The sequence below is a fragment of the Pseudomonas sp. S5F11 genome, assembly GCF_019641515.1.
Classification (GTDB): domain Bacteria; phylum Pseudomonadota; class Gammaproteobacteria; order Pseudomonadales; family Pseudomonadaceae; genus Aquipseudomonas; species Aquipseudomonas rhodesiae.
Genome location: NZ_JAIFJZ010000001.1, coordinates 689,973 through 805,315, shown reverse-complemented (window position 1 = coordinate 805,315; position 115,343 = coordinate 689,973). Strand labels below are relative to the sequence as shown.

General features: G+C 62.4%; 93 protein-coding genes and 2 pseudogenes (2 of these 95 cut by a window edge). 53 read left to right on the top strand and 42 right to left on the bottom strand.

The annotated features are described in order from the left end of the window. Positions 1 to 1,542, top strand: the 3' portion of a protein-coding gene (pgm, locus tag K1567_RS03490; protein WP_034113645.1) for a phosphoglucomutase (alpha-D-glucose-1,6-bisphosphate-dependent). 102 nt of this gene lie to the left of the window's left edge; 1,542 of the gene's 1,644 nt are visible here — the last part of the coding sequence; its start codon lies off the left edge, out of view; its stop codon occupies positions 1,540 to 1,542. A 123-nt stretch (positions 1,543 to 1,665) separates the two neighbouring features. On the opposite strand, the gene K1567_RS03485 is transcribed toward pgm, so the two are convergent. Next, entirely contained in the window at positions 1,666 to 2,361 is a 696-nt protein-coding gene (locus tag K1567_RS03485; RefSeq protein ID WP_220698140.1) for a pirin family protein, read from the bottom strand. A 219-nt stretch (positions 2,362 to 2,580) separates the two neighbouring features. On the opposite strand from K1567_RS03485, the gene K1567_RS03480 reads away from it, so the two are divergent. Further along, a complete protein-coding gene (locus K1567_RS03480; protein ID WP_220698139.1) occupies positions 2,581 to 5,028 on the top strand; it encodes a UvrD-helicase domain-containing protein in 2,448 nt (815 codons plus the stop codon). 58 nt (positions 5,029 to 5,086) lie between these two features. On the opposite strand, the gene K1567_RS03475 is transcribed toward K1567_RS03480, so the two are convergent. Beyond that, a complete protein-coding gene (locus K1567_RS03475; protein ID WP_034097780.1) occupies positions 5,087 to 5,359 on the bottom strand; it encodes a DUF1652 domain-containing protein in 273 nt (90 codons plus the stop codon). Between the two features lie 257 nt (positions 5,360 to 5,616). Here K1567_RS03475 and K1567_RS03470 point away from each other — a divergent pair, with 257 nt between their 5' ends. The 12 genes from K1567_RS03470 to K1567_RS03415 all read left to right on the top strand — a co-directional run bounded on the left by K1567_RS03470 (position 5,617) and on the right by K1567_RS03415 (position 23,762). Continuing rightward, entirely contained in the window at positions 5,617 to 6,426 is an 810-nt protein-coding gene (locus K1567_RS03470; RefSeq protein WP_034097782.1) for an AraC family transcriptional regulator, read from the top strand. 48 nt (positions 6,427 to 6,474) lie between these two features. After that, positions 6,475 to 7,881 (top strand): FAD-binding oxidoreductase, encoded by a 1,407-nt coding sequence (locus K1567_RS03465; RefSeq protein WP_220698138.1) that lies wholly within the window; start codon positions 6,475 to 6,477, stop codon positions 7,879 to 7,881. Positions 7,882 to 7,907: 26 nt separating this feature from the next. Next, on the top strand, positions 7,908 to 8,249 hold the full coding sequence (locus tag K1567_RS03460; RefSeq protein WP_220698137.1) for a cupin domain-containing protein: 342 nt from the start codon (positions 7,908 to 7,910) through the stop codon (positions 8,247 to 8,249). A 60-nt stretch (positions 8,250 to 8,309) separates the two neighbouring features. Next, positions 8,310 to 9,389 (top strand): polyamine ABC transporter substrate-binding protein, encoded by a 1,080-nt coding sequence (locus tag K1567_RS03455; protein WP_220698136.1) that lies wholly within the window; start codon positions 8,310 to 8,312, stop codon positions 9,387 to 9,389. Between the two features lie 427 nt (positions 9,390 to 9,816). Then, positions 9,817 to 11,250 (top strand): serralysin family metalloprotease, encoded by a 1,434-nt coding sequence (locus K1567_RS03450; RefSeq protein ID WP_184336458.1) that lies wholly within the window; start codon positions 9,817 to 9,819, stop codon positions 11,248 to 11,250. A gap of 49 nt (positions 11,251 to 11,299) precedes the next feature. Continuing rightward, positions 11,300 to 11,671: an AprI/Inh family metalloprotease inhibitor gene (locus tag K1567_RS03445; protein WP_220698135.1), complete on the top strand. Its 372-nt coding sequence runs from the start codon at positions 11,300 to 11,302 to the stop codon at positions 11,669 to 11,671. A 104-nt stretch (positions 11,672 to 11,775) separates the two neighbouring features. Then, positions 11,776 to 13,527, top strand: coding sequence for a type I secretion system permease/ATPase (locus K1567_RS03440; protein ID WP_220698134.1), 1,752 nt, complete (start codon positions 11,776 to 11,778; stop codon positions 13,525 to 13,527). Then, the gene (locus K1567_RS03435) at positions 13,524 to 14,825 is read left to right on the top strand and encodes an HlyD family type I secretion periplasmic adaptor subunit (protein ID WP_034138121.1); all 1,302 of its coding nucleotides are present in this window, start codon (positions 13,524 to 13,526) and stop codon (positions 14,823 to 14,825) included. The genes K1567_RS03440 and K1567_RS03435 overlap by 4 nt, the downstream gene beginning before the upstream one ends. Before the next feature lie 2 nt (positions 14,826 to 14,827). Beyond that, positions 14,828 to 16,171, top strand: a complete 1,344-nt coding sequence (locus K1567_RS03430) for a TolC family outer membrane protein (protein WP_034097797.1) — start codon at positions 14,828 to 14,830, stop codon at positions 16,169 to 16,171. Positions 16,172 to 16,189: 18 nt separating this feature from the next. Then, complete coding sequence (locus K1567_RS03425; protein ID WP_169867826.1) at positions 16,190 to 19,147, top strand: autotransporter serine protease; 2,958 nt, start codon at positions 16,190 to 16,192, stop codon at positions 19,145 to 19,147. A gap of 43 nt (positions 19,148 to 19,190) precedes the next feature. Beyond that, positions 19,191 to 22,235 carry an autotransporter serine protease gene (locus K1567_RS03420; RefSeq protein ID WP_040268304.1) on the top strand — a complete coding sequence of 1,015 codons (3,045 nt, stop codon included), beginning with the start codon at positions 19,191 to 19,193 and terminating at the stop codon, positions 22,233 to 22,235. A gap of 102 nt (positions 22,236 to 22,337) precedes the next feature. Beyond that, complete coding sequence (locus tag K1567_RS03415; protein WP_169902538.1) at positions 22,338 to 23,762, top strand: lipase; 1,425 nt, start codon at positions 22,338 to 22,340, stop codon at positions 23,760 to 23,762. Between the two features lie 107 nt (positions 23,763 to 23,869). Here K1567_RS03415 and K1567_RS03410 read toward each other — a convergent pair whose 3' ends face one another. Continuing rightward, positions 23,870 to 24,094 carry a YgdI/YgdR family lipoprotein gene (locus K1567_RS03410; RefSeq protein WP_034097805.1) on the bottom strand — a complete coding sequence of 75 codons (225 nt, stop codon included), beginning with the start codon at positions 24,092 to 24,094 and terminating at the stop codon, positions 23,870 to 23,872. 187 nt (positions 24,095 to 24,281) lie between these two features. Here K1567_RS03410 and K1567_RS03405 point away from each other — a divergent pair, with 187 nt between their 5' ends. The 3 genes from K1567_RS03405 to K1567_RS03395 all read left to right on the top strand — a co-directional run bounded on the left by K1567_RS03405 (position 24,282) and on the right by K1567_RS03395 (position 29,266). Next, positions 24,282 to 25,931 carry a VRR-NUC domain-containing protein gene (locus tag K1567_RS03405; RefSeq protein ID WP_169867824.1) on the top strand — a complete coding sequence of 550 codons (1,650 nt, stop codon included), beginning with the start codon at positions 24,282 to 24,284 and terminating at the stop codon, positions 25,929 to 25,931. After that, on the top strand, positions 25,928 to 28,186 hold the full coding sequence (locus K1567_RS03400; RefSeq protein WP_169867823.1) for an ATP-dependent DNA helicase: 2,259 nt from the start codon (positions 25,928 to 25,930) through the stop codon (positions 28,184 to 28,186). The genes K1567_RS03405 and K1567_RS03400 overlap by 4 nt, the downstream gene beginning before the upstream one ends. A gap of 138 nt (positions 28,187 to 28,324) precedes the next feature. Beyond that, complete coding sequence (locus K1567_RS03395; RefSeq protein ID WP_034097811.1) at positions 28,325 to 29,266, top strand: alpha/beta fold hydrolase; 942 nt, start codon at positions 28,325 to 28,327, stop codon at positions 29,264 to 29,266. 4 nt (positions 29,267 to 29,270) lie between these two features. Here the strand turns inward: K1567_RS03395 and K1567_RS03390 are convergent, their stop codons facing one another. Together K1567_RS03390 and K1567_RS03385 are read right to left on the bottom strand one after the other, a co-directional pair. Further along, a complete protein-coding gene (locus tag K1567_RS03390) occupies positions 29,271 to 30,221 on the bottom strand; it encodes an alpha-E domain-containing protein (RefSeq protein ID WP_220698133.1) in 951 nt (316 codons plus the stop codon). Between the two features lie 3 nt (positions 30,222 to 30,224). Continuing rightward, a complete protein-coding gene (locus K1567_RS03385; RefSeq protein ID WP_220698132.1) occupies positions 30,225 to 31,634 on the bottom strand; it encodes a circularly permuted type 2 ATP-grasp protein in 1,410 nt (469 codons plus the stop codon). 395 nt (positions 31,635 to 32,029) lie between these two features. Here K1567_RS03385 and K1567_RS03380 point away from each other — a divergent pair, with 395 nt between their 5' ends. The 3 genes from K1567_RS03380 to K1567_RS27460 all read left to right on the top strand — a co-directional run bounded on the left by K1567_RS03380 (position 32,030) and on the right by K1567_RS27460 (position 33,020). After that, positions 32,030 to 32,575: a hypothetical protein gene (locus K1567_RS03380; RefSeq protein ID WP_034097814.1), complete on the top strand. Its 546-nt coding sequence runs from the start codon at positions 32,030 to 32,032 to the stop codon at positions 32,573 to 32,575. An 85-nt stretch (positions 32,576 to 32,660) separates the two neighbouring features. Beyond that, on the top strand, positions 32,661 to 32,873 hold the full coding sequence (locus tag K1567_RS03375; RefSeq protein WP_034113680.1) for a hypothetical protein: 213 nt from the start codon (positions 32,661 to 32,663) through the stop codon (positions 32,871 to 32,873). Between the two features lie 15 nt (positions 32,874 to 32,888). After that, positions 32,889 to 33,020 carry a hypothetical protein gene (locus K1567_RS27460; RefSeq protein WP_259444982.1) on the top strand — a complete coding sequence of 44 codons (132 nt, stop codon included), beginning with the start codon at positions 32,889 to 32,891 and terminating at the stop codon, positions 33,018 to 33,020. A gap of 8 nt (positions 33,021 to 33,028) precedes the next feature. On the opposite strand, the gene K1567_RS03370 is transcribed toward K1567_RS27460, so the two are convergent. The 5 genes and pseudogenes from K1567_RS03370 to K1567_RS03350 form a co-directional block, all read right to left on the bottom strand. Further along, a complete protein-coding gene (locus tag K1567_RS03370; protein WP_034138111.1) occupies positions 33,029 to 34,276 on the bottom strand; it encodes an EAL domain-containing response regulator in 1,248 nt (415 codons plus the stop codon). Between the two features lie 9 nt (positions 34,277 to 34,285). Then, positions 34,286 to 34,669, bottom strand: a complete 384-nt coding sequence (locus K1567_RS03365; RefSeq protein WP_034113684.1) for a response regulator — start codon at positions 34,667 to 34,669, stop codon at positions 34,286 to 34,288. Then, positions 34,654 to 36,003, bottom strand: a pseudogene (locus tag K1567_RS03360) (sensor histidine kinase). Before K1567_RS03360 ends, K1567_RS03365 begins: the two are co-directional and overlap by 16 nt. 236 nt (positions 36,004 to 36,239) lie before the next feature. After that, a complete protein-coding gene (locus K1567_RS03355) occupies positions 36,240 to 36,803 on the bottom strand; it encodes a GNAT family N-acetyltransferase (RefSeq protein ID WP_169867819.1) in 564 nt (187 codons plus the stop codon). 31 nt (positions 36,804 to 36,834) lie between these two features. Then, entirely contained in the window at positions 36,835 to 37,758 is a 924-nt protein-coding gene (locus tag K1567_RS03350) for a universal stress protein (protein WP_167417183.1), read from the bottom strand. Positions 37,759 to 38,006: 248 nt separating this feature from the next. On the opposite strand from K1567_RS03350, the gene K1567_RS03345 reads away from it, so the two are divergent. Next, positions 38,007 to 39,245, top strand: coding sequence for an MgtC/SapB family protein (locus K1567_RS03345; protein ID WP_034138108.1), 1,239 nt, complete (start codon positions 38,007 to 38,009; stop codon positions 39,243 to 39,245). A 6-nt stretch (positions 39,246 to 39,251) separates the two neighbouring features. Here K1567_RS03345 and K1567_RS03340 read toward each other — a convergent pair whose 3' ends face one another. Genes K1567_RS03340 through K1567_RS03310 form a run of 7 tightly spaced genes read right to left on the bottom strand, consistent with a single transcriptional unit; the run spans position 39,252 to position 45,539 of the window. After that, positions 39,252 to 40,616, bottom strand: a complete 1,365-nt coding sequence (locus tag K1567_RS03340) for an ATP-binding protein (protein ID WP_034097824.1) — start codon at positions 40,614 to 40,616, stop codon at positions 39,252 to 39,254. After that, positions 40,613 to 41,275 carry a response regulator gene (locus K1567_RS03335; protein ID WP_034097826.1) on the bottom strand — a complete coding sequence of 221 codons (663 nt, stop codon included), beginning with the start codon at positions 41,273 to 41,275 and terminating at the stop codon, positions 40,613 to 40,615. The genes K1567_RS03340 and K1567_RS03335 overlap by 4 nt, the downstream gene beginning before the upstream one ends. 11 nt (positions 41,276 to 41,286) lie before the next feature. Next, a complete protein-coding gene (locus K1567_RS03330; protein WP_220698131.1) occupies positions 41,287 to 41,931 on the bottom strand; it encodes a tetratricopeptide repeat protein in 645 nt (214 codons plus the stop codon). Between the two features lie 4 nt (positions 41,932 to 41,935). Then, positions 41,936 to 42,736 carry an SDR family oxidoreductase gene (locus K1567_RS03325; protein ID WP_034097830.1) on the bottom strand — a complete coding sequence of 267 codons (801 nt, stop codon included), beginning with the start codon at positions 42,734 to 42,736 and terminating at the stop codon, positions 41,936 to 41,938. Then, positions 42,723 to 43,397, bottom strand: a complete 675-nt coding sequence (locus K1567_RS03320) for a TenA family transcriptional regulator (protein ID WP_034097831.1) — start codon at positions 43,395 to 43,397, stop codon at positions 42,723 to 42,725. Before K1567_RS03320 ends, K1567_RS03325 begins: the two co-directional genes overlap by 14 nt. Then, positions 43,394 to 44,872, bottom strand: a complete 1,479-nt coding sequence (locus K1567_RS03315) for an AMP-binding protein (protein WP_220698130.1) — start codon at positions 44,870 to 44,872, stop codon at positions 43,394 to 43,396. The genes K1567_RS03320 and K1567_RS03315 overlap by 4 nt, the downstream gene beginning before the upstream one ends. Beyond that, a complete protein-coding gene (locus K1567_RS03310) occupies positions 44,862 to 45,539 on the bottom strand; it encodes a thermostable hemolysin (protein WP_034113698.1) in 678 nt (225 codons plus the stop codon). Before K1567_RS03310 ends, K1567_RS03315 begins: the two co-directional genes overlap by 11 nt. 179 nt (positions 45,540 to 45,718) lie before the next feature. On the opposite strand from K1567_RS03310, the gene K1567_RS03305 reads away from it, so the two are divergent. From K1567_RS03305 to xylB, 6 genes are all read left to right on the top strand, one after another. Further along, positions 45,719 to 46,270 carry a cytochrome b gene (locus K1567_RS03305; RefSeq protein ID WP_034097835.1) on the top strand — a complete coding sequence of 184 codons (552 nt, stop codon included), beginning with the start codon at positions 45,719 to 45,721 and terminating at the stop codon, positions 46,268 to 46,270. Between the two features lie 156 nt (positions 46,271 to 46,426). Then, entirely contained in the window at positions 46,427 to 47,959 is a 1,533-nt protein-coding gene (locus K1567_RS03300) for a sugar ABC transporter ATP-binding protein (protein ID WP_213634368.1), read from the top strand. 13 nt (positions 47,960 to 47,972) lie between these two features. Beyond that, positions 47,973 to 48,941, top strand: a complete 969-nt coding sequence (locus K1567_RS03295; protein ID WP_094065826.1) for an ABC transporter permease subunit — start codon at positions 47,973 to 47,975, stop codon at positions 48,939 to 48,941. A gap of 34 nt (positions 48,942 to 48,975) precedes the next feature. Beyond that, positions 48,976 to 49,908, top strand: coding sequence for an ABC transporter substrate-binding protein (locus K1567_RS03290; RefSeq protein WP_034138098.1), 933 nt, complete (start codon positions 48,976 to 48,978; stop codon positions 49,906 to 49,908). Between the two features lie 6 nt (positions 49,909 to 49,914). Beyond that, positions 49,915 to 50,922, top strand: coding sequence for a LacI family DNA-binding transcriptional regulator (locus tag K1567_RS03285; RefSeq protein WP_256203863.1), 1,008 nt, complete (start codon positions 49,915 to 49,917; stop codon positions 50,920 to 50,922). A gap of 16 nt (positions 50,923 to 50,938) precedes the next feature. Further along, a complete protein-coding gene (gene xylB / locus K1567_RS03280) occupies positions 50,939 to 52,399 on the top strand; it encodes a xylulokinase (protein ID WP_220698129.1) in 1,461 nt (486 codons plus the stop codon). Between the two features lie 4 nt (positions 52,400 to 52,403). Here the strand turns inward: xylB and trxA are convergent, their stop codons facing one another. The 4 genes from trxA to K1567_RS03260 form a co-directional block, all read right to left on the bottom strand. Beyond that, on the bottom strand, positions 52,404 to 52,727 hold the full coding sequence (gene trxA, locus K1567_RS03275; RefSeq protein ID WP_034097846.1) for a thioredoxin: 324 nt from the start codon (positions 52,725 to 52,727) through the stop codon (positions 52,404 to 52,406). Then, positions 52,724 to 52,984: a co-chaperone YbbN gene (locus tag K1567_RS03270; protein WP_047882203.1), complete on the bottom strand. Its 261-nt coding sequence runs from the start codon at positions 52,982 to 52,984 to the stop codon at positions 52,724 to 52,726. Before K1567_RS03270 ends, trxA begins: the two co-directional genes overlap by 4 nt. 277 nt (positions 52,985 to 53,261) lie before the next feature. Then, entirely contained in the window at positions 53,262 to 55,241 is a 1,980-nt protein-coding gene (locus K1567_RS03265; RefSeq protein ID WP_169867811.1) for a U32 family peptidase, read from the bottom strand. 70 nt (positions 55,242 to 55,311) lie between these two features. Then, the gene (locus K1567_RS03260; RefSeq protein WP_034097850.1) at positions 55,312 to 55,692 is read right to left on the bottom strand and encodes a RidA family protein; all 381 of its coding nucleotides are present in this window, start codon (positions 55,690 to 55,692) and stop codon (positions 55,312 to 55,314) included. A gap of 188 nt (positions 55,693 to 55,880) precedes the next feature. On the opposite strand from K1567_RS03260, the gene K1567_RS03255 reads away from it, so the two are divergent. Continuing rightward, positions 55,881 to 57,236: a PAS domain-containing methyl-accepting chemotaxis protein gene (locus tag K1567_RS03255; RefSeq protein WP_034097852.1), complete on the top strand. Its 1,356-nt coding sequence runs from the start codon at positions 55,881 to 55,883 to the stop codon at positions 57,234 to 57,236. 56 nt (positions 57,237 to 57,292) lie between these two features. Here K1567_RS03255 and K1567_RS03250 read toward each other — a convergent pair whose 3' ends face one another. From K1567_RS03250 to K1567_RS03175, 16 genes are all read right to left on the bottom strand, one after another. Then, positions 57,293 to 58,162 carry an oxaloacetate decarboxylase gene (locus tag K1567_RS03250; protein ID WP_034097854.1) on the bottom strand — a complete coding sequence of 290 codons (870 nt, stop codon included), beginning with the start codon at positions 58,160 to 58,162 and terminating at the stop codon, positions 57,293 to 57,295. Between the two features lie 543 nt (positions 58,163 to 58,705). Further along, positions 58,706 to 60,049, bottom strand: a complete 1,344-nt coding sequence (locus K1567_RS03245; RefSeq protein ID WP_052229565.1) for a TolC family outer membrane protein — start codon at positions 60,047 to 60,049, stop codon at positions 58,706 to 58,708. A 23-nt stretch (positions 60,050 to 60,072) separates the two neighbouring features. Then, positions 60,073 to 61,590 carry a DHA2 family efflux MFS transporter permease subunit gene (locus tag K1567_RS03240; protein ID WP_220698128.1) on the bottom strand — a complete coding sequence of 506 codons (1,518 nt, stop codon included), beginning with the start codon at positions 61,588 to 61,590 and terminating at the stop codon, positions 60,073 to 60,075. Next, on the bottom strand, positions 61,587 to 62,654 hold the full coding sequence (locus tag K1567_RS03235; RefSeq protein ID WP_034113704.1) for an HlyD family secretion protein: 1,068 nt from the start codon (positions 62,652 to 62,654) through the stop codon (positions 61,587 to 61,589). The genes K1567_RS03240 and K1567_RS03235 overlap by 4 nt, the downstream gene beginning before the upstream one ends. 16 nt (positions 62,655 to 62,670) lie before the next feature. Continuing rightward, positions 62,671 to 63,471, bottom strand: a complete 801-nt coding sequence (locus tag K1567_RS03230; RefSeq protein ID WP_034097860.1) for a DUF3050 domain-containing protein — start codon at positions 63,469 to 63,471, stop codon at positions 62,671 to 62,673. A gap of 57 nt (positions 63,472 to 63,528) precedes the next feature. Then, positions 63,529 to 64,485, bottom strand: coding sequence for a fatty acid desaturase (locus K1567_RS03225; protein ID WP_034113708.1), 957 nt, complete (start codon positions 64,483 to 64,485; stop codon positions 63,529 to 63,531). A gap of 10 nt (positions 64,486 to 64,495) precedes the next feature. Further along, on the bottom strand, positions 64,496 to 65,323 hold the full coding sequence (locus K1567_RS03220; RefSeq protein ID WP_040268326.1) for an SDR family oxidoreductase: 828 nt from the start codon (positions 65,321 to 65,323) through the stop codon (positions 64,496 to 64,498). After that, positions 65,320 to 66,462 (bottom strand): acyl-CoA dehydrogenase family protein, encoded by a 1,143-nt coding sequence (locus K1567_RS03215; RefSeq protein WP_034113710.1) that lies wholly within the window; start codon positions 66,460 to 66,462, stop codon positions 65,320 to 65,322. Before K1567_RS03215 ends, K1567_RS03220 begins: the two co-directional genes overlap by 4 nt. A 3-nt stretch (positions 66,463 to 66,465) precedes the next feature. Continuing rightward, a complete protein-coding gene (locus K1567_RS03210) occupies positions 66,466 to 66,909 on the bottom strand; it encodes a type II toxin-antitoxin system RatA family toxin (RefSeq protein WP_034097867.1) in 444 nt (147 codons plus the stop codon). Between the two features lie 14 nt (positions 66,910 to 66,923). Continuing rightward, positions 66,924 to 68,183, bottom strand: coding sequence for an aspartate aminotransferase family protein (locus tag K1567_RS03205; RefSeq protein WP_220698127.1), 1,260 nt, complete (start codon positions 68,181 to 68,183; stop codon positions 66,924 to 66,926). Further along, complete coding sequence (locus K1567_RS03200; RefSeq protein WP_052202214.1) at positions 68,180 to 69,244, bottom strand: SDR family oxidoreductase; 1,065 nt, start codon at positions 69,242 to 69,244, stop codon at positions 68,180 to 68,182. The genes K1567_RS03205 and K1567_RS03200 overlap by 4 nt, the downstream gene beginning before the upstream one ends. Before the next feature lie 183 nt (positions 69,245 to 69,427). Then, complete coding sequence (locus tag K1567_RS03195) at positions 69,428 to 70,156, bottom strand: AraC family transcriptional regulator (protein ID WP_034097871.1); 729 nt, start codon at positions 70,154 to 70,156, stop codon at positions 69,428 to 69,430. A gap of 84 nt (positions 70,157 to 70,240) precedes the next feature. Next, a complete protein-coding gene (locus K1567_RS03190; RefSeq protein ID WP_220698126.1) occupies positions 70,241 to 71,638 on the bottom strand; it encodes an isochorismate synthase in 1,398 nt (465 codons plus the stop codon). Continuing rightward, complete coding sequence (locus K1567_RS03185) at positions 71,635 to 71,940, bottom strand: isochorismate lyase (protein WP_017849081.1); 306 nt, start codon at positions 71,938 to 71,940, stop codon at positions 71,635 to 71,637. The genes K1567_RS03190 and K1567_RS03185 overlap by 4 nt, the downstream gene beginning before the upstream one ends. Beyond that, positions 71,937 to 72,707: a thioesterase II family protein gene (locus K1567_RS03180; protein WP_034097874.1), complete on the bottom strand. Its 771-nt coding sequence runs from the start codon at positions 72,705 to 72,707 to the stop codon at positions 71,937 to 71,939. The genes K1567_RS03185 and K1567_RS03180 overlap by 4 nt, the downstream gene beginning before the upstream one ends. After that, the gene (locus K1567_RS03175) at positions 72,704 to 74,359 is read right to left on the bottom strand and encodes a (2,3-dihydroxybenzoyl)adenylate synthase (RefSeq protein ID WP_034113719.1); all 1,656 of its coding nucleotides are present in this window, start codon (positions 74,357 to 74,359) and stop codon (positions 72,704 to 72,706) included. Before K1567_RS03175 ends, K1567_RS03180 begins: the two co-directional genes overlap by 4 nt. Before the next feature lie 222 nt (positions 74,360 to 74,581). On the opposite strand from K1567_RS03175, the gene K1567_RS03170 reads away from it, so the two are divergent. The 10 genes from K1567_RS03170 to K1567_RS03125 all read left to right on the top strand — a co-directional run bounded on the left by K1567_RS03170 (position 74,582) and on the right by K1567_RS03125 (position 94,904). Next, the gene (locus K1567_RS03170) at positions 74,582 to 75,475 is read left to right on the top strand and encodes an AraC family transcriptional regulator (RefSeq protein ID WP_017849084.1); all 894 of its coding nucleotides are present in this window, start codon (positions 74,582 to 74,584) and stop codon (positions 75,473 to 75,475) included. A gap of 155 nt (positions 75,476 to 75,630) precedes the next feature. Beyond that, positions 75,631 to 79,902, top strand: a complete 4,272-nt coding sequence (locus tag K1567_RS03165; RefSeq protein ID WP_220698125.1) for a non-ribosomal peptide synthetase — start codon at positions 75,631 to 75,633, stop codon at positions 79,900 to 79,902. Next, positions 79,899 to 85,220 (top strand): non-ribosomal peptide synthetase, encoded by a 5,322-nt coding sequence (locus tag K1567_RS03160; RefSeq protein ID WP_220698124.1) that lies wholly within the window; start codon positions 79,899 to 79,901, stop codon positions 85,218 to 85,220. Before K1567_RS03165 ends, K1567_RS03160 begins: the two co-directional genes overlap by 4 nt. Beyond that, on the top strand, positions 85,217 to 86,266 hold the full coding sequence (locus K1567_RS03155) for a Gfo/Idh/MocA family oxidoreductase (protein ID WP_034113724.1): 1,050 nt from the start codon (positions 85,217 to 85,219) through the stop codon (positions 86,264 to 86,266). Before K1567_RS03160 ends, K1567_RS03155 begins: the two co-directional genes overlap by 4 nt. Next, on the top strand, positions 86,263 to 87,990 hold the full coding sequence (locus K1567_RS03150) for an ABC transporter ATP-binding protein (RefSeq protein WP_220698123.1): 1,728 nt from the start codon (positions 86,263 to 86,265) through the stop codon (positions 87,988 to 87,990). Before K1567_RS03155 ends, K1567_RS03150 begins: the two co-directional genes overlap by 4 nt. Beyond that, positions 87,987 to 89,681, top strand: coding sequence for an ABC transporter ATP-binding protein (locus tag K1567_RS03145; protein ID WP_169902553.1), 1,695 nt, complete (start codon positions 87,987 to 87,989; stop codon positions 89,679 to 89,681). The genes K1567_RS03150 and K1567_RS03145 overlap by 4 nt, the downstream gene beginning before the upstream one ends. A gap of 142 nt (positions 89,682 to 89,823) precedes the next feature. Beyond that, positions 89,824 to 91,896 (top strand): TonB-dependent siderophore receptor, encoded by a 2,073-nt coding sequence (locus K1567_RS03140; RefSeq protein WP_169867802.1) that lies wholly within the window; start codon positions 89,824 to 89,826, stop codon positions 91,894 to 91,896. Then, on the top strand, positions 91,896 to 92,177 hold the full coding sequence (locus tag K1567_RS03135; RefSeq protein ID WP_034097888.1) for a hypothetical protein: 282 nt from the start codon (positions 91,896 to 91,898) through the stop codon (positions 92,175 to 92,177). Before K1567_RS03140 ends, K1567_RS03135 begins: the two co-directional genes overlap by 1 nt. Next, complete coding sequence (locus tag K1567_RS03130; RefSeq protein ID WP_220698122.1) at positions 92,174 to 93,664, top strand: PepSY domain-containing protein; 1,491 nt, start codon at positions 92,174 to 92,176, stop codon at positions 93,662 to 93,664. The genes K1567_RS03135 and K1567_RS03130 overlap by 4 nt, the downstream gene beginning before the upstream one ends. A gap of 13 nt (positions 93,665 to 93,677) precedes the next feature. Further along, complete coding sequence (locus K1567_RS03125; RefSeq protein WP_034113727.1) at positions 93,678 to 94,904, top strand: RhtX/FptX family siderophore transporter; 1,227 nt, start codon at positions 93,678 to 93,680, stop codon at positions 94,902 to 94,904. Between the two features lie 353 nt (positions 94,905 to 95,257). On the opposite strand, the gene K1567_RS03120 is transcribed toward K1567_RS03125, so the two are convergent. Continuing rightward, complete coding sequence (locus K1567_RS03120; RefSeq protein WP_034113728.1) at positions 95,258 to 96,007, bottom strand: SDR family NAD(P)-dependent oxidoreductase; 750 nt, start codon at positions 96,005 to 96,007, stop codon at positions 95,258 to 95,260. A 98-nt stretch (positions 96,008 to 96,105) separates the two neighbouring features. Here K1567_RS03120 and K1567_RS03115 point away from each other — a divergent pair, with 98 nt between their 5' ends. Continuing rightward, positions 96,106 to 96,465, top strand: coding sequence for a helix-turn-helix domain-containing protein (locus K1567_RS03115; RefSeq protein ID WP_034113730.1), 360 nt, complete (start codon positions 96,106 to 96,108; stop codon positions 96,463 to 96,465). A gap of 68 nt (positions 96,466 to 96,533) precedes the next feature. Here the strand turns inward: K1567_RS03115 and K1567_RS27865 are convergent, their stop codons facing one another. Together K1567_RS27865 and K1567_RS27860 are read right to left on the bottom strand one after the other, a co-directional pair. Beyond that, a complete protein-coding gene (locus K1567_RS27865; protein WP_405045996.1) occupies positions 96,534 to 97,259 on the bottom strand; it encodes a methyl-accepting chemotaxis protein in 726 nt (241 codons plus the stop codon). Between the two features lie 132 nt (positions 97,260 to 97,391). Beyond that, a pseudogene (locus K1567_RS27860) lies at positions 97,392 to 98,147 on the bottom strand (MCP four helix bundle domain-containing protein); the annotation flags it as partial. A gap of 158 nt (positions 98,148 to 98,305) precedes the next feature. Between K1567_RS27860 and K1567_RS03105 the strand changes: the two are divergent. Further along, positions 98,306 to 99,514 (top strand): multidrug effflux MFS transporter, encoded by a 1,209-nt coding sequence (locus K1567_RS03105; protein ID WP_220698120.1) that lies wholly within the window; start codon positions 98,306 to 98,308, stop codon positions 99,512 to 99,514. Positions 99,515 to 99,614: 100 nt separating this feature from the next. Continuing rightward, positions 99,615 to 100,472, top strand: a complete 858-nt coding sequence (locus tag K1567_RS03100) for an SDR family oxidoreductase (RefSeq protein ID WP_034138086.1) — start codon at positions 99,615 to 99,617, stop codon at positions 100,470 to 100,472. Between the two features lie 5 nt (positions 100,473 to 100,477). Here the strand turns inward: K1567_RS03100 and xerC are convergent, their stop codons facing one another. Both xerC and K1567_RS03090 read right to left on the bottom strand, forming a co-directional pair. Continuing rightward, positions 100,478 to 101,392: a tyrosine recombinase XerC gene (gene xerC, locus K1567_RS03095; protein WP_169902595.1), complete on the bottom strand. Its 915-nt coding sequence runs from the start codon at positions 101,390 to 101,392 to the stop codon at positions 100,478 to 100,480. Between the two features lie 108 nt (positions 101,393 to 101,500). Further along, entirely contained in the window at positions 101,501 to 102,313 is an 813-nt protein-coding gene (locus K1567_RS03090; RefSeq protein ID WP_034138084.1) for a M949_RS01915 family surface polysaccharide biosynthesis protein, read from the bottom strand. Between the two features lie 403 nt (positions 102,314 to 102,716). Here K1567_RS03090 and arnC point away from each other — a divergent pair, with 403 nt between their 5' ends. The 12 genes from arnC to K1567_RS03030 all read left to right on the top strand — a co-directional run. Beyond that, positions 102,717 to 103,748 carry an undecaprenyl-phosphate 4-deoxy-4-formamido-L-arabinose transferase gene (gene arnC / locus K1567_RS03085; protein ID WP_034097905.1) on the top strand — a complete coding sequence of 344 codons (1,032 nt, stop codon included), beginning with the start codon at positions 102,717 to 102,719 and terminating at the stop codon, positions 103,746 to 103,748. After that, a complete protein-coding gene (arnA, locus tag K1567_RS03080; protein WP_220698119.1) occupies positions 103,745 to 105,736 on the top strand; it encodes a bifunctional UDP-4-amino-4-deoxy-L-arabinose formyltransferase/UDP-glucuronic acid oxidase ArnA in 1,992 nt (663 codons plus the stop codon). The genes arnC and arnA overlap by 4 nt, the downstream gene beginning before the upstream one ends. Beyond that, a complete protein-coding gene (gene arnD / locus K1567_RS03075) occupies positions 105,736 to 106,620 on the top strand; it encodes a 4-deoxy-4-formamido-L-arabinose-phosphoundecaprenol deformylase (protein ID WP_034097909.1) in 885 nt (294 codons plus the stop codon). The genes arnA and arnD overlap by 1 nt, the downstream gene beginning before the upstream one ends. Then, positions 106,617 to 108,272 (top strand): lipid IV(A) 4-amino-4-deoxy-L-arabinosyltransferase, encoded by a 1,656-nt coding sequence (gene arnT / locus K1567_RS03070; RefSeq protein WP_220698118.1) that lies wholly within the window; start codon positions 106,617 to 106,619, stop codon positions 108,270 to 108,272. Before arnD ends, arnT begins: the two co-directional genes overlap by 4 nt. Continuing rightward, positions 108,269 to 108,616, top strand: coding sequence for a 4-amino-4-deoxy-L-arabinose-phosphoundecaprenol flippase subunit ArnE (gene arnE / locus K1567_RS03065; protein WP_034097913.1), 348 nt, complete (start codon positions 108,269 to 108,271; stop codon positions 108,614 to 108,616). Before arnT ends, arnE begins: the two co-directional genes overlap by 4 nt. Beyond that, positions 108,613 to 109,014, top strand: a complete 402-nt coding sequence (gene arnF, locus K1567_RS03060; RefSeq protein WP_169867796.1) for a 4-amino-4-deoxy-L-arabinose-phosphoundecaprenol flippase subunit ArnF — start codon at positions 108,613 to 108,615, stop codon at positions 109,012 to 109,014. The genes arnE and arnF overlap by 4 nt, the downstream gene beginning before the upstream one ends. Then, on the top strand, positions 109,011 to 110,405 hold the full coding sequence (locus tag K1567_RS03055; protein WP_034097916.1) for a UDP-glucose/GDP-mannose dehydrogenase family protein: 1,395 nt from the start codon (positions 109,011 to 109,013) through the stop codon (positions 110,403 to 110,405). Before arnF ends, K1567_RS03055 begins: the two co-directional genes overlap by 4 nt. A gap of 3 nt (positions 110,406 to 110,408) precedes the next feature. Beyond that, positions 110,409 to 112,058 carry a phospholipid carrier-dependent glycosyltransferase gene (locus K1567_RS03050; protein WP_220698117.1) on the top strand — a complete coding sequence of 550 codons (1,650 nt, stop codon included), beginning with the start codon at positions 110,409 to 110,411 and terminating at the stop codon, positions 112,056 to 112,058. A 176-nt stretch (positions 112,059 to 112,234) separates the two neighbouring features. After that, a complete protein-coding gene (locus tag K1567_RS03045; RefSeq protein WP_034113738.1) occupies positions 112,235 to 112,468 on the top strand; it encodes a type VI secretion system contractile sheath small subunit in 234 nt (77 codons plus the stop codon). Between the two features lie 172 nt (positions 112,469 to 112,640). After that, complete coding sequence (locus K1567_RS03040) at positions 112,641 to 113,351, top strand: HPP family protein (protein ID WP_034113740.1); 711 nt, start codon at positions 112,641 to 112,643, stop codon at positions 113,349 to 113,351. A 132-nt stretch (positions 113,352 to 113,483) separates the two neighbouring features. Then, complete coding sequence (locus K1567_RS03035; protein WP_169902601.1) at positions 113,484 to 114,587, top strand: enoyl-CoA hydratase/isomerase family protein; 1,104 nt, start codon at positions 113,484 to 113,486, stop codon at positions 114,585 to 114,587. A 3-nt stretch (positions 114,588 to 114,590) separates the two neighbouring features. Next, a protein-coding gene (locus K1567_RS03030; RefSeq protein WP_034138076.1) for an acyl-CoA dehydrogenase family protein crosses the window boundary here: on the top strand, positions 114,591 to 115,343 show its 5' portion. It continues 399 nt past the right edge of the window; only the first 753 of its 1,152 coding nucleotides appear in the window; the start codon lies at positions 114,591 to 114,593; its stop codon lies off the right edge, out of view.

The window sequence follows — 115,343 nt, the reverse complement described above, 5'->3', positions numbered from 1 at the left end:
ATCTCCACCCAGCGCGTGGCGTTTGGGACCTCCGGGCACCGTGGCAATTCGTTCGAGCTGAGCTTCAACGAATGGCATGTTCTGGCCATCAGCCAGGCCATCTGCCTGTACCGCGAAGCCCAGGGCATCAACGGCCCGCTGTTCGTCGGCCTGGACACCCACGCGTTGTCCACGCCCGCGGGTGCCAGCGCGCTGGAAGTCCTGGCCGCCAACGGCGTTCACGTCATGCTGGCCGAAGGCGACGAATACACACCGACCCCGGCCATTTCCCACGCGATCATTTGCTATAACCGCGGGCGGACCAGCGGCTTGGCTGACGGCATTGTGATCACGCCGTCCCATAACCCGCCGCAAAGTGGCGGCTACAAGTACAACCCGCCTAACGGTGGTCCGGCGGACACCCACGTCACCAAGTGGATCGAAGCCAAGGCCAATGAGCTATTGGCCAACCGGCTCGCTGGGGTCAAACGTATCACCCACGCCCAGGCGCTCAAAGCCGACACCACCCATCGCCATGACTACCTCAATAGCTACGTGGCCGACCTGATCAACGTGATCGATATGGACGCCATCCGCAGCGCCGACCTGCGCCTGGGCGTCGATCCGTTGGGCGGAGCAGGGGTGCGCTATTGGTCGGCGATTGCCGAGCACTACCGTCTGAACCTGGAGGTGGTGAACACCGAAGTCGACGCCACCTTCCGCTTCATGAGCGTCGACTGGGATGGCCAGATCCGCATGGACCCGTCCTCCAGCTACGCCATGCAAGGCTTGATCGGCCTCAAGGAGCGTTTCGACGTGGCCTTCGCGTGCGATCCGGACCACGATCGCCACGGCATCGTCACCCCGTCCGGCGGCCTCTTGGCGCCGAACAACTACCTGGCCGTGTCCATCGATTACCTGTTCCAGAACCGTCCTGACTGGCGCGCCGATGCGGCCGTCGGCAAGACCGTGGTTAGCAGTGGCCTGATCGATCGCGTGGCCGCGCGCATCGGCCGGCGTTTGTACGAAGTGCCGGTGGGCTTCAAGTGGTTTGCCGACGGCCTGTTCGAAGGCTCCCTGGGCTTCGGCGGTGAAGAAAGCGCCGGTGCATCGTTCCTGCGCAAAGACGGCACGGTGTGGAGCACCGACAAAGACGGCTTGATCCCGGCGTTGCTGGCGGCGGAAATGACCTCGCGCAAAGGCCAGGACCCCAGCCAGCTGTACCGTGGCCTGACCGATGCCCTGGGCGAACCGTTTGCCATTCGTGTCGACGCCAAGGCCACCCCAGCGCAAAAAGCCCTGCTGGGCAAACTGTCGCCGGAACAGGTGACCTCCACCGAACTGGCCGGCGAGCGCATCCAGCAGATCCTCAGCCATGCGCCGGGCAACAACCAGGCCATTGGCGGCCTGAAAGTGATGACCGAAAACGGCTGGTTCGCCGCACGCCCATCGGGCACCGAGGACATCTACAAGATCTATGCCGAGAGCTTTGTGGGTGAAGAACACCTCAAGCGCTTGGTGCAAGAGGCGCAGGTGTTGGTAGACGGCGCCATCGCCGAATAACACTGAAACGCTTTGTAGGAGGGGGCTTGCCCCCGATGGCGGTATTTCAGTCCACTGGTCCAGGGACTGAAATACCGCCATCGGGGCAGGCGTCGCCGCCGATTTTGGCTGTGAGGCGTCAGGTCAAGCGAGATCGACCAGCACGATCTCACTGTCCTCAATGGCCGTAACCCGTAGCAGCTGTTCATCCTCAATCGCTAAGCCATCACGGGCTTGCGCCCGTACACCATTAACCTCAATCACCCCTGTAGCCGGCACCAGATACGCTCGGCGCCCGCCCTCCAGGCGGTACTCAGCGACTTCACCGGCTTTCAGATTCGCCGCCACCAGGCGCGCATCCGCACGAATGCGCAGGCTCTCGCTATCGCCGGCCTTGCCACTGGCCAAGGTGACGAAGCCTTCGCGCTCACCCTGTGGAAACGGCTTGGCGCCCCAGGATGGCGGCAGGCCTGCTTCATTGGGGATAATCCAGATCTGGAAAATCTGGGTCGGTGTGGCTTCCAGGTTGTATTCACTGTGGGCGATCCCCGTGCCAGCGCTCATGACCTGCACATCGCCAGCCTCGGTGCGGCCTTTATTGCCCAGGTTATCGGCGTGGCTGATGGCGCCTTCGCGGACATAAGTGATGATTTCCATATCGCGATGCGAGTGCTGGGGGAAGCCCGTGCCCGGGGCAATAATGTCGTCGTTCCATACCCGCAGGTTGCCCCAGTGCATGCGCTTGGGGTCGTAGTAGTCGGCGAAGGAAAAGTGGTGATGGGCGTCGAGCCAACCGTGGTGGGCGCCGCCCAGGGCGCTGAAAGGTCGCAGTTCAAGCATGATCGTCTCCTATGGATGGTGCCTATCATCCAGCAGCGCTTGATCGAGAAAAAGCGTAAAAAACGCTCCATTCTTATCGACTGATTCGATTGGATTGCCGCGTTTCAACTTTCACTTCATCGCCTAACTGCCTGATGGCACAGCAATTGGCTGGTACTGCGCGGCGATTCCGGCGACCATGGGGCACTGCTCACAGCCCAGCCCATTGCAGGAGTCCGCGTGTCGCAACAAAAGCCTGATCTGCCCCCAGAACTGCTACCCCTGGCTCAGATGCCCTTGTTCAAACGCCTGGCGGCGCGCCTGTTTGGTCATGGCCTGACCCGTCTGCGCGCCCAGCACCGGTTTTCCTGGCTGCACGGGCAAGCCGATGGTTTTCGCAGTGGGCATGAAGCAGGCGTGGAATACGGTTATCGCGAGGGCAAGGCCGATGGCATCGAGGAGGGGCGACAAGTATTGCTGATCCGCGATTTCCGCCCGGACGAGCACACAGCTCCCGGGATAGACGACAGCCTGTTCGATGACTGGCGCCTGCCGCTGACCGCCGACATCAAGAAGCGTATCAAGGCCGACGTCGCCCGTCTCTTACCGCCCCACGCTCAACCGAGTACGGCGCAGTGGAAGATGATCTTCAGCGAGACCCCCTCAACCTCGGTGATCGCCGGGGCTGGCGCGGGCAAATCCACGTCATTGGTGTTGCGTATTCTGCTGCTGACCCATTACCTGGGCTTCGAGCTCAGCTCGATGACCGTGGTGACGTTTACCCGCGAGTCACGCCAGGATTTCATTCGCAAGCTTATAGAAATTATGAGCCTGTGGGGCCAACCCCTTGATCCCAAAGAGGCACAGGCGGTGGTGCGCACCTTCCACTCGCGCATCCTGCCGATGGTGCGCAGCCTGCCGGGCTTCGAGCGTTTGCAGGCGTTCGAAAACCTCAATGCGGGCTTCGACGATGCCGACAGCAACCCGTTCGATCTGCGTATCAACGATGCCCAGCGCCAGCACCTGAACGCCTGCTACCAGCGTCTACATCGCCAGCATCCGCGTTTTCGCGAGTTGATCGCGCCGCTGGCGCGCCACGGGTTACAACTCAAAGAACTGGAGCGCGACCATCCGGACGTGCAGAAGCGCATGGCAGTGACTGAGCTGGCCGCCCAGCGTGACGAAGAGCTGTGCGATTTCATTGAGGACCTGTGGTTTCGCGCCGGGGCCTGGCCGATCAAGGGCATTGAGCCGAATCGCCAAACTGTTGAAATCAATGGCGCGCATTTCCACTGCCATGGCTACATTGCCGAATTGGACGCGTGGGTAGTACTGGGCTTCGACCCACGGGAAAACCCCCAGGTCAGCCGCCCCAATGCCAAGCTGTCAGTGCGCGCAGAGTGGGCGGTAAAGCGCACCCTGTTTCAAGCTTTCTGTCGTAAACCATTGATATGGCTAGATAGTTATGAATCATCCAAACGCATGCTCAGTTGCCTGGCCGACGATGCCAGTGCCGGGCCAGGGTTTGATTACAAGGTCAAGGGTGAGCTGACATCGGCGCCGCTGCTGGACTGTTTTGTCACGGCCGCAGGCTTTATCGAGAACCTCGGACTGGACGTGCCCAGCGCCGTAGGTCGCATGAGCTTCGCCAAAGATGACCCGGACCGCTTGTTCTTCGAAGCGTTGAGTATTTTCTGGAAGGCGTTGGAAGACCATTTGCTCGACCAGAAGCCACCGATCATGACCTACAACCGCATGTTCTCGCTGTTCGGCGAAAACACCCCGGAAAACCTCAAGCTGCTCAGCGACCCGCTGTTAAGGCCGTTGTCCCACTTGATGATCGACGAATTTCAAGACGTATCACCGCAAATCGTTGGATGGATTCGCGCCAGCCTGCGGGAGATCCGCAGTCGCGGCCCGGCCATGCACGTGGGGCGCGGCGCGCAATACTCGTCGTTGCTGTGTGTGGGTGATGACTGGCAATCGATCTACGGCTGGCGGGGCAGTTCGCCCAAGTACTTTATGGCCTTCGACCAGGAATTCCCGTCACCGAGCACCACCCGGGTGATGCTGAGCGAGAATTACCGCAGCCACCAGCACATCATCGACGCGGCAGAGCACATCGTGCGTGCCGCGCCGTCGATCCCGGGTAAGAAGGCCAAGGCCAGCGGTGCGCCCAAGGCTCTGGTGCCGGTCAATGTGCTTGAGCGTGACGATGCAGCATTGGGGCGACGCTTGCTGGAGCATTACCAGCGTGGCGAAACAGTGTTGATGCTGTATCGAAAAAGTAGCGATAAGTTATTGATTCAAGAGCATATTCAGTCTGTAGTTAATCTGGATTCTAGCTTGCCCGCTAACTCGCGTCGGCTCAAGCAACTGACCTTTCACAGTGCCAAGGGCCTACAAGCGGACACGGTTTTCCTGTTGGGGGATTGTCAGCACGTCACCCGCTCGCCGTATAAAAACCAGGTGTATCGCATGGCCGGACTGGGTAAGGACGGCGACAACGAGCCCTATGACACGGCGCAAAAGGACGAGGTGCTGCGCTTGGCGTACGTCGGCATCACGCGGGCGGTCAGCCATTGCTATTGGTACGTGGAGAAGCCCGAAGGCCAGGCGGCGAATATGCCCAGGGCCTCGGAGCGGGTGGATGGCAAAAAGGCGTTTTTCGACGATCACCGTCACTGAAGGCCTGATGCAGTGGCCCTGCGGTAGGGTGCATGCCCTCCCGGTGCTGTGAATCGGTTCAGGCTTGCAACGAGAGCGGCGGCACAAAGGATTCCAACTCATCCTCCACCGCCTCGATAATCCGCTCGACATCGGCGGCGTTCATCACCGTGGCGCAGGGGATACCGGCGATGGCGATCAGGGTTTCGCCGCTGGCGCGGTCGAACAGGCGGGCGACCATGCTGCCCGGCGCATCCATGCTGCCTTCAAAACCCATCGGATGAAAATGCCAGCGCATCAGCTGGCAGGCGTTGGGGAACGTCACTTTGTTCATGTTGCCCACCTTGTTCATTGAGCGCTTCCTTTAGCTCGCGGCAGGGGGCCAGGACCGTCACTGGTCGAGGCGTGTAGGACTTAAAAATAGCATTCGTTCGCAACGCCAATGTGACTTTTTTCGCCCCGTTCGGCGGTTGTTTGCCTTTCCCTTGACATGGATCATGCCCTGTCCAAAAGTTGGCTAAAGGCCATTATTCGCCTGCAGTGCCTGCACATTGAAGGCAGGGCGGAATTTCGGCAATCTCCACGCTTTATCCGCCCCCAGAGCCCTTTATGCCCGACATCGCCCCCGACGCCGACAGCCAGCTCACCCACGCCACGGGCGAACTGGTGCTGCGTCATCACCTTTGCTGGCGTCATCGCGACCTGGACGGAGTAATGGCCTACTACCATCCGGATATCCAATACCACGACTTTTTCCAGAACCGTGTGATCGGTTACGCAGAGCTACGCGAATATCTGCAGGCGAGCATGCCGCGTGCGGCGGACGAGGCGATCGAGCACACCGACCGCATCCGTGCCGATGGCGACACGGCGTTTATCCAGTACCGCATCACGCTGCGTGGGGGTCAGGGGCTGGTGTCCTTCCGCACCAGCGAGGCGATTACCGTGCGTGATGGGCTGATCTGGCGCGTCAATGAATACGCCTCGCTGGTGCATGAGCAACCGGCCCAAGCCCTGCGGCCCACGGTCAGCCGCCTGGGCCTGTCGCCCCAACAACTGGGGCATATGGCCAACGACTTGCAGCAGTATTTCGACAGCAAGCAACCCTATCTCGACCCGGAACTGGACTTGCAGCGGGTGGCCAAGGAATGTGGCTACAGCCGCAACCAGATTTCCTACTTGCTCAATCAGGTGCTGGGGCAGAGCTTCTACCGCTACGTCAACCAGGCACGCCTCCAGCATTTGCTGGCCGCGCTGAACACCGCCCAGGCGCCGATCAAGGTCGACGAACTGGCCTTTGCCGCGGGCTTCAATTCTCTCTCAGCGTTCTACAATGCCTTTCGGCAGCACACCGGCCAGTCGCCCAAGGCCTACGTCAAACAAATTTCTCTGCGTGCACGCGCGCAAGACAGCCCCTGACACCGCCCTCTAGGATCCCGTCTATCGAACCGCGGTAGAGGGAAGGGCATGTCGGCATGGCGCAATATCAGTTTATGGATGGATCAGGTGGGCGAGCCGCTGGTGGCGCGGCCATCCCTGACGCACGACCTGGATGTCGACGTGGCCATTATCGGCGCCGGTTACACCGGGTTGTGGACGGCCTATTACCTCAAGCGTCAGGCGCCGCAGCTGAACATCGCAATCATCGAGGCGCAAACCGCCGGCTTCGGCGCATCGGGCCGCAATGGTGGCTGGTTGATGGGCAACCTGTTGGGCGAAGACCGTCTGCTGGCCGGGCTGTCTGCTGAGCAGCGCCGTGCTTCCTTTGATTTGCTGCACGGCATCCCCGACGAGGTGGCCCAGGTACTGGCCCGCGAAGGCATCGACTGCGACTACCGCAAGGGCGGCGCGCTGTATTGCGCTGCGCGTTACCCCGAGCAGGAAACCAGCCTGCGCCGCTATCTGGACAAACTCTACGCCCAGGGCCTGACCGAAGCCGACTATCGCTGGCTGAGCCCGCAGCAACTGGCCGAGCAACTTCGCATCGCCAAACCTTATGGCGCGATCTACGCCCCCCATGTGGCGACCATCCAACCGGCCAGGCTAGTGCGCGGCCTGGCGCGGGTGGTCGAAGGCATGGGGGTCACCCTTTATGAAAACAGCCCCGTCACCCATTGGCAGTCCGGCAGCCTGCGCACTGATAAGGCCAGCGTACGCGCCACCTGGGTGGTGCCGGCTGTGGAGGGCTATGCCAACACCTTGCCACCTCTGGGCCGTTACCAACTGCCGGTGCAAAGTTTGATCGTCGCCACCGAGCCGCTGCCGAACAGCACTTGGGATGAGATCGGCCTCAGCCAAGGCCAAGCGTTCGGTGAGAGCAGCCGCCAAGTCACCTACGGCCAGCGCTCCGCCGACAACCGCTTGGTGTTCGGTGCGCGGGGCGGCTACCAGTTCGCCGGGAAGCTGCGCCATGACTTCGATTTGACCGACAGCGAAGTGCAACTGCGTCGCTACCTGTTTGGCGAACTCTTCCCACAGCTCAAGACCGTACGGATTACCCATTCCTGGGGCGGCAACCTGGGCATGTCGCGACATTTCCGACCGCACATGCTGTGTGATCAGCGCACCGGTGTCGCGTTGTCCGGCGGCTACGGCGGGGAGGGCGTCGGTGCCACCAACCTGGGCGGGCGCACCTTGGCCGACCTGATTCTGGGCCGTGACACGCCACTGACTCACCAACCCTGGGTGATCCCGGAGGGTGGTCTGGACGCCCTCAAGGCCTGGGAGCCCGAGCCGTGTCGCTGGCTGGGTTACAACGCGATCATCCGCAGTTTTGTCCATGAAGACCAGGTGTTGGCCAACCCCAACACCGCGCCCTGGCGGCGCAAGCTCGCCACGGGCGTGGCGGGGTTCATGGAAGGTTTTATGCACTAAGTCGTTTCATACACACGGGAGCCCCCATGAGCATCACTCAGTTCAAAGACGCGCTGAATGCGCATTTGCCGGATTCGTCCCCGGTCGCCGTGCCCTTGGGCGAGCCGATCGCGGTGGCGTCCACCTTGAGCGTCGAGCGCAACGACGGCGTCGAGACAGGCATCTGGCAATGCACCCCAGGCCGCTGGCGGCGCCAGATCCGCGCCCAGGAGTTTTGCCACTTTATACAGGGCCGCTGCACCTTCACCCCCGACAACGGTGAAACCCTGCACATCCAAGCCGGCGATGCACTGATGTTGACGGCCAACAGCACCGGAATCTGGGACATCCAGGAAACGGTGCGCAAGACCTACGTCTTGATGCTGTAACGCTTTGATCCTTGATCGCCTGCCATAACAACAGCCCTAAAACCGCCAGGAAATCGAACCATGAAAGCCATTGCCCTGTTGCCCTTGATGTGGGTGGCCTGCGTCAGCCAGGCCGCCGAAACGGTGAAAATCTACAACTGGTCGGACTACATCGCGCCGGACACCACCAAAAACTTCCAGAAAGAGACCGGCATCGGTTTTACCTACGACGTCTACGACAGCAACGAAACCCTGGATGGCAAGTTGATGACCGGTAAATCCGGGTATGACGTGGTGTTTCCCTCCAACCACTTTATGGCCCGGCAGATCCAAGGCGGTGCGCTGAAAAAACTCGATAAGAGCCAGTTGCCCAACTGGAAAAACCTCAACCCGGTGCTGCTCAAGGCCCTGGAAAACAACGACCCCGGCAATGCCCATGGCTTCCCGTACCTGTGGGGCAGTACCGGTATCGGTTACAACATCGACAAGGTCAAAGCCGTGTTGGGAGACAATGCCCCGGTGGATTCCTGGGACTTGATCTTCAAAGCCGAAAACATGGCCAAATTGCAGAAATGCGGCGTGGCGATCCTCGACAACGGCCCGGAACTGCTGCCGGCGGCGCTCAACTACCTGGGCTTGCCGCACCACAGTAAAAAGCCTGAGGACTACAAAAAGGCCGAAGCCCTCCTGATGAAAGTGCGCCCTTACGTGGCTTACTTTCACTCCTCGAAATACACCGCCGACCTGGCCAATGGCGATATCTGCGTGGCCGTCGGTTTCTCCGGCGACATCCTGCAGGCCGAAAGCCGCGCCAAAGAAGCCAAGAACGGGGTGAATATCGGCTACAACATCCCTAAGGAAGGCGCCGCGATCTGGTTCGACATGGTCGCCATGCCCGCCGACGCCCCCAATGAAGCGGCCGGCTACGCGTTTATGAACTACCTGCTGCGCCCGGAGGTGATGGCCAGCATCACCAACTACGTGCACTACGCCAACGGCAATCAGGCGGCGGATAGTTTGGTGGACCCGGCCATCAAGGCCGATACCAAGGTTTACCCAAACTCGGACATGATGGGCAAGTTGTTCGCCCTTGAAGCGATGCCGCTGAATATCGACCGTGTTCGTACGCGGGTGTGGAACACCATTCGCACCGGGCGCTGAGCCACTGTGGAGCGGGAAATCCCGCTCACCACAAGTACCCTTTTGCTTATGTCCCGGTATTGGGGGACAAGAGGGTTAATTCATTTAAGTAGTGGCGGTTTAATGTTGCCAATGACACCGTGACAATATAATCGCCCGCCTCTTGTGTGACGCTGTTCAAATTGAGCAGCGTTAAGGTTATTTAATATTTAAATAGGAGCGCTGTGTTTTTTGTCGGACGACAACCACCACGCCCAATGAATACGGCCTGAGACTTCCAAGTGTTGTTTGCGTTGCACTTATTCAGCCGGCAAATAGATGTAGACGGAAGATTTCAAGTTGTGTCAGTTTTCTTACGCCTTCAAAAGAGGCGAGTGATAGGACGATCTCGCCAGCGGGGTTCCTATCGACCAAAGACTGATGCACTTGCAAACAAGGAAGTACGTTTATGTCAAAAGTAAAAGACAAAGCTATCGTGTCACTGGCGCAAGCCAGCACCGCTTACTCGCAAATCGATAGCTTCAGCCATCTGTATGACCGTGGCGGCAACCTCACGGTCAATGGCAAACCGTCCTACACCGTCGATCAGGCAGCCACCCAGCTGCTGCGCGACGGTGCCGCGTATCGGGACTTCGACGGTAACGGCAAGATCGATCTGACCTACACCTTCCTGACCTCGGCCTCTTCGAGCACCATGAACAAACATGGCATCTCGGGGTTCAGCCAGTTCAACGCGCAGCAGAAAGCACAGGCCGTACTGGCCATGCAATCCTGGGCGGATGTGGCCAATGTCACCTTCACCGAGAAAGCCAGCGGCGGTGATGCCCACATGACCTTCGGCAACTACAGCGGTGGCCAGGACGGCGCGGCGGCCTTCGCCTACCTGCCCGGCACCGGCGCAGGTTACGACGGCACCTCGTGGTACCTGACCAACAGCAGCTACACGCCGAACAAAACCCCGGACCTGAACAACTATGGCCGGCAGACCCTGACCCACGAAATCGGCCACACCCTGGGCCTGGCTCACCCTGGCGACTACAACGCCGGGAATGGCAACCCGACCTACAACGACGCGTCCTATGGACAGGACACGCGTGGCTACAGCGTCATGAGTTACTGGAGCGAAAGCAACACCAACCAGAACTTCAGCAAAGGCGGCGTGGAAGCCTACGCCTCCGGCCCGCTGATCGACGACATCGCCGCGATCCAGAAGCTCTACGGCGCCAACTACAGCACCCGTGCCGGCGACACCACCTACGGGTTCAACTCCAACACCGGGCGTGATTTCCTCAGCGCCACCTCCAACGCCGACAAACTGGTGTTCTCGGTATGGGACGGTGGCGGCAACGACACCCTGGACTTCTCCGGTTTTACCCAGAACCAGAAAATCAACCTCAATGAAACCTCGTTCTCCGACGTGGGCGGCCTGGTGGGCAACGTGTCCATCGCCAAGGGCGTGACCGTGGAAAACGCGTTCGGTGGCGCGGGTAACGACCTGATCATCGGCAATAACGCGGCCAATATCATCAAAGGCGGGGCCGGCAACGACCTGATCTACGGTGGTGGCGGGGCGGATCAGCTATGGGGCGGTGCGGGCAGCGACACTTTTGTGTTCGGTGCCAGTTCCGATTCCAAGCCCGGTGCGGCGGATAAAATCTTTGACTTCACCTCCGGTGCGGACAAGATCGACCTCAGCGGCATCACCAAAGGCGCGGGCCTGACCTTCGTCAATGCGTTCACCGGGCATGCCGGCGACGCCGTGTTGAGCTACGCCTCAGGCACCAACCTGGGTACTCTGGCGGTCGACTTCTCCGGGCACGGCGTGGCGGATTTCCTCGTCACCACCGTTGGCCAGGCAGCGGTCAGCGACATCGTGGCGTGATGCACGGGCGCGGCGTTCCGGCGCCGCGCCTCCAGGATGGAGCATAAAGATGCAGCGTTTTTCCCTATTTTTAGTCGCCTGCGTGGTGCAGGCGATGTGCGTATCGGCAGGAGCCCACGCCATGGCGAGCAGTCTTGTTTTACCTTCCAGCGCCCAGCTGGCCGGGCATTGGCAGATGCAGCAACAGGATCAGGTATGCGCCCTGGACTTGATCGAACAGGCCAACGCCTTGAGCGGCGACGTTGGCTGTGTGGCGCAATGGTTGGGCGATAAGCCCTTGAGCTGGTCGCCGACCCCCGACGGGATCTGGCTGGTGAACGCCGAAGGCACGGGCATCACTCACCTGAACCGGCAGAAAGAAGGCGAGTATCAGGCTAAGACAGCAACCGGCGCTGTAGTGAGACTGCACCGTAAACCTTAGTTGCAGTTATAACGCTATAACCCGTACTTATTAGTTGGCCACTCCTTATATAAGGGGTCGGGGCAACTATTGCGTGTCGTTTGGTTCAAGGAAGAGCAGAAGATATGGCAAAGCCCCATGCCGTCGCGCCGTTATTCAAAGCGCTGGGTGAATACAAGAGCATTCTGATCAGCATCGGCTGTTTTACCGCGTTGATTAATCTGCTGATGCTGGTGCCGTCGATTTATATGCTGCAAGTGTATGACCGGGTGCTGTCCTCCCAGAATGAAACCACTCTGGTGATGTTGACGCTGATGGTCGTCGGCTTCTTCGCGTTTATTGGCACCCTGGAAGTCATCCGCAGTTTTATCGTGATCCGCATCGGCAGCCAGTTAGAGCGGCGTTTCAACTTACGCGTGTATAAAGCTGCGTTCGAACGCAACCTGCAACGTGGCCAGGGGCATGCCGGGCAATCCCTGGGGGATTTGACCCATATCCGCCAGTTCATCACCGGGCCGGCGCTGTTCGCGTTTTTCGATGCGCCGTGGTTTCCCATCTACCTGTTTGTGATTTTCCTGTTCAACGTGTGGCTGGGCGTGCTGGCCAGTGCCGGCGCATTGCTGCTGATCGGCCTGGCGTGCCTGAACGAATACCTGACCAAAAAACCTTTGGGTGAGGCCAGCGGTTACTCGCAGCAGTCGACCCAACTGGCGACCAGCCATTTGCACAACGCCGAAACCATCCAGGCCATGGGCATGCTCGGCGCGCTACGCCAACGCTGGTTTGCCGTGCACTCGCAATTCCTGGGCCTGCAAAACAGCGCCAGCGACACCGGTTCGGTAATCACCTCCCTGAGTAAATCCCTGCGTCTGTGCCTGCAATCCTTGGTGCTGGGCTTGGGTGCGTTACTGGTAATCCGTGGCGACATGACCGCCGGCATGATGATTGCCGGTTCCATCCTCATGGGCCGGGTGCTCAGCCCCATCGACCAGTTGATTGCGGTATGGAAGCAATGGAGTTCGGCCAAGCTGGCGTATCAGCGCCTGGACGCATTGCTGCGCGAATTCCCCCCTGAGGTCGAGCAGATGGCCTTGCCGGCGCCCAAGGGCCAGGTGAGTTTCGAGCAGGTCAGCGCCGGCCCGCCGGGTCAGCGCAATGCAATCTTGCATCACGTCAGTTTCACCCTCGGTGCCGGCGAAGTGCTGGGGGTGCTGGGTGCGTCGGGCTCCGGCAAATCGACCCTGGCCCGCGTGCTGGTGGGCGTGTGGCCGACCCTGGCCGGCACGGTGCGCCTGGACGGTGCGGATATCCACCGCTGGGACCGCGACGACCTCGGCCCGTATATCGGCTACTTGCCCCAGGACATCGAATTATTCAGCGGCAGCATCGCCGACAACATCGCACGCTTTCGCGAGGCCGACCCCGAGCAAGTGGTGCACGCCGCGCAGCAGGCCGGTGTGCATGAATTGATCCTGCGCTTGCCCCAGGGCTATGACACGGTACTGGGAGACAACGGCGGCGGCCTGTCCGGTGGGCAAAAGCAACGTGTGGCCCTGGCCCGCGCCTTGTACGGCGCACCGCGCTTGATCGTGCTGGACGAACCCAACTCCAACCTCGACACCGTCGGCGAAGCGGCACTGGCCAGTGCCATCGTGCAGATGAAGGCCCAGGGCAGCAGCGTGGTGCTGGTCACCCATCGCTCATCGGTGCTGGCCCAGGCCGACAAATTGCTGGTGCTTAACGAAGGGCGCTTGCAAGCCTTTGGGCCGAGCCAGGACGTGCTGCGCGCATTGTCCGGCCAACAGGAAGCGCCGAAGGAAAAACCCGGCGTGAGTTTCAGTCGTCAGTACCAGGCCGGAAGGAATCCAGGCGCATGAGCAGTATCACTCTTGAACAACGCGACGCCGGTTTCTTTGTGCGTATGGGCTGGCTGCTGACGGTGGTCGGCGCGGGCGGTTTCTTCCTGTGGGCCAGTCTGGCGCCGCTGGATCAGGGCATTCCGGTGCAGGGTACGGTAGTCGTGTCCGGCAAGCGCAAAGCCGTGCAAACCCTCAGCCCTGGTGTGGTCAGCCGCATCCTGGTGCGCGAAGGCGAGGTGGTCAAACAAGGCCAGCCGCTGTTCCGCCTCGACCAAACCCAAAGCCAGGCCGATGTGCACTCGCTGCAAGCCCAATACCGCATGGCCTGGGCCAGTGTGGCGCGTTGGCAGAGCGAGCGGGATAACCAGAGCAGCGTGACATTCCCCGCCGAACTCAGCGCCAACCCCGACCCGGCCCTGGCGCTGGTGCTGGAAGGTCAGCGCCAACTGTTCAGCAGCCGTCGCGAAGCGTTTGCCCGCGAACAAGCCGGCATCCGCGCCAATATCGACGGTGCCGTGGCGCAACTGGGAGGCATGCGCCGCGCGCGCAGCGACCTGACCGCCCAGGCTCAGTCCCTGCGCGAACAACTGAGCAACCTGCAACCCCTGGCCGACAACGGCTACATCCCGCGCAACCGCTTGATGGAGTACCAGCGTCAGCTGTCCCAAGTGCAACAGGATCTGGCGCAGAACAGCGGCGAAAGCGGCCGGGTGGAGCAGGGCATTGTCGAGTCCCGCCTCAAGCTGCAACAGCACCGCGAGGAATATCAGAAGGAAGTGCGTAGCCAACTGGCCGATGCGCAGTTGCGCAGCCTCACCCTGGAACAGCAACTGACCTCCGCCGGTTTCGACCTGCAACACAGCGAAATCACCGCGCCGGCCGATGGCATCGCGGTCAATCTGGGCGTGCATACCGAAGGCGCCGTGGTGCGCGCCGGCGAAACCCTGCTGGAAATCGTGCCCCAGGGCACGCGTCTGGAAGTGGAAGGGCATCTGCCGGTGCACCTGGTGGATAAGGTCGGCACCCATTTACCGGTCGATATTCTGTTCACCGCCTTCAACCAGAGCCGTACACCCCGGGTGCCGGGGGAGGTCAGCCTGATCTCCGCCGACCAGATGCTCGATGAAAAAACCGGCGCACCTTATTACGTGCTGCGCACGCGTGTGAGCGACGCGGCGCTGGAAAAACTCCACGGTCTGGTGATCAAACCGGGCATGCCCGCCGAGATGTTTGTGCGCACCGGCGAGCGCTCATTGCTCAATTACCTGTTCAAGCCCTTGCTGGATCGTGCCGGCTCGGCGTTGACCGAGGAATGAGCATGAGAACCCTGTTCTTCGCCTTGCTGCTCACCTGCGCCAACGCCCAGGCGGCCATGGGCCCGTTCGATGTGTACGAGCAGGCCCTGCGCAATGACCCGGTGTTCCTCGGCGCCATCAAGGAGCGCGACGCCGGCCTGGAAAACCGCACCATTGGCCGCGCCGGGCTGCTGCCACGGCTGTCGTATAACTACAACAAGGGGCGCAACAACTCCCAGGCCACCTTGCCTGATGGCCGTGGCGGCAATTATCACGACGACCGCAACTACAACAGCTACGGCTCCACCTTCAGCCTGCAACAGCCGTTGTTCGACTACGAGGCTTACGCCAACTACCGCAAAGGCGTGGCTCAGGCGCTGTTCGCCGATGAAAGCTTTCGCGACAAAAGCCAGGCCTTGCTGGTGCGGGTGCTGACCTATTACACCCAGGCGCTGTTCGCCCAGGACCAGATCGACATCGCGCGGGCCAAGAAAAAAGCCTTTGAGCAGCAATTCCAGCAGAACCGGCACCTGTTCCAGCAAGGCGAGGGCACCCGCACCGACATCCTGGAAGCCGAATCGCGCTATGAGCTGGCTACCGCCGAGGAGATCCAGGCGCTGGATGAGCAGGACGCCTCTCTGCGCGAACTGGGCGCGTTGATCGGCGTGCCGAGCGTCGATATCCACGACCTGGCGCCGCTGAATCAAGGGTTTGCCGCCTTCACCCTGACCCCGGCCAATTACGACACCTGGCATGAGCTGGCGATCAGCAATAACCCGGTGTTGGCGTCCCAGCGCCAGGCCCTGGAAGTGGCGCGTTACGAAGTGGAGCGCAACCGCGCCGGGCACTTGCCCAAGGTCACGGCCTACGCCAGTTCGCGCCAGCAAGAGTCCGACAGCGGCAACACCTACAACCAGCGCTACGACACCAACACCATCGGCGTGGAAGTCAGCGTGCCGCTGTATGCCGGCGGCGGCGTGTCGGCGTCCACGCGCCAGGCCAGCCGCGCCATGGAACAGGCCGAATACGAGCTGGAAGGCAAGACCCGCGAAACCCTGATCGAACTGCGGCGCCAGTTCAGCGCGTGCCTGTCAGGGGTGAGCAAGCTGCGCGCGTACCAGAAGGCCCTGGCGTCGGCCGAAGCCCTGGTGGTGTCGACCCAGCAAAGCATCCTCGGTGGCGAGCGGGTCAACCTCGACGCGCTGAACGCCGAGCAGCAGCTCTACAGCACCCGCCGCGACCTGGCCCAGGCGCGCTACGACTACCTCATGGCCTGGACCAAATTGCATTACTACGCGGGCAACTTGCGTGACACCGACCTGGCCAAAGTCGACGAGGCCTTCGGCCCGGTGAACCCACGCCCATAACAATAAGGACACCGTTTGATGAGCACTGACTCCTTGCGTTTCAAACCCTTCACCGCCGGTTCGCTGTTGCTATTGTCCATGACGGCCCAGGCGCAGTACCTGGAGGCCGGCCAGCCCGGTAACCCGGCCAGTTGGCGCTCGGCCGAGTACCTGAGCGACTGGGGTCTGGACCGCCTGCACGCCAACGAAGCCTACGCCGCCGGTATCGACGGCAGTGGGGTGAAGATCGGCGCGCTGGACTCGGGCTACGATGCCAACCACCCGGAAGCTGACAAAGCCCGATTCCATCCGGTTACCGCCACCGGCACTTACGTGGATGGCACTCCGTTTAACACCACTGGCGCGCTGAACCCCAACAACGACTCCCATGGCACCCACGTCACTGGCACTCTGGGCGCGGCGCGCGATGGCGTGGGCATGCACGGCGTGGCCTACAACGCCCAGATTTATGTGGGCAACACCAACGCCAACGACAGTTTCCTGTTCGGCCCGACCCCTGACCCCAAGTACTTCAAGGCGGTGTACAGCGCTCTGGTGGATTCCGGCGTGCGCGCGATCAACAACAGCTGGGGCAGCCAGCCCAAGGATGTCAGCTACCAGACCCTCGGCGATCTGCACGCCGCCTACGCCCAACACTACAACCGCAGCACTTGGCTGGATGCAGCCGCAGACGTAGCCAAGGCCGGCGTGATCAATGTGTTCAGCGCCGGCAACAGTGGTTATGCGAACGCCAGCGTGCGCTCGGCGCTGCCGTATTTTCAGCCGGAGTTGGAGGGGTATTGGTTGGCCGTCTCGGGGCTGGATAAAGCCAATAACCAGAAATACAACAAGTGCGGAATCGCCAAGTACTGGTGTATTTCCACGCCGGGCGCGCTGATCAACAGCACCATTCCCGACGGTGGCTACGGGGTCAAATCCGGCACATCGATGTCGGCGCCCCATGCTACCGGCGCTTTGGCGCTGGTAATGCAACGCTACCCCTACATGACCAATGAACAGGCGTTGCAGGTGCTATTGACCACCGCCACCCAGCTTGACGGCTCGATCACCCAGGCGCCCAACACCACGGTTGGCTGGGGCGTCCCCGACCTCGGCCGGGCGATGCACGGGCCGGGGCAATTGCTGGGGGCGATGAACGTCAACCTGGCGGCCGGGCAGGCCGATGTGTGGAGCAATGGCATCAGCGACCAGGCGCTGATCCAGCGCCAGGCTGAGGACCGCGCCGAGCACGCCGCCTGGCAGCAGACCCTGATCGATAAAGGTTGGCAGAACGGCGTCAGCGCCAATGCCAGCCAGCAGGACCAGACCGACTATGGGGTCGGCAACGCCCGCGACCAGGCTGCCGCGACGCGTGTCTATGAAGGCAGCCTGATCAAATCCGGCGCCGGCAGCCTGGTGCTCAACGGCGACAGCACCTATCGCGGCGCGACCACCGTCAACGGCGGCCTGCTGGCGGTAAACGGCACAGTGACCTCGGCCGTGAGCGTCAACAACAGCGGTACCCTCGGCGGCTCGGGGCGTATTGGCGCGCTGACGGTTAATCGCGGAGGCCGGGTGACGCCGGGCAACTCCGTGGGGACCCTGCAAGTGGCCGGCGATGTGACGCTGGGCGCAGGCTCCACCTATGCCGTGGAGCTGACCCCCACCAGCAGCGACCGCATCGTGGCGGGCGGCAAGGCGCTGCTCGACGGCGGCACGCTGACCCTGGCCCTGGAAAATAGTCCGACCTTGCTCAGCGGTGCACAGGCGCAGAGTCTGATCGGTCGCCAGTACAGCATCCTCCAGGCCGCTGGCGGTATCGAGGGCCAGTTCGGTCAGGTGCTGCCCAACTACCTGTTCCTCGGTGGCAGCCTCGATTACGCCGCCGGCGGTGTGCAGTTGCAAGTGGTGCGCAACGACGCCCGTTTCGCCAGCGTCGGCGCCACGCGTAACCAACGCAACGTGGCCACCGCCGCCGAGCAACTGGGCGCGGGAAACCCGGTGTACGAAAGCATGGTGCGCAGCGAGTCTCTGGTCGCCGCGCAACAGGGGCTACAGCAGTTGTCGGGGGAGATCTACCCGGCGATCGGCGCGATGCTGATCAACGACAGCCTGCAATTGCGTGATGCGGTGGGCGAACGGCTGCGCCATGTACCCACCAGCGGCGAGCGCAACCTGTGGCTGAAGGCGCTGGGTGCCTGGGGCAAGACCGATGCGCGCAGCGAAACGGCGGGTGCCACCACCTCCCTTGGCGGCGTGCTGGCCGGTGTGGACGGCGCACTGGACGAGCAGACCCGTGTCGGCTTGGTCGCCGGCTACAGCGACAGTTCTCTGAGCCTGGGTAGCGGCACGCACTCATCGGCTTCCATCGACAGCTACCACTTTGGCGCCTATATCGGGCGGGAGTGGGGCAACTGGCGCACGACCGGCGGCGCTGCCTACAGCTGGCATCGCGGCGATGTGAAGCGCGACCTGCAATACGGCGACGTCAGCGGCAAACAGAAAGCCAAGCTGGAGGCGCGCACGGCCCAGTTGTTCACCGAAGCGGCGTATCGCATTCAACTGCAACCGCTGGCGCTGGAACCGTTCGCCAACCTGGCCTATGTGCACCTGGACAGCGATGGCTTGCACGAAAAAGGCGACGCCGCCGCCCTGCAACGCGGCAGCGACCGTCGCGACGCGGTACTCAGCACCTTGGGCGCACGCGTGTTGAAAACCGTCGCGCTCAATGACCACCAGCAGCTGGAACTCTCCGGTTCGCTGGGCTGGCAGCACAGCCTTACCGCCGTCGAATCCGAAGAGCACCTGGGGTTTGTCGCCGGCGGGCCTTCGTTCGCCGTGCGCAGTTCGCCGCTGTTGCGCGATGCCGCACTGGTGGGCGTGCAGGCGAGCCTGGCGCTGAGTGCATCGACGCGGGTCAACCTGGATTACCACGGCCAACTGGCTGGGCGTGAAAACACCCAAGGCGTGGGCCTGAGTTTGAACTGGCAGTTCTGAAGCGATCTACACACCTGCAATAAGAAAACTAAGGAAGGTCACCGTGAATATACGCAAATCAGGGGTCATCACCGCCGTACTGGCCAGCCTGGGGACGGCCCAGGCCGCACCTTATGTAGAAACCGGCAAGCTGGGCGACGCGGCGAGTTGGCGCAGCAACGAATTCAAGGCCGACTGGGGCCTGGGCGCCGTCAACGCCGACAGCGCTTATGCCGCCGGCTACACCGGCAAGGGCGTCAAACTGGGGATCTTCGATCAGCCGGTGTACGCCCAGCACCCGGAGTTCGCCAGCCCCGGCAAAGTGGTGACGATTGTCACCGAGGGCATTCGCCAATACACCGACCCGTATATTCCGGTCAAAGCCGGCGACGCGTTTCGCTATGACGGCACACCGTCCCTGGGCTCCAACGGCAAACTGGGCAACCACGGCACCCACGTCGGCGGTATTGCCGCCGGCAACCGCGATGGCGGGCCGATGCACGGCGTGGCGTTCAATGCGCAAATCATCAGTGCCGAAAACGGCGATCCTGGGCCGGAAGACGGGATCATCCTGGGCAACGACGGCGCGGTCTACAAAGCCGGCTGGGACGCTCTGGTGGCCAGCGGCGCGCGCATTATCAACAACAGTTGGGGCATCGGAATCGGTGACCAATACGCCCAGGGAGGCCGCGACCCGGCGTATCCGAATTTCACCGTCAACGAAGCCCAGGCGCAGTTCGACAATATCCGGCCGATCCTTGGCACCCTGGGCGGCGGGGCCTATGACGGTGCGATCAATGCCGCGCGCAGCGGGGTGCTGACCATCTTCGCCGCTGGCAACGATTACAACCGCAACAACCCGGACGCGATCTCGGGCCTGGCGTACTTTGTGCCGGACATCGCGCCGAACTGGCTGTCCGTGGCCGCATTGCAGCAAAACCCGGATACCAGCAGCGCCAATCCGTATGTGATCAGCACCTTCTCGTCGCGCTGCGGTTACGCGGCGAGTTTTTGCGTGTCGGCACCGGGCACCAAGATCTACAGCTCGGTGATCAACGGCACCAGCCTGGACAACCTCACCACCGACTACGCCAACTTCAACGGCACGTCCATGGCTGCGCCTCATGTGGCCGGTAGCGCGGCGGTGTTGATGGAACGTTTCCCGTATATGAATGGCGAGCAGATCTCCACGCTGCTGAAAACCACCGCCACAGATCTGGGCGCGCCGGGCATCGACTCGTTGTATGGCTGGGGCATGATCAACCTGGGCAAGGCGGTCAACGGCCCGGGGATGTTCGTTACCGCAGAGGATATTCCTGCCGAATTCCGTATCGACGGCGCGTATGGCAGCGGCCAGTTCGTTGCGGACTTGCCGGGCATCGGCGCGGTGGTCGATGCCGGCAAACCGACCCAGCGCGTCTGCAACGACGTGCACTGTGGGCTGGATGTATGGAGCAATAACATCAGCGGGCATGGCGGCCTGACCAAACAGGGCATCGGCGCCCTGGTGCTCACCGGCACCAACACCTACAGCGGCCCGACCCTGGTGAACCAGGGGCTGCTGGCGATCAACGGTTCGGTAACATCGGCTGTGACCGTCGGGCAGAGCGGTGTGCTGGGCGGCTCCGGTCGCGTCGGCTCGCTGCTGGCAACCCGCGGCGGCACGGTGGCGCCGGGTAACTCCATCGGTACGCTGAATGTGGCCGGTGACGTAACCTTCGAGCCCGGCTCGACCTATGCGGTGGAACTGTCTCCTACCAGCAGTGATCGCATCGTGGCCGGTGGTACCGCCACCCTCAACGGCGGCACTGTGACCCTGGCTCTGGAAAACAGCCCGACTCTGCTTAGTGGCGCCCAGGCGCAGAGCCTGATCGGTCGCCAATACAACATCCTGCAAGCCGCCGGAGGTATCAACGGCAGCTTTGGCGCGGTTCTGCCGGATTATCTGTTTATCGGCGGCACCCTGGACTACGCCGCCTCGGGCGTTCAACTGGATGTCGTGCGCAATGCCAACAGCTTCGCCAGTGCCGCGGTTACCGATAACCAACGCGCCGTTGCGGCTGCCGCTGAGCAATTAGGGGCGGGCAATGCGGTGTATGAGAGCCTGCTGACCGCGCCGAATGCCGCTTCGGCGCAGGACGCGTTCCAGCAATTGTCCGGTGAAATCTACCCGGCGCTGCAGACGGCACTGCTCAATGACAGCCGTTACCTGCGCGAAGCCGTGGGCGAGCGCTTGCAGAACGGCGAGATGGGCGCCACCAGCCAGACCGTCGACAGCCGTGGCAACGTGTGGGTCAAGGCACTGGGCGCGTGGGGCAAGACCGACAGCCGCAGCGACACCGCAGGCTATACCACCTCCATCGGCGGCATGCTCGCCGGGGTCGACGGCGCGCTGGATGACGACACCCGCCTGGGTTTGGTCGCCGGTTACAGCGACACCTCGCTGAATATGGGCAGTGGCACCCACTCGCGGGCAGCGGTGGACAGCTACCACTTCGGTGCGTACGCCGGGCATGAGATCGGCGCCTGGCGCCTGAGCGGCGGCGCTACCTACAGCTGGCATCGCGCCGATGTGAAACGCGACCTGCAATACGGTGAGGTGGCTGGCAAGCAGAAAGCCAAAGTCGATGCGCGCAGCACCCAGGTGTTCGGCGAAGCGGCGTACCGCGTCAACCTGCAACCGCTGGCCCTGGAGCCGTTTGCCAACTTGGCCTATGTGCATCTGGACACCGATGGCGTCACCGAAAAAGGCGACGCCGCCGCGCTGAAAACCCGTGACGACCGCCGCGACCTGGTGCTCAGCACCCTCGGTATGCGCGCCCTGAAAACCTTCAACGTCAATGACCACCAGACACTTGAGGTGTCCGGCACCTTGGGCTGGCAGCACAACCTGAGCAGCGTGGACGCCGAACAACACCTGGCATTTGCCTCGGGCGGTCCGTCGTTTGCCGTGGAAAGTGCGCCGATGGCCCGTGATGCGGCCTTGGTGGGTGCTCGCGTAAGCCTGGCGTTGAGCAAGGACGCGCGGGTGAATTTTGACTACAACGGCCTGTTGGCGAGCAAAGACAAGGTGCATGGCGTGGGCTTGAGCCTCGACTGGGCATTCTGAGCCGAGAGCGGGTTTGCTGTGGCAAGCCCGCTCACTACCAGGGCAAGCGTTTAGAGGGTGATGGACGTTCTCGATAAATTTAACAACAAGAGAGGCAATATCATGGGTGTGTTTGACTATAAAAACCTTGGGGCCGAGGGCTCCAAGGCCTTGTTTGCCGATGCCATGGCGATCACGTTGTATACCTACCACAACCTGGATAACGGCTTTGCCGTGGGCTACCAGCACAATGGCCTGGGCGTCGGCTTGCCGGCTACTCTGGTCGGCGCATTGCTCGGCAGTACGGACTCCCAGGGTGTGATCCCAGGCATTCCCTGGAACCCGGATTCGGAGAAGGCCGCGCTCGAAGCGGTGCAGAAGGCCGGCTGGACGCCCATCAGCGCCAGCACCCTCGGGTATACCGGCAAGGTCGACGCCCGGGGCACGTTCTTCGGCGAAAAGGCCGGCTATACCACGGCCCAGGTCGAGGTGCTGGGCAAGTACGATGACGCGGGCCAGTTGCAGGAAATCGGCATCGGTTTTCGCGGCACGTCTGGCCCAAGGGAGACGCTGATCACTGACTCCATCGGCGATCTGGTGAGCGACCTGCTTGCTGCGCTGGGTCCCAAGGATTACGCAAAGAACTACGCCGGCGAAGCATTCGGCGGCTTGCTCAAGAACGTCGCCGAGTATGCGGCGGCCCACGGTCTGAGCGGCCAGGATGTGCTGGTCAGCGGCCATAGCCTCGGCGGCCTGGCGGTCAACAGCATGGCCGATTTGAGCGAGGCCAAGTGGTCCGGGTTCTATAAGGACGCCAACTACTTGGCCTACGCCTCACCGACCCAGAGTGCCAGCGACAAGGTGCTCAATATCGGCTACGAAAACGACCCGGTGTTCCGCGCTTTGGACGGCTCATCCGCCAACCTGTCGACGCTCGGTATTCACGACAAACCCCACGAGTCCACCACTGACAACATTGTCAGCTTCAACGATCACTACGCCTCGACACTGTGGAATGTGCTGCCGTTTTCCATCGCCAATCTGCCGACCTGGATCTCGCACTTGCCGACCGGCTACGGCGACGGCATGGGGCGCATTCTGGAGTCCGGGTTCTATGAACAGATGAGCCGGGACTCGACGATTATCGTGGCTAATCTATCCGACCCGGCACGGGCCACCACTTGGGTGCAGGACCTGAACCGCAACGCCGAACCGCACACAGGCGACACTTTTATCATTGGCAGCGATGGCGATGATCTGATCCAGGGCGGCAAGGGCGCGGACTTTATCGAAGGCGGCAAGGGTAACGACACAATCCGCGACAGCAGCGGGCATAACACCTTTTTGTTCAGCGGCCAGTTTGGGCAGGATCGAATTATCGGTTATCAGCCGACGGATAAACTCGTGTTCCAGGGTGTGGCGGGCAGCGGGGATTACCGTGATCACGCCAAGGTGGTGGGTGGGGATACGGTGTTCAGTTTCGGGGCGGACTCGGTGACGTTGGTGGGCGTTAGCGGGGTGTTGGGGGAGGGGGTTGTGATCGGCTGAAGGGGCAGGGAGGGGGCTGGTTGGACGCTACCGGGGGCTAGCCCCTTCCAGCTTGGCCCCCTTCCACAGTGTGCTTTCCTTCAGACTGGCGCTTTTGCGCGTTGGGATCAGTCTTCTTTGCGGACGGTGGCCACGTCATCGGCTTTGACGCGGATGCGCTTGCCGGCGATATCGGTGAATTCGTAGAACCCGTCTGCGGTTTTGGTTTTAGGTGAGTCTTTGGTCAGGTATTGCGTGCCGTTTTGCAAAGTGACGACGGTTTGCGTGGCGCAACCGGCCAGTGCCAGAAAAGTGAGCGCAACCAGCGGCAGACCCAGATTCTTCATGTTCATAACCCTTACCTTTAACCTTGAAAAGTCCCGCGCCAGACGCAGCGGGGTATAAATGTTACGCCATCGGCTTCCCCATCAGATCACTTTTATACAAAAAGTTGCGTGCGCCATTTATCTATTACCGATTGCAACACAGCCACGGCAACGGCACTCTGTATGCATAACCAGTATTTGATCACCGCGCGCCATGGCCAACCCCCTCGACGATCCGCTCTACTACCTGCATAACTTCCGCCAGGTCCTGCATTGGCTGGGGCAGCGCTATGCCGATTTGCTCGATACTGACGAACAGCATTTCATTCAGCAATTCGACAGGTTGCCGCAGGCGTCCCAGGCTCTGTTGGTACGTATGGTGATGCGCAAAGGCGTGCACTTTCGTGCGGGCAAACTCAACTATGTCGAGATAGGTTGCCCCCATGCGGCCGCCGCGCCGCTATTGGCGCTGGGCTGGGTGGACGGCCACTGTCTGCTGGCCATTGAGGAGCTGTTCGCGCTGCTGCAAAAGGGTGAATTGCTGGGTGCGTTCAAACCCTGGATCGAACAACCCAAAGGCAAGAAAGCCGACTGGCTGGAAGGGTTGACTGCGCGATTCAACGAGCCGCGCAGTTTTGCGCAGTGGTGCCCGGACCTGGCCGACACGCTGTACAGCCTCACGGTGATGGAATTGTGCGATCGCCTGCGCCTGATGTTCTTTGGCAATCTGCATCAGGACTGGTCTGAATTCGTATTGGCGGACCTGGGCATCTACACCTATGAAAAAGTCGAGTTCTGCACCGAGTCCCGTGGCCTGCGCAGCCGTGACGACGTGCACGGCTATCTGTTTCTGCACCAGTGTCAGCACGCCTTTGAAAGCGGCGAGGCCGTGGACGAGGTCCTGGCTCGGATCGCCAGCCTGCGTACCGACAACCCGTGGCTGGAAAAGCGTCGGGCCAAACTGTTGTTCCAGGTGGGCCAATCCTGTGAACGCAGCGCCGAATTGGCGCTGGCGCAGCAGATCTACCGCGCCTGCACCTACCCCGGTGCCCGCGCACGCTTGATCCGCGTACTGGAACGCCAGGAGGATTACGTCCAAGCCTTGGCCCTGGCCAGCGCCGCGCAGCAGGCACCGGAAAGCGCCGCCGAACAGCAGCACTTGCTGCGTGTGGTGCCGCGCCTGCGGCGCAAACTGGGTGAACCGGCGCTGCCCAAACCCAAGCCGCGTCCGGTCACGCGCCTGGACCTGGACCTGGCGTTGCCCGAGCCGCTGATGTCCGTTGAATACTGTGTGCAAGCCCATCTCAGCGCGCCTGACGCGCCGGTGCATTACGTGGAAAACGGCCTGATCAATTCGCTGTTCGGCCTGCTGTGCTGGGAGGTGATTTTCGCGCCATTGCCCGGTGCGTTTTTCCACCCGTTCCAGCGTGGCCCGGTGGACCTGCACAGTGAAGACTTCCACCAACGCCGCGCACCGCTGTTCGCCGCCTGTTTCGAGCAACTGCAGGACGAGCGCTACAAAACCACCATTCGCCAGCGTTACCGCGATAAATGGGGCATCCAGTCGCCGTTCGTGTTCTGGAACCTGCTCAGCGAAGAGCTGCTGGAGCAAGCCCTCGCATGCCTGCCCGCCGCCCACCTACGCTACTGGTTCGAGCGCTTGCTGTTGGACATCCGCGCCAATCGCTCTGGCATGCCGGACTTGATCCAGTTCTGGCCGGCGCAAAAAACCTACCGCATGATTGAGGTCAAAGGCCCCGGCGACCGCCTGCAAGACAACCAACTGCGCTGGCTGGAGTTCTGTGGCGAATACCAGATGCCGGTCACGGTCTGCTACGTGCGCTGGGCGGAGCAACCGGCTTGAGTTACAGCGTGGCGGTACGTGCCTTGTGTGAGTTCACCGCCAAGGTCGGTGACCTGGACCTGCGTTTCACCCCGTCGCCCAGCGCCCAGGAAGGGATCGTCGGCCACCGCACCGTGGCGTCGCGCCGCAGCCCGCATTATCAGAACGAAGTGGCCCTGGAAGGCGAGTACCAGCAGCTCAAGGTGCGGGGCAGGGCGGACGGCTACGACCCGGACAGCCAGCGCCTGGAAGAGGTCAAAACCTACCGCGGCGACCTCGACGCCCAACCCGCCAACCACCGCCAACTGCACTGGGCTCAAGTCAAGGTGTATGGTTGGCTGATGTGCCAGAAACTGGGGCTGACGGAGATCGATCTGGCGCTGGTCTACTTCGATATCGTTGGCGAGGGCGAGACCCTGCTCAATCAGCGCTTCCAGGCCCACGCTCTGGAAGCGTTCTTCAACCAGCAATGTGCGCTGTTCCTGGATTGGGCCCGGCGGGAGATGGATCACCGAGAGGCGCGCGACCGCGCGGCGCAGAACCTTGGCTTCCCCCATGCCGACTTTCGCCCCGGCCAACGGGTTCTGGCCGAGTCGGTGTACAAAGCCGTCAGCACCGGCCGGTGCCTGATGGCCCAGGCGCCCACCGGCATTGGCAAGACCATCGGCACGATTTTTCCGCTGCTCAAGGCGTTGGCGCCGCAGCAGTTGGACAAGGTGTTCTTTCTCACGGCCAAAACCCCTGGGCGCAAGCTTGCTCTGGATGCCGCCCAGGTGCTGTTCACCCGCAACCCGGACTTGCATGTGCGTGTGCTGGAACTGGTGGCACGGGACAAAGCCTGCGAGCACTTGGACAAAGCCTGTCACGGCGAATCCTGCCCCTTGGCCAAAGGTTTTTACGACCGATTGCCCGCCGCACGTAGCGCTGCGGCCAAGCTACGGCTGCTCGACCAGCGCAATCTGCGTGAGGTCGCCCTGGCCCACAACGTTTGCCCGTATTACCTGAGCCAGGAAATGGCGCGCTGGGCTGACCTGGTCGTAGCCGACTACAACTATTATTTCGACTTCGGCGCCATGCTGTTCGGCCTCGCCCAGCTCAACCAATGGCGCGCCGCGGTACTGGTGGACGAAGCTCATAACCTGGTGGAGCGCGCGCGCGGGATGTACAGCGCCAGCCTTGATCAGTACCGCCTCAAGACGTTGCGCGACGAGGCGCCCGAGGCCCTGAAAAAGCCTTTGCAGCGCCTCAATCGCGAGTGGAACGCGCTGCACAAGGCGCAAGTGGCGCCGTACCAGGCTTATGACGCCAGGCCCGATAAAATGCTCAGCGCCTTGAGTCTGTGCGCGAGTGCCATGGGCGATTACTTCAACGATCACCCCGAAGCCCTGGCCGGCGATCTGCAAGCTTTTTACTTTGACGCGCTGCAATTTGCCAAAGTGGCCGAGTTATTCAACGAACACTTCATCTTCGACATCACTAAACGCTCCTTGGGCGGCAAGCGCAGCAGCTCGACCCTGTGCCTGCGCAATGTGGTGCCCGCCGAGTTCATCCGCCCAAGACTGACCGCTGCCCGCAGCAGCGTGTTGTTTTCCGCCACGTTAAGCCCGCGCCATTACTACGCCGACTTGCTGGGCTTGCCTGCGGACACGGCATGGGTGGACGTGGCGTCGCCGTTCAAGGCCGAGCAATTGCGGGTGCGCATTGTCGATGAGATCTCGACCCGATTCGTGCATCGCGAGGCGTCGGTGGGCCCCATCGTCGAGCTGATCGCCCAGCAATTCGCGCAGCAACCCGGTAACTACCTGGCGTTTTTTTCGAGCTTCGATTACCTCCAACAAGTGGCGCAGCGCCTGGCCGAACAGCACCCGCATATCCCACTGTGGCAGCAGTCACGGGGCATGGCCGAGGCTGAGCGCCAGGGCTTTCTCGACCAGTTCACCGAACATAGCCAAGGGGTGGGGTTCGCCGTGCTCGGCGGCGCGTTTGGCGAGGGTATCGACTTGCCCGGTGCGCGCCTGATCGGCGCATTCATCGCCACCCTGGGCCTGCCGCAACTGAACCCGGTCAATGAACAGATGAAGCGGCGCATGGCCGCGATTTTCGGTTCAGGCTACGACTACACCTATCTGTATCCAGGCCTGCAAAAAGTCGTGCAGGCAGCCGGCAGGGTTATCCGCAGCCAGCAGGACCAAGGCGTGGTGATGTTGATCGACGATCGTTTCGGTGAGGCGCGGGTACGGCCGTTGTTGCCGAGCTGGTGGGCAATTTCGTCCTGACCTGATGCACCCCGGTTCTTGGCTACCAGCCCCCGAGCGGCGCTGATGACCGAGCATTTGGCGCAAATGATGCTGGTGCAAATCCCGCACCTCCCTCACTCTTTCCTCGCATTCTGGGCCATTACAAGGAAGCCAACCATGAACGATAGCCAGCGGAGCACCCTCAAGGTCAACGGTATTGAGCTGTGCGTGCATATCGCCGGGCCGGAAAATGGCGCGCCCATCTGGTTGCTGCATGGCTTTCCCGAATGTTGGCACTCCTGGCGCGAACAGATCCCGGCCCTGGCTGCGGCAGGCTATCGAGTGTTCGTGCCCCAGATGCGCGGTTACGGGCCATCCAGCTCGCCGGCCGAGATCGCTGCCTATGACCTGTTGACCTTGTGCGCCGATATCCAACAGGCCATGGATCATTTCGGGCATACCCAGGTGGTGATGGTCGGGCATGACTGGGGCGCAGTGGTGGCCTGGCACTTGGCATTGCTTGAGCCTGAGCGCATCACCCGCTTGATCACAATGTCGGTACCGTTTGCCGGGCGTGCGCGCCGGCCGGTGATCGAGATCATGCGCGAGCTGTATGCCGATCGCTTCAATTACATTCTGTATTTCCAGGCGCCTGGAGTAGCCGAACGCGAACTGAACGCCGATATCGAGCGCACGTTGCGGCTGTTTATGCAGGATCAGGATGTGTTCCTCCAGCAAAAACCTGCCGACGCCACCTTGCTTGAAGGCGTGCCTGTGCCGGGTCCGCTGCCCGGTTGGTGTTCCCAAGAAGATTTAAATGTGTACGTGCAGACCTTTACCGAACATGGCTTTCGCGGCCCGTTGAACTGGTACCGCAATTTCGAGCGCAATTGGCAGCGCACCGAGTTTTTGGCCGGGCGGCAGGTGATGCAGCCGACGTTGTTCCTGATCGGCGACCGCGATCCGGTGGGTGTCTTCGAAGCCCACACACTCAAACGCATGCCCGACTGCGTGCCGCAGTTGGAGCAGCATGTGTTGCCCCACTGCGGTCACTGGATCCAGAACGAGCAGGCCACGCAGGTGAATGCGCTGCTGCTCGACTTCCTGGGCCGCCCCTGAGCCCTCAGACCACTTCGAGATAGGAGCTGTGAATCGCCCGCGCCAATTCGCGCACGGTGTCGATAAACTCCGTAAGGCGGCTGTGCAGGCCGTCTTCGAGAATTTCATCGATCCCGGTGTAGCGCAGCCGCGCTTCAAACTCCGCCGCCAGGCGTTGCGCCGTGCGCCCGTAGCTGCCGGGCAGGTCGGCGAGGATGTGGTTCAGTTCCTCGACACAGGCATGCAGTGAACGCGGCACGTCGCTGCGCAATAACAGCAACTCCGAGACCGAGCGGGCATTCAGCGCGTTCGGGTACAGCTGCGTATAGGCTTCGAACGACGACAACGCGCGCAGCAGGGCGCTCCACTGGTAATACCCGCGCGCCGAGACATCGCTGACTTCTTCCGATTCTTCGCCAAACATCTCATAGCGCGCATCCAGCAGGCGCAACGTGTTGTCAGCGCGCTCGACAAACGTGGCCAGACGGATGAAGCGATAGGCATCGTTGCGCATGATGGTGCCCGAGGTTGCCCCGCGAAACAGATGCGACCGCTGCTTGACCCAGTCACAGAAGTGGCTGATGCCGTGTCGGCCCAGGCCGCCGGCGGCGATGCTGCGCATTTCCAGCCAGGTGGCGTTGAGGTTCTCCCACATATCGGCGGTGATACGTCCGCGTACCGCATGGGCGTTGCCCCGCGCGGCGCGCAGGCAGTTATAGATGCTGGCGGGGTTTTCTTCGTCAAGGGCGAAGAAGTGCAGCATGCGCTCGGCGTCCAGTTGGGTGTGACGTTCCAGATAGCTGTCCAGGGTGCCGCTGCTGAGCAACGACATGGCCAGTTCGTCCAAGCCATCGCTGCGACCGGCCTGGGGCATCAGCGATAGCGAATAACTGACTTCGAGCATGCGCGCCAGGTTTTCGGCGCGCTCCAGGTAGCGGGACATCCAATACAGGTCTGCGGCGGTTCTACTCAGCATGATTCAGTCCTCCACCACCCAGGTGTCCTTGGTTCCGCCGCCTTGCGACGAGTTGACGATCAGCGAGCCTTCCTTGAGGGCCACCCGCGTGAGCCCGCCCGGTACCAGGCGGGTCTCCTTGCCCGACAGCACGAACGGGCGCAGGTCGATATGCCGCGGCGCGATGCCGTTTTCCACAAAGGTCGGGCAGGTCGACAGGCTCAGGGTCGGTTGAGCGATGTAGGCGTGGGGGCGGGCCTTGATGCGCTGGCGGAAGTCCTCGATTTCGGCGGCGGTGGATGCCGGGCCGACCAGCATGCCGTAGCCGCCCGAGCCCTGGGTTTCCTTGACCACCAGTTGCTCAAGGTTGGCCAGCACGTGAGACAGTTCCGCCGGTTTGCGGCACTGAAAGGTCGGCACGTTCTGTAGCACCGGTTCTTCATTCAGGTAGAAACGGATCATGTCCGGCACATAGGGGTAGATCGACTTGTCGTCGGCCACCCCGGTGCCGATGGCGTTGGCCAGTACCACGTTGCCGGCGCAATAGGCGGCCACCAGGCCAGGCACGCCGAGCATGGATTCGGGGTTGAACGCCTGCGGATCGAGGAACGCATCGTCGATACGGCGGTAGATCACATCCACCGCCTTGGGCCCGTCGGTGGTGCGCATGAATACTTTCAGGTCCTGCACGAACAGGTCGGCGCCTTCCACCAGTTCCACGCCCATTTCCCGGGCCAGGAAGGCATGCTCGAAGAATGCGCTGTTGAAGCGGCCTGGGGTCAGCACCACCACGTTGGGGTTGTCCAGGCGGCTGGAACTCTTGAGGGTCTTGAGCAGCAGGTTGGGGTAGTGATCCACCGGCGCGATGCGCTGCCGGGCGAACACCTCTGGGAACAGGCGCATCATCATTTTGCGGTCTTCGAGCATGTAGCTCACGCCGCTTGGGGTACGCAGGTTGTCTTCAAGCACGTAATAAGTGCCGTCGCCATCGCGCACCAGGTCGACGCCGGAGATATGCGAGTAGATATCGCGGTGCAGGTCCAGCCCGACCATCGCTTTCTGGTAACCCTCGTTGCCCAGCACTTGATCCGCTGGAATGATCCCGGCCTTGATGATGCGTTGATCGTGATAGATGTCGGCGAGGAACAGGTTCAGCGCATTGACCCGCTGGATACACCCGCGCTCGATCACGCGCCATTCGCTGGCAGGGATGCTGCGGGGGATGATGTCGAAAGGGATCAGGCGCTCGGTGTCCTGTTCGTCGCCATACAGGGTGAGGGTGATTCCGGCGCGGTGAAACAGCAGATCGGCTTCACGACGACGCTGGGCCAGCAGTTCCGGCGGCGTATTGGCCAGCCAGCGGGAGAAATCCTGATAATGCGCACGGCACACGCCGTTTGCGTCATTCATCTCATCAAAGAAAGATCGAGCCATTCCGGTACCTTGTCAGTGCCTTGGGTTGCGCAAGCGGCACTGCCGTTTTGAAAAACGCATGTTTTTATGAGCCCGTGGCGCGGGGTGCCAGCGGGCCTGGTCCTTACTTTCTCAGGATGTCGGCTCTGGGTCGGGGGGTAACGAATGCTCCTGTTTCCAAACAGATGAATCCATAAAGCAATGCCTGTGCCGAAACCCCACCTTCCAACACATCCGCCCGCGTAGTGAGCGAGCCTGCTCGCGCCAGGCTGCGCAGCGGCGCTCCGCCAGCCACCCAGAAAGGTGCACCCCACCTTCAACAAACACGCCGCGCACCAACCCGGTGCACAACAAACTTGAACTCCCCACACGGCCTGTTCCTCTAACGGGGTCTATACACCCCGTGGACCATCCCCGTGCCCAGAATCATCTCCCCCCACACTCCGGAAGCGGCGCTGAACGACCACAGCGAACACAACGCAAAGATCTTCGGTTCGCCCAAGGACCGCCTGGACTTCTATCGCCGCGAGATCCAGTACGAAACCTCCATCCTGGCCAACCGCACCGACGCTTACCTCACCGCCCAATCGTTCCTGGTGATCGCCTTCGTGTCAGGCATGGGTAACCTCAACCCAGAGTGGGGCAAGCTGTTTACCCTGATCGTGCCGCTGTTCCTGGCACTGTTGGGCATTCTCAGCTCGCTCAACGCCTGGCCGGGCATCCGCGCGGCGTATGACATCATCGATCACTGGCACTTCAAGCAAAGCCAATTGCTGCACAGCGAACCGGTGATGGGCCTGGCCTATGACGAGTCGCCGCTGTTTTCCGAGCGCGAGTCGTCCCACAAGGGCTATCGCAAGTCCCTGCTGTTTTCCGTGCGCACGCCGTGGATTTTCATGGTGTTCTGGATTCTGCTGGGGGCTTATGCGTTCTATATCCAGGTCGACAACCCAGGCGGTTGAGCAATCCGGCGGAACTTCGGGGCAGGGCGTGGCACCTTATGTCTATGCAGGCTGTATTTACCCAATCACTGTACAGAGGTGAAACATGAGCACTAGCAACGATCCCCAAGTCAGCGACCGTAATGACCCCGCCATCGACGGTGGCGAGCCGGCACCCGGCACCGCCGCCGATGCCCCTAAGGACCCCAAGCCTGCCGCCGACCCCAAGGCCAAGGACAACGACTACAGCCCCGACTTCAAGCCCGAGCGCGAGCCCAAGCCTGAAACCGACGCCGACATCGACACCCAGGGCGGCTAGTTAGAGGAGACGATCATGGCTCATCAACCGGATGAAGAACTCAACGACCCAGGTAACGAAGACCCGGGTTCATTGATGGATGACGCCGAGGTGCCGCTGATCGAAGCGGATGAAGAGGGCGCTGCTGGCGACATCGGGCATCTCTGACTTCTCATTCACTTCAAACGCCTCCTTAACAGGGGCTCCAGCGTGTCCACCGGCAACGGCCGGCTGAACAGATACCCCTGGATCTGATCGCAACCGGCCTCTTTCAAAAACGCCCATTGCGCCTGGGTTTCGACGCCTTCGGCCACCGCCAGCAAGCCCAGGCTGTGGGCCAGTTGGATGACGATCCGAACAATCGCGGCGTCCTGGGGGTTACTGGTGACTTCGCGGATAAAGGCAATGTCGATTTTCAGCGTGTCGATGGGAAAGCGGCGTAGGTAGGCCAGGCTGGAATAGCCGGTTCCGAAGTCGTCGATGGCGATTTTCACGCCCATGGCACGCAAGCGTTGCAGGCTGACGATGCTGTGCGCGGTGTTCTCCATCAGTGTGCCTTCGGTGATTTCCAACTCCAGCCAATGGGCGGCAACCCCGGTGCCGGCCAGTATGTCGGCTATCTCTGCGATCAGATCGCCCTCGATCAATTGATGGCCGGAGACGTTCACCGACACCTCCACCGCGCCGATATCGCAACGCTGCCAGGCCGCTATCTGTCGGCAGACAGTCTCGATCACCCAATGCCCGACTTGGCCAATCAGGCCGAGGCTTTCCAGCATCGGCACGAACACCGCCGGGGACACCGGCCCATAGTCGGGCCGGTCCCAACGCAGCAGGGCCTCAAGGGCACAGACTTCACCGCTGGCCACGTGCACTTTGGGTTGGTAATGCAAGGCGAACGCCTGGCGCTGCACCGCTTGGCGCAAGGCGGTTTCCAGGTCCTGGCGTACCGGGTCGTAGACGTTCGAGCGTGCGGTTTGATCGTGGTGCCGTTGCAGGCGTTGTTCGAGCATCGCGCTGTGCTGTTTCAACTGGTCGCCATGGGCTTTGAGCCGCAGCAGGTTGCGCACCCGCAGCCACAGCTCGACACGATCCACCGGTTTGCTGATGAACTCCTCTGCGCCGGTCTCCAGACCGCTGAGGCGCGCACTCGATTCACTCAAGGCCGAGAGCATGATGATCGGTATGGTCGCAGTGGCTGGGTTGCCCTTGAGCTGGTTAGCCACTTCGTAACCGTCCATGCCGGGCATCATGATGTCCAGCAGGATCAGGTCCGGCGGCTGCTCGGCCACCCTAAGCAGGGCTTCCTCGCCGGTGCCCGCGCTCAGGGTCTGGTAGCCCTCGTGCTGCAGCAGGGTTTCCAGCAACTTGCGAACCTGGGGTTCGTCGTCAACGATCAACAGCGTGGCGGGTGAGCTGGCCATGGAGAGGACTCATACGAGTGGTGTGGGGGGCGGGTGGAGCAGCGTTTCAATGACCTGGTACAGCGCCTTATAGCGCAGAGGCTTGATCACATAGGCGTCGCACCCGGCCAGGCGGGTTTTTTCGCGGTCTTCCTTCATGGCCATGGCGGTGAGCGCGATGACCGGGATATGCGCGGTCAGGGCGTCCTGCTTGAGCACGCGGGTGGCGGCCAGGCCGTCCATACCCGGTAACTGAATGTCCATCAGGATCAGCGCCGGCTGTTGCGCGCGGGCCAGGGTCAGGCCGGACTCGGCGTCGGCGGCCCACACCACGCTGTGGCCGGCACTGACCAACAGCAAACGGGCCAGGCGCATATTGGCTTCGTTGTCTTCGATGATCAGGATATGGGCCATGGTGCCTCCGTCGTCCGATGCAGCGGCAACCACACCACGAAGCGCGTACCCAAGCCTTCGCGACTGGCCACCGCGACACTGCCGCCATGCAGCTCAGTCAGTTGCTTGACCATCGCCAGGCCCAGCCCGGTGCCTTCGAATTTGCGCGCCAGGCTACTGTCGATCTGGCTGAAGGCCTTGAACAGTTTGCCCATGTCCTCTTCAGCGATGCCGATACCAGTGTCGCTGACGCTCAGCTCCAGGAAGGTGCGGTGCGCGCCGGTCTACAAGGTATCAGCGTGGCTGGGCCAGTCGCCGGGAATCAGACCGACCTGTTCGCGAGGAACTTCACGAACCGCCAGGGTCACGCAACTGCCGTGCTCGCTGAACTTCACCGCGTTGGCCAGCAGGTTGTAGACGATCTGTTTGGTCTTGCGCAGATCCAGCACCAGTGTGCCGAGGTCCACCGGGCTATCGAGCTTGAGCTGGATGCGTTGCAACGCGGCCTTTTCGCGCACGATCAACAAGCTATTGGCCAATACATCGGCCAGCGCCACGGGCTCCAGCTCCAGGTCCATCATCCCGGCTTCGACCTTGGACAGGTCGAGGATGTCGTTGATCAGCGACAACAGGTGCTGGCCGCTGGTGAAAATGTCGCCGATGTATTCGCGCTGGGTGTCGCTCATTTCGCCGACCAGCCCATCCTTGAGCGCCTCGGAAAAGCCGATCACCGCGTTTAATGGGGTGCGCAGTTCGTGGGACATGGTCGCCAGGAACTCGGATTTCATGTGGCTGGCGTGCTCCAGCTCCAGGTTTTTGTCTGCCAGGGCGCGTTCGAAGTCTTTGCGTTCGGCCTCAACCTGCTTGCGCGCAGTGTTGTCGGTGCCGATAAGCAGGTAGCCGATGAGCGTGTCGCTGCGGTTGCGCAGTGCGGTTACCGAGACCATCGCAGACAAGCGGCTACCGTCCTGGCGGATATAGGTCAGCTCGTAAATATCCTCAATGCCGCGCGAGGCTTTAAACACCAAGGCTTCGAAACCCGGCGTGATCGGCGTGTCGAGTTCCAGGCTGAGGGCGGCGGCGCGGGTGATCAGTTCGGCGGGATCGGAAATATCGGCGGGAGTGACGCGGTTGACCACATCGGCGGCGGCGTAGCCCAGCATGCGTTCGGCGCCGACGTTGAAGATCTGGATCACACCCTTTTCGTCAGTGGCGATGCTGGAGAAGTGCGCGCTATTGAAAATGGCGTCTTGCAGCGCGCCGGTCTTGATCAGGCTTTTCTGGCGTTTGAATTCGTCGATCTTGGCCGCGCGTGACTGCAGGTCGGGCGGGCTGTGGGTGGTTTTTTTATCCATCGCAAGGGCGGTTCCATGACGTTCAGGCCCGACACCGTTCATGACCGTGTCGCAGAGCATGCTCACAGAAAATCGCGCACAGGCGATGAGGAGGAGATGAGGTCTTAGGACAATAGCAGCCTATTGCCATAGACCTGCAAATAAAACACTGGGCGTCTGCTTACGCTAAAGCGCAGTGGCCGCGCTTGCTCGACCTGCAACGCAGCAAACGCCCCATGACGGCCACGTGGATGGGTTCAAAGCTGCACGCTGCTGATCACCTGAGTGCCGTCATCCGGATCGGTGACACTCTCGAAACCTAGATCATGGGTCAATTGACGCATATGTGCATTGGTGGCCGCGTCCACCGTATACATGCGCGTGTAGCCATTTTTTTTCGCCGCAGCCATCAAGTGCTGCATCAGCACGCGCGCCAGGCCCAGGTGCTGCCAGGCATCGGCCACCACCACCGCGCATTCGCACGCCTGGTCCTTGGCGGCGGCGTAGCGCGCCACGCCGATTTCCACCAGTTGGCCGTTATCGTGTACCAAGGCGATATACGCCAGGCGTTCCTGGTTATCGACGTCCATCAATTGATCGAGCAATGTCTTGCCCGGCTCGCACACCTCGCCCAGAAAACGCTGATGCCTGGACTCGCGGGACAAGCCCTTGATGAAGTTGTATTCGCGCTCGCGGTCTTCGGCGGTCAATGGGCGCACCAGGACATGGCGGCCATCGTCGAGCCGTTCGATCCAGTGTTCGTGGGGCACCGCCGCATAAACAGGCGCGGCTTGCCGGTTGAGTGCTTCAGTATTGGACATGACGGAACCTCCATGGGGTGAAATGGCCGGGTTATTCCAGCATCTCGGGTGACACCACCCACACACTGCAGGGCATGCGGTACAGCAGCGTTTCAGTGGTACTGCCCAGCAGCCGCGACAGGCCGTGATGACCGACCCGGCCCATGACGATCACGTCGATGTTGTAGGCGTCGGCGAAGCTGGACAACACCTTCGCCGGGTTGCCCAGAATCATGTGGCGCTGTTCCGGCGGGATGCCGTTGCGCGCCGCCAGGTCGTTGAAGGCTTCGCCCTGGGCGGCAAACAGCTGCTTGGCCGCCTGCGACGAGAAGAACGCCGCGCCACTGCCGAACTCATATTCCTGGGTGGCCAGGTCGGACAAGTCATGGGCGTAAACCATCTGCACATCGGCCTCGCAGGCCGTCGCCAATTTGCTCGCTTCATGCAGGATGCGGTCGTTGAGGCCCTGGTAGCGACCGTCGCGGTGGAATGGATCGACCGCCGCCACGATCCTGCGTGGCAGAGCGTGATGCACGCCGTGCACAAAGTGCAGCGGTACGGGGCATTCGCGCAGCAGGTGCACATCCATCGGCGTGAACATCAAGCGCGAGAGACGCGACTCATGGGCCAGTGCCTTGATCACCAGGGCCATGGGTTCTTCCTTGAGGCGAATCAACAGCTCCTTGAGCGGATCATCGACCCAGGCCACCTCGGTAGTCACCGTCAGCCCCAGTTTGCGCAATGGCCGCGCCTGGTCTTCAAGCCATTGGTGATGGCGCTCCACATAGCCCAGACGCATCTGCTCCAGGGCCTGTTCGTTGACCAATCCAGCGGTGGCCAGACCTTCCAGGTAGTCGAACGCCAGAATATGCAAGGCGGCGCCTTCGGCCTTGGCCAACGCGGCGGCGCGCTCGAAAGCGGGGCTGTGTTCCATCAACGGTGAAACCAGCAGCAAGAAACGGGCTTGAGCAGACATGTGCGATCTCCCTTGGATTACCAGTGGCATCTAGGGTCGATCATGGCCCCGACCGTTGGGCGGCGTTTGATCTGCATCAAGTCGCCGCCACGCCGGGCGGGGCGAGCGACGTGCGGTCAAAGTGGGGGTCGTTGATGATAATCAACGCGGCGTGCGGCATCCTGGCACAGACTGCAGAGAGCGATGCCGGTCCGGGCGTCCATTGAAGCCGAGAGGTTGTTTATGTCCATCACGCCAGGGGTGCTGTTATGAGCCAGACCTTGGGCCTGGCCGGCGCCGCTGCGGCGCTGGGTATCGGCATGCTGGTGGGGCTTGAGCGCGAACGCCACAAGGGCGAAGGCGAGCATCGCGATTTTGCCGGGTTGCGCACCTATTCGATCACCGCATTGCTCGGTTATGTGACCCAGCAGGTCGGCGGCGCCTTGCTGTTGGGCCTGATCGCGCTGTGCCTGGCGCTGCTGGTCAGTACCGCGTACTGGAAAAGCCAGGCCAAAGACCCGGGCATCACCAGCGAAGTGGCGTTGTTCACCGTGCTGGTACTGGGCGCCCTGTGCGGCGCGGCGCCCGAGTTGGCCACGGCGATTGGGGTGGTGATGGCTGGATTGCTGGTCTATCGACAGAAACTGCACGAATTCGCCCGCAGCCAACTGAGCGACGCTGAAATGCGCGACGGCCTGTTGCTGCTGGTGGTCGCGCTGGTGGTCTTGCCGCTGGTGCCGGACCGCTTTATCGGCCCTTATGCAGCGATCAATCCGCGCACCATCTGCACCTTGACCGTACTGCTGATGGCGGTCGGGGCCCTGGGGCATGTGGCGGTGCGGGCGTTGGGCCCGCGGTATGGCTACGCGGTCGGTGCCATTGCGTCCGGGTTCGCCTCCAGCACCGTGACCATCGCCGCCATGGGCCATATCGCCGCCAAGGAACCGCAGCAGTTGCGCACGCTGGCGGCCGCGGCGGTTTTCTCCAACCTGGCTACGGTGGCGCAGGTGGCCTTGATTCTGGGCACGGTAGAGCCGGCGTTGCTGGCGCAAATGGCCTGGCCGTTGCTGGCCGGTTTTGTCGCCATCGCGGCTTACGGCATTTGCCTGATGCTGCGCACCCCCACGTCGGCCGCCAGCGAGGCGATCAAAGTGGGCGGTGCATTCGATCTCAAACTGGCGTTGATCATGGTGCTGATGATGACCGGTATAACGTTTGTCTCATCGGCGATGCTGTATTACTTCGGCGAATGGGGCGTGATGGTCACCGCCACCCTCAGCGGCTTCGCTGACGCGCACGCGTCCACCGCCTCGATTGCCGCCCTGACCGCCAGCGGCCAATTGGCCGTGCAGGCGGCGCCGATTCCGGTGTTGCTGGCGGTCAGTTGCAATTCCCTGAGCAAGTGTCTGGTGGCCTGGGTCAGCGACGGCCGCCGCTTTGCCGGCTATGTGATTGGCGGCCAAGCATTGCTGACCGCCGCGACATGGTTGGGCCTGCTGATCGGTTGAAGCGGGTCAAAGGGGGATGTGCAACGTGGCCCGCAGCCCGCCGCCGGCACGGTTGTGCAGACGGATCTGACCGCCCAGGCGCTGGGCGATGGTGTGGACAATGGTCAAGCCCAGGCCTGCGCCGTGGGCGTTGCCACGACTGTAGAAGCGCTCGAACAAGCGCTCGCGTTCCTGTTCGTCGATCCCGGGGCCCTGATCGTCCACCGTAAGCTCGAACGCCGTGTCAGTCTTGTGCAACCCCACGGTAATCACGCCATTCTCCGGAGAGAAATTCGCCGCGTTGGTCACCAGGTTGGTCAGGGCGATCGCGATGGCGGCACCGTCGGTGGTCACGGTGCAAGGGGCATCGTCCGCGTCGAACACCAGCTCTAGGCCCTTGCTCAATAGCCAGGGCGTGAGTTGAATCAGGCTGTCGCGCACGGCGGCGGTAAGGTCCAGGGACTGTAAGGGCGGTTGCCCCGCGCTCGGCTCCAGGCGCGCCATGGTCAGCAGTTGATTGACCAGGCGGCTGGTGCGGTCCACGCCCGTGATCAGAAAGGCCAGAGATTCGCGACGTTCAGCCTCGGTGCCGGCCTCCAGCAGGTTTTGCGCATGCACCCGCAGCACCGCCAGCGGGGTACGCATTTCGTGGGCCGCATCGGCGATAAAGCGTCGCTCGCGACCTAGCAGGTCCTGTAGCTGCGCGAGCATACGGTTCAGGGCGGCCTGCATGGGTTCCAGTTCGGTGGGCAAGGGCGTCAGTTGCATCGGCTCCAGGGAGCCGGAGTGCCGGGCGCGTAACGTTGCGGCCATATCAGCCAGGGGCTTGAGCCCCCAACCGATGGCCAGCCAGACCATCATCGCCAAGATCAGGCTGCCCAGCACGTTCGGCCACAAGGTGTGGCGCACGATACGACCGACCAGGTCGGCGCGCACATCGTCGCGTTCGCCGACCCAGATGCGCAGGCCGCTGTTCTTGTCCTTGAGCAAAAAACCGCGCCATTGCCGGCCATTGAGGTCGTCCACATTGCTGTAGCCTGGCTGTTCGGGCGGAGTGGCGAACGTCGGAGCGCTGGAGGTGAACACCAGGCGTTCGCCCTGGGGGCTCCAGACCTGGAAAGCCACCTTGCTTTCGTATGGATGCCCATCGACTTTGGGGTTGGCCTCGGCCAGCGCCTTGTTGAAGGCGCGGTACAGGTCGGCTTGTTGCTCGTTCGCCAGCGGCAGGCTCATCAGGCCTTGCAGCAACCGGGCGTTTTGCGCCAGTTGCGCATCGTAGACTTCGGCAATTTCGTGGTTGCTGTCATGCAGGTTCAATGCGCTGATCAGCAAAAAACCGCCGAGCAGCAGGCCGATAATCAAGGTCAGGGTGCGGCGGCGAATCGAGGTCACACGCGATCCTCCACCAGATAACCCACGCCTCGCACAGTGCGGATCAATTCGCTGGAGAACTTTTTGCGCAAGTGGTGGATATGCACCTCCAGGGTGTTGCTTTCGGCTTCTTCGTTCCAGCCATACAGCAACTGGATCAACTGATCGCGGGTCATGACCCGCCCCGGGGGCGAAAGCAGTTCATGCAGCAGTTGGTATTCCTTGGGGGTCAGCGACACCGGTTGATGGTGATAACTGACTTGCTGGGTGCTGGGGTCCAGGCAAATGCCCGCATGTTCGATCAGCACCCGCGCCCGGCCGGCGCTGCGCCGCAGCAGGGCGCGCAAGCGGGCCTTGAGTTCGGCCAGGTCGAAGGGCTTGATCAGGTAATCGTCGGCACCGGCGTCGAGCCCGGCGATGCGGTCTTCGGTGGCATCCCGTGCGGTCAGAATCAGCACCGGTACGGTGGCACCGCTGTCGCGCAGGCGGCGCAGCACCTCCAACCCGCCCATGCGCGGCAGGCCGAGGTCGAGCACCACCACGTCGAAGGTTTCGCTGAGCAGGGCATGCAGGGCGCTGCTGCCGTCCTTCAACCAGTCGACGGTGTAACCCTCGCGCGCCAGGGCCTGGTGAATCCCTTCGCCCAGGGCTTCGTCATCCTCAATCAGTAATAGCCGCACGCGCACTCCTGTCAGTTGAGTTGCTTGGCGATCTCGGCCAACAGGCGCTCGATCTCTTTGCGCCGCCCGGCGTCGGCGCGTTCCCGACCTGGGCGGGGAGCCGCCAGCAGGGCCTTTTGCAGGGCATCGCGGGCTTGCTCATAACGTTTTTGCCGGTACAGGTGATCGCCCCAGAAGTACAGACTATCAATGCCTGTCGGGTTGACTTGCAAGGCCTGTTTAAGCAACTGCTCGGCCTTGTCGGCGTCACCGAAACCAATCGGCCAGCCCGGAACGCGATCGTACAGCGCCGCCAGGCTGGTATAGGCCGAGCCTTGCAGGGCGGTGGGGTCGAGGCCGAGCGCGCGTTCCAGGTCGGCCTTGGCGGTCTTGGCCTTGCTCAACGCCCCGAGGCCGCCCTGGGCACCGGCCCAACTGCTGGTGACGATACCCGACCAGATCCAGGCTTCGGCGGCCTGCGGAAGGGCCTGGGTGAAGGCATTCGCCTGGCCGGCCAGTTGCTCGAAGGCCTGGGTGCGTTGTGCCTCAGGCAGGCCGTATTGGATTTCGGCCCAGCGTTGTTGGATCGTGATCAGCCGTTGCTGGTCGGCGGCGTCCAACGCCCAGGTGAGGGGGCTCAGGGCACTGAGCACAAGGGCGGCAATCAGTGTTCTCATGGGGTTAGTCCTTGTTAACAGGGTTATCGCTCAAGCGGCGCACCAGGGGCAGTTGTTTACGCAGGCCACGGTCGACCAGCTTCGGCAGCAGGCTGTTGAGGCGCACGAAGAAACGCTCCGGCCAGCCCAGGTACAGGTCGCGACGGTCGTCCACAATCGCCTTGATCACCGCCGACGCCACGGTGTGCGGGTCGTCGACGTTGGACTTGAGCGCCTCGTTCAGGGCCTCGGCCGCCGCGCTGTTCATTGAGGTGCGAGTGGCGCGCGGCGCTACGTACAGCACGCCGACGTGGGTGTCGGCCAGTTCGCGGCGCAGGGCTTCGGAAAACCCGCGCAAGGCAAACTTGGTCGCGCAGTAGGTGGCATAACCGGGGTAGCCGATGGAGCCATAGGTGGAACCGACATTGACCACCCTGGCGCCCGCCGCTTGCTTGAGCATCGGCAGCAGCAGCCGAGTCAGGCAGATCGGCGCGCCGATATTCAACGCGAGCATCTGGTTGATGTCGGCGTCGTCCAGTTGCTCAAGCATGGCGAAGTGGTTGATCCCGGCGGTATTGATCAGCAGGTTGATACCGCCGATGGCTTCGGCCGCCGCCAGTACCTTGCGCCGGTCGGCCAGGAATGTCAGGTCGGCGCTGACCCAGCACAACTGCTGCGGGTATTGCGCAAGCAGCACATCCAGCGGCGCACGGTGGCGCGCCACCGCCAGTACCTGCGCGCCACTGGCGCACAGCATGGCCGCTATCGCCAGGCCGATGCCGCCGCTGGCGCCGGTCAGCACCACGCGGGCCTCAGACAGGCGCATGGGTGGTCTCCCCGAGGCGTGGCAGGTTGCGGAACATATCGGTATAGAGCGCGTAGACCACCTTGGACGCACGGATCACCGCGGCTTGATCCTCCGGGTCGTCGAGACGGTTCATCAGGCCGCGATAGGTCTGCATATGGCCGATATCCAACGCCCCGTGGGAGTTCAGATAGCTGAACGCCTCGGCCGGCAGTTGCAGGCGCTCGCGGATGCTGCCGGCGGCGTGGGTGGCCAGGGCGATACTGGTGCCTTCCAGTACGTTGACCATGCCGAACAGGCCGACCGGGTTATCGCGGGCGATCAGGTCGTAGAGGTAGCTGACCATCAGCTCAATGGGCAAGCCAGGGCGTCCGTCGCGCACGGCTAGCCTATCACCGCCGCAGGCCTCGATATCATCCAGTACCCAATGTTCATGGCCGTATTCGTCTTCGATGTACTCGCACACCGCCTTGCGCAGCCATTCCAGGCGTGACGGCAAGCGTGCGCCGCAGGCCATCATCAACGGCACTGTGTGGCGGACGTGGTAATAGGCCTGGGCCAGAAAGGCGCGGTAGCTGTCGAGGCTGACCTTGCCTTCCAGGGCATCGCGGATGATCGGCAGGCTGAACAATGCCTGGCGTTCTTGCTGGGTGGCGTCTTGCAGGGTGTCGAAGAAATTCACGATGGCGTGTCCTCATTCAAAGGTTGAGTAAAGTAGGCGTGGTAACGGGCGACGATGGCGTCGCGCCGAGGCCGGCCATTGGCGGTGAGCAGGCCGTTGGCGGCGGTGAAGGGGGCGTCCAGGCGCGTCCACTGGTGGACCTGGGCATAGTCCGGCAGGCCGGCATTGGCCTCGGCCACGGCGGCGGCCAGTTGGGCGTCGCTGCAGTCGGCACGATGGGGCCAGAGCAGGGCGTGGTTGTGGGGCAGGGCTTCGCCGTAGACGAATGCCTGGGCAATGTCGCCGCCCTGAGTCAGTTCGGCCTCGACCCAATCCGGGTTGACGTTGCGCCCGTAACTGGTGACGAACTGGTGTTTCTTGCGGCCCTTGAGGTACAGAAAACCGTCTTCGTCGAAGGCCCCCAGATCACCACTGGGCCACCAGGTGTCGGGCTCTTCGGCCTGGCCGAGGTAACCGAGCAGGGTCGAGCCTTTGATCAGCACTTCACCATCCTCGGCCAGGCGGATATCCACATGGGGCAGGGGTCTTCCGACGCTGCCCGGGCGCTGCGCCTGCGGCACGTTGAGGCTGACCACCGAGGCGCACTCCGACAGCCCGTAGCCTTCGAAAACCGGCATGCCCAACTGCTGGGCGCGCTGCAACAAGGCCTTGGACACACGGGCACCGCCCACGGCGGCAAACCGCAAGCCCCGGGGGCTGAAAGCCTTTTGCTCGGCGGCGATGACCAGCATCAGCAGCAGTTGTGGCACCAGGATCAGGCTGTGGGGTTGGCGCGCGGCCAGGCAACCGAGCAATTGCGCCGCATCCACCGCGCTGGCGCCCTGGATACCCAGGCTTTTTTGGCCCGGCACACTCAAGGTGGCGCCGGCATACAACGCGGCGTAGCAGCCCAGGTTCTCCAGCAGAATCGCCAGGGGCAGCAGCGCCAGGTGATGGCGCGGTTCATTGACGTGACTGGCCTGGTACAGCTCGCGGGCTACCCGCAGCAGGCTCTCGCCACTCAGGCATACACCTTTGGGCGCGCCGGTGGTGCCGGAGGTGAAGGTGACTTTGGCGGTGCCCAGGGGCATTGAGGGTCGCCCGTCGAAGTGCCGGCACCAGAAATCGCCGACCTTGTGGTAGCCCAGGCCCTCCAGCTCCTGGCTCAGATAGGGTTCGGCGATGACCCGCTCGGCGTGGCTTTGCGCCAGGCAGTGGGCACGTTGAGCCGCGCTGAAAAACGGTGGCAACGTCAGGCAGGTCAGGCCCTCGAACAGCACTGCCAGGTCCCAGAGCATGGCATCGACGCCATTGTCCAAGGCCAGCGCCACCACCTGTACGCCCTCATCGCGCAGACGTTCGCGCCGATAGGCCACCTCGGCGAACAATGTGGCGTAGTCCATTTTCAGTGAGTCGCCCCACAGAGCGATGGCACCGTCGTTACGTTCGGCATGGCCACGCAGAACGGCGTGGAATCGCAGGGTTTCAGGCGACATGGCAAGTGTCCTCAAGGGTGGTAGGCAGGCCCAAGCGCGAAAACAGGCCCATGTTGCGTAAATGCGTGAAGCCGGCGCGGATATTGCCCACATGCACCCACGGCTGGCTTTCGTAATAACGGCCCCAGTTATGGCGCTCATCGCCCAAGCGTTGCGGGTCGGCGGCACACAGGGTCACGGGCTTGAGCCCAAGGCGATGGAAGCTGTTGACCAGCCCCGCATTGCCGGTAAAGGCCACCCACTCCAGCCCCCCCATGGCCAATAACCAAGTGATGGCGATGATGCTCAGGCGTGCACTGCCGTTATCACTGGCGGCCAGGTTGCCGACCTCGGCGATGGCGCGCCGCTCCACTGGCTGGCCGGCGGCGGCGCAGACCAAGGCCTCGATCGGATGATCCAGGTAGTGCTCCAAAAACAGCGCTTCGCTGCGGGCCAGGCGTACCCCGGCGACGGCGCATAGCTCGCCGTCGGCCTGGCTGACGCCAAACAATTGCGGCATGAAGTGGCGGATGTCCGCGCCATGGGCCAGGCGAAAGCGCTGCTGGATGAACGCTTCGAAGGCCGGGCGCCGAGGGTCGTCGGGCAGGGCGCGGCTCAGGTGCAGCGGGGCGCTGTCGGCGTGGCCGAACAGCATGGGCAACGGGATGTTCCAGTCGAAATCGGGCATTTGGCGGTTCGCCTCCCACGTCAAGTTGGGAGGAGTATCAGTAGCCTTTCTTAACGAAGTCTGAAGGTGGGCGTAAACATCGTCGTTCGGTCTTCAGACTGGCTTAAGACTGCCAGGGCAGGGTGGCGCGGACTTTCCAGGCCGGCCTCGGCCATCACTTGCTCAAAGGCGACTTTTCCATGAACCAATATTGGGTAACGCAGCGCTACGCCCGGTTATCGATGACCCTGCACTGGCTGATGCTGGCGCTGTTTGTCGGTGTCTATGCCTGCATCGAAATCAAAGGCCTGCTGCCTCGCGGCAGTGTGGCGAGGAGCTTCATGGCGGGCACTCATGGGCTGCTGGGGATGGGTATTTTCCTGTTGGTGTGGGTGCGCTTGCTCGGGCGTCTGGCTCCTCGTCCGGCCATCGTGCCGCGGCCTCCGGTCTGGCAAACGGCGTTGGCGCACCTGATGCACCTGGCCCTGTATGGCTTGATGATCGTGACGCCGCTGCTGGCCTGGCTGATGCTTAGCGCGGGGGGTAAAACCCTGCCGTACTTCGAGTGGTCGTTGCCCGCTCTGGTGGCGATGGACCCGGACCAAGCCAAGGTGTTCAAGCACTGGCATGAGTGGCTGGGCAATGCCGGTTATTGGCTGATCGGCCTGCATGCGGCCGCCGGGCTGTTCCATCACTACTGGGTGCGCGACAACACGCTGATACGCATGCTGCCTAAATCGCGTAATCGCTGAAGTTGCGACAAATCAGTTTGATGAAACGTTTCTTCTAGCGACAAATGGCGCACGCAAGCGCTTGCGTAAGTAAATGTATCTGATTAGAGTCGGTGCCAATCGGCTCTGATCCAAAGGGGGCCGAACGACAAAAATAATAAAACCAGGAGCTCAGACATGAGCCTTGAACCCTTGCTGGAGATGCAGGGCATCAGCAAAACCTTCAACGGTTTGCGCGTGCTCAAAAATGTCGGCCTGAAGGTTTACCCCGGCGAAATCCACGCCTTGATGGGGGAGAACGGCGCCGGCAAATCCACTTTGATGAAAATCCTTTCCGGCGCTTATCAGGCCGATCCCGGCGGTGAAATCCGCATCGGCGGCGAGCCCATCGCCACATTCAATCCCGCCACCGCCAAAGCCCTCGGCATCGCCGTGATCTACCAGGAACTGAGCCTGTGCCCGAACCTGAGCGTGGCCGAGAACATTTACCTGGGCCGCGAACTACGGCGTGGTTGGACCATCGACCGCGCCGGCATGCAGGCCGGCTGCGTCGAGGTGCTGCAACGCCTTGGCGCCGAATTCACCCCGGCCACGCGGGTCAGCAGCCTGTCGATTGCCGAGCGCCAACTGGTGGAGATCGCCCGCGCTTTGCATGCCCACGCCAAGATCCTGGTGATGGACGAGCCCACCACGCCGCTGTCGTCCCGCGAAACGGATCGCCTGTTCGCGCTGATCAAACAGCTGCGCAGCCAAGGCCTGGCGATCATCTACATCAGCCACCGCATGGCCGAGATCTACGAGCTGTCGGACCGTGTATCGGTGCTGCGCGACGGCCAGTACATCGGCGAACTGACCCGCGAGGCGCTGTCGGCCGAGGTGCTGGTGAAAATGATGGTGGGCCGCGACTTGTCAGGGTTCTATAAAAAGGACCACGCGGCGTACGACCCCGGCGCCGTGGTGATGCGCGTGCGCGACATGGCCGACGGCAAACGCGTGCGCCAGTGCAGTTTCGACCTGCATGCCGGTGAGGTGCTGGGCATTGCCGGGCTGGTGGGGGCAGGGCGCACCGAGCTGGCGCGCCTGATCTTCGCCGCCGACCCGCGCACCAGCGGCACCCTGGAAGTGGTGGGCAAGACCGTCACCCAACTGCGCACCCCGGCGGACGCGATTCGTGCCGGCGTGGTGTACCTCACCGAAGACCGCAAGGCCCAGGGCCTGTTCCTCGACATGAGCGTGGCCGACAACATCAACGTCTGCGCCTGTGTGCCGGATGCCCGCGCCGGTGGCGTGCTCGACCGGGCGCACGCCGCGCAACGCTCGAATGACGCGATCAAGTCGCTGTCGATCCGCGTGGCGTCGGGCAAGGTCAACGTCGGCGCGTTATCCGGTGGCAACCAGCAGAAAGTGCTGCTGGCGCGCTTGCTGGAGGTCAAGCCCCATGTGCTGATCCTCGACGAACCCACCCGTGGCGTGGACATCGGCTCCAAATCCGAGATCTACCGCATCATCAATCAGCTGGCGCTGGCCGGGGTGGGCATTGTGGTGATTTCCAGCGAGCTGCCGGAAATCATCGGCACCTGCGACCGCGTGCTGATCATGCGCGAAGGCCAATTGGTGGCCGAAGTCGGCGGGGCTTCCGGCCACGCTATTTCCCAGGAACGTATTATCGACCTCGCCACCGGTGGCGATCAGGTGGCTGCCCATGGCTGACTCAAACAACACAATGACCCTCACACCCATAGGCAAAGCCGAACGCGCCCGCGAGTTGATGCGCACGGTCGGCATGTTGCCGGTGCTGGTGTTGCTGCTGGTGGGCTTTGCCCTGGCCAGTGAAAACTTCCTGACCTTGCAGAACCTGTCGATCATCACCCAGCAAGCCTCGGTGAACGTGGTGTTGGCGGCGGGCATGACCTTCGTGATCCTCACTGCCGGCATCGACCTGTCGGTGGGCGCGATCCTGGCAGCCTCGGCGGTGGTGGCGTTGCAGGCGTCGATGTCGCCGCAATTCGGTATGTTCGGCATCGCCGCCGGCATCGGCTTCGGGCTGTTACTCGGGCTGGTCAACGGTGGGCTGATCGCCTTTATGCGCCTGCCGCCGTTTATCGTCACCCTCGGCGCGCTCACCGCCATGCGTGGGCTGGCGCGGCTGTTGGCCGACGACAAGACGGTGTTCAACCCGGATCTGCCGTTTGCATTTATCGGTAACGACTCGATCCTTGGCGTGCCATGGCTGGTGGTGATTGCCGTGGCAGTGGTGGCGCTGTCGTGGTTTATCCTGCGCCGCACGGTGATGGGGGTGCAGATCTATTCGGTGGGCGGCAACCCGGAAGCGGCGCGGCTGTCGGGGATCAAGGTGTGGAAGGTGTTGCTGTTCGTCTATGCCATGTCCGGGGCGTTGGCCGGGCTCGGCGCGGTGATGAGCGCTTCACGCCTGTTTGCCGCCAACGGCCTGCAACTGGGGCAATCCTACGAGCTGGATGCGATTGCCGCAGTGATTCTCGGTGGCACCAGCTTTACCGGCGGCGTCGGCACCATCGGTGGCACGCTGATCGGCGCGCTGATCATTGCCGTGCTCACCAATGGCCTGGTGCTGCTGGGGGTGTCGGATATCTGGCAATACATCATCAAAGGCATCGTGATCATTGGCGCGGTGGCACTGGACCGTTATCGCCAGTCCGGCGCGCGCACCTGATTTATCTCCTACAACAATCACAAGAGAGAAGCGCATGAACTTTAAACGTATCGTTCCCGTCATCGCCCTGGCTGCCCTGATGTCCCAGGCAGTACAGGCCCGTGAACTCAAAGCGCTGGGCATCAGCATGGGCTCGCTGGGCAACCCGTATTTCGTGACTCTGGCCGACGGTGCCACGGCGCGGGCCAAGGCGTTGAATCCCAACGTCAAGGTCACCTCGGTGTCCGCCGACTATGACCTGAGCAAACAGTTTTCCCAGATCGACAACTTCATCTCGTCCAAGGTCGACTTGATACTGCTCAACGCCGTCGACCCCTCGGCCATGGCCTCGGCGATCAAGAAAGCCCGCGACGCCGGCATCGTCGTAGTCGCCGTGGATGTGGACGCTAAGGGCGTGAACGCCACCGTACAGACCGATAACGTCGAAGCCGGCAAGCTGGCCTGCCAGTACCTGGTGGACAAGCTCTCGGGCAAAGGCAATGTGATTATCCAGAACGGCCCGCAGGTCACCGCCGTGACCGACCGCGTCAAGGGCTGCAAAGCTGCATTGGCCGGCGCGCCGGACATCAAGGTGCTGTCCGACGATCAGGACGGAAAAGGTTCGCGCGAAGGCGGCCTGAACGTGATGCAGGGCTATCTCACCCGTTTCCCGAAAATCGACGGCCTGTTCGCGATCAACGACCCCCAAGCCATCGGTAGCGACCTGGCAGCCAAGCAGCTCAAGCGCAGCGGCATCATCATCACCTCGGTGGATGGCGCGCCGGACATCGAAAATGCACTGAAGAGCGATACGCAGATCCAGGCCTCCGCCAGCCAGGACCCGTGGGCCATGGCCCAGACCGCCGTGGACGTAGGCAATGACATTCTCAACGACAAAGCCCCGGCCGACGCGGTGACGTTGCTCACGCCGAAACTGATCACCCGCGACAATGTCGGCAGCTACAGCGGCTGGTCGAGCAAACACTGAGTCCGTCTGAGGAACCGCGCCATGGTCACCATGGACGATGTGGCAAGCCGCGCCGGGGTGTCGACTTCAACCGTGTCCCATGTGGTGAACGGCACCCGTAAAGTCAGCGCGGCGACGGTGCTGGCGGTGCAGCGTGCGATCCAGGATCTGGGTTATATCCCCAACACCCTGGCGCGCTCGCTGGCCCGTTCCAGCACCAGCACCATTGGCGTGGCGATTTCGGCGCTGTCCAATCACTACTTCAGCGAGACCGTGCACGCGATTGAAACCGAGTGCGCCAAGCACGGCTATATGATGCTGTTTGTCGACACCCACGATGACCCGCAGCAAGAGTTGCGGGTAGTGACGGCGCTGCATCATCGGCGTGTCGACGGTATTGTGCTGGCCCCGTCGAATGAGTCCCTGGCCCTGGATTACCTGCGTGCCAACCAGATTCCGGCGGTGCTGGTGGATCGGATGATGAGCGCGCAATTTGATCAGGTCGGGGTGGAAAACGCGCGGTCCACGCAAACCTTGATCGAACACCTGATAAGCCACGGGCATAGCCGTATCGGCTTTATCGCCGGGCGTGCGGGGTTCAGTACCACGGATGAGCGGGTGGCCGGCTACACGGCGGCGTTGCAGGGGGCGGGGCTGGCAGTTGATCCGCAGCTGTTGGTAAACGGCGGTTCCAGTACCGAGCCGGCTCGTCAGGCCACGGTGCAACTGTTGGGCCTGGAGTCGCCACCGACGGCGATTATGGCCGGTAATAACTTGATGACCCTGGGCGCGATGCACGCTCTGCGTGATGCGCACCTGGAGGTCCCGGCGCAGATGGCGTTGGTGGGGTTTGATGATTTTGATTGGGCAGACTTTTTCGTGCCGCGCTTGACCCTGATCGCCCAGCCTGTGCAGGCGTTGGGTGCCCAGGCGGTCAATCTACTGCTGCAACGCATGGCGTCGCCCGCTGCGCCCACCCAGTGTGTGCGCCTGGCACCAACCCTGCGAATACGCAATTCCTGTGGCTGCCACTGATTGGAATCACATACGTATGAACAGTCCGGTTTCCTTGGGCATCGATCTCGGCACCTCTGAACTCAAAGCCATCCTGATGGACCTCGACGGCAACGTCCTGGCCCATGCCGGCGTGCGCCTGAGCGTTTCAAGACGCCACAGCGGCTGGTCAGAGCAGGCGCCGCAGGATTGGTGGCAAGCCTGTGTGCAGGCACTTGGCCAGCTGCGCAGCCATCCGGCGTATGCCGATGTGGCCTGTATCGGCCTGTCCGGGCAGATGCACGGCGCGGTGCTGTTGGGTGCGGACGACCGGGTGCTGTATCCGGCCATCCTGTGGGATGACTCCCGCGCCGTGGCCGAGGCAGAACGCCTGGGCGCGGATTTCGCCGATGTCACCGGCAGCCTGCCGATGGCCGGGCTTACCGCGCCGAAGTTGCTGTGGCTGCGGGAGCATGAACCAGAGGTGTTCAAAGCCATCGACTGCGTGTTGTCGCCCAAGGATTACCTGCGGTTGTGTCTGACTGGCGAGCGCATCAGCGAGATGTCCGACGCCGCCGGTACGCTGTGGCTGGATGTGGCCCGACGCGAGTGGTTCACGCCGATGCTGCGCGCCACCGGCCTGGCGCCGTGGCAGATGCCTCGACTGGTTGAAGGCGGCGCGCCAAGCGCGCGGTTGACCGCGACGCAGCTGGGGCTTTCGCCCGAGGTAGTGATCGCCGGCGGTGGCGGCGATAACCCGGTGGCGGCGGTGGGCATCGGTGCGGTCCATGCCGGGGACGGTTTCATCACCTTGGGCACCAGCGCGGCGATTGTGGCGATCACCGACCACGCCGCCGGCAACCCGGCCAGCGCGGTACATAGCTTCTGCCATGCGCTACCGGATCGCTGGTACACCATGGGCGCCATGCTCGCCGGTGCCAGTTGCTTGCGCTGGGTCACGCGGTTGACCGGGATGGCGGATGAGCAAACCTTGCTAGCGCAGGTCCAGGCGCAATTACCGATCGAACAGGCCGTGCCGCTGCACACGCCGTTGTTCCTGCCGTACCTGGCCGGCGAACGCACGCCGCACAACGACCCCTTGTTGCGCGGCGGCTTTATGGGGCTGGGGCATGACTGCACACCGGCGATGCTCGGCTATGCGGTGATGGAGGGCGTCGGCTTCGGCCTGCTGGATGCGCTGCACGCGGTGCAATCGGCGGGCGCACAGGTCGGCGCCTGCGCTTTGGTAGGCGGCGGCGCGCGCAGCGCATATTGGGCGCAGTTGCTGGCCAATATCCTGCAACGGGAGATCTACACGTTGCACGGCAGTGAACTGAGCGCCTGCATCGGCGCGGCGAAACTCGGGTTCATGGCGGTGGGCGAGGGCGCAGACTTGCTGGCAGCAGGTATGCCGATCAAGGCGCGCTATTTGCCGGATGCGACGCAGCGGGCGGTGCTGGATGAGGGTTATCGGCGGTTTCAGGGATTGTTGGAGGCGGCGAAAGGGTTGCGGGCCTGAGCAATCAGAGCTTGCCGTCCAGAAAGCTGATCAGTCGCGACTTCGTGATAGCGCCGATTTGCGTCCCTTCTACATGACCGCCACTGAACAGCATCAGCGTAGGAATGCTACGTATGCCATATGTTTGCGGCGTGGCTGGATTCTCGTCGACATTGAGTGTGGCAACCTGCAACCGATCTGCGTATTCCTCGGCGATCTGTTCGATAGACACCGCAAGCATTTTGCACGGGCCGCACCATTCGGCCCAGAAGTCGACCAGTACAGGTTTGGTGCTGTGGATGACGTCGTCCTCGAACGAAGCGTCAGTGATGGCTTTGATCTGACTCATAAATGCCTCCTGTGGTCTTTGAACAGCATCAGCGTGGGCACCTCGTGCACCCCGTACCGGGCCGGTGTGACGCAATGGTCGTCGACATTCAGCGTCACAATGGTCAAGCGGCCCAGGTAATCCTCAGCCATTTGTTCGAGGTAGGGCAGATGGCCGCAGCTATTGTTCCAGTAATACACCAACACTGGGCCTAGGGCCTGCAACACCTGCCTATCGAAATTGGCATCGCTGACTTCTTTGATAAGTGAGCGCGTCATGGGCAACCCTCCAGCCACAGCACCGACGCTAACGCAACGAGGCGGCGAAGGCACCTGTGAAAAATGACAGGGGGTTAGATCGATTGGCGATAGCCCAAGGCGGTGCCTGTATGAGCGGGGTTGCGCCGCACTGGGCCGCGAGGCGGCCCGCGATCAAACTGCGGCGCAGTGTCAGAGCGAATGGGGACAGCCGGTTCCAGGGCTGCTTGTGCAGCCCGGCGCGGGGCAAGCCCGCTCACCACAAAACAGTGTTAGCCGTTGACGAAGTGCAACAGCGTCAGTGCGTGCCCTGATAGATAAGTTTGTCCGGGTTGAAGTGTTCGACCACGCTGCCGGGTTGCGGCAAGCCCAGAATGTGGCCCTTGATCTTGCCCACCACATGCATTTCACACGGCTTGCAGTCGAATTTCAGGGTCAGCACTTCGTCGCCGTGGATCAGTTGCATCGGCGCCACCTTGGTCTTCACGCCCGTGACGCCCTTGGCCTGTTTAGGGCACAGGTTGAACGAGAAGCGCAGGCAGTGCTTGGTGATCATCACCGGCACTTCGCCGGTTTCTTCATGGGCTTCGAAGGCCGCGTCGATCAACTTCACCCCGTGGCGGTGGTAGAAGTCGCGGGCTTTCTGGTTGTAGACGTTGGCCAGGAACGACAGGTGCGCTTCCGGATAGACCGGCGGCGGTGTGGTTTCGGCCTTGCGCCCACCACGGGGGTGCGCCGCGACCCGGGCGGCGGTCAGCGCTTCGATGACTTCGCGGCGCAGTGCCTTGAGCTGCGAGTTGGGGATGAAGAACGCCTGCGGCGCATCCAGCTCGATGGCAGTGGCGTGGTATTCGGTGGTGCCCAGTTGGCCGAGCAAGTCGCGCAAGGTATCCAGCGCCTGTTCCGGTTTGTTGGCCACGCCGAACGGGCCGGGCAGGGTGACGCTGGCGCTGATGCCTTCCTCGCTGGTAGCGGTGACGTGCAACTGCTCTTCACGCAAACGCGCGACCCACGCAAGGCCGATACGGCGCTCGGCCGAGGTCTTGAGCAGCGCCTGCTGCCAGTTGTGGTCGAGGTTGCGGTTCAGCGGATGGTTGGGGCGCAGTTGGTGCAGGCCGGCGGGCATTTCATTCGGCTCAACGCGATAGCGGTAGCGCTTCTGGCCGTCTTCCTCGAACTCGCCCTTGGGCTCGGCGATGTTGGCGCGGAACCCCACCACTTCACGCTTGACCAGCACGTTCAGGCCATCGCCATTGGACAGCGGCTCATGGGTGACTACCTGCAGGTCGCGCTTGCCGGCTTTTTCCACCACACCCACCGGCAGGCCGGTGAAGGTCGGCGTGTCGAAAGCGCCGATGTCGATCTTGCGCTCGCTGACAAAGTAGTCGGTGCTGCCACGGTGGAAGGTTTTTTCCGGGTCGGGCAGGAAGAAATGCGCGGTGCGACCGCTGGAGGCACGGGCCAGGTCCGGACGATCTTCGAGAATGTCGTCCAGGCGCTGGCGGTAATAGGCGGTGATGTTCTTCACATAGCCCATGTCCTTGTAACGGCCTTCGATCTTGAACGAACGCACACCGGCCTCTACCAGCGCACGCAGGTTGGCGCTCTGGTTGTTGTCTTTCATCGACAGCAGGTGTTTTTCAAAGGCCACGACGCGCCCCTGATCGTCCTTCAAGGTGTACGGCAGGCGGCACGCTTGGGAGCAATCGCCGCGGTTGGCGCTGCGGCCGTTCTGCGCGTGGGAGATATTGCACTGCCCGGAAAACGCCACGCACAGTGCGCCATGAATGAAGAACTCGATGGCGGCATCGGTCTCGTCGGCGATGGTGCGGATTTCCTGCAGGTTCAGCTCACGGGCCAATACCAGTTGGGAGAACCCGGCCTGATCGAGAAACTTGGCGCGGGCCAGGGTGCGGATATCGGTCTGGGTACTGGCATGCAGCTCGATGGGCGGGATATCCAGCTCCATCACCCCCAGGTCCTGCACGATCAGCGCGTCGACACCGGCGTCGTAGAGCTGATGGATCAGCTTGCGCGCCGGCTCCAGCTCGTTGTCATGCAGGATGGTATTGATGGTGGTGAACACCCGGGCGTGGTAACGGCGGGCGAACTCGACCAGTTGAGCGATATCGCTCACTTCGTTACACGCGTTGTGGCGCGCGCCGAAGCTGGGGCCGCCGATATAAATGGCGTCGGCGCCGTGCAGGATGGCCTCGCGGGCGATGGCTACATCGCGGGCAGGGCTGAGCAATTCCAGGTGATGCTTGGGCAAGGACATAGTTTTTTTAGTCAGGCTTGTCACGGTTGAGGCGCGCATTGTAGCCGTGAAATGCCTGACCGGCATCACTTCAGGCCTTGGCCGCCATCGCGGTGACCTCCACGCGCATGCCTTCAACCGCCAGTGCCGCCACGCCAACCGCCGCGCGCACGGGCCAGGGCTTGGCGAAAAAGCGTTTGTAGACCTCGTTGAAGGCCGCGCGATCGGCCATATCCGTCAGATAAATGGTCAGGTGCATCACCCGATCCATGGAACTGCCGGCTTTTTCCAGGGCGACTTTCAGCGCTTGCAGCGTGCATTCGCTTTGCAGGGTGATATCCCCCAGTTCCAGGCTGCCGTCGGCACGGGTCGGGATCTGGGTCGACACCAGGATGCCGTTGAAGCCGACAACGTCGGAAGAAATGGACTCGGCATCCGGGTCCGGAGTGTAGGACAGATCGTGGTTGGCCATGGGCACCTCTGGTGGGCAAAAACACAAAGGCGCCATGGTCCTCGAAATCATTGGCCAGGGCAAACCGGGGGCTATGGCAATACGTTTTTTTGACGCCAGAAAATAAAAATTAAAGCCGCGTAAAGTCGCTAAAACTGGGGCCGATAGCTACTTTAGAAGCAGGTTCTCCGTACGGCAGAGGGTTCGTCATGTTCAATAACGCATTAAAAACAGAACTGGCGGCCAGGAAGGCCGAAGTCACCGAATACAAAGGGCTGAACGCCGCGTTGGAACGCTCAATGGCGGTGGTCGAATTCGACCTGAACGGCAAGGTGCTGCGGGCCAACGATAACTTTATGAAAACCATGGGTTATAGCGCCGATCAACTGGCCAACAAATCCCATCGCGACTTTTGTTTGCCTGCACTCACCAGCAGCCCGGCCTACAGTGAATTCTGGGCGGATCTGCGCGCCGGCAAATTCGTCTCGGGCACCTTCAAACGGGTGGGTTCCAACGGCAAAACCGTCTGGTTGGAGGCCAGCTACAACCCGGTGTTGGATGAACGTGGCCAAGTGCTGAAAGTCGTCAAGTACGCCTTGGACGTTACCAGCAAGGTCGAGCAGGAGGCCGCAACCCGCAGCAAACTCGCGGCGCTGGACCGGGCCATGGCGGTGATCGAGTTTGATTTGAGCGGCCACGTACTCGATGCCAATCCCAATTTCCTCAATGTCATGGGCTACTCCCTTGCCGAGCTCAAGGGCAAGCATCATCGCATGTTCTGCGAACCGAGCCTGGTCAACAGTGGCGAATACGCCGACTTCTGGCGTCGCCTGAACAACGGTGAATTTTTCACTGGGCAATTCAAACGCATCGGCAAACATGGCCGCCCAGTGTGGCTGGAAGCCAGTTATAACCCGGTCTATGACATCGACGGCACGCTGCTGAAAATCGTCAAGTTCGCCAGCGATATCACCGAGCGCGTGGAAAAATTCGAGGAAGACTCGCGCGGCGCCTCGCGTGCCTACCATATCTCTTCGGAAACCGAGCGGTTTGCCGAACACGGCACTCAGGTTATCCACGACACCGCCACGGAAATGCGCCGGATTGCCGAAAACATCGGCGCCTCCGCGCGATTGGTGGGGCAGTTGGGTGACCGTTCCGAGCAGATCACCGCCATCGTCAATACCATCCGCGGCATTGCCGACCAGACCAACCTATTGGCCCTCAATGCGGCCATCGAAGCGGCCCGCGCCGGTGACCAGGGTCGCGGCTTTGCGGTGGTGGCCGACGAGGTTCGCCAGTTGGCCGGTCGCACCAGCCGTTCCACGGCGGAAATCGCCGAGATGATCGGCATGATCCTGTCGGAAACCCGCGACGCGGTGAGCAGCATGAATGCCACCCAGGAGGGCGCGCAGCGTGGCGTCAACCTGGCGGATCAGGCGGGTTCGGTGATTCTGCAGATACGCACCAGCACCAGCGATGCCGTGAAGGCGGTGAGCATGTTTGCGTCGAAGCTGGATGAATCGGAAGTAATTCCGAAAACTGCGGTGGGCTGGGTTGGCTGACCGGGGGGCAGACCCGCGTGGGAGGAGGGGGGCAGCCCCCTCGATCCACCGGGTAGTTACTCTTTTACGTCCATGAATTCTTTGGCCCAGGCTACGTAGCTCTCGGGCAACGTGTAGGTGTGGGTCAACTCGGTGGCACTGAGGTTCGAAGTGCTGTGGGTCAGCTGGCGTTGGGCGCGCAGGCTGTCGTAGGTCGCCTTGATCGCCGCGAAGTACGCGCCATGGCCGGCCACGATGACCCGCACACCCAGACTGGCCAGGCGTTGCGCGTCGTTGAGTTTGGGATTGCCGTAGGTCACCAGCATCAACGGCACCGTGAGGTTTTCCGCAATTTTCTCCAAGTGCTCGAAGTCGCTGACGCCCACCATGCAGATGCCATCGGCACCGGCTTTCTGATAGGCCAGGGTGCGTTCGATCACCGCTTCGGTCGGTAATACGCCGGCGTTGGTGCGGGCAATGATCGACAGCTCTGGGTCAACCCGCGCTTCCAGCGCCGCGCGAACTTTACCGATACCTTCGTCTATGGAAATCAAATCCGTGGACTTGCGCCCGAATTGCGCCGGCAGCAGCGTGTCTTCGATGGTCAGCGCGGCGACGCCGGCACGTTCCAGTTCTTCAACGGTGCGCATCACATTCAGCGCATTGCCGTAACCGTGATCGGCATCGGCAATAAAGGGCAACTGCGCGACACGACCGATGCGGGTGGCTTGCTCAACGAACTCACTCAGCGTGATCAACGCAAAATCGGGGGCCGCCAGAACCTGCAACGAGGCCACGGAGCCGCCCAGGATACCGACCTCGAAACCCAGGTCGGCGGCAATCCTTGCCGACATCGGATCAAACACGGAAGCGGTTTCAACGCACGCAGGCGTTGCCAACAATTCACGAAAATTAACGCGCAAGGCTGAGTGGGACTTTTTTGGCATGATCTTTCCTGGTTGGGGCCATTGACGACATACGATCAATGCCTATTGGTAGACGTGTGAGACTACCACGTAGGAAAACGCGGGATTATGACGTTTGAGAATGGGGTATGCGGGAAGCACATAGGACGGGGTTGATGATTTAGATAGAAGACCCCGACATATAATTGAACAAGTGGGCGATGTCAGATGTTCATAAATCGTCGCTGGCCTCGTAGCCTATAGCCTGCGCAAATGCCGATGATTCGGTACGTACACTGGAGGCCGAGAAGGACAACGTCCATATCGAAGCGCTGGACCAGGGCAAGGGCCATGTGATCGTGATCCTGTCCTCTAAGGGGCGCGGCGCAAATGATTATGACGAGGTCACACGGTACCTGGCCGATGGGCAAACATGGGCATACTCCGCAGACCACTTAAGTGATAGTGATCGTGCTATCCGCATTCACGCAGTGAACTTGAACGGCAGAAGCGGGAACCCGTTCGATTATCGAACCCTGAATTCAATGGCTCAGGTACATGGGCTGAATGGGGCGTGCACCGGCTTCAATCGAGCAGGCGACTGACCTCACGCAGACGCGCGTCGTTCAGGTTCCCCGTCGACGCCAGCAGATTGAGCTGCGCGAGCAGAATCGCGTAGCGTTGCTGGGCCAAACGTTGCTGGGTGTCCGTGACTTTCTGCTGTGCGTCCAGTACCTCCGTGTTGATGCGCGCACCGGCCTCGAAGCCGTGGGTCACCGACGTGAGGTTGACCTGGCTGGATTTCAGCGCCTGTTTGAGCGCCTGGTATTGGCTCATGCCGCTGGTCACTTGCAGGTAGGCCTGGCGGGCCATCAGCCCGGCGCTGCGGCGCGCATCTTCGAGTTCATCCAGGGCTTTGCTCTGCAACGCATGGGCTTCGCGCACGCGGCTGCTGGTACGGCCGCCGCCATACAGTGGCACGCTCAGTTTGACCCCGACCACCGTCTGGTTATAACGATTCTCCGGCAGGGTGATGTCGTACACATCGCCGCCGACCGAGGCAAAACGGCCATGGGCGGCGATCAGGTCAAGGGTCGGCAAGTGGCCGGCTTGTTCCTTGTCGATGTCCATTTCGGCCAGGCGCTGGGCAATCTGCGCCCGCTGCACGGCGAGGTTGCCTTGTTGTGCGGTGGTGGCCCAGGCGCCGATCGCGGCGGGCACCGGAGCGCTGAACTGTGGCTCCTTGCCCGACCATGGGCGCGCCTGGGCGGCGGTCAATTGGGTGAGGGCTTCGGTGGCGATATCCAGCGCGCCGCGTGCGGCGATTTGCTCGGCGAAGGCCTGGTCGTATTTGGCCTGAACCTGTTCGAGCGCGTTGTGGGTGCTGGCGCCGTCGGCCAACAAACGCCGGGTGCGGTCCTGGCTCTCCTGCAGGGTTTGCAACTGTTGCGTGCGGGTGTTCAGCAGTTCCTGGTTAAGCAGTACGTTGAAGTAGGCGCGGGCGACACGCAGCATCAGGTCCTGGCGCGCCTGTTCGGTCTGCACCTCGCTGGCGCTGATCATCAGTTTGCTTTGGTCGTGGGCAACCACACTCTGCCAGCGCAACAGCGGTTGGGTGAGAACCACGGCATAGGCGTTGGTGTTATTGCGGTTGCGATGGTAGTCGGACGAATCCTCGGCATCGACCCACGCCGCGCCGCCGGTGACCGACAGGTCCGGTAACAGGTTGGCACGGCTTTGCGGTTCTTTTTCCGCGGTGGCCAATTGTTGCGCCTGTGCGGCGGCGAACTTCATGTCGTGGGTCAGCGCCTTCTGGTACAGCTGGTACAAGTCTTCCGCCGCCGCATTGGCCGGGCAGCAGGCGAGGCTGAGGCCGCACAGGAAAGTGAGCAGTGTGATCGGGTCGAGATGCAGCCCTGGAATACGCAAGGGGATGTGCTCCACTGGAGAAGTTATCGGCTGAGGGTGCTTCTGCGCATCATCAGCACCATGGGAATGCCGATGGCCATGACCGCGCCCAATGTGCCGAACAGCATGCTGAAGGCCAGCATTTGCGCTTGTTCACGCGCTTGCAGGTAAGGCATCAGGGCCAAGGCTTGTTGATGGCTTGCAAGGTTCAGGGACAGAAACAGCGGGTTGGATTCCACGCCGCCCCAGCCACTGGCAACCAGGCTGGACTCGGTCACATGCTCGGACAGCAGGCGATAGCGCTCCCACGAGAACCGCGTGAGCAGGGTCGCGGCAATGGCGATGCCGACGCTGCCGCCCAGCTGGCGCATCAGGTTGAGCACGCCCGAAGCGCCCGAGATCAACGTCAGCGGCAGACGGCGCATGGCCAGGTTGGTCAGCGGTACGAAGATCATGCCCAGGCCCAGGCCGCGAATCACCAGGGGCCAATAGAGCGTGTCCGGGTTGCTGTCGAGGGTGAACTGGGTGTGCAGGAACATCGCATAGCAGTACATGACGATGCCCAAGGTCACGAACACGCGCTCGTCGATCTTGTTTTCCTGGGACAGCTTGCCGATCACCAAGGTGCTGATGGCACTGGCCACCGCCCCGGGGAAAATCACCAGCCCGCTCTGGTACGCGCTCTGTGCCAGCAACGTCTGCAAAAACAGCGGCACCATGAATAACGTGCTGTACAGCCCGAAACCCACGCAAAACGCACAGATGCAGCCCATCACAAACTCGCGGTTCTGAAACAGCGCCACATTGACGATCGGGTTGGTCGCGCGCCGTTCCCACCAGAAGAACCCCACCAGGCTGAAGCTGCTGAGCAACAGGCAGGCAACCGTCCAGCTCGATTCCATCCAGTCCCAATGCTCGCCGCGCTCCAGCAGGATCTGCAGGCTGCCGACGCCCAGGGCCAGCAGGCAGAAGCCGCTGTAGTCGACGCTGCTGGGTTTGCTTTCATTGGCGGAGTCGCCGATGCACAGCCAGCACAGCAGCAGGGCCACAGCACCGATAGGCAGATTGATCAGGAATATCCAGTGCCAGGACAAGGTGTCGATCAGATAGCCGCCGACCGTGGGGCCCAACGTCGGCCCCATCATCACGCCAACGCCGTACAACGCCATGCCGCTGCTGACCTTCTCCTTGGGGAATACGTCGTAAATAATTGCCTGTGAGATCCCCAGCAACCCGCCGCCCGCCAAGCCTTGCAGTACGCGGAATGCCACCAGTTGCCAGAGTTCGGCGGAAAAGGCGCAGCCCACGGATGCCAGCACGAACAGCGCCGTGGAGACCAGGTAATAAGTGCGCCGCCCGAACCAGGCCGACAGCCAGCCGCTGACCGGCAGGATCACTACGTTGGCCACCACGTAGCCAGTGGACACCCAGGAGATTTCATCGACCGACGCCCCGTAGGTGCCCATCAGGCTGGGAATCGCCACGTTGACGATGGTCACGTCGAGCAGTTCCATCATCGACACCAGCGTCACGGTCAGCGCAATCAGATACGGCGACTTCATAACGTATGGCTGCCGTGCTGTTGCGTGGCGACTTCGACGAAGGCGCTCATGCCGGGGCTCAACAAGGCTTTGTAGTCATCCGGCACGTCTTTGAGGGCAATCCTGACCTGCACGCGCTGCACCACCTTGGTGAAGTTGCCGGTGGCGTTCTCTTGGGGCAGCAGTGAAAACTTTGCGCCGGTAGCCGGTGCGAGGCTCTCGACTACCCCGTCGAAAGCCTGCCCGGGAAACGCATCCACAGTGACCTTGGCCAATTGGCCGACCCGCACGCGCCCGACCTGGGTTTCCTTGAAGTTGGCGGTAATCCACAGCGGGTCGGTGGCAATCAGGCTCAACAGCTTCTGCCCGGCGACCACGAATTGGCCCGGCTCGACTTCTTTTTTCGAGACGATGCTGCGCACCGGCGCGGTCTGACGAGTGTCGTGCAGCTTGATCCGGGCCTGTTCAAGTTCGGCTTGCGCCGCCGCGATCCGGTAGTCCTGCACTTTCAGTTCGGCTTTGTTGGCCAAGGTGCTTTGCGCGGCAGCCTGGGCATTGCCGCGTGCCGCTTCCTGGGCGTGGCTCAGGGCGTCGAAACGCGCCTTGGCCACCTCGACATCCTGGGTGCTCAACACACCTTGGGCGCCCAGGCGGCGGGCGCGCCCGTAATCGTTGCGCGCCTGCTCCAGATTGGCGCTCGATTGTGCCAGCGCCGCTTGCGCCGCCTGGCGCATTGCGACCGCGCCGAGGACCTGGCTGTCCAACGCACCCGGACCGCCGCCGCGCCCTGCGGCGGCAAGCAACGCCTGCCATTGCGCCTCACGCTGCTCGACCTGGTATTGATATTCGCTGTCGCGGATCTGAAACAGCAGATCACCGCTTTGCACCGTGACGTTGTCTGTCACCGGCACGCTCATCACCACGCCCGAGAGCTTGGCGCGCACCGGAATGATCACGCCATCGAGCTCGGCGTTATCGGTACTCACGTACGCGTTGGAATACTGCCAACGCTGCCAGCCGAGCAGCAGTAACCCACCGACCACAACGCCGCACAGTGTCAGTTTTATCAATTTACCTTTGGTCATGTCCTGCTCCCTGTGGTCATGCGAGGCTTAGGCACTCAGGGCGGTCCGTGGAGTGTTGCGCTTTGTGCTGCAGAAAGTGATGCACGCCATCCCACAAATCGATGCGCGATTTGATCGCGGTCTTGGCGCTTTCGACCATGTGCTGGTGTTGCACAGGGGTGGTGACGATTTCAGCGATGATGCGTTTAGCGGCCGGGCCATGATCGTCGCCATCCATTTCGATGTGGCGCTTCAAGTAATAGGTGAGCATCGGCACCTCGGTTTCGCTGACCGACCATTGCGACAGCAGGCGTCCGAACATGTCGGGGATGATGTCTTCACGGCCAAAGAAGAAATACGCCAACACCGCTTCGGTGGTGCCGTGTTGCGCCACATCGAGCGTCTGGCACATGAACACTTTGGCCGCCAATGGGATATCGCGGTCGCTGAGGGCCTTGGCCAGCGGTTCCTTGGCCTGGATGGCCGCGAGGAAACGGCGGAATACCGAGCTGTCGGCGCCGATTTCATCCATGGCGGTCAGGTACAGGTCCAGGTGGCTGATAAAGCCGCCATTGGGGTGTTCGTCGGTTTCTTCCCCGACCACGATTTCATTGATCAAGCGCGCAGCCGTGATATGCGTTGGCGGTACCCACGGCAACTCCACACAGGTGAGGTCGCGCTGGATGCGCTTGAGCAGGGTCATGAAGTCCCATACGGCAAACACATGAAATTCCATCAGTGTGCGTACATCTTCAACGGTGCGGATATTGGCGAAAAGCGGATGGCCGAATAACTGGGCGCGCTCGGTTTCAATGTGGCGGTCGATATCAAAAGGCATAGCAGCTCCTGCGGCCTGATGGTTCAGGCCAAAATCCATGGGGAAAGTAAGGACCGTTCAGTCGTTCAGCGTGTCGCCACGGTAAGGATGGCGACCGGAGGCGTACTTGAAGGACGGTATGAAGCGTGTCTCCAGCAGGTATTGCCGGTCTGCATACCACCCCGCGTCCAGCAGTTGGCGGTGGACCTTGGGCAGGCGCCAGCACGGCACCGCTGGATAAAAGTGATGTTCCAGGTGAAAGTTCGCGCCGGCGTGCAGCCAGGTGCTCAGGCGCGAGGTGCGCGAGCGGGCAGGGGGCTGGTCATGGCCCTCGCTGAAGGCATGTTCCTGATAGGCATTAACTGCCGAGAGCAGGAACGCAACCGCCAGGCTCAAGGCAAACCCAAGCAGCAGCCCGTCGATCTGCCACAGGGCGACCGCGTAGACACTCAACCAGCCGACCTGGCACGCGATATTGCAACGCGCCAGTCGTCGCACCTGGGCTGCGCTCAAAGGCGAAGGCAAGGGCGATGGGCTGACCGGCGGGCCGAAAGCCAGGCGCAACGTCGCCTGCAGATAGTTCGAGGTGGCCAACAACCGTGACAGCGCAAGGCGGCTAAACAGGCTCCGATAACGCGAGAAGTGCCGATAGTCCGGGTCCTGTTCGCTGTTGCTGTAGCGATGGTGTTGCCAATGGTCGACGAAGTAACCGGTCACGCAGAATCCAGGCAGCAACGAACTGGTGAAAATGCCCAGGTAGCAACTGTGCATAGGCGTGCTGCTCAGGTTGAAATGGAAACCTTCATGCCCGAGGATCGCTTGCAGAAACCACCCGTACCCGGCCAGCACCCAAAGGGGCGAGCACAGCAACACCCACAGGGTGGCGGCCGTGTTCGCCACCCACACAAACAGCGCGAGGGGCAGCAGGAAGAGGCACAAGGCGTAACCGATGATCAACAAGGACTCACCCGACCGGGCCTTGAACAAGGCCCGATCGAGGCGGACCTGAGGCTTGCTGTGGAGTTGTCTGGCCATTGGCAACGCGTTACTCGATCAGTTCAGGTTTGAGCGCGAGGTGCCCGCCGCGGGTCAGCGTGCGCAGGCGCAGGGCGATAAAGGCGTCGACCACACTTGGTGCGATACGCGCGGTGTACATGGCCAGCGTGCCCATAAAGGTCAGCCCGCGGTTGCGCAGGCCGTCTTTTTGGCAGGCGCGAACCAGGCCATCGGCGGCGGCATCGAGTTTCTCTTCGAGAGACAGCAGGGTCCTGTCACCCCACATGAACGTCACCAGGCGCTTGACCGACAAACCCACGCGCTGGGCGGGCAAGTGAATGGCGGTGTCGATAAAGCCCGGGTACACGGTGACCACGTCGAGCTGCCCGCGATATTGCATGCGCAGCACGTCCGAATAAGCACTCAGCGCGCGTTTGCTGGCAGCGTATGCGGCCACATAAGGCGCGTTCACCAGGGCAAACAGCGACGACACGTTGACCACTTTGCCGCGCTTGCGCAGCAACCCCGGCAGGAACCCGGCCACCAGTTGCCATGGCGCGAACAGGTTCACATCCACCGCGCGGGTGACTAAGTCGGTGACGCCGGTTTCGCCGCGTTCCAGGGTCAGGGTGCCGGCGTTATTCACCAGGATATCGATGTCGCCGAAGTCGGTGCTGATGGCACCAATCACCTGCGTCAGCGCCGTTCTGTCACACAGGTCGACTTGATAAAACCCATCCAGCAACCCGGGCTCTTGTGGCGCAAGAATGTCCAGGCCGATCACGGTGGCGCCCTGTTTTTTCAATGTGCAGGCCGCCGCGTAACCGAGGCCGCGCGCGGTTCCGGTGATCACGACGATTTTTCCGAGCAGGTTCATGGGTGCGCTCCGGCGATGCTGAAGGTTGAGTGGGACAAGTAGGTGTCGAGGTTGCTCGCCATCGAGATCTTCGCCGGCGGGTGAAACTGCAGGCCACGGCAGGCCATCAACCAGTTCGAACTCTGGTTGCTGGTGATAAACGCCATCCCACCGAGCATTGCGTGGGCCTGGTCCGAAAGCTCGGTGAGCAGTTGTTCGATGCCGTAGCGCACCAGCAGCAGGCGGGCCAGCACGTTCGGCAGGTCCTGCGGGTTGCGTTCGATATCCAGCGCCGCGCCTTCCAGGGCACTGATCGCCAGTTGCAGCTGAGCCGCCAGCTCCACGCGGTGATGGGGCGTCCAGCGCCCGGCCTCGATCACAGACTCGACCAAACCGGCGCAGACCCCCACGTAGGACGCGCAAATCAACAGCTCGAACCAGATGAAACCGACGGTTTGCACGTCGCCCAACAGGTGTTTGTAGCCGGCGGAAAACAACATGCGTTCGGGCACGAAGACTTCGTTGAGGCGCACCTCGATGCTCTCGGCGGCGGCCAGTGCGCTGTTCTGCCAGAACGGCGACCGCGTGATGCCCGGTGCATTCGCCGGAATCAGTGCGACCATCAGCTCTTCGCCCTCGGCGGTCTGGCGGGTGTAGCTGGCGGTGAGCAAGTCCATCGACTGCCCGAGGCAGCAGGGCTTTTTGCTGCCACTGAGCAATACACCTTCAGGGGTTTGCAGCGCCTGCATGTTCGAATCGAGAATGCCGGCACCCGAGTTGCCTTCGGCAAACCCCGAGGACAGCAGCAAGCGCTTTTGTGCGACCGCCGCCAACAACAAACCTTCGGCACCGCCGCCGTTCTGGGTGAGGGCCAACAGGCTCGCCACGGAAAACTGATGCATGGTGCTGGCCACCGCCAGCGAGGGTGAGCGCGCGCCCAGGGCGATCTGCACATGCACGGCATCAAGGATGCCCGCGCCCAACCCGCCCGCGGCACGGTTGACCAACAGGCCGACCGGCCCTTGTTGCTTGAACAGGGCGATGACTTCGCTAGGCGGCGCTTCGCGTTCGGCGAATGCGATGCTCGCCAGGCGTTCGTCAAAACCTGGGGCGTAGCTGTGCAGCAAGGCACGCGAGCGATTCAACAGTGAAAGGGACATGGTTCAGGCCTTCAAGTAACTCGCCGGGAACAGACCGGTGATGATCGAGTGAATGTTGTCGCGGATGGCTTTGTGGGCCACGGGGTCGAGCATGTCGGCGAGCATCGGCAGGCCCAGGTCAAAGCGCGAGGCGAAGGTGATGACCGCGTCTTTGCCGTCCGGCAGTACTTGCCAGGTTCCGGAGAAGTGATCGACATCGCCGCTCATTTGCTCGAAGTGGATTTCCCGGGTCTGGGTATTGAACGTGTCACGCTCCTGCCACTTGAGAATGCCGCTGTGGAAATTGACTTCCCAGGAAGTGAACGACACCTGCTCGCTGACCTTATTGATCGTGATATTGCGCACCGACTCGCACAGCTCGACGTAGTTGCTGAAGTCGCTGATCACGGCAAAGACTTCATCAGCGCAGGCACTGGGGATATGGGCCAGTACGTTGACTTCTTGCATGGGGGAAACTCCAATCAAAGGGATGGTATTGAGGTGGTCAGCGCGTGGGCGAACCCCTCGATCAACCGATTGCAATCCTGGGCTGTCAGCAGCGGGGAAGGCGTGAGCCTGACGACCCGGTGGTCATTGAGCGAGTGGCACACAATGATTTGCTGTTCGATCAGGGCCATGACCATGTTCGCGGCGACCGAGGCGTCGCTGAATTCAAAGCCCAGCAACAAGCCGGCACTGCGCAACTTGACGCGCTCGACCAGGCCCCTCTGCTGCAACAGCGCGCTGAAGCGGGCGCGCAGGTCCTGGCCCATCAGCCGGGCACGTTCCACGAGGTCTTCCTGCACCATCACTTGCAACGTGGCCTGCACGGCCGCCATGGCCAGCGGGTTGGCGCCGAAGGTCGAGGTATGCACCGTGGGGTTGCGGTTGAACGGCGCGTAAATTGCCGCGCTGGCGACCATGGCACTGACCGGCACGCAGCCACCGGACAGGCTTTTGCCCACCAGCATGATGTCGGGCACCACCTGTTCCTGGTCGCATGCCCACCAATGGCCGGTACGGCCCATGCCGGACTGGATTTCGTCGATGATCAGCACGGCGCCGTACTGGTCGCACAGTGCGCGGACACGTGTCAGGTAGCCTGGCGGCGCGAGGATCACACCCGCTTCGGCCTGGATCGGTTCGAGAATCACACAGGCCTTGTCCGGCGAAGCGCGCAATTGCTGTTCCAGCGCGGCGCTGTCGCCGAAGGGGACGAACGTGCTTTCACTAAGCAGGCCGCTGAACGGCTCGCGGTAGCTTTCGCGGCCGGTGACGGCGAGTGCGCCGAGGGTCTTGCCGTGGAAGCCGCCGAGGGTCGACAGCGTGCGGCGACAGCCGTTGAGCCGGGCGAGTTTCAGGCCGGCTTCGGTGGCCTCGGCACCTGAGTTGCAAAAGAACACATAGTCCAGGTTGCCAGGGCAATGCGCAGCCAGGGCTTGCGCGGCGAAAGCCTGTTGCGGGTTGAGCAACAGCTTGCTGGCCAGGGCGTTTTGCTGCAGCTGCCGGGTGACGGCCGCCACCACCACCGGGTGGCCGTGGCCGAGGAAAAATACGCCATAGCCGCCGGCATCCAGGTACTTGCGGCCTTGGCTGTCGTAGATATAGACGCCATGGCTGGACTGTTCGATCGGCAAATTCATCAACGACGCGAGGCGCGCATACCCTGAGTTCACGTGCCGGCGGAAGTACTGGTCCACCTGTGCGGCGTCGGCTGCGGGTTCGGTAAGAAGCGGGTTCATGCGACTGACGCCTGTGCGACGGTTGGCATCGGCTGCTTGAGCATGCGCGTCAACGCGCCCAGCTTGGGCGCCAAGTGGTTGAGCGAGAGCAGTAACTCACGGCTGACATCCCGTGCGCTGAACGCCGGCTCGCCGAGTAACTCAGGGAGTGACGTGGGCAGCGGTGTACGCAGGCAGGCATAGCGACACAGCTGGTTGGCGCGGCCCAGCGCGGCCTGGATATTGCCGGTCAGTGCCGGGAGGAACACTGGGCGGATCAGCCGCTCATAAATATCCGGCGCCATGCAGCGCGGCCGGGTGAAGGCTTGGGCTTGGGCTTCCATGGAATGGCACATCAGGTCCAACAGGCCGTTGAGATCAAGCGCCTGCGGGCCACTGGTGAGAAAGTAGTCTGCGCCGATCAAGCGCTGGCGCAACGCGTTGGCAATCGCCCGCGCCGCCACGTCACGGGCGATCAAGTCGATATACCCGGCAGGCGGGCAGGGCACGATAGGCAGCACGCCGGACATCATCAGCCCCATGGTCATATGAAACCCCTGGAAGTTGGGCATGTGCCCGCTGTCCGAGTCGCCGATGATGATGGAGGGACGAAAGATCGAAACATCGATACCCGCTGAGCGCACCAGCGTTTCAGCCTGGCGCTTGGCGACTTCGTAAGGCGTTTCTGCTTGCACGCCTTCGTAGTAGTCGCACGGATGGGTGAAGGCGGTGCTGATGTGGTAAAGCGGCACGTTCGCTTGCTGGACAAAGTTCACGACGTTTTCGGTGCCGAGGTAGTTCACCGAAAAAATCTGGTCGATATCGCCATCCATGCGGGTCACCGCTGCGGCGTGGATCACCCAATCGACACGCTTGAGCAGCGCTTCATAATCGCCGACGTCCAGCCCCAGTCGCGGGCTGCATATATCGCCCTTGAGCACCTCCACTCGCGGGTGGCAAATGCGGCTTTTACGCGCCAGGCATACCAGGTCAAAGTCCTCTGCCAGGCAGTCGATCAGTGATTCACCGAGTACGCCTGAGCCCCCCGTGAGAAGGACGGTTAATTTTTGCTGTTCTGACATGTAGGACGCTTCCTGCGGACTCATCGAAAGAATTAACGGTGCGTTCCGCCAAATCCCGGGCACGGATACCCCTGGCGAACACTCTTGCATTCACTGTCGGTAGCGCTGAGGTGCTGTGTGAGGCCGGCAATCAGCGCTTATCGTTTTCGCGAATAAGATGCGATCGATATTGGCTTTTTGATATCAATGCGTCTTGAACGAAACGCTTGTCTTTCGCAAAACCCTGGCAGCGGTGCGGGGCGTCATACCAATCATGCGGCGCATGATGCGGGCCAAGTGCGCCTGGTCGGAAAAGCCGCCATCGGCGGCGGCATCCGACAAGGTGGAACCGTCAGCGAGGGATTTGGACGCGCGCTCGAGTTTGTTCCAGATGATCCATTGGGACAGCGACACGCCCATCTGGTGCGTGGCGACATAGCGCAAGCGCGGGCTGGACAGGCCGACCGCACTCGCGGCGCGGCTGACGGAGCCCGGACCGTCGCGGTCCAGGCGCAGAATGTTCAAGGCCTTGTAGAGGCGTTGGTCGATGGGCGACGTAATCGCCAACAAGCGCCCCAGCGCTTCCACAAACTGAGACAGGGAGCTGGAGTGGCGAAAGCACTCGAGCAGTTCGTCACTGGCCAGGGCGATGCCATTGTCTTGCAGCAACGCGTTGAGCGCACGCCCCAACGGGGTATCCGGGTTGACGTAGACAAAGGCCACCGGATGAATTTCGGGCACGGCGCGGTGCTCGACATTGGGCCCGATGATCACGCCGGCCGCGCGGATCGACTGGCCTGGCAGCTCCAGGGTGACGGGCTGGTGTACGCCGATGCACAGCTGAATGGCAACATGGGAGTGGGCAGTGTTCTGATCCGCGCGGCCAATGTAGCCGGCCCATGAATCACCAAAGGTAACGTTGCCATCCCACATGTAAGGTCTTCCTGACTCAGAGGGTGAATTTTCCGTGTGCAGGGTAGGCCTGCGCCGGCCTTGATTCAAGCATCGGGCAGCGGGTTATACCTGCAACGCGGCGCGCATGCCCGCCAATTTGATGCAGGTTTCGTCGTATTCGCTGGCAGGGTCGGAGTGTTCGACGATGCCACAGCCGGCAAATAGACGGGCTTGGTTGTCGTTGAGCAAGGCGCTGCGCAAACCGACGATGAATTCGCCGTTGCCGTGGGCATCCAGCCAGCCTAACGGCGCCGCGTACCAGCCACGGTCAAAGCCCTCGAATTGGCGAATATGCTCCAGCGCCTGGCCGCGTTCATGGCCGCCGACGGCGGGCGTCGGGTGCAGGACTGCGACCATGTCCAGCAAACTGCTCTGCGGGCGCAGTGCGCCTTCGATCAGCGTCGCCAAGTGCTGCACGCGGCTGAGCCGCTTTATGTGCGGCGCAGGGGGAACGTGCAACGGGCGTACCCAGGGCGCCAGGTCACGCTGAATGATCTGCACCACCACGGCATGCTCATGCTGGTTCTTCTGGCAGCCGAGCAGCGTTTGCGCCAGTTGCGCATCCTGCTCCGGGCAGGGATCGCGCCGGGCTGTGCCCGCCAGCGCCAGGGTTTGCAGGTGACCGTTGTGCAGCTTGACCAGGCGCTCTGGGGAGGCGCCGATAAAACACGCGTGGTGGCGTCGAAACGCGAACAAGTACGCCGTGGGGTCATTGATTGCCAGGGCAGCCAAGGTGCGCCCGGGACTGATAGGCCGGGAAAATTCGCTGACCACTTCCCGCGCCAGCACCACCTTGTTCAACGCGGTGTCGCGCAACACGTCCAGGGCATGCGCGACTTTGCTTTCCCAGCAGGCCCGCGGCAGGCTCTGGTCGCGGGTGTGCTGCCGTGCAGCCGTCGGAGGCGCGCCGCTGACGTAGCGATCCATCAGCGTGTTCCACTCCTTCAGTACGTGCTCGCAACAGCAACGTGCCGCATCGCTGGGCGCGACGCGCTGTTGGCACACCAGCCAACAGTCTGCACCGTCGCGCACCAGCAATAGCGTCATCAGCCACAGGGACGCATCGCCAAAACCCTGCCAGGCGGGGCTGGCCTTGACCTGATGATCGAACCGAAAGCCGCCGCACACCGAAGGCGCCAGCGGGCCGTGTATCACCGCGCTTTGCAGCCAGTGTCGCCATTGCGCATCGACCGAGGCAAAACGCTGAGGGCCCGCACTGCTCAGTTCCGCCGCCACCCCCCAGCCGAACAGGCTTTTATCGTCTTCCGGCGCCCGCCAGAACAGGCACTCGGCGCCAGGTTGGTCGACGCTGCCAAACAGTGCCAGCAAGTCCAGCGGGGCGATCCTCATCGAGTAACTGGCCAACACCGGCTCACCTTGTTCGACGGCACGCCGCTGGGCGTGCTCGAACACCTCGGTCATCCCCTCGGCATGGGCGTGCAACTGTGCAAAGGCCCTCATGCCAGCGTTCTCATCGCGCGCCAGTGCAACACTTGCTGGCCGATGTACCAATGGATGATCTGGGCAAACAGGGTTTCGACGAAGTGCGGGTCCAGCCCGGCCTGCTCGGCCCACTCGCGGCGTTGCGGGAGCATCTGGGCAACGCGTTCGGGCGCGGCGATGCTGCTTTCGGTCGGCTTGAAGCGCGCGGCGGCTTTGACGTAAGCCATGCGTTGGCGCATGAGGTCGATGATCTGGTGGTCCAGTGAATCGATGGCGTGACGAATGTCCTGCAGGCCATCACAGGCGTCGGGGGTTTTCATTGACAGGTTTCCTTCAAGGAGGGCGATGGGGTCGACAGCGTCGCGACGATGGCGTCGATGAGTGCCTGGCGCTGTTCGACCAGGTAAAAATGTCCGCCTTGCCAGCGCTGCAGGTGCAGTGGCCGGTGGCTGGCGGCTTGCCAGGCCATGGCTTCATCAAGCTCGATTTCCGGGTCTTGCTCGGGGTAGAACACCCCGATGTGGCTCTTGAGTGGCCGCGGTTGTGCGCAGGTGTAGGTTTCAACGATGCGGTAATCGTTGCGCAAGCCGGGCAGGAACAATTCGCACAGGGCCGGGTTCTCCAGCAACGCATTGGGGCGCTCGGCCAGGCGCCGCACATCGTCCAGCAAGGCCGCGTCGGGGCCCAGGTGCAACTGCCCGCCGCGTTGGCGCTGCGGCGCCGGGTGGGCGGACACGAACAGATGGTCGACGGCGATTGCCCGTTGTTCCAGGCGCGTCGCCACTTCATACGCCACCACCGCGCCCAGGCTATGGCCGAACAACACCAGCGGCCGGTCGGCGTAACACGACAACGCGTGCGCGGCACCGTCGGCGAGGCGCTGCATGTCGGTCAGGCACGGCTCGCTGAAACGGTCTTCGCGGCCCGGGTATTGGATGGCCAAGAGGTCGATGTCGGCGGGCAGGGCGTGGACCCAGTCGCGGAAGAAACTCGCACTGCCCCCGGCATGCGCGAAACACACCCATCGCCAGCGTGGCATGGGCGTGAGTCGATAAGCGCGTACCCAGCGTTTGTCGTGCAGGCTCACGAAGCGGCACTCTGCAGCCAGGCCTGGCGCAGGCGCTCGCGCAGGTCCTTGCGGCTGACTTTGCCCACGCCGGTGTGCGGGAAGTGTGCGACGAACTCGATACGATCCGGCACCTTGAACGCCGCCAGGCCGTGGCCGCGCAGGTAATGCTTGAGTGCGAAGGCCGAGGGCGCCGGGTCACGCGCGACGATAAAGGCACAGGTGGATTCGCCGAGCACAGCATCCGGCATCGCCACCAGTGCGGCGTCGTGTACCTGGGGATGGCCGATCAGCAGGTTTTCCACTTCTTCGGCAGCGACTTTTTCACCGCCGCGGTTGATCTGGTCCTTGTCACGACCTTCGACCACCAGGTAACCGTCGGCGGTGCGCCTGACCCGATCACCGCTGCAATAGAATCCATCGGCGGTGAACGCCCGGGCATTGTGTTCGGGCAGGCGATAGTAGCCGCGAATGGTGTAGGGGCCGCGCACTTGCAGTTCACCCACCTCTCCCTCGGGCACCGGTTGGCCCTGTTCATCGACAATGCGTACTTCGTCATCGGCGCTCAGCGGACGGCCCTGGGTATGCAGCAGCAGATCCGGGCGGTCATCCAGGCGGGTAAAACACAACAACCCCTCGGCCATGCCCAGCACTTGTTGCAAGGTGCAGCCCAGCGTCGGCGTGACCCGTTCTGCCGCGCTGCTGAGCAATTTCGCACCGCCCACTTGCAGCACGCGCAGGCTGGACAGGTCGGCCTGGCGCTGGTCCTGGGCGTCCAGCCAGAGCATCGCCAGCGGCGGCACCAAGGCGGTCACGGTGACCCGCTGCTCGCTGATCAGCGCAAAGCAGGACTCCGGGTCCGAGCGGCGCGTACACACCACGCGCCCACCGGCCAGCAGGGTGCCGATAACACCCGGGCAACACAGGGTGAAGTTATGGGCCATGGGCAACGCGGTGAGGTAAACGGTGCGCGCATCCAGTTCGCAGACTTCGCTGCTGGCGCGCACGTTATAGAGGTATTCGGCGTGCCGCCTCGGGATCAACTTTGGCGTGCCGGTGGTGCCTCCCGACAGCTGGAAACACGCCACGGCGTCGGCGCGACCGGCGTCCCGTTCCAGCGGCGCGCTGTTGTAAAGCTCACTCAACACGGTGAACTCCTGCGCATCGCCGTCGATCACCACGTGGCGCAACAGCGGGTTGGCAGCGGCCAGTCGGCGCGCCATCGAGCGGCAATCAAAGCCCTCTAATTGAGCGCAGCCGATGTAGGCCGAGGCCTGGGCAAACCCACAAAACCCGCCGATCTCATGTTGACGGTGGGCGGGCAGGGCGAGGATCGGCCGGGCGCCCAGGCGGAACAACGCAAAGCACACTTCGATAAACGCAGTGCCGTTGGGCAAGTGCACCACCACATTGTCGCCCTCTGCGATCCCTTGCGCGTGCAAACCGCCAGCCAGGCGCCGACAGCGGTCTGCCAGGCTGCGGTAATTGAGGTGCAAGGGGCCGTCGGTTATCGCGATGGCCGATGGGTTGCGCGCGGCGACCGTATCGAGGGCCTGAGCGAAGGTCTGGTCTTGCCAGTAACCGGCCTGGCGGTAGCGTTCGGCGAACGCGGCAGGCCAGCCGGGCGCGTCGCCAACGCTGTCTGAATCGGGTGCGCAGGTGTGCAATGACATGGAATCCCCTATTTGTAGAAATAATTGGCTACAAACGTCTAAATGAGATCTATTATCATTGTCCTTCGCCGAGCGCTTCTCAACGCCAAGGCTTTCGGACCTGTGACTTTTTCATTAGATGAAATACACCGCGGCTATAAACAGGGAGGTTTACGGTTTAAAAGCCTCCTCCTCATTCAGGTCAGGCCCCGCGTAATGGCCTCAGGATCAAGGGAAAACCCAATGACTATTACGATCATCGCCCCCAGTCGACAAGAGACGCAGGCCGAACCCAAGGGCAACCAACCCGGAACGGTCTATCTGGACCCGCACATGACCCTGGTCACCGGCACGTTGTGGTCAGACAGTGAAAACTGGGTCGAGGACCCGCTGGAGCGCGGCCTCAAGTTGATTCTGGTGCAAAGTGGCGAGCTGTCGTGCCGCATCCCCGGGCACAGCGAGCAGTCGATCAAGGGGCCGAGCCTGTGCACCATCGTCAACGATGGCGAGTTCACCTCGTCGCAGATCTACGGCACCACCACACCACTGCGCTACACCATCGTCCAGCTGGACCTCGAATCCCTCGACCGCCACCTCGGCCTGGCCCCGCGCAAGCTGCTCAGCAGTGGCGGCGGCGACCCGTACATGATGGTGCGCCCGGCTCCGCGCGCGATGCAGGCACTGGCCACGCAAATTGCAACATGCCCGATGCAGGGCCCGAGCCGCTCGTTGTACCTGGGTGGCAAGGCGCTGGAATTGACCGCGTTGAGCGCGCAGTTCCTGCTCGGTGAGCGCGGGCAGCCTGAGCATAAGCTGCGCATCACCTCGTCGGATGTGGAGCGTGTACACGCCGCCCGGGACCGTCTGGTGCGCTCGCTGCTCGAACCGCCCAGCCTGAACGCCCTGGCCAGCCACGTGGGCATGAGCCCGCGCAAACTGACGGCGGGGTTTCGCAAAGTGTTCGGTACCAGCGTGTTCGGCTACCTGCACGAACATCGTCTCAACGAAGCCCACCGCATGCTCAGCGACGAGGAAAGCAATGTGTCTACCGTCGCCTATGGCGTGGGATTCAGCCCGGCGCATTTTTCCATCGCCTTTCGCAAACGCTACGGTGTATCGCCCAGCGAAATCCGTTGATCACGGCACGGTGTCTCTGAATCGAATGAAAAGGCCTGTTTATCTAAAGCCCTGAGCGCTTCCTGAAAAACCGCTTGCGATAGAGTTCCAATTGAGAATGGCTTCCATCTTGGTGAGCCAGGGACTTTATCTAGACGGGTCACAGGAAGCTTTTCATGAGCGAGCTGACAACAGCAGACACCACCGCACTGCGCAGATGGCTGATCGAACACCTTGCCCAGTTGCTGGGCGCTACCGTGGAAGAAATCGACAGCCTGGGCGATGAGGAAAACCTCTTGGGCTGCGGGTTGGATTCCATCCGCCTGATGTACTTGCAGGAGCGCCTGCGCAGCCATGGGTTGCGGGTCGACTTCGCCCAACTCAGCGCCGAACCCAGCCTCGCGGCCTGGCTTGACCTGCTGCATGGCCAGGCGGTGCGGCGTGTGGAGGTGACTGATGTCGCCCCGTTGAGCGCAGCCGACGACAGTTTTGAACTCAGCGCGGTGCAACAGGCGTACTGGCTGGGGCGCGGGCCCGCCGAAGTGCTGGGCAATATCAGTTGCCACGCATGGCTGGAATTCGATTGCCAGGGCATCGATGCGCAACGCCTGGAAGCGGCAGTCAAGTGCGTGCAAGCGCGTCACCCGATGTTGCGGGCCAGTTTCAACGACGGCCGCCAACGCATTCTTGGCGCAACGCAATTGCCGGTTTTCGACCATCAGGATTGGCGCCACCACACTCAAGCGGTTGCGCAAGACGCCTGGCACGCGCTGCGTGAATGGCGATCGCATGAATGCCTGGCCGTGGACGCGGGGCAGGTGTTGCTGGTCGGCCTGGTGCAGTTGCCCGAAGGCCGCGATCGTGTGTGGTTGAGTGTCGACCTGCTGGCCGTCGACGTGGAAAGCCTGCGCCTGTTGATGGCGCAACTGGGCCAGGCCTATCAGGCGCCGGCCGCGCTTGCGCCCGCGCCGGACGTGCAGTTTGCCGACTACCTGGGCCGGCGCCGCCAACGTCGCGCAGAGGCGTATGCGCGAGATCGTGAGCATTGGTGCAAACGCCTTGCGCAGTTGCCGGACGGCCCCGCACTGCCGCTGGCCTGTGCCCCGGAATCGATCCGTGCGCCACGGTTTACCCGCCAGGCTTACGTACTCAGTCACGCAGAAGCCGAACGCCTGCGTCGCCAGGCGACGGCCCATGGCCTGACGTTGCCCAGCGTGTTCGCCACAGCGTTCAACGCGGTGTTGGCACGCTGGAGTGAACAGTCGAGCTTCCTGCTCAATGTGCCGTTGTTCGATCGTCACGATGATCAGCAATCCATCGACCAGGTGATTGCCGACTTCACCACCTTGCTGCTGGTGGCGTGTGAAGATACGCCGCAGTTGCCGTTTGCCGAAGGCGCCCGACGCTACCAGCGCGACTTGCACGCCACCATCGACCACGCGGCGTTTCCCGCGCTGGAAGTGCTGCGTGAGGCACGTCGCCAAGGTCATCCGCGTTCCGCGCCGGTGGTGTTTTCTTGCAACTTGAGCGATTCGGGTTTTGTCCCCGCCAGCTTTCGCGAGGTGTTTGGCGACCTGCACGACATGCTCTCGCAAACCCCGCAAGTGTGGCTCGACCACCAACTGTATCGGCTTGAGGACGGCGTGCTGCTGGCCTGGGACAGCGTTGCCGAACTGTTCCCGCAAGGCGTGCCGCAGGCGATGTTCAGCGCCTATGTCGAGCTGGTGCAGCGTCTCGCCGACAGCGACTGGAACCAGCCGCAACCGGTGTTGTTGCCGCTGGCGCAACAGGCGCGCCGCGACCAGCAGAACAGTCTGCCGGCGTTGGCGCCGGGGCGTGGCCTGCTTGAAGACTTTTTTCGCCAAAGTGCCCGGCAACCCGACGCACTCGCCCTGATCTGCGGCGCGCAACGCTGGACATATAACGATCTGGCCACCCAAGCCCTGCGTATAGCGGCGGGTTTGCTTGAGGCGGGCATGCGTCAGGGCGAGGCGGTGGAGGTCTGCCTGCCGCGTGGGCCTCGCCAGATCGCCGCGGTATTCGGCGTGCTGGCGGCCGGTGGTTGCTATGTGCCGGTGGATACCGCACAGCCGGTTGCGCGGCGCAGCCTGATCGAATCGGCTGCGGGCATCACCCGAGTGATTGCCGATCAGCCGCCGGGCAACGCGCTGCAATGGCTTGACCCGGCGGTGCTTGAGCAGTCCGCGCCATTGGCCGCGCCGAAAACGCTATCGCCGCGCGCCAGCGCGTATGTGATCTACACCTCGGGCTCTACCGGCATTCCCAAAGGTGTTGAAGTCTGCCATGGCGCCGCAATCAACACGATCGATGCGGTGCAGGCCGAACTGCAGGTCACTCCGAATGATTGCCTGCTGGCCGTGTCGGCGCTGGATTTCGACTTGTCGGTGTACGACCTGTTTGGCGTGCTGGGGCAGGGCGCTCGCCTGGTGCTGCTGCAACCTGAAGAAACCCGCGATGCGGCGCGTTGGGCGCAACTGATCGCCGAACACCGCGTGAGCCTGTGGAATTCGGCCCCGGCATTGCTGGAAATGGCCCTGGGCGTCGGCGCCGATGCCTGTGACTACCGAAGCCTGCGGGCGGTGTTGCTGTCGGGCGACTGGATTGCCCTCGACCTCGCCGCACGCCTGCGGCGCCACGCCACCGCGCAGTGCCGCGTGTACGGCCTGGGCGGCGCCACCGAGGCGGGTATCTGGTCGAACCTGCAAAGCATTGATGAGGTCCCCGACCATTGGCCGTCGATTCCCTATGGCAAGCCTTTGGCCGGCCAGGCGTATCGGGTGGTGGACGCCACCGGGCGCGATGTGCCGGACCAGGTGATCGGGCAACTGTTGATCGGTGGCGCAAGCCTGGCGCGGGGGTATCGCAATGACCCGTTGCTGACCGCACAGCGCTTTCGCAGTGATGAGCACGGGCGTTGGTACCACACCGGCGACCGCGGGCGCTTCTGGGCTGATGGCACCCTTGAGTTTCTCGGGCGCATGGACCAGCAGGTCAAGCTGCGCGGGCAGCGTATCGAACTGGGGGAAATCGAAGCGGCGCTCACCGCCCACCCACGGGTTGAAAGCGCCTGTGCTGCCGTGTTGAACGGCAGCCTCGGCGCGGCCGTGGTGATCAGCCCTGAATCTGCATCGGCGCAGGCGTTGCCGGCCGTCTCGATGCTCGACGACACCTTGGCCGCAGAACACCAGGTCACCGCGCAGCTGTTGCGCCGCCTGCTGCAAGACCCGCCGCCCAGCGCCCTGCTCGACACGTGGCGCGAGTGGCTGGCCGAGCATGTCGAGTCGCTCAGCCTGCACGACGCGTTGGCGCACTTAGGGTGGCGCGAGGCGGATCTGCACCGCATGGTCGGTGCCTTGCAGGTGCTGTTGCGCACCGAAGACGGCGCCTCGCAAGTGTTGTTCGATCCGTTGCTGGCACCGCAGGCCATGGCGTTGAACCTGCCGGCGGGCCGCCAGGTGTTGGACACCCTGAGCCAGGAGCTTCAACAACACAGCGGCACACCGCTGAAAGTCGCGGTGCTGGATGTGCGCGGCGGGCAGTTGCTGGAGCAATGGCTGGACCATGCGAGTTCGCGCGACGTGCAACTGACCTTGTTCGAGAGCAGCCCCGGCCTGCTGGCGGCCAGCGTGGGCAAGCGCCGGCGCGTGGCGCGCCAATTGCTGGTGGAGGGCGTGCTGCCAGCTGAACACTGGTCACAGTACGACGTGGTGATCAGCTTCGCGGCCTTGCACAGTTATGCTCAGCCCGGCGATGGGCTGAATCTGGCGCAGGCACTGCTCAAGCCGCAAGGCCGCCTGTTGCTGGCCGACCTGTTGCGCGACTCGCCGTTGCGGCTGGTCAGCGCGGCGCTGCTGGATGAGCGCGCACCGGTATTGCCTGACGCTGCCGAACTGGCGCACCTGCTCGGCCAGAGCGGTTTTCGCCACCTGGAATGCCTGTGGCAAAACCCCGCGATGCTGCTGTTGAGTGCGCGTGCGGCGGATGAAACCCTGACCGCTGAAAGCCTCGACCAATGGCTGCAACAACGCTTGCCCCAGGCGATGCGGCCCGAACATCTGTGGTCCGTACCGCGCCTGACACTGAATGCCAACGGCAAGATCGACCGCGCGCGCCTGCACGCCAGCCTCAGCGATGCGTTGCAACGCAGGCAACCGGCAAACAACGAAGACGGCGAACTCAGTGCCGAGCTACAGCCCCTGGCAGCGTGCTGGGAGGCCATCCTGGGACGGCCGGTGCGCAGCGCCCAGGCGAGCTTTTTCAGCCTGGGCGGCGACAGCCTGCTGGCGACGCGGCTGCTGGCCAGCGTGCGTGAACAACTGGGCGCCAGCCTGCGCATGAGCGATTTCTACCTGCAGCCGACATTGGCAGGCATGGCCGCGTTGCTGGTGCGCAGCGGCGAAGTGGCTATCGAGGAGGGCGTGTTATGAGCCTGGATGATGTGCTGCACATCTGCCGTGAACGCCAGATCGAACTCTGGGCCACTGACGGCAAGCTGCATTTTCGCGCGCCGCAAGGCGCATTGGATTCAGCCCTGGCGGAGCGTATTCGCGCCCAGCGGCCAGCGCTGTTGGTGCATCTTGCGCCCCAACAATGGCGCGCACAGCCGGAGCAGGCGCTGCAACCCTTCGCCTTGAGCGCGGTACAGGGCGCCTATGTACTGGGACGCAACCCGGCCTTTGACTATGGCGGCAACGCTTGCCACCTGTATGTCGAATACCCGTGGCCGGCGAACGTCGACACCGGGCACCTTGAACAGGCGTGGAACGCCGTGGTGCAACGTCACCTGATGCTGCGGGCGGTGGTCGATAACCATCAGCAACGTGTGCAAGCCCAGGTGCCATGGCAACAGCTGCCGGTGCATGACCGCCGCGACGCCACGCCCGAGGAGTTCGAGGCGCACCTGAACAGCGTGCGCAAGCGCCTGGACCATGCCTGCCATGCGCTCGATCAATGGCCGATCCTGCTGCCCCAACTGAGCGTGGGACGCGAGCAGGCAATCCTGCATTGCTCGGTGGATTTCACCTTGTTCGACTACGCCAGCCTGCAACTGCTGCTGGCAGAACTCACCCAGCGCTACTTGGAACCGACGCGCCACTGGCCGGCGCTGGAAGCGACCTTTCGCGACTACCTCGAGCACGAACAGCAAGCGCGTGGCAGCACCGCCTGGCACGCCGACAAGGCGTGGTGGCTGGCGCGCCTGGACAGCCTGCCCGGGCGTCCGGACCTTCCGCTGAGCGAGCACGCGGGCTTGGGCTCCACGCGTTTCGCCCACCACCATGGCGTGTTGAGCAGCGGGCAATGGAACGCCCTGTGCGCCCTCGCCAGCGCCCAAGGCCTCAGCGCGGCGGGCGTGACGCTGGCCGCGTTTGCGGAGGTGATCGGGCGCTGGAGCCAAAGCCCGGACTTTTGCCTGAACCTCACCGTGCTCAACCGACCGAACCTGCACCCGCAGTTGAACCAGGTCGTGGGAGACTTCACCGCGCTGAGCCTGCTCGCGGTGGACGGCACCGAGGGCGCCAGTTTTGTCCAGCGTGCGCGGCGTATCGGCGCGCAGCTTTTCGATGACCTCGACCACAGCCGCTTCACCGGCGTTGAGGTACTGCGCGAACTGGCCCGTGTGCGAGGGCGTGGCGCCGACCTGATGCCGGTGGTGTTCACCAGTGGCATCGGCAGCGTCGAACGCATGCTCGGCGATGCCGGGCGTGTGTTGCAGCCGCCCAGCTACATGATCAGCCAAACCCCGCAAGTGTGGATTGACTGCCAGGTCAGCGACCAATACGGCGGTTTGCAGATCGGCTGGGATGTCCGCATCGGCGTGTTGCCCGAGGGCATGGCCGCGCAGATGTTCGCAGCCTACGTCGACTTGCTGCAACGCTTGGCCTGCGACCCGCAATTGTGGCAAGCGCGTGGCGATATCGTGCTGCCCGCGCAGCAGGCAAACCCGCCAATCCACGCCAGCGCCCCAGCGCGCAATATCGCCGACGGCTTCGCCCAACAGGCGCTGCGAACTCCGGATGCCCTCGTGATCAGCGACCGCGACGGCCGTTACCGCTATCGTCAGGTCGCCCAGCATGCCGCCGCGGTGCGCAAGGCGCTTGAAGCGCTCGGCGTGCAGCCGGGGGCGCGGGTGGCGGTGATGCTGCCCAAGAGTGCCTGGCAACTGATGGCGGTGCTGGGCATTACCCAGATGGGCGCGGCCTATGTGCCGGTGGACATCCGCCAACCGACCTTGCGCCGCGAGGCGATCCTGCGCGACGCGGGGATTGCTGCGGTGATTGTCTTGCAAGCCCAGGCATGGCCGGACAGCCTTGAACTTCCGCGCGTCGCCATCGATACGCTTGCCGTCGACCCGCATTGGCCACCCCGTGAGCCGCTGGCGGTAGAGGCCGCGGACCTGGCCTACATCATCTACACCTCAGGCTCCACCGGCACGCCCAAAGGCGTAATGCTCAGCCATGGCGCGGTGGTCAACACCCTCGATGACATCAACCAGCGCTACGCGGTGAACGTCGATGACCGCGTGCTGGGCCTGGCAGAGTTGAGTTTCGACTTGTCGGTGTATGACTTCTTCGGCGCCACGGCGGTCGGTGCGCAGGTGGTGCTGCCCGACCCCGAGCGCGGCGCCGATCCTTCGCATTGGGCGCAATTGATGCAGGAACACGGCATCACCTTGTGGAACTCGGTGCCCGCACAAGGGCAGATGCTGGTGGATTACCTGGAGACCGAGCCCGGCGCAATCCCCGGGCCGCGCTGTGTGCTGTGGTCCGGCGACTGGATTCCCACCACGCTGCCGACCCGCTGGTGGCAACGCTGGCCCGAAAGCCAGTTGTTCAGCCTGGGCGGCGCCACCGAAGCGGCGATCTGGTCGGTGGAGCATCCCATTCGTGCCGAAGATACGGCCTTGCCAAGCATCCCCTACGGCCGGGCCCTCAAGCACCAGACCCTGGAAGTACTCGACGCGCTGGGCCGCCAGTGCCCGGTGGGCGTGCGTGGTGAGATTCATATCGGCGGACTCGGCCTGGCCCTGGGTTATGCCGAAGACCCGCAACGCAGCGCCGAGCGGTTCATCACCCATGCCAGCGGGCGTCGCCTGTACCGCACGGGTGACCAGGGGCGTTACCTGGACGCGGAAGGCTTGATCGAGTTTCTTGGGCGCCAGGATGACCAGGTGAAGATTCGCGGTCACCGCATCGAACTGGCGGAAATCGACGCGGGCTGGCTGGCCCATCCGCAGATCGCCGCGAGTACCACGGTGTTGCTCGGCGAGCGTCACGAACGTTCGCTGTGCAGCTTCGTCACCCTGCACACCAACGCGCCTGCGCCTCACCTGAGCACGCAGTTGGGCGAAGTCCTGCGCCAGGCTCGCCACACCCTTGAACACGCGGATTTCGGCCCGCGCACCGCCATCGAAGCAGCACTGGCTGCGCTGGATCGGGCGGCGGATGTGTCGTTGCTGCACTGGTTGGGCGGCAGTGGCTTGCTGATCCCGGGGCAGTCCGTGGCATTCGACTCGCTGTGCCAGGCCTTGCAACTCGACGCCGGTCAGCATCGCCTGTTGCGGCATTGGCTTACGTTGTTGACCGACAGCGGCTACCTGTGTGCAGACAATGACGGTTGGCGCTGCCAGGTCAGCACGGCTGAACTGAACCAGGACGATGCCTGGGCACAGTTCGCCCGTCTGGCGCCGAGCGGTCTTTGGCCGCTGGAATTGGTCGATTACCTGCGCACCAGCGCGACCCGCCTGGCCGAGCAATTGGACGGGCGCCTGAGCCCGGCAAGCCTGATGTTCCCGCAAGGCTCGGCACATATTGCCGAGGCGATGTACAGCCGTGGCCAGCATGCCCAAGTGCTGCATCGGGCCATGGCCGAGGCGGTTTGCGCGATCGTTGCGCGCCAGAGCCAGCGCCGCTGGCGCATCCTGGAAGTGGGTGCCGGCACCGGTGCCGCCAGTGCGCTGATCATCCCCGCGCTGGCGCCGTTGGTGGCGGACGGGGTGCAGATCGACTATGTGTTTTCCGACGTGTCGAGCTATTTCCTTAACGCTGCGCGCGAACGCTTTGCCGCGTATCCGTGGGTGCGCTTCATGCCGTTCGACATGAACAAACCCGCCTGCGAACAAGGGCTTGCCGCGGGGTCCCTGGACCTGCTGCTCAGCTCCGGCGCATTGAACAACGCCCTGGATACACCGCGCCTGCTCGCCGGGTTACGCCAATTGCTGCAAGCCGATGCCTGGCTGGTGATCCAGGAACTGACCCGCGAACACCGCGAAATCAGCATTAGCCAAAGCCTGATGATGGAGACGCCGCAGGACGTGCGCGCCGCCACCGGGCAGCTGTTCGTGCATACGGACCAGTGGCTGGCGTGGCTGAACAGCGAGGCCGGCGATCAGGCCGAATCGCTGGCGTCGGCCGACAGTGTGCTGCACCTGCTGGGCTACGACCTGTTGGTCGCACGCGTGAAAACCGACCGGCCATTACTGAGCCAGGAGACGTTGCTGGCCTTCATCGCCGAGCGCGTGCCGCGTTATATGGTGCCGGCGCAGGTGCGGATACTCGACCGCTTGCCGGTCACCGCCAATGGCAAGATTGACCGCCGCGCGCTGACCACCCAAGCCGAGCAGCGCCAGCTCGAACCGGCACGCCGTGCGCGCACGGAAGTGGCGGATGAGTTGGTGCAGCGCTTGATCGCGCATTGGGAGCGAGTACTCGATTGCAGTGGGGTGTCGGCGGATCAGGATTTCTTCGGCGCCGGTGGTGACTCGCTGCTGATCGCACAATTGATCGCCGGCTTGCGCGAGCAAGAGCCATTGGCCCGTGCGCAACCCTTCGACCGCCTGTTGCGCTGGGCTCTCAGCCAGCCGACCCCGGAAGGCCTGGCCCAGCGCTTGCGCAGTGAGTCGAGCAGTGAAGCCCCCGCAGTGGTGCCCTCCACGGACCCCCGCCGTGCGCCGCTGGGTGGGCGCGGGCGGGTGGATGCGCTGACGGAACTGGCCGCGGGTGAAGGCACAGCGCGGGTGCTGGTGCATGAAGGGCTCGGCACGCTGCTGCCGTATCGCGGGTTGATCGCCGAACTGGCCGGCAGCGGCCCGTTGCTCGGATTGGCGGTGCACGACAGCGATGATTACTTGAGCCTGCCGCCGGAGCATATCAACGCCACCCTCGGCAAACGGTATGCCCAGGCGCTGTGGGACAGCGGCCGGCGTCGCTTCGACTTGCTGGGCTACTGCTCCGGCGGGCTAGTAACGCTGGAGCTGGCCAAGGCCCTGCTGCAATTGGGCGCCGAGGTGCGTCGGGTGGACATCGTATCGAGCTACCGCATTCCGTACCTGGTGGAGGATGAAGTGCAGATGCTCTACAGCTTCGCCGGCACCCTGGGGCTGGACACCGCTGCGCTGGGGTTGCCGGCGGCCGAGCCGTTGCTCGACAAACACCTGGGTCTGGACGCCACTGCGCTCAAATCTCGCGTACTGGCGGCGGCCAAGGGCATTGCCGATGAGCAGTTGTATCGGGTGTTCGCTCATTCCGTGCGCGCCAGCCACTACAGCGACGGCGCGCCGTATGTGGGCGCCATCCGCCTGTTTGTGCCGAGCGTCGCCAACCCGTTGATCCCCGATCACCAGGCCGCTCTGCAGGCCTGGTGGCAGGCGGCGTCGTTGGCGCCGCTGACTGTGCAGACCCTTCGCGGCAATCACTTCGAGTGCTTGAACGCCGGGCTGAGTCGTTACTTGCTGGAGGAACGCCCATGACTATGCCTGTGAAAACCCTGGTGGTGGGCTCGCGCTTCGGCCAGTTCTACGCCGTTGGTGTGGCTGCGGCCGAGCACCTGGAACTGGTCGGGGTGCTGGGGCAGGGCAGCCGTCGCTCCCGCGCACTGGCTCGCTATCTCGAAGTGCCGTGTTTCGAGGCCTTGGCCCACGTACCCGCCGACACACAACTGGCCTGCGTGGCGGTGGGCGGCGCAGCAAGGGGCGAACAAGGCCCCGCCTTGGCGCAAGCGCTGATGGAGCGGGGCATTGATGTGCTGATCGAGCACCCGTTGCTGCCCCAGGAACTGCAAGACTTGCTGAGCACGGCGGCGCGCCTGCATCGGCGCTGCCTGCTCAACAGTTTCTATCCGCAGTTGCCGTGCGTGGCGCGGTTCATCGAGCTGGCGCGGCAGCTGCATCGTCAACAGGGCATTCGCCATATCGACGCCGACTGCGCGGTGCAGGTGAGTTACGCGACCCTCGATGTGCTGGCGGCGCTGTTGGAGTCGGTAGGCCCATGGTCGGTGGACTGCGTGGCACCGGCGCTGTCGGCCTGGCGGGATATCAGCCTGGTCATGGCGCAAGTGCCGGTGTCGCTGCGCGTGCTCAATGAGTTGGCCGCCAATGATGACGGGCGCATGCAGAGGCTGCAGCGCATCAGCATCGCCACTGACAGCGGCACGTTGCTATTGGCCTCGCCCCACGGACCGTTGCTGTGGCTGCCGGCCGTTCGTGCGCCGGTGCAAGATGTCGACGGGGTGTTCGACCTGTTTGGGCCGCAGGCCGATGAGCCGCTGCCGTGCGCCGAAGTGTTGGAGGCCGCGGCGGCGGATTGGGCGCAGGTTTACCGCCGCGTCTGGCCGACAGCCGCGGCCAGTGCATTGCAACCGCTGATCACGGGGGTGGGGCTGGCGCGCCTGCAACAGCGCAGCCTGGAAGTGGTGAGGCTATGGCAGCAGGTGACGGCGGCGCTCGGGTTCCCGCTGCAGCCGTCGCTGACGTTGCCGGCGGCCGGCCTGGCCCAGGCATTGGAGCACGTCCGATGAGCCACTTGAGCGAAATGCTGCGTCCTTTCCGTGCGCGCTTAGGGGCGGCGATCGCGTTGCAGGCCGTCGCCGGGATCTGCTCGCTGCTGCCGCTGATAGCCTTGGCGCAACTGGCGGACAGCTTGCGCCAGGCGCCGCCGCTGGCGTCTTCGGCACTGAACTGGGTGGTGGTGGCGGTGGTGGCGTCAGCGCTGTGGTTGTTTGGCCAGACCCTGGCCTTGCACCTGACCCATCAGGTGGACGCCGACCTGTGTGACCGTCTGCGCGTGCGCCTGGCCGAGCATCTGCAACGCTTGCCCTTGGGCTGGTTTGCTCGGCTGGGGGCCGAGGGCGTCACCCGTTACGCCGAGCAGGATGTGCGGGCCTTGCACCAACTGGTGGGCCATGCGCCGACCGACCTGGTCAACCTGCTGTTGATTCCCATGGCCACCCTGGCCTACCTGCTGTGGAGCAACAGTGCCCTGGCGCTCTGGTGCCTGCTGCCGTTGGCATTGGGCGTGCTGGGCTATTGGCGCCTGGGCTCGGCGCATTACCGCGAGGACGTGGCCCAGCGCAATAGCGCAATCCAGCGGTTGTTCAGCGACTACAGCCAGTTCGCCGGCAACCTGGGCCTGGTCCGGCAATTTCCCAGCGCGGGCATTCATCGCCGTGTGCAAGAGGCGGTGCAGCAGTTTGATCAGCGCTTCAGCCATTGGGTGAGCCGCGCCGGTCATCTTGCTGCGCTGATCCAGGTCCTTCTCAGCGCACCGTGGCTGTTGGCATGGGTGGTCCTTGGCACACTATTTATCGGCGTGAGCGAAGTGGGCGCCGTGCAGGTCTGCGGCTTTTTGCTGCTGGTGCGCGCCATAGCGGCGCCGGTATTGGCGCTGGGGCACGGCTTTGATGCGCTGAACAACGCGCGCGCAAGTGCCCGGCGCCTACAGGAGGTGTTGAGTACACCGCCGTTGATCGAACCCGACGCGCCGCAATCGCCTCGGGACGCCAGCGTGGAGATGCTCGATGTGAGCTTCTCCCAGGGTGATGTCACGGTACTGAAGGCGATCAACCTGCGCCTGGAGCCGGGCACTACCACCGCGCTGGTGGGGCCGTCCGGCGCGGGAAAAAGCACCTTGGCCGGTTTGATCGCCCGCTTTATGGACGTCGACAGCGGGCATGTGCGCGTGGGCGGGGTGGATGTTCGGCAGATCGCCAGCCGCCAATTGCAGCAGTATCTGGCGCTGGTGTTTCAGCAGGCGGGGGCATTGCGCCTGTCACTGGCGCAAAACATCGCCCTGTATCAGCCCCACGCCAGTGAAAAACAGATTCGCGCCGCGGCCAAGGCGGCCTGCCTGGATGACTGGATCATGGGGTTGCCCAAGGGCTACGCCAGCGTGGTGGACGATGATGTGCGGCTGTCCGGCGGCGAATTGCAGCGCCTGGCGATTGCGCGGGCGCTGCTTTCGCGTGCGCCGATCATGTTGCTCGACGAACCCACCTCCGCCACCGACCCGCAGACCGAGCGCGCCTTGCGTACTGCACTGCGCGACGACGCGGCCGGGCGCACGCGGCTGATCATCGCCCATCGCCTGGAAACCATCGCCCATGCCGAGCAGATCCTGGTGCTCTGCGAAGGGCGCATTGTGCAGCGCGGATGTCATGCACAGTTGTTGGCCGTGGACGGTCTGTACCGCCAGCTGTGGGACGAGCAAATGTCGATGGCCGATCAACTGGAGTTCGTGTCATGAGTGTACTTTCGCCGTTGCGTCATTTGCCCGACCAGGCCCGGCGCATACTGCGCGGCGCCCTGGGGTGGATGCTACTGGCCGCCGTGCTGGATGGCTTGGCGGGGTTGGCGCTGGTGCCGCTGATACTGGCCTGGTTCGATCAACAGAGTGTGCAGCCAAGCGTGCTGCTGTTGATGGGGCTGACGTTGCTGCAGGCCTTGGTCAGCTACGTTGCCCAGCGCCGTGGTTATCTGGCGGGAGCCGGGTTGGCGGCCGGCCTGGTCTCGCAACTGGTGCAACAGCTGCCGCGTTTGCCATTGGCGCGGCAGGGCCAGCTGGAAGATTTGGTGCGCGGGCCGGTGTTCAACAGCATGGGCATCCCGGCGCACTTGCTGGCGCCGCTGGTAACGGCGCTGGTGACGCCGACGATGGTGGTGCTGGGGCTGATCTTTATTGAACCGCGTTTGGCGCTGGCGTTGGCCCTGGCTTATCTGCCGTTGTTCGCCCTGCTGCGTTGGGCCGGGCGACGTAGCCTGGCGCTGGAGCAACTGCGCCAGCAAGTCGACCGTCGCGCCGGGCAGCTGTTGCAGACATTCGCGCAGCAACAGGCCTTGATCCGCAGCGCCGGTGATGCCAGCCAGGGCCAGTTGGCGTTGCGTCAGGCCTTGCACGAGCAACACCAGGCCACGCACCGTCTCAACCGCCGCGCGTTGCCCAGCGGGCTTGGCTTTGCGGCGGCGGTGCAGGTGGTGTTTTCGCTGATGTTGGCAGGTGGCGTGCTGGCGGTGGCGGCGGGGCAGTTATCCGGCGCGCTGTTGGTGGCGGTGTTGGTGTTGCTGGTGCGCTTCATCGAACCGCTGTCGCAACTGGCTTACCTGGACCAGGCTTTGCGTATGGCGTGGCAGGCGTTGTCTCAAGTGCTCGCGGTGTTGGCCGTGCCGACGCTGCACAGCCCGCACCCCGGAGAGCAGCCTCAGGATGCAAGTTTGCAAGGGCAAGGCTTGAATATCTGCGGCGAAGGCGGCGAGCAGTTGCTCAAGGATGTGGACATCCATTGCGCGCCGGGAACGTTCACGGCGATTGTCGGACCGTCGGGCGCGGGTAAAAGTACTCTGCTGGCCTTGCTGGGGCGTGGCATGGACCCGCAGACCGGCGCAGTACGACTCGGCCAGGTGGACATTCGCCAGCTAAGCGAACACACCTTGGCCAACCACCTCACGCAAGTGTTCCAGAACAGCGGGCTGTTTGCCGGCAGCCTGCTGTGGAATGTCAGCATGGCCCGGCCGCAAGCCACGCCTGCGCAACTGCAACACGCCGCCAAGGATGCTGCATTGGATGAGGTGCTCAGCAGCCTGCCGCAGGGTTGGCACAGCGAGGTGGGGCCGGGCGGCGCATTACTCTCGGGCGGCCAGCGGCAACGGGTCGGCCTGGCGCGCGCGCTGCTGTCCCCGGCGCCGATCCTGTTGCTTGACGAACCCACCGCCAGCCTCGATGCGCGCTGCGAAGCACGGGTCAATCGCAGCCTGCAGGCGCTGCATGGCAGGCGCACCGTGGTGTTGGTGTCACACAACCCGATGTTGGTGCGCGGTGCCGATCAGATCCTGGTGCTGGAAGGCGGCAGCGTCAGTGGCTGCGGCAGTCATGAGCAGTTGCTGGCCACGCACCGCTGGTATGCGCAGTTCGTCGAGCAAAACCTGCCGGGCAGCCATTGAAAAAGTCCCTTAATCGAAAAGTCGCAGCGTTCGTTTAAACGATACTAATGCGAATTATTATCGATAAAGAGGCTGGGCAATGTCACACCGGGGAGCAACAAAGGCGGGGCGGGGTTTCCAACGTAATGGGGCGCAACTTGGGATGGTGTTGGTGCTGGGCCTAAGCCCGTTGGCACAGGCGATTGCGACCGTGCAATTGCCTGTCATCAAGGTCGCGGGTGACGACACCTCGGGCGAGGTGACCCCACCCGGCGTGACCGCCATCGGCAAGCTACCGCTCAAACTGCGGGAAACGCCGCAGTCGGTGAGCGTCATCGACCACGAGCGCATCGAGCAGCAAAACCTGTTCAGCCTCGATGAGGTGATGCAGCAGGCCACTGGCGTGACGGTGCAGCCTTTCCAGTTGCTGACCACCGCGTACTACGTGCGTGGCTTCAAGATCAACTCTTTCGAACTGGATGGCGTGCCGGCGATGCTCGGTGAAACCGCCGGTTCGCCTCAGGACATGGCGGTGTATGAGCGCGTCGAAATCCTGCGTGGCTCCAATGGTTTGCTGCACGGCAGCGGTAACCCGGCGGCCACGGTCAACCTGGTGCGCAAGCGCCCACAAAAGGCATTCGCCGCCAGCACCACCCTCAGCGGCGGCACCTGGGACCGTTACCGCGGCGAAGTGGATGTCGGCGGGCCGCTGACCCAGACTGGCAATGTGCGTGGGCGCGTGGTGGCGGCCTACGAGGATCGCGACTACTTCTACGATGTCGGCAAGCAAGACACCCAGTTGCTCTACGGCATCACCGAATTCGACCTGACCCCAGACACCCTGCTGACCCTGGGCGCGCAATACCAGACCATCGATTCGGTGACCAACATGGCCGGCGTGCCCATGGCCAAGGACGGATCGAGCCTGAACCTGTCGCGCTCCACCTATCTGGACGTGGACTGGGACCGCTTCAAGTGGACCACGCGCCGGGTGTTCGGCTCTCTTGAGCAGCAACTGGATCACGACTGGAAAGCCAAGGTCGCCGCCGAATACCAGGATGCCGACTCAAGCCTGCGCTATGCCGGTGCTTTTGGCGCCATCGACCCGCTCACCGGCGATGGCGGTCGCTTGATGGGCGCTGCGTATAAATTCAGCAGCACTCAAAAGAGCGTGGATGCCTCGGTCAATGGGCCGTATTCGTTGTTTGGCCGCAGCCATGAGTTGCTGTTGGGCACCAACTACAGCCACGGCGAAACCGAGCAGCGCACCGCCCAGTTCACCACGCCGCTCAACGTGCCGGTGAATGTCTATCGCTGGGACCCGAGCAATGTGCCCAAACCCGGGATCGGCGCCTACACATCGCCCGGTTCCACGACGACCACCTCCAAGGGCGTCTACGCGCTGACCCGCTACAAACTGCTCGATCCGCTGACCCTGGTCATCGGCGGCCGGGCCAGTTGGTGGGACCAGAACGCGCCAACCAGCCACTTCACCCCCGGCCGGGAAATAACCCCGTATGGCGGCTTGATCTGGGACTTTGCGCAGAACTGGTCGTGGTACGCCAGCTACGCCGAGGTCTACCAGCCGCAGACCGGGCAAACCTGGAGCGGCGACCTGCTCAAACCGGTGGAGGGCAAGACCTATGAAACCGGGATCAAGGGCGAGTTGGCGGACGGGCGTTTGAATATGTCGCTGGCGGTGTTCCGTATCGACCTGGAGAACAACCCGCAAGTCGACCCGGACCATCCGGGTGTGGGGTCGACCACCTACTACATCAGCGGCGGCAAGGTGCGCAGCCAGGGCTTCGAGCTGGAGAGCAGCGGTTATATCACCCCCGAATGGAACGTCTCCGCCGGTTATACCTACACCAGCACCGAGTACCTCAAGGACACCAACGCTTCGGGTGAGCGCTATGCCAGCTTCACGCCGCGCCACATGGCGCGGGTGTGGACCCAGTACGAGTTGCCGTGGCAGGACCGCCGCTGGAGCGTCGGTGCCGGCATGCAGGCGCAAAGTGATTACTCCACCCAATCCGGGGCTGTGACCCTGGAGCAGGGCGGCTATGCCTTACTCAATGCGCGGGTCGCCTACCGCATCGACGAGCATTGGACTGCCGCGGTCAACGGCAACAATCTGGCGGACCGCAAGTACTACCAGAGCCTGTCCAACGTCAATTGGAACAACCGCTATGGCGAACCGCGCAGCCTCAATCTGACCCTGCGAGGTACGTTCTGATGGCCGCTCCGGCCCTTGGTTCCTGGCCGCTGCGCATTTGTCTGGCGCTGGCGGGCAGTGTGCTCAGCAGCCTGCAACTGGCCGTCCTGCTGGCGCGGCATTATCCGTGGGGCGGTGGGCTGGAGCGGCTGTATGCCGGCGTGTTCCTGGGCTTGGGGTTTCTGGTGACGGTACTGCTGTGGTCGTTGCTGGCGCCGGATCGCAAACGCGTGGTGTGTCGCTCCAGCGTCTGGCTGCTGCTGTTTACGCCCTGGCTGCTTTGGGATGGAGCCTGGCGATGAACCTGATGGGCGCACCGAGGGCATTGGTCCAGCGTGTACATGCCGGGGCAGGCGGGGTGTTTGGAGTACTGCTGTTCGTGATCCTGCTGACGGGGGCGTGGAGCATGGCCCATGAAGACTTGCGCGCCTGGTTTCGCGGCCCGGCGGCGTTGGCTCACGGACCGGCGCTACCGGTCGCGCAATGGCCGGCTATCGCTCGCGAGCGCGGCCTGGCGCTCGGTGAATTGCGCATTCGTTTGCCGGACAGCCGCCACTCGGTGGTCGAGTTGTGTGCATCGCCCAAGGACTGCACGGTCGCCTTGGACCCCGTCAGCGGCCGTGAGCTGGCGTCAGGCAGCGCGGCTGATATCCTGTTCAACCTGCACAAAAGTCTGTTCATCGGTTTTCCCGGCCGGATTTTGATCAGCTTTTTGGGCGTGGTGTTGTTGCTGGTGATCTGGGCAGGCAGTGCATTACACAGTGGGCGCCTGCAAGACCTCAAGCGCCTGCGGCGCGACCGTGGGGCGCGGGTGTTCGCCCATGACTTGCACAGCCTGATCGGCCGTTGGTGCGGGCCCTGGTTGCTGCTGTTTGGCATCACTGGCGCGTTGTCCGGTCTAGGGGCGCTCGGCACCTTGGGGCTAGCCGCGCAGGCGTTCCCGGGCGCGCCGCAGCAAGCGTTCATGCAGTTGCTGGGGGCACCGCCGCAGGTCGACCGAACAACAGCTTCGGAGCCGGCGGTCGATCTGGATCAGTTGCTGCACCAGGACGCCGTCGCCCATCCGGGGTTCTCTGCTCAGAACGTCGCCTTGCACCACTGGGGTGAACCGGATGCCTGGGTGGAAGTGAGCGGTATCCAACAAGGCCTGCCCAGTACGGCCGTCTTTGAACGGCATGCCTATCGCGCCGCTGACGGCCTCGCCGTCGGCTCCAGCAGCGCCAGCGGGCGCGGTCTGTGGTTGCAGGCGTTTATTGCGGTGCAGCCGCTGCACTTTGCCGACTACCGCTGGGTGCCTGTTGGCGGGTCACTGCTGCGCGCTGTGCATTTCGGCATGGCGTTGGCGGCGGCGGGGTTGGTGCTCAGCGGCTTGTACCTGTGGCTGGAGCGTCGGCGCCTCAAGGCCGGCGGCGGTTGGCAGGTGCTACTGCGCCTGGTGGTCGGCGGCGGTGGCGGGTTGCTGGCGGCCACGGCGGTATTGCTCTGCGCGGGGGCGCTGGGCAGTGCCAACCTGGCGTGGTGGTTCTGGGGCGGTTGGCTTGCCAGCCTGCTGCTGGCCTGCCTGATGCCCCCCAGGCATCAACCGCTGCACCTGCTGCTGGCCGTGACGGGCCTGGGCTTCCTGGCGGCGGCGCTGCTGCACCTAGCCGGCAGCCTGAAACAAGGCAGCGTGCCGCTGTGGCCCATCGATCTTGTGTTGCTGCTGTGCGCGGCCAGTGCCCTGTGGGCATTGCGGCGCCTGATTTCGTTTACGCGCGCGGCACGGGCTGCCGCCGCCAATGTTGCCTGAGGGGAGACTTGTAATGCTGGATCTGTTGAAACATTGGCGCATGGTGCTGACCTTTGCACTGTTGTACCTGTCCCAAGGCATTTGCTTCGGCATCGCCATGGACGCCTTGCCGACCCTGCTGCGTCATGACGGCGCGGCGCTCCACGCCTTGGCGTTCCTGCCGTTGGTGGGGATACCGTGGGTGGTCAAGTTCCTCTGGGCGCCCCAGGTGGATAACCATTGGAGCCCACGCCTGGGGCGGCGCCGCAGTTGGATCATTCCCATGCAGATACTGGTGCTGCTGTGCATTGCCTGCCTGGCAAGCATCGGCCTGCGCGTCGAGACGGCAGGCATCGCCGTGGGCCTGCTGATTGTTGCCTCGCTGGCCAGCGCCACCCAGGACATCGCCACCGACGGCATGGCGGCAGAGTACTTTAGCGGCAACATGCTCGCGCGGATTAACGCCATCCAAGTGGGCGGCACCATGGTCGGCTTCTTCGTTGGCGGCGCCGGCACCTTGCTGCTTAGCGGCTACCTGGGGCAAACCAGCGCGTTCAGTCTGCTGGCTTTGGTGCCGTTGTTGAGTCTGGTGTGCGTCGGCTGGCTGCACGTGGCACCGGCCAAGGAAAAACAGCCAGATGTGGCGCATGCCTCATTATGGCGGTTCATCAGGCGGCCAAAGGCGCTGGCGCTGTTGGTGCTGGCCTTGTTGTCGGCCATGACGTCAGTGTCGGGTTTTGGCTTGTCAAAGCTGTTCCTGAATGACGCCGGTTGGTCTTTGCAGGCTATCGGCCAACTGGGCATGAGCGGCGGCGTGGTCACCATCGTCCTCGGCTGCGGCGGTGGTGCGTGGTTGATCCGAGTGTTGGGGCTGTGGCCGACGTTCATCCTGGCGGTAGGCATGGCCGGCGCTGCCGCGTTGACCTGGCTGCTGCAAGCCAACGGCATGCTTGCCACGCAAACCGGACTGATCTGGTTGGCCGTGGGCCTGGGCTCGTTCGCGACCGGCGCCACCTCGGTGGTGATCATGACCGCCTCCATGGCCTTCGCTGCGCAAAGCGACCAGGCCGGTACGGACATGACCGCCGTGCAAAGCACGCGTGATCTGGGGGAAATGCTGTCTTCGACCTTGCTGGTGGGGTTGACTGCGCAGGCGGGGTATAGCGGTGGGTTTCTGGCGGGGATGGTGATGGCGATCCTGGCGTCGTTGGTGGCGTTGAATGTGTCACGTCAACGTGTGGGGGAAAGAGCCGCGGGCTGATTGATAGGTTGGGCGATCGTCAAAGGCGCTCAACGGGTCAATCAGTGCGAGCGCTCGTGATCTTCCGACAGCCCGTCGATCGAGCTGTTAGCGCCCAACGTGCCCATGAGTTTATTGATATCCGTGGTGTAGAACTTCAGAAGTTCTCCGCGACGGATGCCTGTCTCCAAGAGCAATTCAATCATTAGCCAATTGCGCAGTTGCAAACGTTCCGGGAACGGATTCTCTGGTGAGCCTCATGAACATTTCTAGAATGACATATGATTTAACATAATATACATTATGCGTAATTAGATGTTACTTAATCAGAGGCGATGCCCGTCACATTTCAACGGGCAAAACCCCTTGCTGTGTCAAACCTGAGCAAACCCGCCATCCACGAACATCTCGCTGCCGGTCATGAAGCTGCTTTCGTCCGACGCCAGGAACAATGCGGCCGCTGCCACCTCTTCGGCTTGACCAATTCGGCCCAGAGGAACCTGCCCAGTCATGTCGTCAATGATCGCGTCCTTCTGACCGGTGCCGCTCAATGCCAGGTCCAGCCCCGGTGTCGAGATCGGTCCAGGAGAAATGACGTTGACGCGAATGCCTGTGCCTTTAAGGTCCAGCGCCCAACTTCTGGCGAAATTGCGCAGTGCCGCCTTGGTTGCGCTGTAAACGCTGAACGCTGGTGTTCCCATGGTGCCAGTCGTAGAACCGGTGAGCATGATCGAGCCGCCGGCGCTCATCAGTGGCAGCGCGTTTTGCACGGTGAACAGTGTGCCTTTGACGTTGATGCCAAACGTGCGGTCGAACGATGCTTCGGTAATTGAGCCGATAGGCTCGAAATCACCTAGGCCCGCATTGGCGAATAACACATCAATCCGACCCTTAGTCGCCTTGATCTGCGCGAAGATGCGTTCCAGATCATCCAGTTTGGCAATATCACCCTGAATGGCTATGGCGTGCGGGCCGATCAGGTCGAGCGCCTTGTCAAGTTCTTCTTGCCTGCGGCCGACGATAACGACCTGCGCGCCTTCCTGCGCAAAGCGAATCGCGCTGGCCAAGCCTATGCCGCTGTTGCCACCGGTGATGACTGCAATCTTGCCGTTGAGCCTGCTCATGTTGCACTCCAAGGTATGTGGAGGCACAACTGTAGATCCGGACTATTCTTTTGAATAGTATGCACCTTTTGGTAAGTATCCTATGGAGTGCCCGAATCATGGCTAATACGTCATTCAACTGCGGCCTTGAAGCTGCGCTCGCCGTGATCGGCGGCAAATGGAAACCGCTGGTTCTCTACAATCTGGCGAAGGATGTCCATCGCTACGGCGAATTGCGCCGCGCCATCGGTGGCGTGACCGATAAAGTGTTGATTCAGCAACTCAAGGAATTGGAGCGCGACGAGATCATCGTGCGAATCGATTTTCAGGAGATCCCGCCGAAGGTGGAGTACTCGCTGACACCGTTTGGCGAATCCTTGGCGATTGCATTGGGCACCTTATGTGCCTGGGGCACCGAACATATGCAGACGGTGGAACGTATCAGCCAGCGCCGTGCGGCCGCCCTCGCCCAGTCTTGAGCCCCCTCTTCTGGCATCCAACTCAACTAAATGACTATTTAGTTGAGTTAAATCAATAGCTTACGAAATCAAAGCTGAAACCGATCCACCGACTGCGACAGCTTGCCTGCCAGGCTCGACAGCTCGTCCGTGGTCGACGCTGTCTGGCCTATCACACGACTGTTGTTCTCCGACATCCCGGCAATCATCTCCACCTGATGGGAGATTTCATTGCTGGCCAGGCTCTGTTCACTGATGGTGCGCGAAATGTCGTGCACCAGTTCCGTGGTGTTGAGAGTTGCCTGCAGGATCTCGCGAATGGCGCGTTCCACATCAGCGGTAACCGCCATGCCTTTGTCCACTTGAGCGACGCCCTCCTCCATGCTGGTTACCGCTTCCCGGGTGCTTTGCTGGATGCGCCCAACCATGCTGGCGATTTCCTGGGTCGACGCACTGGTACGCCCCGCAAGGCTGCGCACTTCATCGGCCACCACCGCAAAGCCGCGCCCCTGCTCCCCGGCCCGCGCCGCTTCGATGGCTGCGTTGAGGGCCAGCAGGTTGGTCTGGTCAGCAATGCCTTTGATCACTTGGATGATGCTGTAGATCGCCTCGGATTCCTTGTCCAAGGTGCGGATCACCTGGGCCGATTGCTGGGAGGAACGGGCGATACCGTCCATGTCGCTGACCACCTGGTGTATGACTCGCCCACCGTCCTTGGCCAGGGCTTCGGCCTGGTTGGCCATTTCCAGTGCGTGCCCGGCGTGGCGGGTGATTTCTTCGATACTGGCAGTCATTTCACTGGCGGCAGCGGCCATGGTGCTGGCGGCTGAACTTTGCTGCTGGCTGCTGTTGGCGACTTCATGACAGCCATGACTCAGTTGTTCGGTAACGCCGGTGATGCCATGTGCGTTGCTGCGCACTACGTCGATCATGCCGCGCAAATCACGCTGCATGGTCGCCAGGCTGCGGATCAATGAGCTGGCTTCGTCCTTGCGATGCGGCTCGACAATGGTTTCGCTCAAGTTGCCCCGGGCGATGCTGGCGGCAATCCGGCTAGCGGTTTGCAGTGGGCCCATGATGCTGAGTATGACCCAACGACCTTGCGCCAGAAGCAGCAGCAAACTGGCAATGAGCACTGCGCCGAGGGTGAAGTTGGCATTGCTGATTGCCTGCTGGGTGCCTGTGCCCGTCTGTTGCGTATGACTTTCGATGAGTTCGCTCAGGGACGCCATCTTATCTTCCAACTGACTGAACGCTTTATTGAACGACTCCAACTGCCCGCGTGCGGCTTCGGGATCATCCAGCGCCAGTGTGACAATACTCTCGGCGGCACTGATGTAGGTATCCAAGCTGGGCTTGATATTTTGTAGTTGGGTTTTCAGTGCCTCATCCAAGGGCAACTGGAGATTGTCCGCCAGTACCTTGCGAAAGTTCTCAGCATGCTCTTTCAACGAGCTGTTGACCTCGTCCTTGCTACTGGTGCTCTTACCCAGCCCGACCAACATGGCAGACAACACGTCGGCGCGCAGAGCGTCGTGCATCATGTCGGCTTCCATATGGTTGCGCAGCACCGTCATGCTGACCTCGTTTTCGCGCACGGCGTCGCTCATCCGAGCGTTTCCCAGGTAACTGACCAAGCTCATCAGCATGGCGGTCAACAATCCAGTCGCAATCAGCAGCATCAAGCGTAATTTGATCGTCATGCGGGTATCCCTGTGCCTGGAACGCCGGTTGAAAAGCCAACCGCCTGAGCGTCGTTAGTACCGTTATCGGCATCTTGTCCCTGTTATTGAAGCCTAAGTTTGCGGATCTGCGCGGATCCCTTAAGCTGAGCGGCCTTTGCTTGGCCCGGAATTGCTCCATGTCTCGACGTATTGCCCATCTCGCCCTGCTGCTGGGGTTGATCACCGCCATCGGCCCCTTCGCCATCGACAGTTACCTCCCTGCCCTCCCTACCCTGGGCGCGAGCCTGCACGCATCACCGGCGGCGGTGCAGATGAGCCTGACGGTGTTCTTTATTGTGATCGGCGTATGCCAGCTGTTTTACGGGCCGATCAGCGATGTATTCGGGCGCAAGCCACCGATTTATGCCGGGTTGATGATTTTCGCGGTGGGCAGCATCGGTTGCGCATTGGCGCCGACCATTGAAGTGCTGATTGCCTTTCGCGCAATGCAGGCGTTCGGGGCCTGCGCCGGCATGGTGGTGCCCCGCGCCATTGTGCGCGACCTGTACACCGGCCATGAAGCCGCGCGGCTGATGTCCCTGCTGATGCTGGTGATGAGTGTTTCGCCGATTCTCGCGCCGTTGGCCGGCAGCCTGGTAATTTCCCTGTGGAGCTGGCGCGAAGTGTTTGCCGTGCTGGCGGTGGTGGCTGTGCTGTGCCTGGTGATGACTGTCGTGCAATTGCCCGAGACTCACCCGGCGGAGCGCCGTCTGGGCAAAACCCTGGGCAGCGCCTTCAGCAGCTACGGCGGTTTGCTGCGTGACCCCGTATTCATGGGATTGTCGTTGGTGTGCGGCTTCGGGCTGGCCACGTTTTTCGTGTTTATCGGCAGCGCGCCGTTCGTGTACATCGAGCACTTCGGCCTGACGCCGACCCAATTCAGCCTGGCATTCGCCCTCAACGCCGCGTCGTTTTTCGCCATGAGCCAACTGACTGCGCGCCTCAGCGCACGCTTTGGTCTGGCGCCGCTGATTCGCGGTTCGGTGATCGGTGTGGCGGTGGTGATGAGCCTGCTGGCAATCACCACGCTGTGGTCCGGCAACCTGGCCTTGATGATGTCGCTGCTGTTTATCGGCTTTGGTTTTCTCGGCCTGCTATTGCCGGCGGCCGGCGTGCTGTCCATGGAGGACCACGGTGCCGTAGCGGGCTCGGCCTCGGCGCTGCTCGGCGCGATTCAAATGATCACCGGCGCGGTGTGCATGAGCCTGGTCGGTGTGTTCGCCGACCACACGCCAGCGCCGATGCTGGTGGGAATCGCACTGTGCGCCGTCGCGGCACTCCTCACGGTGCTGTGGACCTTACGCCGCTTGCCAGCGCATTTGGCGAGCGCCCCGCCCTCCTCCTGACAGGCACCATTCGTCGGGCTTGGCCGGCATCCATTACAACTATCGGCGGGCCGGAAAACACTAACTTCATAGCTGTTTCACACACCTATGGAGACCGACAATGACTGATTACCCACGCCCGCCGTTCGCCCCACAAGCCCAAAGCGTTCCGGGTACCCAGAAGAAAATGGATCCGTACCCGGACTGTGGCGAACAGAGCTACAAGGGCTCCGGCCGCCTGGCCAACAAAATCGCCCTGATTACCGGCGCCGACAGCGGCATCGGCCGCGCAGTCGCCATCGCGTTTGCCCGTGAAGGCGCCGATGTGGCCATCGCCTATCTGGATGAGCACGAAGACGCTCAGGAGACCGCGCGTTGGGTCGAAGAAGCCGGCCGTCAGTGTCTGTTGCTGCCCGGCGATATTGCGCAAAAAGCCACCTGCCAGGCGCTGGTGGACAAGACCGTCGAACAGTTCGGCCGTATCGACGTGCTGGTCAATAACGCCGCGTTCCAGATGAGCCATGAAACCCTCGAAGAAATCGAGGATGAAGAATGGGTCAAGACCTTCGATATCAACATCACCGCCATGTTTCGCATCTGCAAGGCGGCTTTGCCGCACATGAAGGCCGGCAGCTCGATTATCAACACCACATCGGTCAATTCCGACATGCCCAAGCCGACATTACTACCCTACGCCGCCACCAAGGGCGCCATTGCCAACTTCACCGGGGGCTTGGCGCAGATGCTCGGCAGCAAGGGGATTCGCGTCAACAGCGTCGCCCCTGGCCCGATCTGGACGCCGCTGATCGTGGCCACCATGACCGACGAGGATGTGCAGAATTTCGGCAGCGAAACCCCGCTGGGCCGCCCCGGACAGCCGGTGGAAGTGGCGCCGATCTATGTATTGCTGGCCTCGGACGAAGCCAGCTACATCTCCGGCTCGCGTTACGCCGTCACCGGCGGCAAGCCGATCCTCTGACCGTTCTACAAATCGAACCGATCCACTGCCCGCCGCCGCTCATTGTCGTCGCGAACGTCATAGCTGGCGGTGGTCTGGATATTGGTGTGGTGCGCCAGCTTCTGCGCAATCGACAGGTCATGCTCCTCGATCACTCGCGTGATGAACGAGCGGCGGAAGTCATGGGGCATGATCTTCACGCCGACCTGTTCGCCGCGTTGGCGGGCGATGTAGTAAATTGCGTGTTTGGTGATGCGTTCACGGGTGATATGACTGCCACGGCGGATGCGGTTAAACAGAAAGCTGTCATCCTCCTCGCCCTCCTTGAGCTGATCACGACGAAACGCCAGCCACGCCTGCAGTTTGGCGAAGGCCCAGTCCGGCGCGTATTTGACCAGTTCCTTATTGCCCTTGCCGATTACCCGCAGGCTGCGTTCGGCGAAGTCGACCTGCGCGAGGTCGAGGTTGACCGACTCCGATTTGCGCATGCCTGAGCCATAGAGAATGCCGATTACCGCGGCATCACGCAGGCCCTGGGGGCGTGGGTCGGCGGCGCAGGCTTCCATCATTTCGCGGATCAACGTGCGGCGCAGATTGCGCCCCTGACCCAGGCGCGTGCCGGCGGATGCCTTGACCGTGCGCATCTTGAGCAGGTGTTCCTGAGTGATCAGGCTCATGCGCCAGGCTTCATTCATCACCCCGCGTACGGCATTAACGTACAGCGATGAGGTGTTGGGTGCGTAACCGTCTTCGCGCAGCGCCGCCACCAGGGCGATGACGTGTTCGGGCTGCAGCAGGTGCCAGTCGATCTCTTCAAGATTGATGTCTTCGAAGCCCAGGCGGTCGGCGGCGTCTTGCAGCACATAGCGCATGGTCAATTGGCTGGAAGGTGCCAGGCGGGTGAGGTAAAGGGTCAGGGGGTTGCGCAGAAACTCAGTCAATGTAATTCAGCCTTTGGATTAAATACCCCGATCAACTCATTGTTTCACCGAGGTATTTAGTGAATTGGCAAGGGCCGAGTCTAGCGCATGACCGGCCCTGGCACAAAATCACGGGGCGGTTTCTTCGTCCTCGGTGGGTTCCTGGGGCTGGGTCTGGGCCTGGCTCCACTCGGCGTCCTGTTTCTGCATCAGGGCAAACCAGTGCTGACGCATGAACGGCAAGTACGCCTGCGGTGCCTTGGCGAAATCCTTCTCGTCGCGGTAGCAGCCCGGCAATGGCAGCTCGGTGCCCTGCTCCTTGTATTGACTGACCAGCGCCTGTTGGCCGGCCACGCTACAGTCCTTGGGCAACGGCATACCGCGCAGCGCGCCAGCCTCTTCATCCCACCAAGCCGCGCCGTAGCGGTCGACGCCGCGCAGGCGGTACTTCTCGGATTTGCCCACATGCATGATCAGCTTGAATTCATTGGGGCTGACGTCGCTGGTGCAGGTCAGCGAATAGCCGACGACGGTCTGGGTGATGCCATCCCCGTTCAGGTCAGTGACTTTGGTGGCGGTTCGGTCGAAACGCAGGGCCGCATCGAATTGGCAGTGCTGCACATCGTCGTAGAGCATCCACATACGCTTGGGGCGTTTGCCGTCAATCAGGTACTGGGCGGCGTAGACAAATGCAGACTGGGTGCCGTCATCGTCCCGTTCGTTGAGCTGCTCGGCGAGTACCAGCAGGTTTTTGCCCTGGCGGTCGTCCCAGGTGTAGGCCGCGATCTGCTTGCCGCGTACTTCCACGCCTTCGGGCACCTGATCGATGCTGGTCAGCGCCACCCCGTCGTCGGCCCGCACCGTGGAAATACAGGCCACGCCCAACAACAACCCCATCAATACCGGCCGCAACTGGCCGCGTAAAAGCTGCACGCTATTCATCCGTCTGCCCTGGCAAGAGATGGCTTACTTTACCGGCACTTGAGCGCCAATGCAGAGAAGATTCTTCATGTGGCGCTGAACTGCCCATTGTGCCGCTGAGGGTGGAACCAAAGCCTTTTAAAATCGCTCCTATTCAACCGCTCAATAGAACCCGGACGCCCATGGGTGGCTTAGCTGAACCCTGGCTGTCTACCTGTCAAATAAACGAGTTTTTCATCCGGCTTTCATATTCGTTCCACATTTTTGCGCTTAATCTTAAACCCAGTACTTCATAGCAATCCGCGCTTTACCAGCTAACCTGTTGATTATGTTTCATCTTTAGCTGTGCATTAGTGCGCAATCGCCTTTGTTTTGCTGCTGCTTTAACGCTCCAAGCTGCGCTAACCCCCGAGGTCATGAATCTTTGAAACCCTACCCTATTCATTGCGTGTCGATCGTTATCCCGGTCTACAACGAACAAGACAGCCTGCCTGAGTTGTTGCGTCGTACCACGGCAGCCTGCAAGCAGTTGGCCTACGAATACGAAATCATCCTGGTGGATGACGGTAGCCGCGACAATTCCGCTCAATTGCTCGAAGACGCCGCCGCAGAGGATGGCAGCAACGTGGTCGCGGTGATCCTCAACCGTAACTACGGGCAGCATGCGGCGATCATGGCCGGGTTCGAGCAGTGCCGGGGCGAGGTAGTGATCACCCTGGACGCCGACCTGCAGAACCCGCCGGAAGAAATCCCGCGCTTGGTGGAGCAAGCCGCCCTGGGCTACGACGTGGTCGCCACCGTGCGCAATAACCGTCAGGACTCCGCCTTCCGCCGCTGGCCATCGCGGCTGATCAACCTCGCGGTACAGCGCTCCACCGGGGTGGCCATGACCGACTACGGCTGCATGCTGCGCGCTTACCGCCGCACCATCGTCGACGCCATGCTCGCCTGCCGCGAGCGCAGTACCTTCATTCCGATCCTGGCTAACGGTTTTGCCCGCCACACTACCGAGATTCTGGTGCACCACGCCGAGCGCGAACACGGCGAATCCAAATACAGCGCCATGCGCCTGATCAGCCTGATGTTCGATCTGCTGACCTGCATGACCACCACCCCATTGCGCCTGCTGTCCATCGTCGGCTTCAGCCTGGCGGCGCTGGGCATGCTGTTTGCCTTTGCGCTGATCATCCTGCGCCTGGCCTTCGGCGCGCAGTGGGCCGGCGACGGCATGTTCGTGCTGTTTGCGGTGCTGTTCGTGTTCACCGGGGGCCAGTTCATCGGCATGGGCCTGTTGGGTGAATACCTGGGCCGCATGTACAGCGATGTGCGCGCCCGCCCGCGTTTCTTCATTGAAAAAGTGCTGCGCAACCAACCGGCGGCACCGGCGCCTGTGGTCGTCGTCGACGGCCTGGCGTCCTCCCATACTTCTACTTCTCCCGATCAGGTTCAGTCATGAGTTCAAAAGCCGTTGTATTTGCGTATCACGATATTGGATGTGCAGGCATCGAAGCGCTGCTCAATGCCGGTTACGACATCGCCGCCGTGTTCACCCATGCCGATGATCCCAAGGAAAACAATTTCTACGGCTCCGTGGCCCAGTTGTGCGCGCGCAACGGCATTCCCGTGCACGCGCCGGAAGACGCCAACCACCCGCTGTGGGTCGAGCGCATCGCCAAACTCAAGCCCGACTACCTCTTCTCGTTCTACTACCGCAACCTGTTGAGTGAAGCCCTGCTAGGCACTGCCAGCAAAGGCGCGTTCAACCTGCACGGTTCGTTGCTGCCCAAATACCGCGGTCGCGCGCCGGCCAACTGGGTGCTGGTCAACGGCGAAACCGAAACCGGCGTGACCCTGCACCGCATGGTCAAACGTGCCGATGCCGGCGCGATCCTGGCTCAGCAAAAAGTCACCATCGAGCGCAGCGACACCGGCCTGACCCTGCACGCCAAACTGCGTGACGCGGCCACCAGCCTTCTGCGTGACGCCCTGCCGCAACTGGTTGCGGGCAAGCTCACGGAGACCGCTCAGGACGACAGCCAGGCCAGCTACTTCGGGCGCCGCACGGCCGCCGACGGCAAACTGGAATGGAAAAAACCGGCTGAAGAATTGTTCAACCTGGTGCGCGCGGTCACGCAACCCTACCCTGGCGCCTTCTGCGCCGTGGGTGAGCACAAGCTCATCGTGTGGCAGGCCGAAGTGGTCAAGGGCAACCATGGCCTTGCGCCGGGCCGCGTGATCAGCGTCAACCCGCTGCGCATCGCCTGCGGTGAAGACTCCCTGGTGATCACGTTCGGTCAGCGCAACGACAACGGTCTATACCAGGCCGGTCCGTCCCTGGCCGACGAACTGGGCCTGGTGGACGGCTCCGTGCTGCGCGGCGCCGAATCCGGCCGTAAGCCACGCCGCACCCGCGTGCTGATCCTGGGGGTGAACGGCTTTATCGGTAACCACCTGTCCGAGCGCTTGCTGCGTGACGACCGTTACGAAGTCTACGGCCTGGACATCGGCTCCGACGCCATTGAGCGCCTGCGCAGCCACCCCAACTTCCATTATGTGGAGGGCGATATCAGCATCCACACCGAGTGGATCGAGTACCACATCAAGAAGTGCGACGTGGTCCTGCCGCTGGTGGCCATCGCCACGCCAATCGAATACACCCGCAACCCGCTGCGCGTGTTCGAGCTGGACTTCGAAGAAAACCTCAAGCTGGTGCGCTACTGCGTCAAGTACAACAAGCGCGTGATCTTCCCGTCGACCTCGGAAGTCTATGGCATGTGCCAGGACCAGTACTTCGACGAAGACACCTCCAACCTGGTGGTCGGCCCGGTCAACAAGCAACGCTGGATCTACTCGGTATCCAAGCAGCTGCTGGACCGCGTGATCTGGGCCTACGGCGACAAGGGCCTGAAGTTCACCCTGTTCCGCCCCTTCAACTGGATGGGCCCACGTCTGGACCGCTTGGATTCGGCGCGTATCGGCAGCTCCCGGGCAATCACTCAGTTGATCCTGAACCTGGTGGAAGGCACGCCGATCCGCCTGTTCGACGGCGGCGAGCAGAAACGCTGCTTCACCGACATCGCCGACGGCATCGAAGCCCTGGCGCGCATCATCGATAACGATAATGACGCGTGCAACGGCCAGATCATCAATATCGGCAACCCGGAAAACGAAGCCAGCATCCGCCAGTTGGGTGAAGAGCTGCTGCGCCAGTTCGAGGCCCACCCGCTGCGTGGCAACTTCCCGCCATTCGCCGGTTTCCGCGATGTCGAAAGCAAGGCGTTCTACGGCAACGGTTACCAGGACGTGGCGCACCGCAAACCGAGCATCGAAAACGCCAAGCGCCTGTTGAACTGGGCACCGACCGTGGAGATGAGCGAAACCATCGGCAATACCCTGGACTTCTTCCTGCGTGAAGCAATGCTCGAACAGGCGGACAAGCGCTGATGCAGGCAGGTCTTCGCATCGACGTCGACACCTACCGTGGCACCCGCGAAGGCGTGCCACGGTTGCTCGAATCCCTGGATGAAGCCGGGGTAAAAGCGACGTTCTTCTTCAGCGTCGGCCCGGACAACATGGGGCGCCACCTGTGGCGCCTGATCCGCCCGCAATTCTTGTGGAAGATGCTGCGCTCCAACGCCGCCGGCCTGTACGGCTGGGACATTCTGCTGGCCGGCACCGCCTGGCCAGGCAAGCCCATTGGCCGCGACCTGGGGCATTTGATGCGCCAAGCCAAGGCCGCTGGGCATGAAGTCGGCCTGCACGCCTGGGACCACCATGGCTGGCAAGCCAATACCGGGCGCTGGAGCGAGGCGCAGTTGGTCGAGCAGATTCGGCGCGGCGTGGACACCTTGAACGACATCCTTGGCGAGCCCATCGATTGTTCCGCGGCCGCCGGCTGGCGCGCCGATGAGCGCGTGGTGCAAGCCAAGCAGGGCTTCAACTTTCGCTACAACAGCGATTGCCGGGGTACCAGCCTGTTTCGGCCGACACTGGCCGATGGCAGCGCGGGCACGCCACAAATTCCGGTGGACCTGCCGACCTTCGACGAAGTGGTCGGGCCGGTGGTGGCCGCCAACGACTTCAATCGCTACATCCTTGATCGCTTCGCCGCGTCGAAGCTCAACGTTTACACGATCCATGCAGAAGTAGAAGGGATTCTGATGGCTAACGATTTTCGCCAGCTGCTTGCCCAGGCAAAGCAGCGCGGCATCGACTTCACACCTCTGGGCGACTTGTTGCCCACCGATCTGACCCGCCTGCCCCAGCAACAGCTGGTGCGTGGCGCGTTGAGCGGCCGCGAGGGGTGGCTGGGAGTGCAGCAGGCATGATGCGCCGGTGGGCGCTGCCCCTGCTCCTATTGGCATTCGTGTTGTGTTACCTGGCGCCGCTGGCCACCCATGGCCTGTGGATTCCCGACGAGACCCGCTATGCGCAGATCAGCCAGGAAATGCTGCTGACCGGTAAATGGGCCGCGCCGCACTTCATGGGCATCCGCTACTTCGAAAAACCGGCCGCCGGCTATTGGATGATCGCACTCGGCCAGGCGATGTTCGGGCAGAACCTGTTTGGCGTGCGTTTCGCGTCTGCCTTGAGTACCGGCCTGAGCATCCTGCTGGTGTATCTGGTAGCGCGCCGCCTGTGGAATGACCCGCGCAAAAGCCTGGTCAGCACCTTGCTGTATATGAGTTTTGTCAGTGTGGCGGCCCTGGGCGGTTACGCCAATCTCGACCCGCAGTTCACCTTTTGGGTCAACCTGACCGGCGTAGCTTTGTGGTTTTGCTTCGACAGCCGTACCCGCAACGGGCGCCTGGGCGCATGGGCACTCTTGGGCTTTGCCTGCGGCATGGGCTTTATGACCAAGGGGTTTCTCGCCTGGCTGCTGCCGGTATTGATCGCCCTGCCCTACGCGCTGTGGCAGAAACGCTTACGCGAGCTGCTCGGTTACGGCCTGGTGGCGGTGCTGGTGGCGGTGGCCGTCAGCTTGCCGTGGGCGCTGGCCGTACATCTGCAAGAACCGGACTTCTGGCACTTCTTCTTCTGGCACGAGCATATCCAGCGCTTCGCCGGCGAAGATGCCCAGCACGCCGAGCCGTTCTGGTACTACCTGCCCTTGTTGGTCGGCTTCAGCCTGCCGTGGGTGGCGCTGTTGCCCGCCACCGTCAAACAGGCCTGGCTGGAGAAACGCACGGCTTCTATCGGCTTCCTGTTGCTGTGGCTGCTGATGCCCTTGGCGTTTTTCAGCCTGGCCAAAGGCAAGTTGCCCTCCTACATCATGCCGTGCCTGTTGCCGCTGGCGCTGCTGATGGGCCATGTGCTGGCCGATAAACTGGCCCAGGGCCGTGGCCGTGCGCTGCGCATCAACGGCTGGCTGAATCTGGTATTGGGCATCGTGGCGTTGCTGGCATTAAGTTGGTTCCAACTGAAAAAACCGGTGTATGAGCACGGTACCGAAACCCTGAGCCTGGTACTGGTCTTCGTAATGTTAATTGGCTGGATTTTCGCCAACCTGCTGCAAGCGGCACGCCCGCTGCACCTTTGGGCGGCGCCGGCCATCGGCAGCTGGTTGCTGGTAGCCCTGGCCCCGGCGGCCTTGCCCCACTCGGTGGTTTATAACAAAACCCCGGATCAGTTCATCATCGATCACCTACCGGAACTGAAACAGACCGGCGCCCTGCTGAGCAATGACCTGGGCGCCGCGTCGGCCTTGGCCTGGCGGGTCAAGCGTGCGGACGTGACCCTCTATAACACCGTCGGCGAAGTCAAATACGGCTTGGCCTTCGCTGATGCAGCCCATCACAAGGTCGACATGGCCCAGGTCCAGCAATGGATGAACGACGCGCGCAAACGCGGCGCGGTCGGCGTGGTGATGCGGGTTAAGGGTGACGACGAAGTCGCCGAAGTGAACCTGCTGCCTCAGGACGGCAAGCGCTATGAGCAAGGCAATCTGGTGATTCTGATCTTCCCGCAGGTCTCGTCATGATCACCCTGTTGCTGCTATTGGCCGCTTGCTTACTGACCTGCATGGGCCAGGTCTCGCAGAAATTCGCCGTGGAAGGCTGGCGTGACCAGCCGCACGGTTGGGCACTGAAGCTGCGTTCGCCGTGGTTGTGGTCCGCACTGCTGTGCCTGGGCTTCGGGCTGCTGGTATGGCTGCTGGTGCTGCAACGTCTTGAGGTGGGTATCGCTTACCCGATGCTCAGCCTGAATTTTGTGTTGGTCACCCTGGTGGCGCGCTTTGTGTTCAAGGAGCCCATTGATACTCGCCACTGGCTGGGCGTCGCGCTGGTGATCGCCGGCGTAGTGTTGCTGGGGCGTCAGGTATGAGCCGGGCGCGCGGGATTGCCCTGGCCTTGGGCAGCGTCGGTCTGGTCAGCGTGGCCCAGTTGGGCATGCGTTGGAGCATGACGCGTTTACCGCTGCCCCATGAATGGCTCAATGCGCAGATCGATCTCGCAGCCCTCGGGGTGGTGTTTCTGGCGATCTGTGCCTATGCCCTGTCGATGCTTTGCTGGTTGGTGGCCCTCAAGCACCTGCCGCTGGGGCGGGCCTATTCGCTGCTGAGCATCAGCTACGCGCTGGTGTATCTGCTGGCGGCCGGCCTGCCGGTGTTCAACGAACATTTTTCGCTTTCGAAAACCCTCGGGGTGGCATTTGTCATCCTGGGTGTGCTGGTTATCAACTCTCGTCGCACTTGCTCTACAAGTCCCAGGAATGCCCCATGAAAATCAGCGTATTTGGTAGTGGTTACGTCGGCCTGGTGCAGGCCACTGTGTTGGCCGAAGTCGGTCATGATGTGATCTGCATGGACGTCGATCAAAACAAGGTCAAGCAGCTGCAGCAAGGCCATGTGAGCATCTTCGAGCCGGGGCTGGCCGCGATGGTCAAGGAGAACCTCGAAAGCGGACGGCTGCATTTCACCTACGACGAGAAACTCGCCGTCGAACACGGTGAAGTGCTGTTTATCGCGGTGGGCACGCCGTCGGATGAAGACGGATCGGCCGACCTCAAGTACGTGCTATCGGTGGGTGACGCGGTGGCACGCCATCGAATCGAGCCGGTGATCCTGGTGGAAAAATCCACCGTGCCCGTAGGCACTGGCGACACCCTGCGCGCGCATATCGAGAAAGCCTTGCACCTGGCCGGGCGCAGTCTGGAATTCGATATCGTCTCCAACCCTGAATTCCTCAAGGAAGGCTCGGCGGTGACCGACTGCCGCCGCCCGGACCGGATCATCATCGGCTGCGAGCGTGAAGAAGTGCGCGAGGTGATGCGCGAGCTGTACGCGCCGTTCAACCGCAACCACGACCGCATCATATTTATGGACCTGCGCAGCGCCGAGCTGACCAAATACGCCGCCAACTGCATGCTGGCCACCAAGATCAGCTTTATCAACCAGATCGCCGAGCTGGCCGAGCACCTGGGCGCCGACATCGAGGCCGTGCGCCTGGGTATCGGCGCCGACTCGCGCATCGGCTACCACTTCATTTACCCCGGCTGTGGCTACGGTGGCTCGTGCTTCCCCAAGGACATGCGCGCGCTGATCCACAGTGCCAAGCAAGCCAACTGCTCCAGCGATCTGCTGGAAGCCGTCGAGGCGATCAACCAGCGTCAGAAGAGCAAGCTGTACGAGCGCATCAATGCGTTCTTCAAAGGCGAGCTGCGCGGCAAGACTTTCGCCTTGTGGGGCCTGGCGTTCAAGCCCAACACCGATGACATGCGCGACGCCCCCAGCCGCGTGCTGATGGAGGCCTTATGGGCCGCCGGCGCCCAGGTGCGCGCCTTCGACCCGGAAGCGATGCAGGAAACCCAGCGCATTTACGCCGATGAAAGCCGCCTGATGCTGATGGGCACGCCGGAATCAACCCTTGTGGGCGCCGATGCGCTGATCGTCTGCACCGAATGGCAGCAATTCAAGGCGCCGGACTTCGACCTGATCCACCAGCGCTTGAAAACCCCGGTGATCTTCGATGGCCGTAACCTCTACGACGGCGAGCGTCTGGCGCGCAAAGGCTTCCAGTACTTCCCGATTGGGCGCGGCGACTCCTGCCAACTGCCGATTCCCCAGCAGCAATGGCTGCCAGCGCTTGAGCTGGCGAAGGTCGCGGAAGCCTGAGACGTGAACAAAGCCCAACCACTGCTGCTCACACCCACGCTTCGTCGGCAGTCCCTCGGTTTGGGCCTGCTGGCGTTGCTGCTGTTCATTGCCGGGAACTGGAACCAGGCAATCATCGGCTTCGATTCGCGGTTTGTGGTGTTTGCCCAGGAAATGCTGCGCCACGGGCCGAGCTTTTTCCCGACCACCTACGGCCAGCCCTATGCCGATTACCTGGCCACTTCGACGCTGCTCACCTGGCTGCTGTCGGTGCCGCTGGGGCATGTGAGCAGTTTTACCGCGTGGCTGCCCACAGCGATTGCCTCGGCCTTGATCGTGACGCTGGTGTATCGCCTGACCGCGCCCTACTCCCAGCGCTGGGGCCTGCTCAGCATTACGCTGTTGCTGTTGAGCAGCACCTTTATCAGTGAAACCCGCGCGGTGTCCCTGGATCAGATGCTCGCCGCCGTCACATTGGCAGTGTTTTACCTGGGTTATGCCCACGATCATTTCGGCGCGGGCAAGCGCCTGCATTGGCTGTACCTGTTATTGATCGTGGGGTTTGCCGTGCGCGGGCCAATCGGCCTGGTGGTGCCTACCGGTGTGCTGTGCAGCTACTACCTGATCAACCGCCAGTGGCGTCAGCTGTTCAGTTTCGGGCTGCTGGCCCTGGCGTTGCTGGGGGCCTGCGTGGGGCTGCTGTTGCTGCTGGCCAAGCTCAGTGGTGGCGAGAACTTCATGCACGACGTGATCCGCATGCAGTTCCTGGGGCGCATGGATGGCAGCGAAGGCTCCAGTGGCGTGCTGTATTACTTCACCAGTTCCCTGGGCAATTACGCCCTGGCCTACCCGCTGGCGCTGTTGGTGTTGCTGGGCATCGGCGTGGCCCGGCCACAGACGCCTGAGCCGGCCCTGAAGCTGGTCGGCTATTGTGCCGCCGCCGCGTTGCTGGTGATGCTGGGGCTGTCGATTCCCCAAGCAAAAAAGGCGCGCTACCTGCTGCCGATGTTGCCCATGGCGGCCATCATCGCCGCCTACCCTTTCAGCGCGATTCAAGGCCGCGTGTTCGCCTGGTTGCGGGGCTTGATGCTGGCGATATGGACCGCGTTGCCCGCACTGCTGATCGTCGGGTTGGTGGTGATGCGCCCACGTTACCCTGAGCAACTGAACCATTTGGCGCCGATATTCGCGTTGCTGGGAGCGTTGCAGGCGCTGGCGCTATTGAGCCTGTTCAAGGCGCGCCTGCGCCCCGTCGGCCCGGCAATGGCCGCCGTACTCGCGGTGTGGGCCACCTATATCCTGGTGGTCGAGCCGTTGGAACGCCGTGTATATGACACCCGCACCTTCACCCTGCAGGTCCATGAACAGGTCATGCAAGCGCGCGCGCCGGTGGTGCTGCATGGCCTGGGCAAAGACGCCAAGGCGATCAAGTACATGGTCAACCTCGATTGCGATCAGGTGCCGCTGTTTACCCAATTGCCTTCGGAGCTGGCACCGCTGCAAGGGCCTGCCTGGCTGGTGATGAGCCAGGCGGATTATGAAGGGTTGCAGGAGCCGCGCTGGCGTTCCATCACCCCGACCCTCACCGGTGAATTCGACCGCAACCCTTATGTGCTGCTGTATCTGGCTAAATCGCCGCCGAAATTAACCTCGGCGGCGATGCTCCCGGAGTAAAAACTCCTACGCAGCTATACGTAACGGCTGGTGTCATTTCACTTTCATGCCCTTGAAACCCAACGGTAAACTCGATCGCCAGTGGCGGTAGTCATTTACCGCCACAGGCCAAGGATAACGACAAGGACGCTGTGGGCCGCAGCCACCACCGTGGTACTTCATGAGAGGAGAATGCCGTGCCAGACGATGTTCGTGACAATGTGCATGTGGGCTACCTGCCCATGCCGCCCTTGGATCGCTTGATGGAGCTGCGTGATGCGCTGGTCGCGCTCAAAGGTCCACTGGGCAGCGAGCCAGCCTTGCAGGAGAACCTGCGCAGACGTTTATTCAACGAGGAGGCCGATGACCGCGTGCTGGGCAAAATCAACACGCCATTACCCAGTGTGATCTGTTCCATTCCCTTTGGCTGATGCCCTTCAATCCACTTTTTTTGTACTCAACCCTCATTAATATGCATTGGCGCCGAATCTTGCTGCACGGCACACTGCGCCGGTTCCTCCCCCAATCGCAGGAACGTTCAAGGACTTTTCCGGGCAACCAGACGAGTCTTTTTTTTGCCCGCCGTTTTTATGGAACCGTTCAATGCTCGCTCGCTGGTTACCTGCCGCTATCAATACCCGTCCTTCCGAATGGAGCCGCGCCGCCATCGGCATGGCGCTGGGCACGCTGTTCAGTGTCTGGCTATGCGGCCAAGTCTTCGGCATGGAGGTTGCGCTGCACTTGCTCGGGCCGTTGGGCGCCTCGGCGGTGTTGCTGTTCGCGGTGTCGTCCGGTGCGTTGGCGCAACCCTGGTCGATCGTCGGCAGCTACCTGTGCGCTGGCATCGTGGCGCTGCTGGTGGCGCGTGTGCTGGGGCGCACCCTGGGCAGCGCATGCCTGGCGGCGGGAATGACCGTGGTGCTGATGTGCTGGCTGCGCTGCCTGCATCCGCCGGCCGGTGGCCTGGCCATGACCCTGGTGCTGGCGGACCCGGCGTCTGCTGCCCTGGGCTGGTCCGAGCTGGGCGCCGTATTGATGGGCGCTGGCGCCCTGCTCGCTTGCGCGCTGGCTTACAACAACGCCACCCGCACCCGGTACCCCAAAGGCGCCGTCGAATCGCCCGCCGTCATGTTGAATAATCCCCACGCCGCACGGGACCCCGCCGTCACCGCCGCCGACCTGAAACTGGCACTGGCCGAGATGGAACAGTTCTACGACGTGGCGCCCATGGAGCTTGAGCAGTTGATCCACGCCGCCGAAACCCATGCGCGCCGCCGCAGCATCGGCGAAGTCCTGGCCAGCCGCGTGCCCTGACTGCCTGCTGCATAAATGCAAAAACGACCTGCATGATTCAAGGTTGTACGGGGCAAATTTGCACTGGTACGATCGCGAGATGGTCCGTTCGCGGGCCTCTTGATAAAGAACAATAAAAGCAGGGAGTTAGAGATGACTGCTCAGGTTTCATCCGAAGCAAACCGTGCCGAGACGCCTCAGGACGAGGTGCTGGCCGAGGTCCGTAATCATATCGGCCACCTTACCCTCAACCGCCCCGCCGGCCTGAACGCCCTGACTCTTAATATGGTGCGTTGCCTGACCGCGCAGTTGCAGGCCTGGGCCGATGATCCGGCGATCCATGCCGTGGTTTTGCGCGGCGCTGGCGACAAAGCCTTCTGTGCCGGCGGCGATATCCGCTCCCTCTACGACAGCTTTAACAGCGGCGACACCCTGCACCAGGATTTTTTCGTCGAAGAATACGCACTCGATCTGGCCATTCACCATTACCGCAAGCCGGTACTGGCGCTGATGGACGGCTTTGTCCTGGGCGGCGGCATGGGCCTGGTGCAAGGCGCGGACTTGCGTGTAGTCACCGAACGCAGCCGCCTGGCCATGCCGGAAGTGGCCATCGGTTATTTCCCGGACGTGGGTGGCAGCTATTTCCTGCCGCGTATTCCCGGGGAGCTGGGGATTTACCTTGGCGTCACCGGGGTGCAGATCCGCGCGGCCGATGCGCTGTACTGCAGGTTGGCGGATTGGTACCTGGACAGCGCCAAACTGGCCGAACTGGACCAGAAACTCGACCGCCTGCAATGGCATGACACGCCTCTCAAAGACCTGCAAGGTCTGCTGGCCAAGCTGGCGGTACAACACCTGCCGGATGCACCGCTGGCGGCCTTGCGCCCGGCCATCGACCATTTCTTCGCCCTGCCCGATGTTCCAAGCATTGTCGAACAGTTGCAGGAGGTCACCGTCGCTGACAGCCACGAGTGGGCGCTGAACACGGTGCACCTGATGCAGACCCGCTCGCCCCTGGCCATGGCGGTGACCTTGAAGATGCTGCGTCGTGGGCGGCGCTTGCCGCTGGAACAGTGCTTTGAACTGGAGCTGCACCTGGATCGCCAGTGGTTCGAGCGCGGCGACCTGATCGAAGGCGTGCGCGCCCTGATCATCGATAAGGACAAATCCCCACGCTGGAACCCTCCGACGCTGCAGGCGCTCGACGCTGCGCACGTCGAGAGCTTCTTCCACGACTTCGAGCAGGTTGCGAAATAACTTATGCAAGACATTGAATACACTGAAGAACAAGTGATGATCCGCGATATGGCGCGCGACTTTGCCCGTGGCGAAATCGCTCCCCATGCCCAGGCGTGGGAAAAGGCCGGCTGGATCGACGATGGCCTGGTGGCGAAGATGGGCGAACTGGGCCTGCTCGGTATGGTGGTGCCCGAAGAATGGGGCGGCACCTACGTCGATTACGTAGCCTACGCCCTGGCGGTGGAAGAAATTTCCGCCGGCGACGGTGCCACGGGCGCGCTGATGAGTATCCACAACTCAGTGGGTTGCGGGCCGATCCTCAACTACGGCAGCGAACAGCAGAAGCAAACCTGGCTGGCGGACCTTGCCAGCGGCCAGGCGATTGGCTGCTTTTGCCTGACCGAACCCCAGGCCGGCTCGGAGGCGCACAACCTGCGCACCCGTGCCGAGTTGCGTGATGGGCAATGGGTGATCAATGGCGCCAAGCAATTTGTCAGCAACGGCAAGCGCGCCAAGTTGGCCATCGTGTTTGCGGTAACTGACCCGACGTTGGGCAAAAAAGGCATCTCCGCATTCCTGGTGCCCACCGACACCCCTGGCTTCGTGGTGGACCGCACCGAACACAAAATGGGCATTCGCGCCTCGGACACCTGCGCCGTGACCCTCAACCAGTGCAGCGTGCCTGAAGCCAACCTGCTGGGCGAACGCGGCAAAGGCCTGGCCATCGCCCTGTCCAACCTGGAAGGTGGCCGGATCGGTATCGCCGCCCAGGCC

Excerpts from the sequence above, each read along its gene's own strand:
- K1567_RS03485 (WP_220698140.1), bottom strand. The coding sequence starts at position 2,361 with ATGCTTGAACTGCGACCTTTCAGCGCCCTGGGCGGCGCCCACCACGGT.
- K1567_RS03475 (WP_034097780.1), bottom strand. The coding sequence starts at position 5,359 with ATGAACAAGGTGGGCAACATGAACAAAGTGACGTTCCCCAACGCCTGC.
- K1567_RS03470 (WP_034097782.1), top strand. The coding sequence starts at position 5,617 with ATGCCCGACATCGCCCCCGACGCCGACAGCCAGCTCACCCACGCCACG.
- K1567_RS03465 (WP_220698138.1), top strand. The coding sequence starts at position 6,475 with ATGTCGGCATGGCGCAATATCAGTTTATGGATGGATCAGGTGGGCGAG.
- K1567_RS03460 (WP_220698137.1), top strand. The coding sequence starts at position 7,908 with ATGAGCATCACTCAGTTCAAAGACGCGCTGAATGCGCATTTGCCGGAT.
- K1567_RS03455 (WP_220698136.1), top strand. The coding sequence starts at position 8,310 with ATGAAAGCCATTGCCCTGTTGCCCTTGATGTGGGTGGCCTGCGTCAGC.
- K1567_RS03450 (WP_184336458.1), top strand. The coding sequence starts at position 9,817 with ATGTCAAAAGTAAAAGACAAAGCTATCGTGTCACTGGCGCAAGCCAGC.
- K1567_RS03445 (WP_220698135.1), top strand. The coding sequence starts at position 11,300 with ATGCAGCGTTTTTCCCTATTTTTAGTCGCCTGCGTGGTGCAGGCGATG.
- K1567_RS03440 (WP_220698134.1), top strand. The coding sequence starts at position 11,776 with ATGGCAAAGCCCCATGCCGTCGCGCCGTTATTCAAAGCGCTGGGTGAA.
- K1567_RS03435 (WP_034138121.1), top strand. The coding sequence starts at position 13,524 with ATGAGCAGTATCACTCTTGAACAACGCGACGCCGGTTTCTTTGTGCGT.
- K1567_RS03430 (WP_034097797.1), top strand. The coding sequence starts at position 14,828 with ATGAGAACCCTGTTCTTCGCCTTGCTGCTCACCTGCGCCAACGCCCAG.
- K1567_RS03425 (WP_169867826.1), top strand. The coding sequence starts at position 16,190 with ATGAGCACTGACTCCTTGCGTTTCAAACCCTTCACCGCCGGTTCGCTG.
- K1567_RS03415 (WP_169902538.1), top strand. The coding sequence starts at position 22,338 with ATGGGTGTGTTTGACTATAAAAACCTTGGGGCCGAGGGCTCCAAGGCC.
- K1567_RS03410 (WP_034097805.1), bottom strand. The coding sequence starts at position 24,094 with ATGAACATGAAGAATCTGGGTCTGCCGCTGGTTGCGCTCACTTTTCTG.
- K1567_RS03405 (WP_169867824.1), top strand. The coding sequence starts at position 24,282 with ATGGCCAACCCCCTCGACGATCCGCTCTACTACCTGCATAACTTCCGC.
- K1567_RS03395 (WP_034097811.1), top strand. The coding sequence starts at position 28,325 with ATGAACGATAGCCAGCGGAGCACCCTCAAGGTCAACGGTATTGAGCTG.
- K1567_RS03390 (WP_220698133.1), bottom strand. The coding sequence starts at position 30,221 with ATGCTGAGTAGAACCGCCGCAGACCTGTATTGGATGTCCCGCTACCTG.
- K1567_RS03385 (WP_220698132.1), bottom strand. The coding sequence starts at position 31,634 with ATGGCTCGATCTTTCTTTGATGAGATGAATGACGCAAACGGCGTGTGC.
- K1567_RS03375 (WP_034113680.1), top strand. The coding sequence starts at position 32,661 with ATGAGCACTAGCAACGATCCCCAAGTCAGCGACCGTAATGACCCCGCC.
- K1567_RS27460 (WP_259444982.1), top strand. The coding sequence starts at position 32,889 with ATGGCTCATCAACCGGATGAAGAACTCAACGACCCAGGTAACGAAGAC.
- K1567_RS03370 (WP_034138111.1), bottom strand. The coding sequence starts at position 34,276 with ATGGCCAGCTCACCCGCCACGCTGTTGATCGTTGACGACGAACCCCAG.
- K1567_RS03365 (WP_034113684.1), bottom strand. The coding sequence starts at position 34,669 with ATGGCCCATATCCTGATCATCGAAGACAACGAAGCCAATATGCGCCTG.
- K1567_RS03355 (WP_169867819.1), bottom strand. The coding sequence starts at position 36,803 with ATGTCCAATACTGAAGCACTCAACCGGCAAGCCGCGCCTGTTTATGCG.
- K1567_RS03350 (WP_167417183.1), bottom strand. The coding sequence starts at position 37,758 with ATGTCTGCTCAAGCCCGTTTCTTGCTGCTGGTTTCACCGTTGATGGAA.
- K1567_RS03345 (WP_034138108.1), top strand. The coding sequence starts at position 38,007 with ATGAGCCAGACCTTGGGCCTGGCCGGCGCCGCTGCGGCGCTGGGTATC.
- K1567_RS03330 (WP_220698131.1), bottom strand. The coding sequence starts at position 41,931 with ATGAGAACACTGATTGCCGCCCTTGTGCTCAGTGCCCTGAGCCCCCTC.
- K1567_RS03325 (WP_034097830.1), bottom strand. The coding sequence starts at position 42,736 with ATGCGCCTGTCTGAGGCCCGCGTGGTGCTGACCGGCGCCAGCGGCGGC.
- K1567_RS03315 (WP_220698130.1), bottom strand. The coding sequence starts at position 44,872 with ATGTCGCCTGAAACCCTGCGATTCCACGCCGTTCTGCGTGGCCATGCC.
- K1567_RS03310 (WP_034113698.1), bottom strand. The coding sequence starts at position 45,539 with ATGCCCGATTTCGACTGGAACATCCCGTTGCCCATGCTGTTCGGCCAC.
- K1567_RS03305 (WP_034097835.1), top strand. The coding sequence starts at position 45,719 with ATGAACCAATATTGGGTAACGCAGCGCTACGCCCGGTTATCGATGACC.
- K1567_RS03300 (WP_213634368.1), top strand. The coding sequence starts at position 46,427 with ATGAGCCTTGAACCCTTGCTGGAGATGCAGGGCATCAGCAAAACCTTC.
- K1567_RS03295 (WP_094065826.1), top strand. The coding sequence starts at position 47,973 with ATGACCCTCACACCCATAGGCAAAGCCGAACGCGCCCGCGAGTTGATG.
- K1567_RS03290 (WP_034138098.1), top strand. The coding sequence starts at position 48,976 with ATGAACTTTAAACGTATCGTTCCCGTCATCGCCCTGGCTGCCCTGATG.
- xylB (WP_220698129.1), top strand. The coding sequence starts at position 50,939 with ATGAACAGTCCGGTTTCCTTGGGCATCGATCTCGGCACCTCTGAACTC.
- trxA (WP_034097846.1), bottom strand. The coding sequence starts at position 52,727 with ATGAGTCAGATCAAAGCCATCACTGACGCTTCGTTCGAGGACGACGTC.
- K1567_RS03270 (WP_047882203.1), bottom strand. The coding sequence starts at position 52,984 with ATGACGCGCTCACTTATCAAAGAAGTCAGCGATGCCAATTTCGATAGG.
- K1567_RS03265 (WP_169867811.1), bottom strand. The coding sequence starts at position 55,241 with ATGTCCTTGCCCAAGCATCACCTGGAATTGCTCAGCCCTGCCCGCGAT.
- K1567_RS03260 (WP_034097850.1), bottom strand. The coding sequence starts at position 55,692 with ATGGCCAACCACGATCTGTCCTACACTCCGGACCCGGATGCCGAGTCC.
- K1567_RS03255 (WP_034097852.1), top strand. The coding sequence starts at position 55,881 with ATGTTCAATAACGCATTAAAAACAGAACTGGCGGCCAGGAAGGCCGAA.
- K1567_RS03250 (WP_034097854.1), bottom strand. The coding sequence starts at position 58,162 with ATGCCAAAAAAGTCCCACTCAGCCTTGCGCGTTAATTTTCGTGAATTG.
- K1567_RS03240 (WP_220698128.1), bottom strand. The coding sequence starts at position 61,590 with ATGAAGTCGCCGTATCTGATTGCGCTGACCGTGACGCTGGTGTCGATG.
- K1567_RS03235 (WP_034113704.1), bottom strand. The coding sequence starts at position 62,654 with ATGACCAAAGGTAAATTGATAAAACTGACACTGTGCGGCGTTGTGGTC.
- K1567_RS03230 (WP_034097860.1), bottom strand. The coding sequence starts at position 63,471 with ATGCCTTTTGATATCGACCGCCACATTGAAACCGAGCGCGCCCAGTTA.
- K1567_RS03225 (WP_034113708.1), bottom strand. The coding sequence starts at position 64,485 with ATGGCCAGACAACTCCACAGCAAGCCTCAGGTCCGCCTCGATCGGGCC.
- K1567_RS03220 (WP_040268326.1), bottom strand. The coding sequence starts at position 65,323 with ATGAACCTGCTCGGAAAAATCGTCGTGATCACCGGAACCGCGCGCGGC.
- K1567_RS03215 (WP_034113710.1), bottom strand. The coding sequence starts at position 66,462 with ATGTCCCTTTCACTGTTGAATCGCTCGCGTGCCTTGCTGCACAGCTAC.
- K1567_RS03210 (WP_034097867.1), bottom strand. The coding sequence starts at position 66,909 with ATGCAAGAAGTCAACGTACTGGCCCATATCCCCAGTGCCTGCGCTGAT.
- K1567_RS03205 (WP_220698127.1), bottom strand. The coding sequence starts at position 68,183 with ATGAACCCGCTTCTTACCGAACCCGCAGCCGACGCCGCACAGGTGGAC.
- K1567_RS03200 (WP_052202214.1), bottom strand. The coding sequence starts at position 69,244 with ATGTCAGAACAGCAAAAATTAACCGTCCTTCTCACGGGGGGCTCAGGC.
- K1567_RS03195 (WP_034097871.1), bottom strand. The coding sequence starts at position 70,156 with ATGTGGGATGGCAACGTTACCTTTGGTGATTCATGGGCCGGCTACATT.
- K1567_RS03190 (WP_220698126.1), bottom strand. The coding sequence starts at position 71,638 with ATGAGGGCCTTTGCACAGTTGCACGCCCATGCCGAGGGGATGACCGAG.
- K1567_RS03185 (WP_017849081.1), bottom strand. The coding sequence starts at position 71,940 with ATGAAAACCCCCGACGCCTGTGATGGCCTGCAGGACATTCGTCACGCC.
- K1567_RS03175 (WP_034113719.1), bottom strand. The coding sequence starts at position 74,359 with ATGTCATTGCACACCTGCGCACCCGATTCAGACAGCGTTGGCGACGCG.
- K1567_RS03170 (WP_017849084.1), top strand. The coding sequence starts at position 74,582 with ATGACTATTACGATCATCGCCCCCAGTCGACAAGAGACGCAGGCCGAA.
- K1567_RS03165 (WP_220698125.1), top strand. The coding sequence starts at position 75,631 with ATGAGCGAGCTGACAACAGCAGACACCACCGCACTGCGCAGATGGCTG.
- K1567_RS03160 (WP_220698124.1), top strand. The coding sequence starts at position 79,899 with ATGAGCCTGGATGATGTGCTGCACATCTGCCGTGAACGCCAGATCGAA.
- K1567_RS03155 (WP_034113724.1), top strand. The coding sequence starts at position 85,217 with ATGACTATGCCTGTGAAAACCCTGGTGGTGGGCTCGCGCTTCGGCCAG.
- K1567_RS03150 (WP_220698123.1), top strand. The coding sequence starts at position 86,263 with ATGAGCCACTTGAGCGAAATGCTGCGTCCTTTCCGTGCGCGCTTAGGG.
- K1567_RS03145 (WP_169902553.1), top strand. The coding sequence starts at position 87,987 with ATGAGTGTACTTTCGCCGTTGCGTCATTTGCCCGACCAGGCCCGGCGC.
- K1567_RS03140 (WP_169867802.1), top strand. The coding sequence starts at position 89,824 with ATGGTGTTGGTGCTGGGCCTAAGCCCGTTGGCACAGGCGATTGCGACC.
- K1567_RS03135 (WP_034097888.1), top strand. The coding sequence starts at position 91,896 with ATGGCCGCTCCGGCCCTTGGTTCCTGGCCGCTGCGCATTTGTCTGGCG.
- K1567_RS03130 (WP_220698122.1), top strand. The coding sequence starts at position 92,174 with ATGAACCTGATGGGCGCACCGAGGGCATTGGTCCAGCGTGTACATGCC.
- K1567_RS03125 (WP_034113727.1), top strand. The coding sequence starts at position 93,678 with ATGCTGGATCTGTTGAAACATTGGCGCATGGTGCTGACCTTTGCACTG.
- K1567_RS03120 (WP_034113728.1), bottom strand. The coding sequence starts at position 96,007 with ATGAGCAGGCTCAACGGCAAGATTGCAGTCATCACCGGTGGCAACAGC.
- K1567_RS03115 (WP_034113730.1), top strand. The coding sequence starts at position 96,106 with ATGGCTAATACGTCATTCAACTGCGGCCTTGAAGCTGCGCTCGCCGTG.
- K1567_RS27865 (WP_405045996.1), bottom strand. The coding sequence starts at position 97,259 with ATGGCCGCTGCCGCCAGTGAAATGACTGCCAGTATCGAAGAAATCACC.
- K1567_RS03105 (WP_220698120.1), top strand. The coding sequence starts at position 98,306 with ATGTCTCGACGTATTGCCCATCTCGCCCTGCTGCTGGGGTTGATCACC.
- K1567_RS03100 (WP_034138086.1), top strand. The coding sequence starts at position 99,615 with ATGACTGATTACCCACGCCCGCCGTTCGCCCCACAAGCCCAAAGCGTT.
- K1567_RS03090 (WP_034138084.1), bottom strand. The coding sequence starts at position 102,313 with ATGAATAGCGTGCAGCTTTTACGCGGCCAGTTGCGGCCGGTATTGATG.
- arnA (WP_220698119.1), top strand. The coding sequence starts at position 103,745 with ATGAGTTCAAAAGCCGTTGTATTTGCGTATCACGATATTGGATGTGCA.
- arnD (WP_034097909.1), top strand. The coding sequence starts at position 105,736 with ATGCAGGCAGGTCTTCGCATCGACGTCGACACCTACCGTGGCACCCGC.
- arnT (WP_220698118.1), top strand. The coding sequence starts at position 106,617 with ATGATGCGCCGGTGGGCGCTGCCCCTGCTCCTATTGGCATTCGTGTTG.
- arnE (WP_034097913.1), top strand. The coding sequence starts at position 108,269 with ATGATCACCCTGTTGCTGCTATTGGCCGCTTGCTTACTGACCTGCATG.
- arnF (WP_169867796.1), top strand. The coding sequence starts at position 108,613 with ATGAGCCGGGCGCGCGGGATTGCCCTGGCCTTGGGCAGCGTCGGTCTG.
- K1567_RS03055 (WP_034097916.1), top strand. The coding sequence starts at position 109,011 with ATGAAAATCAGCGTATTTGGTAGTGGTTACGTCGGCCTGGTGCAGGCC.
- K1567_RS03040 (WP_034113740.1), top strand. The coding sequence starts at position 112,641 with ATGCTCGCTCGCTGGTTACCTGCCGCTATCAATACCCGTCCTTCCGAA.
- K1567_RS03035 (WP_169902601.1), top strand. The coding sequence starts at position 113,484 with ATGACTGCTCAGGTTTCATCCGAAGCAAACCGTGCCGAGACGCCTCAG.